Annotated in this window: 101 protein-coding genes and 4 tRNA genes (1 of these 105 running past the window's edge); 38 read left to right on the top strand and 67 right to left on the bottom strand. The window is 55.8% G+C overall.

Features of this window, described 5'->3' with window-relative positions; genetic code table 11:
* From rpsG to ABLQ08_RS13175, 3 genes are all read right to left on the bottom strand, one after another.
* A protein-coding gene (rpsG, locus tag ABLQ08_RS13185) for a 30S ribosomal protein S7 (protein WP_352942885.1) crosses the window boundary here: on the bottom strand, positions 1-312 show its 5' portion. The gene continues 159 nt to the left of window position 1, outside the view; the window shows 312 of its 471 coding nt (coding positions 1-312); its start codon is at positions 310-312; its stop codon lies off the left edge, out of view.
* 12 nt (positions 313-324) lie between these two features.
* Complete coding sequence (gene rpsL, locus ABLQ08_RS13180) at positions 325-696, bottom strand: 30S ribosomal protein S12 (RefSeq protein WP_006936459.1); 372 nt, start codon at positions 694-696, stop codon at positions 325-327.
* Positions 697-1,293: 597 nt separating this feature from the next.
* Complete coding sequence (locus ABLQ08_RS13175) at positions 1,294-1,806, bottom strand: lactoylglutathione lyase family protein (RefSeq protein WP_352942884.1); 513 nt, start codon at positions 1,804-1,806, stop codon at positions 1,294-1,296.
* A gap of 109 nt (positions 1,807-1,915) precedes the next feature.
* On the opposite strand from ABLQ08_RS13175, the gene ABLQ08_RS13170 reads away from it, so the two are divergent.
* Positions 1,916-2,818, top strand: a complete 903-nt coding sequence (locus ABLQ08_RS13170) for a LysR family transcriptional regulator (protein ID WP_352942882.1) — start codon at positions 1,916-1,918, stop codon at positions 2,816-2,818.
* 106 nt (positions 2,819-2,924) lie between these two features.
* On the opposite strand, the gene ABLQ08_RS13165 is transcribed toward ABLQ08_RS13170, so the two are convergent.
* The 13 genes from ABLQ08_RS13165 to ABLQ08_RS13105 form a co-directional block, all read right to left on the bottom strand.
* Positions 2,925-3,218, bottom strand: a complete 294-nt coding sequence (locus ABLQ08_RS13165) for a regulator (protein ID WP_352942879.1) — start codon at positions 3,216-3,218, stop codon at positions 2,925-2,927.
* A gap of 104 nt (positions 3,219-3,322) precedes the next feature.
* Entirely contained in the window at positions 3,323-7,522 is a 4,200-nt protein-coding gene (gene rpoC, locus ABLQ08_RS13160; RefSeq protein WP_352942877.1) for a DNA-directed RNA polymerase subunit beta', read from the bottom strand.
* 92 nt (positions 7,523-7,614) lie between these two features.
* Positions 7,615-11,754, bottom strand: a complete 4,140-nt coding sequence (rpoB, locus tag ABLQ08_RS13155; RefSeq protein ID WP_352942874.1) for a DNA-directed RNA polymerase subunit beta — start codon at positions 11,752-11,754, stop codon at positions 7,615-7,617.
* Between the two features lie 185 nt (positions 11,755-11,939).
* Positions 11,940-12,317 carry a 50S ribosomal protein L7/L12 gene (rplL, locus tag ABLQ08_RS13150; protein ID WP_352942871.1) on the bottom strand — a complete coding sequence of 126 codons (378 nt, stop codon included), beginning with the start codon at positions 12,315-12,317 and terminating at the stop codon, positions 11,940-11,942.
* Between the two features lie 60 nt (positions 12,318-12,377).
* Positions 12,378-12,896, bottom strand: a complete 519-nt coding sequence (gene rplJ, locus ABLQ08_RS13145; protein ID WP_352942869.1) for a 50S ribosomal protein L10 — start codon at positions 12,894-12,896, stop codon at positions 12,378-12,380.
* A 323-nt stretch (positions 12,897-13,219) separates the two neighbouring features.
* Entirely contained in the window at positions 13,220-13,918 is a 699-nt protein-coding gene (gene rplA, locus ABLQ08_RS13140; RefSeq protein WP_352942866.1) for a 50S ribosomal protein L1, read from the bottom strand.
* Positions 13,919-13,922: 4 nt separating this feature from the next.
* Positions 13,923-14,351, bottom strand: a complete 429-nt coding sequence (gene rplK, locus ABLQ08_RS13135) for a 50S ribosomal protein L11 (protein WP_352942863.1) — start codon at positions 14,349-14,351, stop codon at positions 13,923-13,925.
* A 175-nt stretch (positions 14,352-14,526) separates the two neighbouring features.
* A complete protein-coding gene (nusG, locus tag ABLQ08_RS13130) occupies positions 14,527-15,057 on the bottom strand; it encodes a transcription termination/antitermination protein NusG (protein WP_352942860.1) in 531 nt (176 codons plus the stop codon).
* Between the two features lie 55 nt (positions 15,058-15,112).
* The gene (secE, locus tag ABLQ08_RS13125) at positions 15,113-15,310 is read right to left on the bottom strand and encodes a preprotein translocase subunit SecE (protein WP_352942857.1); all 198 of its coding nucleotides are present in this window, start codon (positions 15,308-15,310) and stop codon (positions 15,113-15,115) included.
* 104 nt (positions 15,311-15,414) lie between these two features.
* Positions 15,415-15,490: transfer RNA gene (locus ABLQ08_RS13120), tRNA-Trp, on the bottom strand.
* A 108-nt stretch (positions 15,491-15,598) separates the two neighbouring features.
* Positions 15,599-16,789 carry an elongation factor Tu gene (tuf, locus tag ABLQ08_RS13115; protein ID WP_352942854.1) on the bottom strand — a complete coding sequence of 397 codons (1,191 nt, stop codon included), beginning with the start codon at positions 16,787-16,789 and terminating at the stop codon, positions 15,599-15,601.
* A 167-nt stretch (positions 16,790-16,956) separates the two neighbouring features.
* Positions 16,957-17,030, bottom strand: a tRNA-Gly gene (locus tag ABLQ08_RS13110).
* Between the two features lie 21 nt (positions 17,031-17,051).
* Positions 17,052-17,136, bottom strand: a tRNA-Tyr gene (locus tag ABLQ08_RS13105).
* Positions 17,137-17,462: 326 nt separating this feature from the next.
* Here ABLQ08_RS13105 and ABLQ08_RS13100 point away from each other — a divergent pair.
* The 3 genes from ABLQ08_RS13100 to ABLQ08_RS13090 all read left to right on the top strand — a co-directional run bounded on the left by ABLQ08_RS13100 (position 17,463) and on the right by ABLQ08_RS13090 (position 19,475).
* Positions 17,463-18,086 carry a MarR family winged helix-turn-helix transcriptional regulator gene (locus tag ABLQ08_RS13100; RefSeq protein WP_352942851.1) on the top strand — a complete coding sequence of 208 codons (624 nt, stop codon included), beginning with the start codon at positions 17,463-17,465 and terminating at the stop codon, positions 18,084-18,086.
* Positions 18,083-18,586 (top strand): PaaI family thioesterase, encoded by a 504-nt coding sequence (locus tag ABLQ08_RS13095; RefSeq protein WP_352942848.1) that lies wholly within the window; start codon positions 18,083-18,085, stop codon positions 18,584-18,586. The genes ABLQ08_RS13100 and ABLQ08_RS13095 overlap by 4 nt, the downstream gene beginning before the upstream one ends.
* Before the next feature lie 67 nt (positions 18,587-18,653).
* Entirely contained in the window at positions 18,654-19,475 is an 822-nt protein-coding gene (locus tag ABLQ08_RS13090) for a TrmH family RNA methyltransferase (protein WP_352942845.1), read from the top strand.
* Between the two features lie 39 nt (positions 19,476-19,514).
* Here the strand turns inward: ABLQ08_RS13090 and ABLQ08_RS13085 are convergent, their stop codons facing one another.
* Both ABLQ08_RS13085 and ABLQ08_RS13080 read right to left on the bottom strand, forming a co-directional pair.
* On the bottom strand, positions 19,515-20,708 hold the full coding sequence (locus ABLQ08_RS13085; protein ID WP_352942842.1) for an MFS transporter: 1,194 nt from the start codon (positions 20,706-20,708) through the stop codon (positions 19,515-19,517).
* A 90-nt stretch (positions 20,709-20,798) separates the two neighbouring features.
* A complete protein-coding gene (locus tag ABLQ08_RS13080) occupies positions 20,799-21,911 on the bottom strand; it encodes a YHYH protein (RefSeq protein WP_352942839.1) in 1,113 nt (370 codons plus the stop codon).
* Between the two features lie 227 nt (positions 21,912-22,138).
* Between ABLQ08_RS13080 and ABLQ08_RS13075 the strand changes: the two genes are divergently transcribed.
* Positions 22,139-22,214: transfer RNA gene (locus tag ABLQ08_RS13075), tRNA-Thr, on the top strand.
* A 433-nt stretch (positions 22,215-22,647) separates the two neighbouring features.
* Here the strand turns inward: ABLQ08_RS13075 and ABLQ08_RS13070 are convergent.
* Positions 22,648-23,514, bottom strand: a complete 867-nt coding sequence (locus ABLQ08_RS13070) for an SDR family oxidoreductase (protein WP_352944389.1) — start codon at positions 23,512-23,514, stop codon at positions 22,648-22,650.
* Positions 23,515-23,621: 107 nt separating this feature from the next.
* Complete coding sequence (locus ABLQ08_RS13065) at positions 23,622-24,368, bottom strand: cupin domain-containing protein (protein ID WP_352942837.1); 747 nt, start codon at positions 24,366-24,368, stop codon at positions 23,622-23,624.
* 371 nt (positions 24,369-24,739) lie between these two features.
* Here ABLQ08_RS13065 and ABLQ08_RS13060 point away from each other — a divergent pair, with 371 nt between their 5' ends.
* Both ABLQ08_RS13060 and ABLQ08_RS13055 read left to right on the top strand, forming a co-directional pair.
* On the top strand, positions 24,740-25,231 hold the full coding sequence (locus ABLQ08_RS13060) for an amino acid permease (RefSeq protein ID WP_352942834.1): 492 nt from the start codon (positions 24,740-24,742) through the stop codon (positions 25,229-25,231).
* A complete protein-coding gene (locus ABLQ08_RS13055) occupies positions 25,216-26,046 on the top strand; it encodes an APC family permease (RefSeq protein WP_352942831.1) in 831 nt (276 codons plus the stop codon). The genes ABLQ08_RS13060 and ABLQ08_RS13055 overlap by 16 nt, the downstream gene beginning before the upstream one ends.
* A gap of 68 nt (positions 26,047-26,114) precedes the next feature.
* Here ABLQ08_RS13055 and ABLQ08_RS13050 read toward each other — a convergent pair whose 3' ends face one another.
* The 21 genes from ABLQ08_RS13050 to ABLQ08_RS12950 form a co-directional block, all read right to left on the bottom strand.
* Positions 26,115-26,639, bottom strand: a complete 525-nt coding sequence (locus ABLQ08_RS13050) for a ricin-type beta-trefoil lectin domain protein (RefSeq protein WP_352942828.1) — start codon at positions 26,637-26,639, stop codon at positions 26,115-26,117.
* An 80-nt stretch (positions 26,640-26,719) separates the two neighbouring features.
* Positions 26,720-27,295, bottom strand: coding sequence for a cupin domain-containing protein (locus ABLQ08_RS13045; protein WP_352942825.1), 576 nt, complete (start codon positions 27,293-27,295; stop codon positions 26,720-26,722).
* 17 nt (positions 27,296-27,312) lie between these two features.
* Complete coding sequence (locus ABLQ08_RS13040; protein WP_352942822.1) at positions 27,313-29,205, bottom strand: TRAP transporter permease; 1,893 nt, start codon at positions 29,203-29,205, stop codon at positions 27,313-27,315.
* Between the two features lie 75 nt (positions 29,206-29,280).
* The gene (locus ABLQ08_RS13035; RefSeq protein WP_352942820.1) at positions 29,281-30,207 is read right to left on the bottom strand and encodes a TAXI family TRAP transporter solute-binding subunit; all 927 of its coding nucleotides are present in this window, start codon (positions 30,205-30,207) and stop codon (positions 29,281-29,283) included.
* A 392-nt stretch (positions 30,208-30,599) separates the two neighbouring features.
* The gene (locus ABLQ08_RS13030) at positions 30,600-30,857 is read right to left on the bottom strand and encodes a hypothetical protein (RefSeq protein ID WP_352942817.1); all 258 of its coding nucleotides are present in this window, start codon (positions 30,855-30,857) and stop codon (positions 30,600-30,602) included.
* Positions 30,858-30,943: 86 nt separating this feature from the next.
* The gene (gene cyoD / locus ABLQ08_RS13025) at positions 30,944-31,249 is read right to left on the bottom strand and encodes a cytochrome o ubiquinol oxidase subunit IV (protein ID WP_352942814.1); all 306 of its coding nucleotides are present in this window, start codon (positions 31,247-31,249) and stop codon (positions 30,944-30,946) included.
* 11 nt (positions 31,250-31,260) lie between these two features.
* The gene (gene cyoC / locus ABLQ08_RS13020) at positions 31,261-31,857 is read right to left on the bottom strand and encodes a cytochrome o ubiquinol oxidase subunit III (RefSeq protein WP_352942812.1); all 597 of its coding nucleotides are present in this window, start codon (positions 31,855-31,857) and stop codon (positions 31,261-31,263) included.
* An 8-nt stretch (positions 31,858-31,865) separates the two neighbouring features.
* On the bottom strand, positions 31,866-33,905 hold the full coding sequence (gene cyoB, locus ABLQ08_RS13015; protein WP_352942809.1) for a cytochrome o ubiquinol oxidase subunit I: 2,040 nt from the start codon (positions 33,903-33,905) through the stop codon (positions 31,866-31,868).
* The gene (gene cyoA / locus ABLQ08_RS13010) at positions 33,905-34,834 is read right to left on the bottom strand and encodes a ubiquinol oxidase subunit II (protein ID WP_352942807.1); all 930 of its coding nucleotides are present in this window, start codon (positions 34,832-34,834) and stop codon (positions 33,905-33,907) included. Before cyoA ends, cyoB begins: the two co-directional genes overlap by 1 nt.
* A 267-nt stretch (positions 34,835-35,101) precedes the next feature.
* The gene (locus ABLQ08_RS13005; protein ID WP_352942804.1) at positions 35,102-35,938 is read right to left on the bottom strand and encodes a hypothetical protein; all 837 of its coding nucleotides are present in this window, start codon (positions 35,936-35,938) and stop codon (positions 35,102-35,104) included.
* A gap of 242 nt (positions 35,939-36,180) precedes the next feature.
* Complete coding sequence (locus tag ABLQ08_RS13000; protein ID WP_352942802.1) at positions 36,181-37,845, bottom strand: sulfatase-like hydrolase/transferase; 1,665 nt, start codon at positions 37,843-37,845, stop codon at positions 36,181-36,183.
* 83 nt (positions 37,846-37,928) lie between these two features.
* Positions 37,929-39,161, bottom strand: a complete 1,233-nt coding sequence (locus ABLQ08_RS12995) for a DUF3179 domain-containing (seleno)protein (RefSeq protein ID WP_352942799.1) — start codon at positions 39,159-39,161, stop codon at positions 37,929-37,931.
* 154 nt (positions 39,162-39,315) lie between these two features.
* Complete coding sequence (locus ABLQ08_RS12990; RefSeq protein WP_352944387.1) at positions 39,316-40,491, bottom strand: siroheme synthase; 1,176 nt, start codon at positions 40,489-40,491, stop codon at positions 39,316-39,318.
* 4 nt (positions 40,492-40,495) lie between these two features.
* Complete coding sequence (locus ABLQ08_RS12985) at positions 40,496-43,183, bottom strand: nitrate reductase (protein ID WP_352942796.1); 2,688 nt, start codon at positions 43,181-43,183, stop codon at positions 40,496-40,498.
* A gap of 92 nt (positions 43,184-43,275) precedes the next feature.
* Positions 43,276-43,620 (bottom strand): nitrite reductase small subunit NirD, encoded by a 345-nt coding sequence (gene nirD / locus ABLQ08_RS12980; RefSeq protein WP_352942794.1) that lies wholly within the window; start codon positions 43,618-43,620, stop codon positions 43,276-43,278.
* On the bottom strand, positions 43,617-46,070 hold the full coding sequence (gene nirB / locus ABLQ08_RS12975; RefSeq protein ID WP_352942791.1) for a nitrite reductase large subunit NirB: 2,454 nt from the start codon (positions 46,068-46,070) through the stop codon (positions 43,617-43,619). The genes nirD and nirB overlap by 4 nt, the downstream gene beginning before the upstream one ends.
* Before the next feature lie 17 nt (positions 46,071-46,087).
* Positions 46,088-47,848 (bottom strand): ABC transporter ATP-binding protein, encoded by a 1,761-nt coding sequence (locus tag ABLQ08_RS12970; protein WP_352942788.1) that lies wholly within the window; start codon positions 47,846-47,848, stop codon positions 46,088-46,090.
* Between the two features lie 10 nt (positions 47,849-47,858).
* On the bottom strand, positions 47,859-48,941 hold the full coding sequence (locus tag ABLQ08_RS12965; protein WP_352942785.1) for an ABC transporter permease: 1,083 nt from the start codon (positions 48,939-48,941) through the stop codon (positions 47,859-47,861).
* Between the two features lie 89 nt (positions 48,942-49,030).
* Positions 49,031-50,383 carry a CmpA/NrtA family ABC transporter substrate-binding protein gene (locus tag ABLQ08_RS12960; protein ID WP_352944385.1) on the bottom strand — a complete coding sequence of 451 codons (1,353 nt, stop codon included), beginning with the start codon at positions 50,381-50,383 and terminating at the stop codon, positions 49,031-49,033.
* Between the two features lie 424 nt (positions 50,384-50,807).
* Positions 50,808-51,917, bottom strand: coding sequence for a CmpA/NrtA family ABC transporter substrate-binding protein (locus ABLQ08_RS12955; protein WP_352942782.1), 1,110 nt, complete (start codon positions 51,915-51,917; stop codon positions 50,808-50,810).
* A gap of 40 nt (positions 51,918-51,957) precedes the next feature.
* The gene (locus ABLQ08_RS12950; protein ID WP_352942780.1) at positions 51,958-52,545 is read right to left on the bottom strand and encodes an ANTAR domain-containing response regulator; all 588 of its coding nucleotides are present in this window, start codon (positions 52,543-52,545) and stop codon (positions 51,958-51,960) included.
* 690 nt (positions 52,546-53,235) lie between these two features.
* Here ABLQ08_RS12950 and ABLQ08_RS12945 point away from each other — a divergent pair.
* From ABLQ08_RS12945 to ABLQ08_RS12935, 3 genes are all read left to right on the top strand, one after another.
* On the top strand, positions 53,236-54,030 hold the full coding sequence (locus ABLQ08_RS12945) for a trypsin-like serine peptidase (RefSeq protein WP_352942777.1): 795 nt from the start codon (positions 53,236-53,238) through the stop codon (positions 54,028-54,030).
* 172 nt (positions 54,031-54,202) lie between these two features.
* Positions 54,203-55,015, top strand: a complete 813-nt coding sequence (locus tag ABLQ08_RS12940; RefSeq protein ID WP_352942774.1) for an NAD kinase — start codon at positions 54,203-54,205, stop codon at positions 55,013-55,015.
* A 93-nt stretch (positions 55,016-55,108) separates the two neighbouring features.
* Complete coding sequence (locus ABLQ08_RS12935) at positions 55,109-55,639, top strand: Hpt domain-containing protein (protein WP_352942771.1); 531 nt, start codon at positions 55,109-55,111, stop codon at positions 55,637-55,639.
* A gap of 23 nt (positions 55,640-55,662) precedes the next feature.
* On the opposite strand, the gene ABLQ08_RS12930 is transcribed toward ABLQ08_RS12935, so the two are convergent.
* From ABLQ08_RS12930 to ABLQ08_RS12920, 3 genes are all read right to left on the bottom strand, one after another.
* On the bottom strand, positions 55,663-56,823 hold the full coding sequence (locus ABLQ08_RS12930; protein WP_352942768.1) for an ATP-grasp domain-containing protein: 1,161 nt from the start codon (positions 56,821-56,823) through the stop codon (positions 55,663-55,665).
* A 221-nt stretch (positions 56,824-57,044) separates the two neighbouring features.
* The gene (locus ABLQ08_RS12925; protein WP_352942766.1) at positions 57,045-58,283 is read right to left on the bottom strand and encodes a metallophosphoesterase; all 1,239 of its coding nucleotides are present in this window, start codon (positions 58,281-58,283) and stop codon (positions 57,045-57,047) included.
* Between the two features lie 555 nt (positions 58,284-58,838).
* Positions 58,839-60,611: an adenylate/guanylate cyclase domain-containing protein gene (locus ABLQ08_RS12920; protein ID WP_352942763.1), complete on the bottom strand. Its 1,773-nt coding sequence runs from the start codon at positions 60,609-60,611 to the stop codon at positions 58,839-58,841.
* A gap of 313 nt (positions 60,612-60,924) precedes the next feature.
* Between ABLQ08_RS12920 and ABLQ08_RS12915 the strand changes: the two genes are divergently transcribed.
* On the top strand, positions 60,925-61,308 hold the full coding sequence (locus ABLQ08_RS12915; protein WP_352942760.1) for a GFA family protein: 384 nt from the start codon (positions 60,925-60,927) through the stop codon (positions 61,306-61,308).
* Between the two features lie 81 nt (positions 61,309-61,389).
* On the opposite strand, the gene ABLQ08_RS12910 is transcribed toward ABLQ08_RS12915, so the two are convergent.
* Entirely contained in the window at positions 61,390-61,848 is a 459-nt protein-coding gene (locus ABLQ08_RS12910; RefSeq protein WP_352942756.1) for an avidin/streptavidin family protein, read from the bottom strand.
* Positions 61,849-62,120: 272 nt separating this feature from the next.
* Between ABLQ08_RS12910 and ABLQ08_RS12905 the strand changes: the two genes are divergently transcribed.
* The gene (locus ABLQ08_RS12905; RefSeq protein WP_352942754.1) at positions 62,121-62,915 is read left to right on the top strand and encodes an acid phosphatase; all 795 of its coding nucleotides are present in this window, start codon (positions 62,121-62,123) and stop codon (positions 62,913-62,915) included.
* A 41-nt stretch (positions 62,916-62,956) separates the two neighbouring features.
* Here ABLQ08_RS12905 and ABLQ08_RS12900 read toward each other — a convergent pair whose 3' ends face one another.
* The 5 genes from ABLQ08_RS12900 to ABLQ08_RS12880 form a co-directional block, all read right to left on the bottom strand.
* Complete coding sequence (locus ABLQ08_RS12900; RefSeq protein WP_352942751.1) at positions 62,957-64,375, bottom strand: metallophosphoesterase; 1,419 nt, start codon at positions 64,373-64,375, stop codon at positions 62,957-62,959.
* 116 nt (positions 64,376-64,491) lie between these two features.
* A complete protein-coding gene (locus ABLQ08_RS12895) occupies positions 64,492-65,646 on the bottom strand; it encodes a DUF2336 domain-containing protein (protein WP_352942748.1) in 1,155 nt (384 codons plus the stop codon).
* A gap of 102 nt (positions 65,647-65,748) precedes the next feature.
* Positions 65,749-67,059, bottom strand: coding sequence for a transglycosylase SLT domain-containing protein (locus tag ABLQ08_RS12890; RefSeq protein WP_352942746.1), 1,311 nt, complete (start codon positions 67,057-67,059; stop codon positions 65,749-65,751).
* A gap of 326 nt (positions 67,060-67,385) precedes the next feature.
* Complete coding sequence (locus ABLQ08_RS12885) at positions 67,386-67,988, bottom strand: flavin reductase family protein (protein WP_352942744.1); 603 nt, start codon at positions 67,986-67,988, stop codon at positions 67,386-67,388.
* 3 nt (positions 67,989-67,991) lie between these two features.
* On the bottom strand, positions 67,992-68,588 hold the full coding sequence (locus ABLQ08_RS12880; protein WP_352942741.1) for a nitroreductase family protein: 597 nt from the start codon (positions 68,586-68,588) through the stop codon (positions 67,992-67,994).
* A 210-nt stretch (positions 68,589-68,798) separates the two neighbouring features.
* Here ABLQ08_RS12880 and ABLQ08_RS12875 point away from each other — a divergent pair, with 210 nt between their 5' ends.
* On the top strand, positions 68,799-69,866 hold the full coding sequence (locus ABLQ08_RS12875) for a hypothetical protein (RefSeq protein ID WP_352942738.1): 1,068 nt from the start codon (positions 68,799-68,801) through the stop codon (positions 69,864-69,866).
* Between the two features lie 72 nt (positions 69,867-69,938).
* Here the strand turns inward: ABLQ08_RS12875 and ABLQ08_RS12870 are convergent, their stop codons facing one another.
* The 3 genes from ABLQ08_RS12870 to ABLQ08_RS12860 all read right to left on the bottom strand — a co-directional run bounded on the left by ABLQ08_RS12870 (position 69,939) and on the right by ABLQ08_RS12860 (position 73,536).
* Positions 69,939-70,787: a lysophospholipid acyltransferase family protein gene (locus tag ABLQ08_RS12870; protein ID WP_352942735.1), complete on the bottom strand. Its 849-nt coding sequence runs from the start codon at positions 70,785-70,787 to the stop codon at positions 69,939-69,941.
* Between the two features lie 136 nt (positions 70,788-70,923).
* Entirely contained in the window at positions 70,924-72,894 is a 1,971-nt protein-coding gene (gene thrS / locus ABLQ08_RS12865; protein ID WP_352942732.1) for a threonine--tRNA ligase, read from the bottom strand.
* Between the two features lie 189 nt (positions 72,895-73,083).
* Positions 73,084-73,536, bottom strand: coding sequence for an Lrp/AsnC family transcriptional regulator (locus tag ABLQ08_RS12860; protein ID WP_352942730.1), 453 nt, complete (start codon positions 73,534-73,536; stop codon positions 73,084-73,086).
* A 135-nt stretch (positions 73,537-73,671) separates the two neighbouring features.
* Here ABLQ08_RS12860 and ABLQ08_RS12855 point away from each other — a divergent pair, with 135 nt between their 5' ends.
* The gene (locus ABLQ08_RS12855; protein WP_352942727.1) at positions 73,672-74,571 is read left to right on the top strand and encodes a DMT family transporter; all 900 of its coding nucleotides are present in this window, start codon (positions 73,672-73,674) and stop codon (positions 74,569-74,571) included.
* A 65-nt stretch (positions 74,572-74,636) separates the two neighbouring features.
* On the opposite strand, the gene yidD is transcribed toward ABLQ08_RS12855, so the two are convergent.
* Together yidD and ABLQ08_RS12845 are read right to left on the bottom strand one after the other, a co-directional pair.
* A complete protein-coding gene (gene yidD, locus ABLQ08_RS12850) occupies positions 74,637-74,987 on the bottom strand; it encodes a membrane protein insertion efficiency factor YidD (RefSeq protein ID WP_352942724.1) in 351 nt (116 codons plus the stop codon).
* A 30-nt stretch (positions 74,988-75,017) separates the two neighbouring features.
* Positions 75,018-75,470 (bottom strand): iron-sulfur cluster assembly scaffold protein, encoded by a 453-nt coding sequence (locus ABLQ08_RS12845; protein ID WP_352942721.1) that lies wholly within the window; start codon positions 75,468-75,470, stop codon positions 75,018-75,020.
* Between the two features lie 288 nt (positions 75,471-75,758).
* Between ABLQ08_RS12845 and folE the strand changes: the two genes are divergently transcribed.
* The 8 genes from folE to ABLQ08_RS12805 all read left to right on the top strand — a co-directional run bounded on the left by folE (position 75,759) and on the right by ABLQ08_RS12805 (position 81,686).
* Positions 75,759-76,394 (top strand): GTP cyclohydrolase I FolE, encoded by a 636-nt coding sequence (folE, locus tag ABLQ08_RS12840; protein WP_352944383.1) that lies wholly within the window; start codon positions 75,759-75,761, stop codon positions 76,392-76,394.
* Positions 76,395-76,437: 43 nt separating this feature from the next.
* Positions 76,438-76,893, top strand: coding sequence for a phosphoribosyl-AMP cyclohydrolase (hisI, locus tag ABLQ08_RS12835; protein WP_352942719.1), 456 nt, complete (start codon positions 76,438-76,440; stop codon positions 76,891-76,893).
* A 209-nt stretch (positions 76,894-77,102) separates the two neighbouring features.
* Complete coding sequence (napE, locus tag ABLQ08_RS12830) at positions 77,103-77,258, top strand: periplasmic nitrate reductase, NapE protein (protein ID WP_352942716.1); 156 nt, start codon at positions 77,103-77,105, stop codon at positions 77,256-77,258.
* Between the two features lie 4 nt (positions 77,259-77,262).
* Positions 77,263-77,778 (top strand): ferredoxin-type protein NapF, encoded by a 516-nt coding sequence (gene napF / locus ABLQ08_RS12825; RefSeq protein WP_352942714.1) that lies wholly within the window; start codon positions 77,263-77,265, stop codon positions 77,776-77,778.
* Positions 77,775-78,044 carry a chaperone NapD gene (locus ABLQ08_RS12820; RefSeq protein WP_352942712.1) on the top strand — a complete coding sequence of 90 codons (270 nt, stop codon included), beginning with the start codon at positions 77,775-77,777 and terminating at the stop codon, positions 78,042-78,044. The genes napF and ABLQ08_RS12820 overlap by 4 nt, the downstream gene beginning before the upstream one ends.
* Before the next feature lie 11 nt (positions 78,045-78,055).
* Positions 78,056-80,551: a nitrate reductase catalytic subunit NapA gene (napA, locus tag ABLQ08_RS12815; RefSeq protein WP_352942710.1), complete on the top strand. Its 2,496-nt coding sequence runs from the start codon at positions 78,056-78,058 to the stop codon at positions 80,549-80,551.
* Between the two features lie 8 nt (positions 80,552-80,559).
* Entirely contained in the window at positions 80,560-81,027 is a 468-nt protein-coding gene (locus ABLQ08_RS12810) for a nitrate reductase cytochrome c-type subunit (protein ID WP_352942707.1), read from the top strand.
* Positions 81,027-81,686, top strand: a complete 660-nt coding sequence (locus tag ABLQ08_RS12805) for a NapC/NirT family cytochrome c (RefSeq protein WP_352942705.1) — start codon at positions 81,027-81,029, stop codon at positions 81,684-81,686. Before ABLQ08_RS12810 ends, ABLQ08_RS12805 begins: the two co-directional genes overlap by 1 nt.
* A 159-nt stretch (positions 81,687-81,845) precedes the next feature.
* On the opposite strand, the gene ABLQ08_RS12800 is transcribed toward ABLQ08_RS12805, so the two are convergent.
* Together ABLQ08_RS12800 and ABLQ08_RS12795 are read right to left on the bottom strand one after the other, a co-directional pair.
* On the bottom strand, positions 81,846-82,277 hold the full coding sequence (locus ABLQ08_RS12800; RefSeq protein ID WP_352942702.1) for a CBS domain-containing protein: 432 nt from the start codon (positions 82,275-82,277) through the stop codon (positions 81,846-81,848).
* A gap of 111 nt (positions 82,278-82,388) precedes the next feature.
* Positions 82,389-83,174 carry a rhomboid family intramembrane serine protease gene (locus ABLQ08_RS12795; RefSeq protein WP_352942700.1) on the bottom strand — a complete coding sequence of 262 codons (786 nt, stop codon included), beginning with the start codon at positions 83,172-83,174 and terminating at the stop codon, positions 82,389-82,391.
* 562 nt (positions 83,175-83,736) lie between these two features.
* On the opposite strand from ABLQ08_RS12795, the gene ABLQ08_RS12790 reads away from it, so the two are divergent.
* From ABLQ08_RS12790 to ABLQ08_RS12780, 3 genes are all read left to right on the top strand, one after another.
* Positions 83,737-84,384, top strand: coding sequence for a PAS domain-containing protein (locus ABLQ08_RS12790; protein ID WP_352942697.1), 648 nt, complete (start codon positions 83,737-83,739; stop codon positions 84,382-84,384).
* 293 nt (positions 84,385-84,677) lie between these two features.
* The gene (locus ABLQ08_RS12785; RefSeq protein WP_352942694.1) at positions 84,678-85,313 is read left to right on the top strand and encodes a PilZ domain-containing protein; all 636 of its coding nucleotides are present in this window, start codon (positions 84,678-84,680) and stop codon (positions 85,311-85,313) included.
* A gap of 432 nt (positions 85,314-85,745) precedes the next feature.
* Complete coding sequence (locus tag ABLQ08_RS12780; protein WP_352942692.1) at positions 85,746-86,360, top strand: transglutaminase-like cysteine peptidase; 615 nt, start codon at positions 85,746-85,748, stop codon at positions 86,358-86,360.
* A 157-nt stretch (positions 86,361-86,517) separates the two neighbouring features.
* On the opposite strand, the gene ABLQ08_RS12775 is transcribed toward ABLQ08_RS12780, so the two are convergent.
* Both ABLQ08_RS12775 and ABLQ08_RS12770 read right to left on the bottom strand, forming a co-directional pair.
* Positions 86,518-87,045 carry a gamma carbonic anhydrase family protein gene (locus ABLQ08_RS12775; protein ID WP_352942690.1) on the bottom strand — a complete coding sequence of 176 codons (528 nt, stop codon included), beginning with the start codon at positions 87,043-87,045 and terminating at the stop codon, positions 86,518-86,520.
* Positions 87,046-87,051: 6 nt separating this feature from the next.
* Entirely contained in the window at positions 87,052-87,378 is a 327-nt protein-coding gene (locus ABLQ08_RS12770) for a DUF6949 family protein (protein ID WP_352942688.1), read from the bottom strand.
* A 189-nt stretch (positions 87,379-87,567) separates the two neighbouring features.
* Between ABLQ08_RS12770 and ABLQ08_RS12765 the strand changes: the two genes are divergently transcribed.
* Positions 87,568-88,308 (top strand): hypothetical protein, encoded by a 741-nt coding sequence (locus ABLQ08_RS12765; protein ID WP_352942685.1) that lies wholly within the window; start codon positions 87,568-87,570, stop codon positions 88,306-88,308.
* Positions 88,309-88,478: 170 nt separating this feature from the next.
* On the opposite strand, the gene ABLQ08_RS12760 is transcribed toward ABLQ08_RS12765, so the two are convergent.
* Both ABLQ08_RS12760 and cysE read right to left on the bottom strand, forming a co-directional pair.
* On the bottom strand, positions 88,479-88,694 hold the full coding sequence (locus ABLQ08_RS12760; RefSeq protein ID WP_352942682.1) for a DUF3126 family protein: 216 nt from the start codon (positions 88,692-88,694) through the stop codon (positions 88,479-88,481).
* A gap of 105 nt (positions 88,695-88,799) precedes the next feature.
* Complete coding sequence (gene cysE / locus ABLQ08_RS12755) at positions 88,800-89,636, bottom strand: serine O-acetyltransferase (protein ID WP_352942679.1); 837 nt, start codon at positions 89,634-89,636, stop codon at positions 88,800-88,802.
* A 182-nt stretch (positions 89,637-89,818) separates the two neighbouring features.
* Between cysE and ABLQ08_RS12750 the strand changes: the two genes are divergently transcribed.
* The gene (locus tag ABLQ08_RS12750; protein ID WP_352942677.1) at positions 89,819-90,628 is read left to right on the top strand and encodes an enoyl-CoA hydratase-related protein; all 810 of its coding nucleotides are present in this window, start codon (positions 89,819-89,821) and stop codon (positions 90,626-90,628) included.
* Positions 90,629-90,729: 101 nt separating this feature from the next.
* Here ABLQ08_RS12750 and ABLQ08_RS12745 read toward each other — a convergent pair whose 3' ends face one another.
* Both ABLQ08_RS12745 and ABLQ08_RS12740 read right to left on the bottom strand, forming a co-directional pair.
* The gene (locus ABLQ08_RS12745; RefSeq protein ID WP_352942674.1) at positions 90,730-91,614 is read right to left on the bottom strand and encodes an alpha/beta fold hydrolase; all 885 of its coding nucleotides are present in this window, start codon (positions 91,612-91,614) and stop codon (positions 90,730-90,732) included.
* Between the two features lie 71 nt (positions 91,615-91,685).
* A complete protein-coding gene (locus ABLQ08_RS12740) occupies positions 91,686-92,441 on the bottom strand; it encodes an alpha/beta fold hydrolase (protein WP_352942670.1) in 756 nt (251 codons plus the stop codon).
* A gap of 264 nt (positions 92,442-92,705) precedes the next feature.
* On the opposite strand from ABLQ08_RS12740, the gene ABLQ08_RS12735 reads away from it, so the two are divergent.
* The 5 genes from ABLQ08_RS12735 (at position 92,706) to ABLQ08_RS12715 (ending at position 96,396) form a co-directional block, all read left to right on the top strand.
* Positions 92,706-92,951, top strand: coding sequence for a zinc-finger domain-containing protein (locus ABLQ08_RS12735; RefSeq protein ID WP_352942667.1), 246 nt, complete (start codon positions 92,706-92,708; stop codon positions 92,949-92,951).
* Positions 92,952-92,965: 14 nt separating this feature from the next.
* Complete coding sequence (locus tag ABLQ08_RS12730; protein ID WP_352942664.1) at positions 92,966-94,168, top strand: FAD-dependent monooxygenase; 1,203 nt, start codon at positions 92,966-92,968, stop codon at positions 94,166-94,168.
* Between the two features lie 73 nt (positions 94,169-94,241).
* A complete protein-coding gene (locus ABLQ08_RS12725) occupies positions 94,242-94,985 on the top strand; it encodes a competence/damage-inducible protein A (RefSeq protein WP_352942661.1) in 744 nt (247 codons plus the stop codon).
* Positions 94,986-95,000: 15 nt separating this feature from the next.
* Positions 95,001-95,510, top strand: a complete 510-nt coding sequence (gpt, locus tag ABLQ08_RS12720; protein ID WP_352942658.1) for a xanthine phosphoribosyltransferase — start codon at positions 95,001-95,003, stop codon at positions 95,508-95,510.
* A 214-nt stretch (positions 95,511-95,724) separates the two neighbouring features.
* Complete coding sequence (locus ABLQ08_RS12715; protein ID WP_352942656.1) at positions 95,725-96,396, top strand: L,D-transpeptidase; 672 nt, start codon at positions 95,725-95,727, stop codon at positions 96,394-96,396.
* Positions 96,397-96,409: 13 nt separating this feature from the next.
* On the opposite strand, the gene sfsA is transcribed toward ABLQ08_RS12715, so the two are convergent.
* Together sfsA and ABLQ08_RS12705 are read right to left on the bottom strand one after the other, a co-directional pair.
* The gene (sfsA, locus tag ABLQ08_RS12710; RefSeq protein WP_352942654.1) at positions 96,410-97,114 is read right to left on the bottom strand and encodes a DNA/RNA nuclease SfsA; all 705 of its coding nucleotides are present in this window, start codon (positions 97,112-97,114) and stop codon (positions 96,410-96,412) included.
* A 41-nt stretch (positions 97,115-97,155) separates the two neighbouring features.
* Positions 97,156-98,580 carry a TrkH family potassium uptake protein gene (locus ABLQ08_RS12705; protein ID WP_352944381.1) on the bottom strand — a complete coding sequence of 475 codons (1,425 nt, stop codon included), beginning with the start codon at positions 98,578-98,580 and terminating at the stop codon, positions 97,156-97,158.
* Between the two features lie 521 nt (positions 98,581-99,101).
* On the opposite strand from ABLQ08_RS12705, the gene ABLQ08_RS12700 reads away from it, so the two are divergent.
* Entirely contained in the window at positions 99,102-101,330 is a 2,229-nt protein-coding gene (locus ABLQ08_RS12700; protein WP_352942651.1) for a putative bifunctional diguanylate cyclase/phosphodiesterase, read from the top strand.
* Between the two features lie 48 nt (positions 101,331-101,378).
* Here the strand turns inward: ABLQ08_RS12700 and ABLQ08_RS12695 are convergent, their stop codons facing one another.
* Positions 101,379-102,554 carry an alpha-D-ribose 1-methylphosphonate 5-triphosphate diphosphatase gene (locus ABLQ08_RS12695; RefSeq protein ID WP_352942649.1) on the bottom strand — a complete coding sequence of 392 codons (1,176 nt, stop codon included), beginning with the start codon at positions 102,552-102,554 and terminating at the stop codon, positions 101,379-101,381.
* A gap of 575 nt (positions 102,555-103,129) precedes the next feature.
* Here ABLQ08_RS12695 and ABLQ08_RS12690 point away from each other — a divergent pair.
* The 5 genes from ABLQ08_RS12690 to ABLQ08_RS12670 all read left to right on the top strand — a co-directional run bounded on the left by ABLQ08_RS12690 (position 103,130) and on the right by ABLQ08_RS12670 (position 110,013).
* Entirely contained in the window at positions 103,130-104,497 is a 1,368-nt protein-coding gene (locus tag ABLQ08_RS12690) for a TolC family outer membrane protein (RefSeq protein WP_352942647.1), read from the top strand.
* 185 nt (positions 104,498-104,682) lie between these two features.
* On the top strand, positions 104,683-106,887 hold the full coding sequence (locus tag ABLQ08_RS12685; protein WP_352942644.1) for a type I secretion system permease/ATPase: 2,205 nt from the start codon (positions 104,683-104,685) through the stop codon (positions 106,885-106,887).
* Positions 106,884-108,197 carry an HlyD family type I secretion periplasmic adaptor subunit gene (locus ABLQ08_RS12680; RefSeq protein ID WP_352942642.1) on the top strand — a complete coding sequence of 438 codons (1,314 nt, stop codon included), beginning with the start codon at positions 106,884-106,886 and terminating at the stop codon, positions 108,195-108,197. The genes ABLQ08_RS12685 and ABLQ08_RS12680 overlap by 4 nt, the downstream gene beginning before the upstream one ends.
* Positions 108,198-108,228: 31 nt before the next feature.
* Positions 108,229-109,170, top strand: a complete 942-nt coding sequence (locus tag ABLQ08_RS12675) for a transglutaminase-like cysteine peptidase (RefSeq protein ID WP_352942639.1) — start codon at positions 108,229-108,231, stop codon at positions 109,168-109,170.
* 102 nt (positions 109,171-109,272) lie between these two features.
* Positions 109,273-110,013 (top strand): hypothetical protein, encoded by a 741-nt coding sequence (locus ABLQ08_RS12670; protein WP_352942637.1) that lies wholly within the window; start codon positions 109,273-109,275, stop codon positions 110,011-110,013.
* Between the two features lie 134 nt (positions 110,014-110,147).
* On the opposite strand, the gene ABLQ08_RS12665 is transcribed toward ABLQ08_RS12670, so the two are convergent.
* The coding region (locus ABLQ08_RS12665; RefSeq protein WP_352942634.1) for a beta strand repeat-containing protein at positions 110,148-115,343 on the bottom strand (5,196 nt) is incomplete at its 5' end.

Below are 115,343 nucleotides of genomic sequence, written 5' to 3'. Positions count from 1 at the left end.
CAGCCAGCGAATGGCCAGCGCCTGGCGGCGGTCGGCACGAACTTCAACTGGAACCTGGTAGGTCGCGCCACCAACACGGCGGGAACGAACTTCCACTTGCGGCATAACGTTCTCAAGAGCAGCGTGGAACACTTCAATCGGGTTCTCGCGGGTCTTGTTCTCTACAACGTCGAAAGCACCGTAAACGATGCGCTCGGCGGTGGATTTCTTGCCGTCATACATGATGGAATTCATGAACTTGGTAACGACAATGTCCCCGAACTTCGGATCCGGGTTGATTTCGCGTTTTTCAGCGCGGTGACGACGGGACATCTAACGTGCTCCTTACTTCGGCCGCTTGGCGCCGTATTTCGAACGACGCTGCTTACGATCCTTAACGCCCTGGGTATCCAGCACACCACGGATGATGTGATAACGGACACCCGGCAAATCCTTGACGCGGCCGCCGCGGATCATCACCACCGAGTGCTCTTGAAGGTTGTGACCTTCACCCGGGATGTAGCCAATGACTTCGAAGCCGTTGGTCAGGCGGATCTTGGCCACCTTACGCAAAGCCGAGTTCGGCTTTTTCGGCGTCGTCGTGTAAACGCGGGTGCAAACACCACGCTTCTGGGGGCAGGCCTCCATGGCCGGCACCTTGTTCCGCTTCGGCGGATCTTTCCGCGGCTTGCGGATCAACTGGTTGATGGTCGGCATTTTTTGCCCTTTACCTTGTCCATCCAAAAATTCGTATGCAACTGCAGTCCTCCGCTGATCAAGCAAGCCCTTAAGCATGCAAAATCGCGCCCGCGCGCTCTCAATAGAGCGGCAGGCGCTGCGAAAAACCAGAGGACCACGAGTTGCCCCGCGGTCATGCAATCGACGCGTATTCGCCTATGTAACCCGGCAGCGTTTAAGAGGATTGGGTCCTGCGCCTTGAAGCAGCGCTGGACGGGTTCACTCTTACCGCCTGCCCTTGGGATGCGCGGAAACTACTCATATGCACCCTTTGCGTCAAGTGCTTTGTCGAAAAAAGCGCGTTTGTGCAGGTTACCATTCCGCAATCTCAATTTTCCGTCTGAAATCAGAGACATGAAGATAGAAACTGAAACGGAATCTGCCCATTTTGTAATTTTATTGCGCGCACTGTTTCCCAAGCATATCTGCAATCCGAATCCGGTGCATCCTGAAGCATTCAAACTCTCCGCGGATTGGATTTTGAATCGACCTTGATCAACAAGAGGATATCAGGCGAGTCGCATAGGCCCGTCATAAGGCAGGTGATTCCCGATTTGCTCCGATCCCGCGGTGTTTTCAGACAGCCCCCTCTTCCTGATACGCACCGGAGGAATAGGTCAGCTCATAACTGTGGCTGTAGATCTCGAACACGTTCCCGAACGGGTCTTCGACATATACCATCCGATAGGGTTTCTCACCGGGGAAGTATTCCCGAACGGGCATTCTCTGCTTTCCACCAGCTGCAACGATCTTCTCCGTCAGCCCCTCGACATCCGGATCCTGGATACAGAAGTGGAATGTGCCATGCCGTCGGTAGTCAAGATTGTTATCCGGGGCATAGTTGCCTTCGAACTCGAACAGTTCAATTCCGATCCGGTCCGAAGTTGCCAGATGGGCAATCCGGAGTTTCTTCCATCCTGCTCCCAAAACATCGGTACACATCCTGCCAATGGCACTGTCATCCTCAGCAACCTCGGTTGCAGACATGATGAGGTAGAACCCCATCACCTTGGTATAGAACTTGACTGCCTTATCCAGGTCCGGAACGGACAGCCCTATGTGGGAAAAGGAACGCGGGTAAGCGGACATGACGGTTCTCCTTGTCGTTTGTCACCGTGCATGTATGCCTCTCAGGCTATCTTGAAAAATTATCATTTTTCATAATCGGAATAACAAACTGTTATGCTACTTTCCTCTCATGCTGAACGCACTCTGGCTTGAAACATTCACGACGCTTTGCGAGACACAGAGCTTCACCAAAACCGCAGCCCGCCTGAACATGACGCAGCCAGGCGTCTCCCAACATGTCAGAAAACTGGAGGCACAGGTTGGCCGGCCACTTGTTTCCCGGCCTGCCAAAACATTCCTGCTGACACATGCAGGCGAAGCCGTTTTGAAAGTCGGCCTCGCTCGTAGATCCGAGGAGAGGAACTTATTGGAAACCATCGCACAAGACAGCCCGGATGCGGGCCGATGTGCGATCGGCTGTTCGGGTAGTTTTGCACTTTTGCTCTATCCGCGATTAATCAAGGAAATGAATGAGGCACCGAACTTGCGCATTCACCTTGAATCCGCTCCGCAGAGAGGAATAGTCACTGCCCTTATCGAAAAACAGCTCGATATCGGCATACTGGACCATAAACCTGCCAATCCACGCCTGGCGGCACTGCGGATCGGACACGAGGAACTGTGTCTCGTTGTTCCGAAGAGCTTTCCCACACAGTTCCCAAATTTCGCGCGGCTGCAAGAACTCGGTTTTATCGCCCACCCGGATGGCTTCGATTATGCGGATCGACTTCTTGCGCATAATTTCAAGGGCAGCTATCTCGGCTCCGACCAGCTTTTTCTCCGGGGATACGTCAACCAGATCGGGCAGATACCCCTTGCTGTTGCCGCGGGCGAGGGCTTCACAATTCTACCGCGGAGCGGGGTTGAAGCGTCCACGTTCCGCGACCGTCTTTCAGTTGTCGATTTGGATCACCCGATTTTCCAGGATCTCTGGATGGCCCGGCTCTCGGGGCGCAATATGCCTGCCCGCATGCGGCGAATAGAAAATGCCGTTCGCGAAGTGGCCTTGCCGCTTCAGGCGGCCGTATCGTAAAGCCGACATTTCCCGGCACGCAGCACCACCTTGCCGCGCAATCGGACTGAGACCTTGTCAGAAGAAGACTTCCAGGACACGCGATCGAGTAGTCTTCTTCCATTGCCTACTGGTTAAACGTCACGATAGCGACATTACCAGCCAGCGCGTCCTGATAGGCGCCTTCATAGACCGGGTCATCCGGCTCCCCGTCCATCACGCCGATCTGGTCGAGTTCCGCCTCCGCAAATCCCTGTGCCGATAAGGACTCCAGGGTCTTGCGCACAGCATCGTCATCATCAGGTGCGGTCAACAGGGCGTGGATCGTAATGGCATCTTCCGGAGATGCCTGTTCATTTTCCCAAACCCGGCCGATCACGATATAGACCACCGGTTCCATGTCCATGTCATTGTCGTTCATCGTTCGTTTCGCCTGTTTCGATATTCGAAGGTTCGTTATTTGACTGTCTCTATACAAGAAAGGCCGCCCGAGGGCGGCCTTTCGATCGTTATGCTTCGTGCCCGTTATTCGGCTGCCCCGGTCATGTCTTCCAGAAGACCTTCTGCCGCACTGTCCGCAGACTGCTGACGCTGAGCTTCCTGGATCAGGTCGTCGCGATGCGTTGCAATCTTGCGAATGCGCTTCATCACGCCACCGGTACCAGCCGGGATCAGGCGACCGACAATCACGTTTTCCTTCAGGCCGACAAGCGGGTCGGTCTTGCCGTTGACAGCTGCGTCGGTAAGAACGCGTGTCGTTTCCTGGAAGGAAGCGGCAGAGAAGAAGGACCGTGTTTGCAGCGACGCCTTGGTAATCCCGAGCAGTACCGGAACACCCTTGGCTGGGTCACGAGCAGCGTCAATCGCTTTTTCGTTGGCTTCTTCGAAGTCAATCTTGTCGATCTGCTCACCCGAGAAGAACTCGGTGTCACCCGGATCGGTGATCTCGACCTTCTGCAGCATCTGGCGAACGATCACCTCGATGTGCTTGTCGTTGATCGTCACACCCTGCAGACGGTAGACCTCCTGAATCTCGTTGACGAGGTAGGCAGCCAGTGCCTCAACGCCTTTAACGGCCAGAATGTCATGCGGTGCCGGGTTACCGTCGAGGATGTATTCACCCTTTTCAATGGCATCGCCTTCCTGAAGATGGAAGTGCTTACCCTTCGGGATGAGGTATTCGACGGGCTCAGCACCATCCTCTGCCGGATCGATGATAATGCGGCGCTTGTTCTTGTAGTCGCGACCGAAACGGATCGTACCATCGATTTCTGCGATGATCGCGTGATCCTTCGGACGGCGGGCTTCGAACAGTTCCGCAACACGCGGAAGACCACCGGTGATGTCCTTGGTCTTTGCACTTTCCAGAGGAATACGGGACAGAACATCACCAGCCTTGACCGTCGAGCCCGGTTGAACCGAGAGAACCGCATCCACAGAAAGTATCAGACGAGCGTCTGATCCGCGGGCGTTCTTCGCAACAGAGCCCTTGTCGTCCTTGATGACGATGGCAGGCTTGAGGTCCGCACCACGCTGGGATGAACGCCAGTCGATGACGACACGCTTGGTGATACCGGTAGCCTCGTCGGCGGTTTCCTGAACGGACACACCATCAACCAGGTCTTCGAAGTCAACAACACCGTCAACTTCCGCCAGCATCGGACGGGTATACGGATCCCACTCGGCAATCCGCTGACCACGCTTGACCTTGTCACCATCATCGACATGCAGCTTGGAACCGTAGGCAATCCGGTGCACGGCCCGCTCGTTGTCGTCGCTGTCGATGACAACGATGGACATGTTGCGAACCATGGCAATCAGGTTGCCGTCGGAATCCCGCTGAACCGAACGGTTGCGGATCTTGATCGTGCCATCGACGTTGGATTCGATGAACGAGCTGTCAACAACCTGCGCTGTACCACCAATGTGGAAGGTACGCATCGTCAGCTGTGTTCCTGGCTCACCGATGGACTGCGCAGCGATAACGCCGACAGCTTCACCCATGTTCACCGGAGTACCGCGGGCAAGGTCACGACCGTAACAGGTCGCACAAACGCCCGTTTCGGTTTCACAGGTCAGAACCGAACGGATCTTGATCTGCTGAACCTTGGCGGCCTCGATAGCATCAACGTCCTTCTCGTCGATCAGCTTGCCTTTCGGGACAAGCACTTCGCCGGTCTGGTTGTTGATGACATCTTCCGCGGTCGTACGACCCAGAACGCGCATGCCAAGCGAGGCAATTACGTTACCAGCGTCAACGATCGGAGCTACCGTGATGCCGCGTTCGGAACCACAATCCGGCTCGAGGATGATGGAATCCTGAGCAACGTCGACGAGACGACGCGTCAGGTAACCGGAGTTCGCCGTCTTCAAGGCGGTGTCGGCCAGACCCTTACGGGCACCGTGGGTGGAGTTGAAGTACTCCAGAACCGACAGACCTTCCTTGAAGTTCGAGATGATCGGGTTCTCGATGATGGAGCCATCCGGCTTGGCCATCAGACCACGCATACCGGCAAGCTGCTTCATCTGCTGAGGTGAACCACGGGCACCGGAGTGGGACATCATGTAGACCGAGTTCATCGGTTTCTGACGTCCGGTTTCCTCGTCGACCTGGACCGCTTTAATGCGGGCCATCATCTCGTCAGCAATCTTGTCGGTACATTTCGCCCAGGCGTCGACAACCTTGTTGTACTTCTCACCCTGGGTGATCAGACCGTCATTGTACTGCTGTTCGTATTCGGTCGCGAGCGACGCGGTTTCGGCCACCAGCTTCTGCTTGGTATCCGGGATAACCATGTCGTCCATACCGAACGAAATACCGGCGTTACATGCATTCTTGAAACCAAGCTGCATGATCCGGTCACAGAAGATGACCGTCTCCTTCTGACCGCAGGCACGGTAAACCGTGTCGATCATCTTGGAGATTTCCTTCTTGGTCATCAGCTTGTTGCAGACCTCGAACGGCACTTCGTGGTTCTTCGGCAGAAGCTCCGCGATCAGCATGCGGCCCGGTGTGGTCTCGATGATTTCGGAAGTCGGATTGCCTTCCGCGTCAACGGACTTGAAACGACCCTTGATCTTGGTGTGCAGCGTGATGACCTTGTTGGCCAGCGCGTGGTGGATTTCACCTATGTCACCGAAAGCCATGCCCTCACCCGGCTCACCTTCCGCCATGATCGAAAGATAGTAGAGACCGAGAACGATATCCTGCGACGGCACGATGATCGGGCCACCGTTTGCCGGGTGCAGAATGTTGTTCGTGGACATCATCAGCGTACGTGCTTCCAGCTGGGCTTCCAGCGAAAGCGGTACGTGAACGGCCATCTGGTCACCGTCAAAGTCGGCGTTGAACGCCGAACAGACGAGCGGGTGCAGCTGGATGGCCTTGCCTTCGATCAGGGTCGGTTCGAACGCCTGAATGCCGAGGCGGTGCAGCGTCGGCGCGCGGTTGAGGAGAACCGGGTGCTCGCGGATAACCTCGTCGAGAATATCCCAGACTTCCGGACGCTCTTTTTCAACCAGCTTCTTCGCCTGCTTGACCGTAGAGGAGAAGCCCTTTGCGTCGAGGCGCGAATAGATGAACGGCTTGAACAGCTCGAGCGCCATCTTCTTCGGCAGGCCGCACTGATGCAGCTTCAGTTCCGGACCCACGGTGATCACCGAACGGCCGGAATAGTCAACGCGCTTACCGAGCAGGTTCTGACGGAAGCGGCCCTGCTTGCCTTTCAGCATGTCGGACAGAGACTTAAGCGGACGCTTGTTGGCACCGGTGATGACACGGCCACGGCGACCGTTGTCGAACAACGCGTCAACCGATTCCTGTAGCATACGCTTTTCGTTCCGGATGATAATGTCCGGAGCACGCAGTTCCATCAAACGGCGCAGACGGTTGTTACGGTTGATCACGCGGCGGTACAGATCGTTCAGATCCGACGTCGCGAAGCGACCGCCGTCGAGCGGAACCAGCGGGCGAAGATCCGGCGGGATGACCGGAACGACAGTCATGATCATCCACTCCGGGCGGTTGCCCGATTCCATGAATGCTTCAATGACCTTCAAGCGTTTGGCCAGTTTCTTCGGCTTAAGCTCGGTCGTCGCTTCGGCGATTTCCTGACGCAGACGCTCGCTTTCACGCTCCAGATCCATGCTCATCAGGATCTCGCGGATCGCTTCGGCACCGATCATCGCGGTGAAGGCATCTTCACCGTACTCGTCCTGAGCGGCGATATAGTCTTCTTCCGAGAGCAACTGGTGCTGCTTGAGCGGGGTCAGGCCCGGCTCCAGAACCACATAGTTCTCGAAGTAAAGAACGCGCTCCAGATCCTTCAGGGTCATGTCGAGCAGCAAACCAATGCGGCTCGGCAGAGATTTCAGGAACCAGATGTGAGCAACAGGAGCTGCAAGCTCAATGTGGCCCATGCGTTCACGGCGTACGCGGGAAAGGGTGACTTCAACACCACATTTCTCACAGATAACGCCTTTGTATTTCATGCGCTTGTATTTGCCGCAAAGACACTCGTAGTCCTTGATCGGGCCGAAGATGCGCGCACAGAACAGACCGTCGCGTTCAGGCTTGAACGTACGGTAGTTGATGGTCTCCGGCTTTTTGATTTCACCGAAAGACCAAGACAAGATCTTTTCCGGGCTTGCGAGCGAAATCCGGATATTGTCGAAGGTCTGCGTGGGAGCCTGCTGGTTAAACAGGTTCATGACCTCATGATTCATGGTCCGTCTCCTTCGATGCGCGGCCGGGGAGTGAGCACCAGTGCCCCTCCCCGTGTCCGGCATCCCAAGTCATTTGGGGTCCGTTGCCGGGGTTACTCAGCGGCGTCCGCTGTTTCTTCCTCGGCAATCGCTGGGGTATCAGTACGTTGAAGTTCAACATTGAGACCCAGGGACCGCATTTCCTTCACAAGCACGTTGAAGCTTTCCGGAATGCCCGCCTCGAACGTGTCGTCACCGCGAACGATGGCCTCGTAGACCTTCGTACGTCCGGCAACGTCATCCGACTTGACGGTAAGCATTTCCTGCAGCGTGTAGGCAGCACCATAAGCTTCAAGCGCCCAGACCTCCATTTCCCCGAAGCGCTGGCCACCGAACTGCGCCTTACCACCCAGCGGCTGCTGGGTAACGAGCGAGTACGGGCCGATCGAGCGGGCGTGGATCTTGTCGTCGACCAGGTGGTGCAGCTTCAACATGTAGATGTAGCCGACAGTCACCTTACGGTCGAACTCTTCACCCGTACGGCCATCGAACAGCACCGACTGACCACTCGGGTCATATCCGGCGATGTTGAGAGCATCGACGACATCAGGTTCACGGGCACCGTCGAAGACCGGCGTCGCAATCGAAACGCCCTTCTTCAACTGATCCGCCAAGCGTACGATACCTTCGTCATCGTATTCCTTGACGTTATCGCCCTTCATGTTGTCGCCGTAGATCTCAACGATCTTACCGCGCAGCTCTTCGATCTGACCGGATTTCTTGTACTCCTCGTACATTTCACCGATCCGATTGCCCATGCCACGACATGCCCAGCCAAGGTGGGTTTCGAGGATCTGGCCAACGTTCATGCGCGAAGGCACACCGAGCGGGTTCAGCACGATATCGACATGCGTACCGTCTTCGAGGAACGGCATGTCTTCGCACGGGTTGATCTTGGAGACCACACCCTTGTTCCCGTGGCGGCCGGCCATTTTGTCTCCCGGCTGCAACTTGCGCTTCACCGCAACGAACACCTTGACCATCTTCATGACGCCAGGGGGCATTTCGTCGCCGCGCTGCAGCTTCTCGACCTTGTCGATGAAACGCTGCTCGAGACGCTTGCGGCTGTCATCATACTGACCGCGCAGAGCTTCGATCTCGGACATGAACTTCTCGTCCTCGGTGACAAACTGCCACCATTGAGAACGCGGGAAGTCGTTCAGGACGTCCCCGGTCAGCTGCGTGTCCTTGCGGAAGCCCTTCGGACCGGTCACGGCGACCTTGTCCATCAGCATCTCGGCCAGGCGGCCGTAGACGTTGCGGTCGAGAATTGCCTGCTCATCGTCGCGGTCTTTTGCCAGGCGTTCGATTTCCTCGCGCTCGATTGCCATCGCACGCTCGTCTTTTTCAACGCCGTGGCGGTTGAAGACGCGAACTTCGACAACGGTACCGGAAACTCCCGGCGGCAGACGAAGAGAGGTGTCGCGAACGTCAGAAGCCTTTTCACCGAAGATGGCGCGCAGAAGCTTTTCTTCCGGCGTCATCGGGCTCTCGCCCTTCGGCGTGATCTTGCCGACGAGGATGTCACCGGGGTTCAGCTCCGCACCGATGTAAACGATGCCGGCCTCGTCGAGATTCTTCAGCGCTTCCTCGGAAACGTTCGGAATATCGCGAGTGATTTCTTCCGGGCCAAGCTTCGTATCACGGGCCATCACCTCGAACTCTTCCAGGTGAATGGATGTAAAGACATCGTCGGAAACGATGCGCTCGGACAGAAGGATGGAATCCTCGAAGTTGTAACCGTTCCACGGCATGAACGCGACGAGCACGTTACGGCCGAGAGCCAGATCACCAAGATCGGTGGACGGACCGTCGGCGATGATATCGCCCTTGTGGACCCGGTCACCTACGCGAACCAGCGGACGCTGGTTGATACAGGTGTTCTGGTTGGAACGCTGGAACTTTTGCAGACGGTAGATGTCAACGCCGGACTTGCCCGGGTCGAGTTCTTCCGTCGCGCGGATAACGATACGGGTCGCATCCACCTGGTCGACAACGCCCGCCCGGCGTGCACCGATGGCAGCGCCGGAGTCGCGAGCGACGATCGGCTCCATGCCGGTACCGACAAACGGCGCTTCAGCACGTACCAGCGGCACGGCCTGACGCTGCATGTTCGAGCCCATGAGTGCGCGGTTCGCGTCATCGTTCTCAAGAAACGGAATGAGCGCGGCCGCAACAGACACGAGCTGCTTCGGCGAAACGTCCATGAGGTCGACCTTGTCGGACGGAACCATCATGTTTTCACCGGCGTGGCGGCAGGTAATCAGTTCGGTTGTGAACCGGCCGTCAGCGTCATACTCGGCATTGGACTGAGCCACATAGTGCTTGGCTTCTTCCATTGCGGACAGATAGACGACATCGTTGGTGACAACACCGTCCTTGACCTTCCGGTAAGGGCTCTCGATGAAGCCGTACTTGTTCACGCGGGCAAAGGTGGCCAGCGAGTTGATCAGGCCGATGTTCGGGCCTTCCGGCGTTTCAATCGGACAGATACGGCCGTAGTGCGTGGGGTGAACGTCGCGGACTTCGAAGCCCGCACGCTCACGGGTCAGACCACCCGGGCCAAGAGCTGACAGACGACGCTTGTGCGTGACTTCCGACAGCGGGTTGGTCTGGTCCATGAACTGCGACAGCTGCGAAGAGCCGAAGAATTCACGAACAGCAGCAGCAGCCGGTTTCGCGTTGATCAGATCCTGCGGCATGACGGTGTCGATCTCGACGGAGCTCATACGCTCCTTGATCGCACGTTCCATGCGCAGCAGACCGACGCGATACTGATTTTCCATCAGTTCGCCAACGGAACGCACACGGCGGTTTCCGAGGTTATCGATGTCGTCGATGTCGCCCTTGCCGTCACGCAACTCAAGAAGAACCCGGATCACTTCCAGGATGTCGTCCTTGCGTAGCGTCCGGACGGTGTCCTCGCACTCGAGATCGAGGCGCATGTTCATCTTCACGCGGCCAACCGCGGAAAGATCGTACCGCTCTTCATCGAAGAAAAGCGACTGGAACATGGCTTCTGCAGTGTCGATGGTGGGCGGCTCACCCGGACGCATCACGCGGTAGATGTCGAACAGCGCATCTTCGCGCGACTCGTTCTTGTCGACGGCCAGCGTGTTGCGGATGTACGGACCAGTGTTGACGTGGTCGATGTCCAGCATCGGCAGGTCGTAGTAACCGCGTTCAACCAGTTCTTCCAGCAGTTTGCCAGTGATCTCGTCGCCAGCTTCCGCGTAGATCTCGCCGGTCTTCATGTCGACGATATCTTCAGCCAGGTACTGGCCATGCAGATCTTCGTCTGTGACCTTCAGAGCGGTCACGCCCTTTTCGCCGAGCTGCTTGATGGTCCGCGCGGTGATCTTGCGTCCGCCTTCGACCACAACTTCGCCGCTGTCGGCGTCAATCAGGTCGTAAGAAGCCTTAGTTCCCTTGAGACGGGCACCGTCAAACGGCATACGCCAGGAACCATCCTTCTGACGCGTATAGTCGATGCGCTTGTAGAAGGTGTTGAGGATCTCTTCGCCGTCCAGGCCAAGAGCCATCAAAAGAGAAGTAACCGGGATCTTGCGGCGGCGGTCGATACGCGCATGCACAATATCCTTGGCGTCGAACTCGATGTCCAGCCAGGAACCACGGTAAGGGATCACACGAGCGGCAAAAAGCAGTTTGCCGGAAGAATGGGTCTTGCCCTTGTCATGATCGAAGAACACACCTGGGGAACGGTGCATCTGGGAAACGATCACACGCTCTGTGCCGTTGACGATGAACGTGCCGTTATCCGTCATGAACGGCATATCGCCCATGTAGACATCCTGTTCCTTGATGTCTTTGACGGATTTCGCGCCGGTGTCTTCATCAACGTCAAAAACGATTAGGCGCAGAGTAACCTTCAGCGGAGCTGCGAAGGTCATGTCGCGTTGGCGGCACTCGTCGACGTCGTATTTGGGAGCTTCAAATTCAAAGGAAACAAATTCCAGAAGGGAAGTGCCCGCAAAATCGGAAATTGGAAATACGGACTGGAAGACCGCTTCGAGGCCTTCATTTTTGCGGCCACCGCCCGGCATCTCATCGACCTGCAGGAATTGGTCGTAAGACGCTTTTTGAACCTCGATGAGATTGGGCATAGCCGCGACATCGCGGATCGATCCGAAGTATTTACGGACCTTTTTGCGACCGTTGAACGTTTGGGTCATTGTCGCTCCTAGTATCGGCCGGGTAACGGCTTCCCGAAACGCCCCTTGTCCAATCGGGCCGTCCTGCCCGGGCGCTTCGGAAAACCGTCCCCCTAGTGGGACGTACGCCCCGGAACCGGGTCAGACCCGCCGGGGCAAGAAACGGCCCCGGCATTCCGGGACCGTTCGAAAGGCAAAAGCCTTTATTACTTCAGCTCTACAGAAGCACCAGCTTCTTCCAGCTTCTTCTTCAGCTCTTCAGCTTCGTCCTTGCTGACAGCTTCCTTGACCGCCTTCGGAGCACCTTCTACGAGCTCTTTAGCTTCTTTCAGGCCAAGACCGGTGATTGCGCGGACTTCCTTGATGACGTTGATTTTCTTGTCGCCGGCAGAAGCCAGAACAACGTCAAATTCGGTTTTCTCTTCAGCAGCAGCAGCTTCGCCGCCAGCACCAGCAACAGCAGCAACTGCAACCGGAGCAGCAGCGGAAACGCCCCACTTTTCTTCCAGAAGCTTGCTGAGTTCAGCAGCTTCCATGACAGTCAGTGCGGACAGTTCTTCTACGAGCTTTTCAAGATCAGCCATTTTTTAGTACCTTAAGTTCGAACCAGATTTTGGTTTCTATAGACAGTGTGTTTGGACGCCTTATGCGGCCTCGTCCTTGTCGGCGTACGCGCCGAAGACGCGGGCAAGCTGCCCGGCCGGTGCGTTGACAACCTGAGCAATCCGGGAAGCCGGGGTCTGAATCATGCCAACCAGTTTCGCACGCAGCTCATCGAGCGACGGCATGGTTGCCAGAGACTTGACGCCTTCCGGGTTCAGATTGGTCGTTCCAAGAGCACCGCCAAGAATTTCCAACTTGTCGTTGGCTTTGGCGAAATCGACAGCTGCTTTCGGTGCTGCTACCGGATCGTCTGAGTAGACGAGTACGGTAGGGCCCTGAAACAGGTCGGAGATGTGCTCAAGGTCGGTGCCTTTAAGGGCGAGCTTCACAAGGCGGTTTTTTGCGACTTTTACAGAACCGCCGGCTTCACGCACAGATGCCCGCAATGCAGTCATCTGAGCAACCGAAAGACCTGCGTAGTGCGCGACAACAACGACGCCGGTGTCAGCCAGCTCGGCGTTGAGAGCCGTCACGAACTCGTGCTTTTCCGCTCTTTCCACTTGCCTTCTCCATTTGATGGCGTTTCCGCCACCGGTTTACCTTTGCCGCCAGGCAGATGGTCCCGAACCCGGAACCGCCCTCAAGGCGACGCTCAGGGTCCTGTCCCCTCACCCTCACGCTTGAAAACGCGCGGCAAGGTCTGGTTCGAACCTGTACTTCCGCCTGACCGGCGGAAAATTCGGTTCTCACCCATCTATGCAGGCCTTTACGGCTTAAGCCGGTTACCCGGCACCTGCAGTCTCGGACAGGGCAACCCGGCAGAAGTCCGCCGGGTCTATTCAGCCATTCGGCCGAAATCTCATTTCAATCCGGAAATTCCGGATTATTCGCCAGCTACGCTGGACAGCTCAACCTTCACGCCCGGTCCCATGGTGGAGGACACGGCAATGCGCTTCAGGTAGGAGCCTTTTGCGCCGGACGGCTTGGCCTTCTGAACGGCATCAACCAGAGCTTTGACGTTCTGGGAGATCGCTTCTTCAGAGAAGGATACCTTGCCTACACCGGCGTGAACGATACCGGCCTTTTCGACGCGGAACTGGACGGCGCCACCCTTGGCGTCGTTAACCGCAGCCTTGACGTCCGGGGTCACGGTGCCGACTTTCGGATTCGGCATCAGGCCACGCGGGCCGAGAACCTTACCGAGACGGCCGACCAGCGGCATCATGTCCGGGGTCGCAATGCAGCGATCGAAGTCGATCTTGCCGCCCTGGACTTCCTGAACCAGCTCTTCAGCACCAACGATGTCGGCGCCTGCAGCCTTTGCCTCTTCAGCCTTGTCACCACGCGCGAACACAGCGACCTTGACGTTTTTGCCCGTACCGTTCGGCAGGACACAAACACCGCGGACCATCTGGTCTGCGTGACGCGGGTCAACACCAAGATTGATCGCAACTTCGACAGTTTCGTCAAATTTGGTCTTGGAACGCTCTTTCACGAGGCCGATGGCTTCGTCCAGAGAATACAGCTTGTTGCGGTCGAGACCTTCACGTGCTGCTTTGATACGCTTTCCAACCTTAGCCATGATCTTACCCCTTAACCTCAAGGCCCATGGAACGGGCGGAGCCTTCGACCATCAGCATTGCAGCATCGATGTCGTTGGCGTTCAGGTCCTTCATCTTGGCTTCGGCGATTTCTTTCACCTGATCCTTGGTGACGGAACCGACGGTGCCACGACCCGGGGTCTGGGAGCCCTTCTGCAGCTTGGCAGCTTTTTTCAGGAAGAAGCTGACCGGAGCCGTCTTCACTTCGAATGTGAAGGACTTGTCGGAGTAATACGTGATTACGGTCGGGCACGGAGCGCCCTTTTCAACATCCTGGGTCTGTGCGTTGAACGCCTTACAGAATTCCATGATGTTCAGGCCACGCTGACCGAGCGCCGGACCAATGGGCGGCGACGGAGTAGCGGAACCTGCCGGCACCTGAAGCTTCAGGAAACCTTCAATCTTTTTCGCCATTACTCTCTCCAATCAATCGCAACCGAACGGCAATTCGGTTGCTTGGGAGTTGGTGGTCTGGCCCTTGCCGATGTCCGGCGAAGAACATCAGAACCTTCCACCTGCTTCACCCCGGTATCTTCCTTCAAGAGGATGAACACCGGGCACTCACACCGCCCCACAGGACGGCAAACAGTCAGAGTTTGTCGACCTGACCGAATTCCAGCTCAACCGGCGTTGCACGACCAAAGATGGACACCGCCACCTTGAGACGCGCCCGCTCGTCATCAACTTCCTCGACAAGACCGGAAAAGGACGCAAAGGGCCCATCGGACACCCGCACCTGTTCTCCAACCTCGAAGCTGACGGAAGGCTTTGGCCGTTCCACACCTTCCTGAACCTGATTAATGATGCGAAGGGCTTCTTTTTCCGGAATCGGCATCGGCTTCTGATCCGCGCCCAGGAAACCGGTAACCTTCGGCGTATCCTTGATCAGGTGAAAGGCTTCATTGGTCATATCCATCTTCACCAGCACGTAACCAGGGAAGAATTTGCGCTCTGCATCCACCTTGCGGCCACGGCGCACTTCAACGACCTTTTCCATCGGAACGAGGATTTCCTCAAAAAGATCGGACAGACCTTTCTGCTCAGCCTTCTCGCGTATGGAATCGGCGACCTTCTTCTCAAAATTGGAATAGGCGTGCACAATGTACCAGCGCTTGGCCATGGTTCTCAGTTCCGTTTCTTGTTCTTTGTTCAAACCGGACGGGCGGGCCCAAAAATCAGCCACCAACGCCAAGAATGTAGCCAATCCCGAGGCTCATCAACTGATCCGCCACGAGAAAGAAAATCGAAGCGATCAGCACCATCACGAACACCATGGCGGTGGTCACGGCTGTCTCACGGCGCGTCGGCCACGTCACCTTGGACGTTTCGGAGCGCACTTCCTGGATGAATTTAAAGGGATTGGTCTTCGCCATTCCGATTCCGGTCTGTTAAATACGAGTGGGCGCGCGAAAATCCTTCGCGCGCCTCACTCGAGGAAACTCTTTAAGCCCTCGAGGCAAATTAATCAAGAGCAAATTGGCAGGGGCAGCAGGGTTCGAACCCGCGACCTACGGTTTTGGAGACCGTCGCTCTACCAGCTGAGCTATACCCCTTCAGACGATCGCGCTAACGATCTTGCTCCTGATACCCTCTGAAGCCGCGTACCGCAACACTTAAGAGGAGGAGTTGCCGGGTACAAGTCCCGGCAACTCGAATTCATCTTATTCGATGATGGATGCGACGACGCCGGCGCCGACGGTACGGCCACCTTCGCGGATAGCGAAGCGCAGGCCTTCTTCCATGGCGATCGGCACGATCAGCTCAACGTCAACGGAGACGTTGTCGCCCGGCATCACCATTTCCGTGCCTTCCGGCAGAGAAACCACACCGGTCACGTCCGTCGTACGGAAGTAGAACTGCGGGCGGTAGTTGGTGAAGAACGGGGTGTGACGACCACCTTCTTCCTTGGTGAGGATGTATGCCTCAGCCTTGAACTTCGTGTGCGGAGTAACCGAACCCGGCTTACACAGAACCTGACCACGCTCAACGTCTTCACGGCCAATACCGCGGATCAGTGCGCCGATGTTGTCGCCGGCTTCACCGCTGTCCAGCAGCTTGCGGAACATTTCAACGCCCGTAACGGTCGTCTTCTGAGTGTCCTTGATGCCGACGATCTCGACTTCTTCACCCACGTTGATCACGCCGCGCTCAACACGACCGGTCACAACAGTACCGCGGCCGGAGATCGAGAACACGTCTTCGATCGGCATCAGGAACGGCTGATCCTTCGGACGCTCAGGCGTCGGGATGTATTCGTCAACCTGAGCCATCAGCTCACGGATCGCATCACGGCCGATAGCCGCATCGCGGTCTTCAACAGCTGCAAGCGCAGAACCCTTGACGATCGGAATGTCGTCGCCCGGGAACTCGTAGGAAGACAGAAGCTCGCGGATTTCCATCTCGACAAGCTCGAGAAGCTCTTCGTCGTCGACCTGGTCAACCTTGTTCATGAAAACAACAAGGGCCGGAACGCCAACCTGACGCGCAAGCAGGATGTGCTCGCGGGTCTGCGGCATCGGGCCGTCTGCGGAAGACACAACCAGGATCGCGCCGTCCATCTGCGCAGCACCGGTGATCATGTTCTTCACGTAGTCAGCGTGACCCGGGCAGTCAACGTGAGCGTAGTGACGGTTTTCCGTCTCATACTCAACGTGCGCCGTGGAGATGGTGATGCCGCGGGCCTTTTCTTCAGGCGCACCGTCGATCTCATCGTATGCTTTTGCTTCAGCACCGCCAGCTTCAGCCAGCGTCATGGTGATTGCAGCGGTCAGCGTCGTCTTGCCGTGGTCAACGTGGCCAATCGTGCCAATGTTAACGTGCGGCTTGTTGCGCTCAAATTTTTCCTTCGCCATCGGCGTCGCTCTCTGTCCAATACTCGGTTCGGTCGATACAGGCTCGAGCGGGACGCATTCCGGTGCCTTGGACAGATCCGCAAGCGACGAATTGCTTCCCGTAGAACTTTTTCAGGATTTCCGGGCGAAAGAGCCTTCCGTTCCGGACACTCCGATCAGCACCATGATGGAGCGGGTGAAGGGAATCGAACCCTCGTCGTCAGCTTGGAAGGCTGCTGCTCTACCATTGAGCTACACCCGCACAACGAGGAACCAGGAACGATGGTGGAGGAGGTTGGATTCGAACCAACGTAGGCATAGCCAACGGATTTACAGTCCGTCCCCTTTAGCCACTCGGGCACTCCTCCATCTCGTCCTGCTTCACGCCGAAGCGATCAGGATGGCTTACCGAAGAGCCCGCCCGGAGGGGGCGAGCAATCCCGTGGCGCGTTTTATGCAGATGCGGACCTTCCGTGTCAACGACGATTTTGAAAAGAAACAAACAAAATCATCGAGACGCTCGAAACAGGTACTTCGAGCGCTCGGGATTACCCCGCCAGCAGATGCTCAAAGAGTGCCAACACAATCTGCAAATGTCACGGTTTCCCGACGTTTTTCTCCGCCATTACCTTCTTGCCAGACCTGCCTGTGGACAACTTTTCCGGTCTGAGCAAATAGGCCCAACGAGTTTCAGGTGGTTGAAGAATTTTTGTTTTTCCCTGTGCAAGAACGGCTTAGAGGCAAATCACTTGCCGGGAATCCTTATTTGTTGTACCTACAACAAATGACAAGTTCCCTGAATGACATCGACTTTGTCGAAATGGGCCGGACCTGTTTCGGTCATGCAGCGCGGCGCACAGCGAATCTCCTGACACGCCACTACAACAGGCACCTGTCGTCGGTCGGCCTTGAGCTGACTCAGGCGCAATTGCTGGCTGTCATAGCTGACGGTTCGGCTTCATCCGCATCCGAGATTGCCAGATATCTCGGCATCGAACGTTCTACACTCGCTCGTAATCTGAAGCCGCTGGAAACATCAGGGTTAATTGAAAGACGGAAAAAAGGCAGCCGCAAGGGGTTGCCGGTGCTGACCTCTGCCGGACAGGAAAAAGTGATCGAGATTCACCGCACCTGGCAAAAGGCGCAAGAAGAACTCAGTTCTCTTTTGGGCAATGAGGAAGCAGCCATGGTGCGCGCGCAAATGTCCGCGCTCCGCAAGGCGGTTCACATCCTGGAGGATCGTGAGGCGAACGCTCGGCCCTCCCCCTCTCACAAAGGCGATTTGCTTCGCCCCACAAAAACAGGACGATCTAGATGAGCGTTTCAAGCACCGTTACCGAAAACGGGAAGATCCACACCCTCGGCCCGCTGCCCATGTCCGCAGTCACGAACCTTTCCGGGCTGGACATCTTTGAAAAGATGATGGCGGGAGATCTTCCCGCACCGCCCATGATGATCCACTCCAACATCCGAATGAAGGAATTTTCCGAGGGCAAGGCGCTATTCTCAGGGCTGCCGGCCAACGATTTCCTCAACCCGCAGGGAACTGTTCATGGCGGCTGGATCTCCACTCTTATAGATACAGCGCTTAGCTGCGCGGTACATACCGCGTTGAAACCCGGCGAGTTTTACACCACCACATCCCTGACGGTGAATATGGTCCGCCCTCTCCTTGCCGATGGCAATGAAGTCACCTGCGAGGGACGTGTCGTTCATCGCGGTTCTCGTCTGGCTACCGCTGAAGGTGAATTGAAGGATGCCAACGGAAAACTGATTGCGCACGGAACAGTGAATTGCATGATTCTCAAGCCCTCGTGAAAACAGGATCTCGTGCAGCAACGGCTTCCCTCTTTTCCTTTGAAGCATTTGCCGCTAGAGCTGCGCCATGACGGAAAACAGCAAATCCCAACGCTCCCGTTCCCGTCCGGGTCACGGAGCAAAGCCTTTTAACAAGCGCTCCGGCAAGCCGGCACCCAGGCGTCCGGGCCTGCCGCCAGAGGGTCCGGTGCTGCTCTACGGCCTGCATACGGTAGAGGCGGCCTTCGCCAACAGGGACCGCAAGCGCCTGAAGCTTTTCGCAACGGAAAATGCGCAACGGCGCCTGGAAGAGCGCGGCGTCAAAATCGACGTGCCCGTTGAGACCATGATGCCGAAGGCGCTCGATCGTATGGTGACCAAGGATGCCGTGCATCAGGGCATGATCCTCGAAGCAGATCCACTACCTGCATACGGCGCGGAGCACTTGAAAGGTGCACGGTTGATTCTCGCACTCGATCAGGTGACCGATCCGCACAATGTCGGTGCCATCCTGCGCTCCGCCGTTGCCCTGAATGCAGACGCGGTGGTCACGACCGAAAGACACGCGCCTGAAGAAGGCCCGGTCCTTGCCAAGTCCGCGTCCGGTGCTCTCGACATGATCAGGCATGTGCGGGTGAAGAACATGGCCCGCTTTGTTACGGAGATGAAGGACCAGGGATTCGGCTGCATTGCACTGGACAGCGATGGTCCTGCGAGCCTCGAAGACACAGCATTTACCGACAAGACAGTTCTTGTTCTCGGTTCCGAAGGCAAAGGCGTTCGTCAGGGTGTCCGCGAAGCCTGCGGCCTGCTCGCCCGACTCGACATGCCTGGCGAGATTCGCTCACTGAATGTATCCAATGCGGCAGTTCTGTCACTTTATGTCGCCCGGATGAAGATGGGGCTCTGACCAGAGCCCCAATTCGATATTTCTTCTCCGGAAAGCAGATCACGCCGCTTCGCGACCATTTCTGTTTGCCTCGGCCTCGCTCTCGGCTTTTTCTCCCTGTCTTCTCTGCGCGACAGTCAATAGAGGTGCCAGGACCAGACTGAGGCCGATCATTGGAGCAAGTATCATGAGGCCTGTGCGAATCCCGTAGGTGTCCGCCAGCGCGCCAATGGACAGGGGACCGACCAGAAATCCCAGAAGCGCAATAAACGACAGGACAGCAACATTCGAAGCGGAGCTTCTTCCTGGCACTGCAGCTGCAGCCGTGACTCCAAGTGGAAACGCCAAAGCGGCTCCGATACCAAGTATTCCCAGACCGCACAGGGCAATCAGTGTGTCGGGCGCAAACCAGATCACCGCGATACCGGACAACCCGACGATTGCCAACCCCTGCCCCAAGCGCCCGGGTGTTGCCACCTGCCGCAGACGGTCACCGAGCAAACGTGTTGTTGCCAGGCACAGGGAAAACACGGAAATGCCAAGACCGGCCAGTCCCGGATTGGCGGCAAATGTATCGCGCAGGAAAACAGCTGCCCAATCCGCGATTGCTCCCTCGACAAGCGTTGTACCGAATGTGAAGACGCAAATCCCAATAAGCAGCGGGTGAGGAAGACGGAAACCGTGAGTGTCTTGAGCATTTGAAGCCACATCCGGTTCCACCGGCAAGCCAACCGTTACCGGCAGGACTATGACCTGCACCACGATTGCGATCGCCAAACCGGCAACAAGCGGTTCAAGGTCGAATCCGGCGACCGTTGAACCGATCAATGTTCCGGTCAAAAGTCCGAAACTCCAAAACCCATGAGCCTTGCTCATTATCTTGCCGCCGGTCCGCTTTTCATATTCGTCGGCCAAGACGTTCAGCCCCAGTTCCAGAATGGACATGGAGCTGCCGACACAAGCAAGGACGCCCATGAGGAACCATTGCGAAGTCGAAAGGAAGGGCAGCAGCATCACCACCAGAAAGACGGGATAGAACATCAATGTGATGCGACGCGCCCCGATCCAATGCGCCAACCGTCCGGCAATCAGCAAGGTCGTCAGCGTCCCGAGTGGTGCGCCGACCAGCGCGATTGCCAGTTCGCTATTCGTCAAGCCAAGAGTAGTCTGAACTCCGGGGATGTGTGGCAGCCAGGCTCCGAGAGCCACGGGCTGGAGAAAGAATATCAGGCAAATTCGTGCCGCTTGAGACATGTATACCTTCTTGAAAATTCTTGATCGATGCTGCTTTCAAACTGCGTGGGGGGAATCGGGCATACATCCGAATTTCGATTTATGCCCACCTTATCGCCCGGTCCCCGGAGGTCCTTTTCTCTTCTGGAGCGGACCTTCATAGGCCTGAAAGATCTCCAGTTTTGATATGGCGAAGCCTTCCGGACATCCCGTATCGATAAGATCATAGTAGATGGCCCGCCCGCGAAACGCCCTGCTCTTGTCCGCCTCGAAGAAAAGTCCGTAACAGGACCTGTTGCAATAAAAGAGCGCGCCCTCTTCCGCGTTTACCCGACGGGCCTGACCATTTGTCTGAAGAACTTGTTCTCCCTGCAACATTCCAGTCATGACGTGACAGACCTGACGGTCATAGGATTTTCTGGTGCTGTCCTTGATGGCAAATCGAATGGGAATACCGGTGATTTCCATTCCCGTTCTATCTTCCCTGTGTTGCCCTCGATCGCGAGCAAAGCGCTGTGGACGACCCGACAGACAGCTCAGAACATCCCAGCCGGACGTTGTCTTGACGTTATAGAAGTATTGGCCGGAAGCGTCTTTCATGCCACGGCACGCATCCAATTGCGATTCAACCGCGTTGTCCCTGTCGAACCATCCAAGAGCGAGGATCGGAAAACCGTCCATTGCGTATCCAACCGGCTTTTTCTCAACGTCCACCCATTGCCTGCCCAGGTCTTCAATCAGGCAACGAGGCGCAGTGTGATAGTGATAATCGTCTCCCCTTCCCGCGTGACCACCGCAAACGTCGAGTTCGCCTTCTTCAAGGGCACTCGGGCGTTTTCCTGTCGCGCGGTTTACAGGTCCCTGCGTGCTCGGATCGAAGATCGGCACCCCGTTCACGGCAACACCTACAGGCCCTGCTTCAGTGGGCGTCGGGCTGACGGCAAGTCGTGGTGAAAGAAGAATTTCAAATTCGTAGTTGTGAACACTCGGAAACTGCTGATTTGTCGCCAGGATCCCGGTCATGATGGGATCTTCGGGGTGCGGCAGTCCGTGGGAGGAAAACCGTGCCTTGCCGTCTGTACAGGACACATTTTCGACTTCCTCCGTGTAGCAGGACGCCTCGCACTTGCAGGACTTGATGTCGTGGGCACGGGTATCTGAGGGAAAACCGGCGGCCAGAAAATTTGTCGCCAGCAAAGCACAGATGAACCTGACAAACTGCATTGGCAATTCCCTTTTCATAATCCGGGGAAAGCCGACAATCCGCACAATCTTGCGTCTTGTCACTCACTAATGCGCCGCAACACACTGCGAGCTAGGTAATTATCCACAGAGCTCATATGTTTTTTCCTGACTTTTTAGAGGCTTAGAAGATTTTTCGGGCGATGAAACGAAAATTTTTACTCGGGGCATGGACAAGCGCGTCCAATCTGATAGAAGCCATTCCCGGCGCCGGTATAGCTCAGTTGGTAGAGCACGTGATTTGTAATCTCGGGGTCGCGGGTTCGAATCCTGCTGCCGGCACCAGTTCCCTCTACAAGTTTGCTCGTGGATGAATTTCTACATTACTCACTGGTGTCCAAGTAGCGTCCATTCGCGCTCAAACACCGGCAGTCGCTATTGCGACGTTTACTAGCTTGAACTGCGGCTTCCATTTTTTTGCAGTTCCTCCTTTTGGAGCCGGAGGTGTAGCGCGCAATTTCGATTGGCAAATCGCACAACTTTACTCGGCATCCGGATCATTAAGCTGAAGAGACGGCGAAGCGTCCGCGCGGTCGCACAGGCGTGCCATGTCGGTTGAGAGCCCGTTCACCATTGAGCCTGTACCGTTGCGCCTTCAATGGTTCGCCACCGATAGTCACAAAACATTGTGGCTCATGAAAAAAACGTCCTCAAGAAATTGAGTCAGAATTCAATCGACGCGCTCTGGACGGGAACACGGTGCTTGTTGTCAGCCGCACTAAAACAGGCTTCTCCAAACCGCCGCCGTCTCCTCAACAAAAGATGTGTAGCTGCGGGGACCATCCGGCAGAAGGGCAGCTTGCGCTTCAAAATCTTGCGCATCTACAGGACAGCCATATCGTTCAAAATAGCGGTTCATGATCAGAAAATCGAAGTTGAACCATGATGGTATCATCGTTTCCATACTTGCTTCGAATTCTTCCGGCGTATAGCCGGGGTATACGACGGTACGGCCCAGTGCCCTGGACCACAGTGCGGCGGTTTCTTCACCGTTGGGAGATTCCAAGCTCGCCAAGGTGAAAGCTTCATTGTTGGCGCGTGGGTTCGCGAGCACGTTCGCTGCTGCAAGCGCAACGTCTCGTGCGTCGATGCGGGACATAGGAAAATTGCCTATCGGCCAAGGGTAAGCGCCTGCAATAATAGCATCTTTCAGCCATAGATCGTTTTGAGCAAAGTTCGTAGGCCGCAGGATCGTGTGCGGAATCCCAGTGTACCGAATAGCTGCTTCGATCGCTATTTTTGGACCTGAGTGAGGGACGAGCGGTGAGAGCGTCGACATATAGTTCGACAGATAGACAATATGTTTGCAGGAAGCCTCGACTGCGATTGCGAGGGTCACCAACCCGCGCTGGGTTTCCAGGGGATCATTGGCAACCAGCAGAAACACACTCTCAACGCCTTCGAAAGCGCGCCGCAGACTGGCCGGATCATCCATGTCGGCAATAACCGCCTCGACACCGGCGGGCAGAGTTGCGGCAAACTCCTTCGACCGAGTTGCAACCCGGACTTGCATGCCGCTTTCATGCAGGATCGGCACAAGCGATCGGCCGATTGTCCCGGAGCCACCAAATACAAGAACCGTCATCAAAGCACCGTTACTTTAGGTTGTGTTCAGAAAAGAGTAGGAAAATATCTGTTCGTCTTCAAATGTTTTGGGACACTCCGATCATTGCTCAATGGACGTTTTTTTGCCTACGGCCACACCGCGAAAAAATATGCGCGGAACTCGCCTTCCGAACGCCAGCCGACCGACGCATGCAGTGGCACGAAAAAGCTCTCGCCGGCAGTGAAGATTTCCTCGTGGTCAGAACCTGTCACAATGACGGTTCCGTGCTGCACACAAATCAATTCGTTGCGGTTGAATGACTTAATGGGGAATTCACACGGTCCGGACACCAGTGTCCCTACCTGGATCCGCCCGTCGCTCGATTCATAGGCGAGGTTTTGTCGTTGGTGCGGCTCCAACGTCCCAACCCCATCGGTCGGCTTGCTCACATCGTCCAGCTCAGCGTCTGTTGGGTTTGAAATGAGGCGGATGCATTTCAGTTTGGCCGGGTCAGTCTCTGCCGGATAGTCTTCCCCATGGAATGTCATGAAGTACTTCCGATAGTACTTCGTCATATCCCATGCGCACTTGAAACCCTGAGGCAGGAAGAAGGCCTGCCCGGCCAAAATGACATCTTTCCTACCCGCTGCATCGACGATGGTGACTTCTCCGTCGATGAGTTGCATCAACTCAAACAGCGGGTATGGATGGTTGCTCGTTGCGCTGCCGCCATGGTTTTCCCAAGTGCCGGTGCACAGACCGTTGTGCTCAAACGCCTTCACCCCACGCTGGTCCGGCACTGGCCCGATCAGCCAGTCGGGCGGGATAACTTCCCAGATCTTCAGGCCTTCGCCTGTGGGGTTATGGGGATCCAATCTGATGACGCCAGCCATGTTGATGTCTCCTGAATAGCGGGACGTCCCAGTTTCCGGACAGATTTAGTGTGAAGATTGTGCAGCGATTTCCCAGGATATCAAAGTGAATTCCTATTGGGCGTTTGGTATCTGGTGGTCAAATTCCACCATTGTCCGTCGTTGAACAATTCGATGCTACCGAAAATCGGTTACTTGGCGGGAACACCGGCTTCCATGAAGGCCATGTTTTAAGCATGACTTCTGTTGGTTTCAGCCAAACAGCCCACACCAGACTTTGTTTGCGCTGGCAACAGCGGCAATGTAGCTAACCGGAAACGGACGTTAGTCGCCTGAAAAACTGAAAGGTTTTCAGCAGATTTGGTTCAGTCGCAAAGATTATGAGGTGTTTGGTGCCGGGTACCGACAACGCAAAAATCGGGATGTTTTCCGCGCTTTCCATCGGTATCGTCGGCATGGTTGGCGGCGGCATATTTGCCGTAACCGGATTGACAATAGAGCTTACCCGTGGCGCGGCACTGATCGCCTTCATCGTTGCAGGCATTGTCGCTTTGCTGACCAGTTACTCCTACCTGCGCCTTACGCTGAAATATCCCAGCGAGGGCGGCACCGAAACCTTTCTGATCAAGGGCTTTGGTGAAGGCGTCTTTTCAGGTGCGCTGAATATCCTTTTATCGATGAGCTACATGGTTCTTCTGGCTGTCTATGCCTACGCCTTTGACAGTTATGCGAGCGATTTCCTGCCGTTTGAACGCTCTGCGTATCTCACCCGGGCACTTGCCAGCGGACTGCTGATCGTACTCGTCATCATCAATCTTTTCGGCACACAGCTGGTCATCAAGTCCGAGATTTTTTCAATGCAGGCAAGATGGCCCTTCTCCTGATCTTCATTGTTGCCGGTCTGGCAATTCAGCTGGACTGGAGCAGGATGACGCCGTCCGACCACGTGCCTCCGGTTGAGCTTTTTGCCGGCGCGATGATCATTTTCCTGAACTACGAAGGGTTCAAGCTGATTGCCAATGCGAGGACGGACGTCAGGAACCCCGCGAAAATCCTGTCGATTGCCTATGTCGGCGGCGTCTTGATCACGATCTTTCTGTACGTGCTGATCGCGATCGTCGTTTTGGGGCAACTCGACTTTGAACAGATCAAGGCAAACTCGGACAATGTGCTTTCGATTGCGGCCCATGATTTTCTTAGACCGGTTGGCGTGATCGTCACCATAGCCGCATTGCTGGCAACGACTTCGGCCATCAATGCAACCTCCTACGGAGCCGGACGTTTGACCTACACGAATGCGAAATCCGGTGAGCTTCCAAAGGAACTGGAACGCAATATCAGAGGCCAACCCTTCGAAGGCATGTTCGTGTTCGCCGTCGCATCACTTCTTCTGGTGATTTTCCTGCCTCTCAACGCGATCGCCACGATGGCAAGCGCGGGTTTCCTTCTCATCTTCTTCGCCGTCAACCACGCAAATGTCAGACGCGCAAAGGACACCGAAAGCCAGGCCTGGATTTCAATGCTTGGAATGGCAGCGTGTGCTTTTGCACTGTTTGCGCTTTGCTGGCAGGTTTGGCGTGTTGAAACGACACCATTTCATGTGCTGATCCTTGTGGGCATGATCGCAGCCTCCTTTGCTATCGAGATCGTTTATCGGAAAGCCGCGAAGCGAGTGATCTCGCCTGCTGTCCATCGATAAACATACCCGCCAATTCGTCCCTAACCCGGCCAATCAACCGGTTTCATTGCTTGCTCAGGCGACAATTGTTATTTGATTTCAAGCCAGGTGGTCAGCTCGGGTGCGGTATTCGCGCAAGGGGCGAGGATCAGGTCACGTGACATGAACGGCCCGGCCTGCCGGCTTACCTCTCCCGCCGCGACGCAGCTTTCGGGCTGGCTGGCGGGTGTAATGCGCCCGATTCCCTGATCAAACAGAAACTGTTGATTTGGCCGGTCATCGGAACAATCCCTGAGACCGAAGGCAATCTTTGGGTCATCGGGCGCAATCAGCTCCATGCACTTTCCTGCAAATTCGACAGAAACGATCTGGCTGGTATCGGCGTTGTAGGAGAACTGCACATCTCCGCCCTGCGGTTTGCAGGAATGAGCCTGCAGGTTCTCTGCGTATCCGCGCCCAAGAGTATCAATGCACCATCCTAGAGAATCCGCTTCATCGAGATTGTCGGCAAGAAAAATCACCGGTGCCGGCGTCTGAATGTTGGGAGCTTCGGCAGTGGCCGCGGAAGCCAGAAGACAGAAGAAGCAAGTCGAAGCGATATTGCCATACTGCATGACGTTCGTCCTCTCAGTCCAATTGTCGACAGCAGCAGTCCTTTTGCCTCCTGCCATCGCTTATCAAACAACAAATCGTGTCATCGGCGTGGAATCCCCTTCCGATGTTCCGGCGTTGCTTCGCGCCCGGTCACACCATCCACCAACACGAAGGCAATTGAACATGGCTCCGTGCCACGATTAGACCAGGCATGATTTGTGCCACGCTGAACAACCACGTCCCCCGCCTTCAGCAACACATCTTCTTCATCCATCAACATGTAGATCTCTCCAGTGAGGATGATCGCATAATCAAGGCTGTCCGTCCTGTGCATCCAGGGGTGACGTGCATTTTCGACGATGTTGTCGCCTGCTCCCATTTCTGCAAACGCGGCCTTGCCGTCCAGTGTCTTCATGACTTCCGGGTCTTCGGGCATGAATTCAACGACCCGAAAGACACTGCCGTTCTTTGGGGGATGCAGAACGAAGGGTCCCTCGCAGGTTTCAGTCGCACCGTCATATTCAGCCGGTGTCCCGTCGGACAGCCAGAAGTTGGTCAGGGTCACGCCTGGCCGGTTCGCTCGTTGCAGGCGATGGGTCGCAATGCTGTCGCTTTCGACGACCGCACGCCCGTTTTCGTCATGTCCGGTAACGACGCGTCTGAATTCTCTTGCCATGTTTTTTCCAGTAGTTTTCATGATCCAGTCGAAACTTGTCTGCTGCTGAACTGCTGAAACAGTACGCAACCCACCAAGGCGCCCCCCACAAGTGCGGACGGCCAGAACTGTATGAGAAGGCAAAGTCCGGCGACCAACGCGATGACACGGTTGGTCCAGGAAAGCGGAGAAAAAATGCAGCCGACCACACCGGCTGCAACGGCCCCAACACCGGCAAACCCGGTCACCACCGCAAAGAGATTGGTCAAGACATCTCCCTGCATGAGAAGGCCCGGTCCAAAGACCAGCGCAAAGGGAAGCGCAAAGCTGGTGGTGGCGTAGGAGGCTGCCGTCCAGCCGACCTTGTTGACGTCGGCACCCGCAATTCCACCGGCGACATAAGAAGCAAGTGCGACCGGGGGCGTGATCGTGGAAATGCAGCCATAGTAGAAAACGAAGAAATGCGCCGTCAGCATCGGTACGCCAAACTTGACCAATGCAGGAGCCACAACTGTCGCGAGGATCAGATAGGCCGCCGTTGTCGGCAGCCCCATTCCCAGGATGATTGAGGCAACCATGGTGAAGACAAGCGCCAGGAAAAGCTGGCCATTCGAGGCAACATCGATCAGCAGTGCTATCTTGGACCCGAGACCCGTGACGCCAAGCGTGCCGGATATCACACCGGCTGCAGCGCAGGCAGCGGAGATCGTAATCACATTGCGCGAACCTTCGGCAATGCTGCCGCCAATTCGCTTCACCAACGCAATATCCACCCGACGCGTTTTCACCACATCCAATCCGATCAGCACCGCCATGGCCCAAAGTGACGCCTTGAAAGGTGAGAAACCGAACAGCATGAGCCCGAGCAGTGTGCCGAACGCTCCAATAAACGGCAGCCCTTGAAAGAGAACCTCAAGGAGCGGTCGTCCATCGCTCTTGTCCGCATCTGTCGGCGCGATACCTGACTTCACGGCCTGCAAGTGGACAACGAAGAAAATAGATCCGAAAAACAACAGTGCCGGTAAAATGGCGACCGCCATCACGCTGGTATAGGGGACGCCCACAATCTCGGCCATGATGAATGCCGCAGCTCCCATGACAGGCGGCATCAACTGACCTCCCGTCGATGCGACGGCTTCTATCGCGCCAGCCTGATGGGGTTCATACCCTTCCCGCTTCATGATCGGGATCGTTACCGTACCGGTCACGGCCACATTTCCCGCTGCAGAGCCCGACACCATGCCTATCAGGGTTGAAAACAGCACTGCGGACTTGGCACTTGCCGCCCGCAGTCCTCTGGTCAGACGAATGGAAATTTCAAAGAAGAAATCCCCTGCGCCAAACCGCGACAGCATGGCGCCGAAGATGGTGAACACGATGATGTAAGTCGCGGCGACGCCGATCGGAATGCCGTAGACCCCTTGCGTATCGGTGGTCAGGAAAATCACCATGCGCTCAAGACCATATCCCCGGCCATTCAACAATCCAGGCAGATAGGGACTGATGAACGGGTAGCAGAAAAACAACAGCGTAATGAAAGCGAGAATGAGCCCGACACCACGGCGCGCAGCTTCGAATACGAGCAGCAGAATGACCGCACCGGCATAGTAGTCGCCGTCTGTCGTCAAGCCGCCGCTGAACGCGATTGCCTTCCAGCGTGAGATCAGCCAGAGACTCGCGGCAAGAACTGCCACGATCAGCACGGTTGAGAGCACAAGATTCAGCCGAGTGTCCTTCAACTTTTCAGAGGCCGGCTTCAACGCAAAAAGAAGCGAAAAGGCCATTGCGACGTGAACAAGCCGAAGCGGCATCGTGGAAATGGAGATGACACCGGACACGGCAGCAAGGTGAAAGACGCCGAGAGCAAATGCCGCCAGCAACACTGCGTTCTGTTTGGTCAACGTGGGAAGTTTGAATGATTTGCCGGACACTTGCTTCGTCTCTTGTTCAGGCCGGACACGAGCCTGAGTGAGCAGGCTCGTGCGGCCAAAGGCTTGCTTGAACTATTACTTGTTGAAGTAGCGCGCAGCGCCCTCGTGGAGCGGGATCGCCAGGTTCAGCGAGTTCGCCGGGTCGATCTGTTTCGCATTGGCGTTCTCTGCCTGAAACTCGTCCAGGTGATCGAACACGGAGGCAACGATCTTCTCAACAGTATCGGCTGACAGAGTGTTTGGAGCGATCAGCATGTTGTTGACGCCAATGACCTGCCCCGCTTTTGCTGTGCCATAGACATCCGCCGGAATTTCAACGGTCTTGAAGGCACCGTTCTTTTCCAGGGCCTTGTCCAACATGCCGTCCGAGAATGCGATGAAACGCAACCTGTTGCCGGCCGCTGCCTGCATGACGGCACCTGCCGGGTAACCGGACAGGGCAAATGCAGCATCGACATTGCCGTCACTCAATTGGCTGAAGCCGTCGGAATAAGACAGAAAGCTGGGGACAATGTCGTCCATCGACATGTCGTGAAGCGGCAGAAGAAAATTCATGAAGCCCAGAGTGCCGCCGCCTGCCGGCCCGACTGCAACGCGCTTGCCCTTCAAATCCTCGATTGTCTCGATGTCCGAGTCCTCAAGAACGATCATGTGCAACACGCTCGGATGGAGCGCCGCCACCGCACTCATCTCGATCGCACCGCTCTTGTACGGGCCTTTGCCGCTCAAGGCCAATACAGCAAGATTGTTGTTGGTGATGGCAATTTCAACCTCGCCACTGCCAATGAGCCTGGGGTTCTGAACAGAGCCGCCGGTAACCACCGGCACCATGGTAATTTCGTCGCCTGCATACTTGTTGACCAGGTTCGAAATGCTCTGCCCCATCGGATAGAATGCCCCACCCAGGCTCGCGGTTCCGATGCGCAGCTCATCTGCATGGGCGAAGCTCGATGAAACGAGCAATCCGACTGCCAGACCTGCCGTCTTGAAAATATTGAGCATGATTTTCCTCCCAAGGTAGCTTTCCTCAGGATAGACGACATTTAATCTCTTTCAACATTTTTATCGATATTTTTCCACTTATCGATTTTTATCCATCATTACGACACTCGGATCATGCGTGAGCGGTTGGTCTCCGTAGACTGAGAACGCGGACTTTTCTTTGCTGCGCCCACACGTGGTCGCAAACGCCAATGCCTCCGCCATGCGAAGTTCAGGTTGCCCCTCAGAACTGGCCTTTCTGATCTTGATTTTCTGATCTTGATTTTCTGATTCCGGGCAAAAATCGAGGAACGACAATTATCGGTTAGTCAGCTGTTTCCGAGCCGCAACAGCACCATCGCACCATCCGGACTGTTGGCTTGATCCGTGGCACCGGATCGATCGTGCTCGTCCTATTCCACGTTGCCCATGTATTTGGCCTGGTTGATCAGCTCCTGGCACCTGGCCTCGTTCCCGGCCTTCCGCTCTTTGTTGGCGTCTTCCAGAAGCGCGCGCATCTTTTCAGCCGTGACGGTGTCTATGCCGCTCCGATTGACGTGATCAATCGCATATTCGACCTTGCTGATGTCAGCAGCACAATCGGCCAAGGCACTCGCAGGCGCGAGCAGCGCGAAAGCGGCAGCAAGAAAAACTTCACGTGTCCGTCTCATGTGTTCCTCCATCACCATCAGGCAGTTACTTCACCACCGTCGGCACGAAAAGCTTAGACCGGAATTTCAAACCCCGAGCAGCTTCGTCACATCATCCGGTGGTGCAGATCCATCATGATCCAGAGACTCCCTCCTACCATGATGAAAATAAGAACGGCTGCAAAACCCACGAAAAACAGGTTTTCTCCCGGTGTGTGTTTCAAGTCCAGATGCAGGAAAAATACCAGATGCACCAGGACCTGAAGAACCGCAGCCACTGCGATCACGGCGTAGACCGCCGGACCGGTCAACAGCTCTCCCCAGACGAGTGCGAAGGGAATAGCGGTCAAGATGACCGCCAGAACAAACCCGGTGAGGTAGGTCGTGAGTGAACGTTCGCTTGTATGTGTCATCTTCGTCCCCCTCACATGACGCCCGGAAGATAAACCACCGAGAAAATCCCGATCCAGACAATATCCAGAAAGTGCCAGAACAGACCCAGGCGAACGAGACGTGAGCGCACAGGAAGCGTCAGTCCCTTCACCAGAACCTGCCCGATCATCACGCAAATGCCGATCGATCCGAAGGTGACGTGCAGTCCGTGTGTACCGACCAGTGTGAAGAATGCAGACAGGAAGCCGCTGGTTCCCGGCCCCGCGCCCTGCGCAATCATGCCGTAAAACTCAATCAGCTCCATCGCCAGAAACCCAAGTCCGAGAACCAGCGTCACGATGAGCCACTGTACGACCCGGTTTGACCGGTCCTCGCTCATGGAAATCGTCGCCACGCCGAACGTCAGGCTGGACAGAAGCAGAAGCGCAGTTTCACCGGCTGTATGACCGAGATCGAACAGTTCCTTCGACGTTGGTCCGGCGGCGGAATTTTTTGAAAGCACGACATAGGACGCAAACAGCAGCGCAAAGATGACCGCATCGGTCATCAGATAAATCCAGAATCCGAACTCTCGCGATTCCAGCGATTTTTTCTCTTCGTGCTCGAGAAGGTCAGTTGTCACGGACATCTCTCCCATCATGCCCTCCCCGGCAGAGCCGCACCCGAAGCGGCACCACGTGGCATGAAATCGCGCATGTCATGCAGATCTGCCGCGGAAATCTGCGCGAGCCGTGCATTCTCGATCCGGGCAATTTCGGCAGCAGGCATCACGAAATCGGAGTTGTCGTCGCAAGCTCTGATACCGATGCATATGAGGCTGAGAACCAAACAGAGAGCTGCCAGCCACCAGATGTACCAGACCATGGCGAAGCCGAGCACAAAGGAGAGTGCCCCAAGTATCGGACCGATCCCTGAACTTTTCGGCATGACGATGTCTTCGTACTGAACAGGAGCCTGATAAGCGGCGCCCCTGATTTTCATGTCGTGAAACGCGTCCAGGTCACGAACCTCGGGCAGCACAGCAAAATTGTAGGGCGCGGGCGGAGAGGACGTCGCCCATTCCAGAGTACGGCCATTCCAAGGATCACCTGTTGTATCGCGTGCTGACCCCCAGTTTTTCGCCGACACATAAAGCTGAACAGCGATGCAAACGATCCCCGCCAGTACACACAGGGCGCCAAGGGCCGCCACCACCAGATAAGGTTGCCAGGTCGGATCGGCATAGTGCTCCATGCGCCGGCTCATGCCCATGAAACCGAGAACGTAAAGCGGCATAAAGGCGAGATAGAACCCGATGATCCAGAACCAGAAGGAGCGGATGCCCCATTTGGCGTCGAGCTTGAAGCCAAAGGCCTTCGGGAACCAATAGTTCAAACCGGCAAAATAGCCGAACAGCGCCCCGGGGATCAGCATGTTGTGAAAATGCGCAACCAGGAAAGTTGAGTTGTGCATCAGATAGTCGGCCGGAGGCAGCGCCAGCAACACACCGGTGACCCCACCGATCACGAACGTCACCATAAACCCGATCGTGAACACCATGGAGGGATGGAACTCGATCCGCCCCCGGTAGATCGTAAACATCCAGTCGAAGATCTTCACCCCTGTCGGAACGGCGATGATCATCGTGGCTATACCGAAAACAGCGTTCACATTGGCGGATGACCCCATTGTGAAGAAGTGGTGCAGCCAGACGGTGAAGGACAGGATTGCGATACAGGCGGTCGCATAGACGAGCGACTTGTATCCGAACAGACGCTTGCGTGAGAAAGTCGCCACCACTTCGGAAAAGATGCCGAATGCCGGCAGGATCAGGATATAGACCTCCGGATGCCCCCAGATCCAGAGCAGATTGGCAAACATCATCATGTTGCCACCGTCACCATTTGTGAAGAAGTGGAAGCCCAGTGTCCTGTCGAGCGCCAGCTGGGCAGCCACGACCGTCAGGGCTGGAAAAGCGAAGGCGATCAATATCGAGACGCAGAGCGTCGTCCAGGTGAACAACGGCATGCGCATGTAGGTCATGCCCGGGCAGCGGTTCTTGACGATGGTGACAATGAAATTGATTCCCGACATGGTGCTGCCGACACCACTCACGATCAGTGCCCATAGCCAGTAGTCGACGCCGACACCGGGACTGTACTCAATACCGGAATATGGCGGGTATCCAGTCCAGCCGGCAGTTGAGAACTTGCCGATCACGAGCGAAACAAGGACGAGGCCTGCACCGGCTGCCGTCATCCACAAACTGACGGAGTTGAGGAAGGGAAATGCCACATCCCGGGCGCCGATCTGTTGCGGCACAATGATGTTGATCAGACCGGTCAGGAACGGCATCGCCACAAAAAAGATCATGATCGTGCCGTGAGAGGAAAAAATCTGCTCGAAATGCTCTGGTGGCAGATAGCCGTCGCTGTTCAGGGCGATTGCCTGCTGCGCCCGCATCATCAGGGCATCTACGAACCCGCGCACCAGCATCACGAGGGCCAGAACCACATACATGATGCCGATCCTCTTGTGATCGACGCTTGTAAGCCAATCCGTCCACAGAACCTTCCAGGCCCGCAGATACGTGATCAGCAGAAAGACCGCCAGCCCGCCGCAGACGGTTACCGCAGCACCGCCCATCGCCACCCAAGAATAAAGTGGAATGGCATCAAATGTCAGACGTCCGAGCATTACGCAGCCCCCCTGCAGATGAGTTCAGCGGCCTCACTCTCGTGAGGGCCGACCATAGGCGCGTATTTGCGCAGGATGAGTTCGAACAGATCCTTTTCGTAGGAGGAATAGTAACTCACCGGGTTCGCCACGCTCTGCTTATGCAGCTCGACATAGTTTTTTGCATCGAGTACATCCGCCGAGCCGGAGATCTTGTCTTTCCAGGTAGTGAAATCCGCCTCGCTCATGGCATGTGCCTTGAAGTGCTGATCGGCAAAACCGTTGCCCGAAAACATCGTGTTGCGTCCGGTGAAGACACCGGGCTCGTCGGCGAGCAGATTGAGTTCCGACCGCATACCGGCCATCGCGTAAATCTGCCCTCCAAGCGCCGGTATCATCAACGAATTCATGACCGTATCGGATGTAATTTCAATATTGAGTGGCCGATCTGCCGGGAAAGCCAGTTCGTTGACGCTTGCCGCTCCAAGTTCCGGATAAAGAAACAGCCATTTCCAATCGAGCGCGATCGCCTGCACCTTGAATGCCGGTTTGTCTGAAGCAAGTGGCTTGTAGGGATCCAATCTGTGGGTCGCATCCCAGACGAGCGTGCCGAGTGCGATGATGATAATCGCCGGTACCAGCCAGATCACCGTCTCGACTTTCCAGGAACCTTCCCAGTCAGGGGTGTACGCTGAGGCTTCATTGGCCCGTCGGTACCGCCAGACGAAATACAGTGTCAGTGCAATCGCCGGGATTGCCACGATCATCATCAGACCGAACGCGGTGAAAAGAAGATCCCTTTCCGCCAGCGCTATCGGTCCCTTGGGAAAGAGAACCGGTGCGTTGGACACGCCGCAACCTTGCAGCAGCAGGCATGATCCGAAAAGCAGGAAGAGAGGAACGGTTCGGGCGACACGACGAAAAAGTCGACTGTTTGTCAGTTCGGTCATTGCTCCCCCTCAAGAGGACAAAGGCAGTCTCACAAACTCAGATAATTCATTGAGACAATTCAGACTGGTGCTCGATCAAAATTCGGGCGCAGCAGATGCACCACCTAAAACTTATACTAGACTCACCAAGAGCCTAGCCGAGCAAGTTGAGGTTTAAAAGGGTGACCGATCGGGATTTTTTTCAAAACGCTGTGGTTGTGATTGCCATACCTGACATCTTCGAAGCGCGGCGACGCCCCGAAGTCACAAGATTGATCTGAAAGGAAGTCAGAAGCGCGCCGCGATCCCGATCAAAGGACCGTGTGTAATCGTGTCGTAGGCAAAGCGCGCCGTCCCGGATTTTTCATTATCATAGTCGACACCAAGCGCTTTGTACTGAAAATGTGCGGACCAGACCTTGTTGAAATGGTACCCTACACCACCCTGGACATTCCAGGTGAAGTCGGAGCCGACGCCGAAACCGCCGACATCCCCTCGCCCGTTCACAGACCATTTGTCGTTGAACATATGCATGGCACGAAGACCAATGACCGGATCCAGCCAATCGTCACCCCGTGTTATGTCAAAGTTGCCGGCAATCGTTCCGGTAGCGTCCAAACTCAGCGAAATGTCCCAGTAACGTCCGCCCGCGTAAACATCGACCGAAGTCTGCGGAGAGTTGTAGGCCCGGTAAAACACCATGCCTTCCAGAATGAGCTGATCACCGCTTACACGCACGCGCCCCCCCGTCAAGGGCGTGTCGTTTGCCGTTGCCAGGTTCATATAGGCAACGTCCAGCATCGCACCGAATTTCTGCCGGTAGAGGGCTTCAGTGCGCAACATGGCACCGAAGCGCAGATTTTCCAGAATATCACCGGTGCCGATATCAATATCCGTTGCCGGCAATCTGCCCACCTGCGACGTACCGGTAATATTTGCCCCGACAAAGTAAGGGGCGATCAGGAATTCCCAGGTTCGGTCAACGCGTTCGTTGACGGGTTCTTGCACCTGCACCGGTCCCGTTGAAAGATCTGCGGCGCCAGCTTCGGATAGGTGGGATGCCTCCGTCAGAACAAGCAGGCCAAGAGCGCTTGTGATGGTTGCAAGTTTCCTGAGCGTCCGCATCTGGTATTCCCCTTGGGCCGTTTGACCTGATTTGGCAAAACTGGAAGTGCGCTAATCATTCAAACACACCGGAAATGTAGCCACCACAGCCGGAAAAACGATTGTTGCTCCGCATGGCCGAATTACAACACCGTCAACAATGACAGTGTCTTTTATTACGCTCTTTACCTTGAACGAGGTGCCCGTCACCTGGCGACTGTTATACGAACCGGATCCGCTACCCGGGTCGCACCATGCCCGTGCTACTTCTGAACCGATGCTCTTTTGACCATGAAGGCCTCGACGGCAGCCTGAGTTTCAGGTCGCAGATTTTCGATGCCTTCATAGGGAACGCCAGTGGCCGGGGCGCCATCCGGGTACTTCTCCTTGCGCGCCAGGTGACGCCCCAGAATTCGAACGAACTCTTGCCCACCCCAGGCGCCAACTTCCGTTGAGACGGGGTATTTCTCGTGCGTATCGCGAAAAATATCGAAGAAGTCGGCTCCAATCGCATTTTGCCCGGCGGCGGGCAGGTTCAGTTTCAGCTTGTCCTTGATAATGGCCTTGGGCGTATCGATTGAATATACGATGACGCTGTCCCGCCGCCCTTTGCTTTCATCTTCGAAAAGCAGAGAAGCGGATTGATCGACACCATCAATCAATCGATCGCGCGGAACGAAGTCCGTGGCTCCGGCAAATCGGGCAAGTGTCGTGTAGAGATCGGAAACATGAATGATGTTGTTCACGATCGTGTCCGCACCGATCATCTCCGGCCATCTTATAAAGGCATCGACCCTTATCCCGCCTTCTGTCGTGTCGCCCTTGCCGCCTCGAAAAATCATCGGTGTGAATCCTGATTGCGGCGAATACTTCGTGAAGTGCCCATTGTCGCCCATCAGAACAACAATCGTATTTCCGGAAATACCGAGCTCCTCCATCGCGGCGAAAATTTCGCCGAGCCAGCCGTCCAGCTGCTGCATCTTGTCAACGTAAAGCCCGCCATTCGGGCTCTCTGGCCCGTCCCGTCCCGTCCTCGTGTTGTCCAAGGGGAGCATCGGCCAATACTGAAGAAAGAACGGTTCTCCGGCAGCAGACAGTCGGCGCAATTCCTCGAGGGTCTTGTCCTGAAATGCCTGGTTCATTTCATCATATTTGGCAGAGTTCCAGCGTTCCCCCGTCTCCATCCGGACTTCACGGATTTTGCCGTCGGTCTCGCCTTCAATAACCGTGGCCATTGCAGATGCGTCCGGACGGAAAAAATCGTCCAGCGTGTAGGCAGGATCGAAATCCTGTATGCCGACGGAAACCTGCTCGCGAATGGCATCGTCATGATAGACCGTAAGCTGTCCTTGCTGATGCACGGCGTGCTGGGCATAGTCGAACCCCTGGTTCATGGCCCAACTTTCCGCGATATCTCCCATATGCCATTTGCCCACATGAGAAGTCGCATAGCCGGCTTTTTTCAATACCTCGGCAAGTGTAACTTCTTGTCTCGGAAGCCCGAAGCCGGCGATATCGACCGTTGTATCCCCCATCCCCATGCGCACCGGGAGGCGACCTGTCATCATTGCGACCCGTGTGGGAGTACAGGAAGGTTCGGTATACATTCGGACCATCCGCATACCCTCGTCGGAAAACCGGTTGATATTGGGTGTCTCATATCCTCGAACAGCGTTGAGCTCGGGTATTCCCATGTCCCCAAACCCGAGATCATCAATCAGGATATTGATAATGTTCGGTGGCTTTCCATCGTTCACCCGCCGGAATTCGGCAAGTTTTGCGTCGACTGCGGCGTCATCGGTTACCCATTGGTCAGAAAGCTGCGCTTCCAGTATGTAGTATTCGGCATCGTGAACAATTGGGGCGTCCTGCGCGTAAACCGCGGAAACTTGCATGAGGCCAATCGTCAGAAACAGCTTCCGGATCATTGATTTTCTCCTTAGCCTAACGTCGATACCGCTCTCTATTCATTTGCAGTGCGGGCCTTACCGCCGATCGAAACAGAACCGCATCAAGCCACCGCCTTCTTGGGCAGGCTTGTCCGGTTGATATCGGTGTTTGGAAAGAATTCGGCCCATACATGCCAGAACATGCCGGGTCTTAGGTTTTCAACTCTCTTGAGCTGTCCATTGGGAGTGCGCCCGAAAAAATCGACTTCGTTAACAGGTGCACCGGTGTCGTTGTACCAGACGCCCAGGCTTTCGAATGCGGGATCCCAGGCAATGACCAGCGCTTCCCCGCCGACGAGCGTATTGACGATGTTTCCGTTTGCGACAATGAAGTCGTCTGTCCAGCAAACAGCATCACCGTTGATCTCGACACCCCAAACGTAGGTCTTGTTGTGGAGCCGGTTATCCGACCGGCTCATATTGTCCATGATCGGCGCGGCAACACGATGCTGGCGGGAGATTTCCGAAGAAAACAGCGTCTCGATCGCCTTGTCGAACACAAACAGGACAGGGTTCGATGAGGGTTTGTTCAAGAACACCGTCCCGTCGGGATATGCTTTTCTGAAGCCTCGGAATGTCATCCGAAAAGTAGGCCAGGGTTTCATGGCAAGGCCGGGTTTGACAGGACAGGCGGCTCCACCGGGAGATTGCCGGGAATCCTTGTCGCGAAACCCGTAAATCTGCTGAATCGGCTCCCTCGTCCGATTGTCTCTTAGGATCAGATTGTTGCCGTGTTGGGCCAGAACCTCCAGGTCAAGTTTCTCGCCTTGGATTTCCGGAGAATACCCGATACCCAGATTGGCCATGGCACAATAAGTCATGATGACGTTTTCGCCATCCAGACCTTCGTTGTTTCCGGCAAGATGCGGTCGCAGGATCTCCGCATCCGGATGAGCCCGGGCAACGCCATTGTTTTCAAGGACTAGAACCTGGCTGGAGGGACTGACCCACTCTTCCGCTTCGGAGATCGGATAGTAGCGCGCGGTATCTTTCTGGTTCCTGAGCCCCACATGAACCCAGATGTAGGGAAATCCATACAGGAAGGCTGTGAGAAGTATCGAAACCAGCCACACCCAGAATGCCCCGCCCCCCAGAGCAAAATGGGCAAACGTCATGACGACCGCGCCGCCGAGACCTATGGCGATCAGACGATATTCGTTTCGGATGAACCTCAGCATGTTCTCGCGTTTGACACGAAGAACCATCTGACTGACGTCACCAAGGTCACGAAAATATAGAAATCCAATCCCGAGAGAAACCACGAGACCTATCACAAACAGCAAGAGGCCTAACATGCGAACTCCCCCTTAACCGGCCGAATTCAATAGGCTTCCACCCCATTCTTCCCCAACGTAAGGAAATAATCCACCCCACGGTCGGAATTCGTATCATTTCCGCCGGAATGATCGAAAAACAGGGCACTGCCCGTTTCCGCTCGCGCACCTTGCTTCAGGCAAATCCCGACCTTCGACGATGCTGTTCTTTCGAACTAGAGCGTCGATCGCTCCACCAGCCTCTTTCGACGGGCAAGACCTCTGCATCGGGAAAACGGTCAACAGATCCTGTCTGGCGAACAGTTTGCTTCGACGCCTCTTGTTCAAACAGCACTACAGGAACAACGGTCACTGCAAAGCCAGACTGTTCAAGTAGTCTCAGACTTTCCTTTTCAATGAACGCGCTTCCCGAATTGAGCCGGACAACATGCTTTCCCTGTTGCACTTCGGACAAAATCCGATTGTTGACACCTACCTGAGAGCAATCCCTTCGATGATGGATGGTTTCTGCTGGAATGCGTTGAGCTTCCCTACGCGCCAGTTCAAGAATTTCGTCGCTCACCAGCTCATCAAAGAAGATGGTATCCGCCGATTGCAGCGCTCTGAGAGCTTTCAGGGTGAGAAGATCCGCATCGCCGTTTCCCGTGCCGACAAGTGTGATACGGCCGGGTCGAGATGTCTTTGCATTGGCAATCAGAACAGAAGAAAACTTCTCCAGATCAGTAGTTTGGCTCACTTCACCAGAAAGCGCGCGATCTGAAAACATTTCCCAAAATAGCCGTCGCTCTTGCCCAGCGCTCAGGCTCTTCATGATCCTGGTTCTTATCCGCCCGGCCAATTCCGCCCAGCGCTCCAGACCACGAGGAAGAAGTGCCTCAATTCGCCGGCGAATGGCCTGCCCCAGAATTGGAGCAACGCCATTTGTCGAAATTCCGATCACCACAGGCGATCGGTTGACGATGGAACCAAACTGAAAGTCGCAATGCGCAGGATTGTCGATCACATTGACAGGAACCCCAGCCGCGTGGGCTGCTTTTTTGATTGCCATTGCTTCGTCGTCATCAATTGCATCCGCAACAATCAGGCAGACGTCGTCAAAGCAATTCTCCTTCCAGTGTTTCGCGTGGTGCAAGATCCGTCCCTTGACACTGTCCGTGCCAATCAGGTCTTTGAACGACAAATCAAGGTCCGGCGCAAAAACATGCACTTCGGCACCGCTGGCAGCCAGGAGCTCAGCTTTCCACGTAGCCGCATCCGTACCCCCGATGACGGCAACCCTGCGTCCTTCCAGTCGAAAAAACAGCGGCAGGCACGCCAGCGGCGCGATACGCTTCGGACATCTACGCCTCATTGCATCACCCCGTTCGTGCAAGATCATCGCCATTGAGATCCTCCTGAACATGGTCATCGAGCAATGCCTGAATTTCAGACCGGCATGAGCCACAATTGGTTCCCGCTTTCAGACGGGCACCAATTTCCTGCAGCGTCTCGACCCCCTGCCGAGCTGCTTCCGCAATCTGATTGCAACCAATCTGAAAACAGGAACAAACCGTTGCGCCAGGATCAGGCCGGTCCCCGGGCGGTCGCCCGGCGAGCACCTGGAACCGTTTCTGCCTTGACATCGGTGTTGCCGTCAGGAGGCCGCACGCCCATTGCCTGGTCACCTCAACCGGTCCTTTGGAGAAAAAGAATGCAGCCAGCAAAGTGTCGTCCGACCAGTAAGCCAGTCTGCACCAACCTGCGGCGCTATCATCAGCGCGCAAAAAGACGTCAGATGTTTCGATGATGCTTGCGGCGATCTTCTGGAAATCGGCATCGCTTTTCGCAGCAAATTCCAACCGATATCCGCCTTCAACGGGTGCCAGAGCCCAGTAGTCCATCGACAGGTTGCGAGGCCTTTCTTTCAAAACAGCGAACCCGAACCAGCCCATGTCCTTCCTGGCGATCGACACCGGCGTAAATTTGGAACCCGGCTGCCCCGAATGAGAGTCCGTTTCCGGAGCAACCACGGCATCGATCCGGGCGCATGAGGCAAACCTGCTGGTCCAGTGCATCGGAACATAGACATTGCCTTTGCGGACACGCTCGGTGACCAGCGCTCGAACGACCGCTTTGCCATAAGAGCTTTTCACTTCGACGATGTCTGCTGCCGAAATGCCCTGCACCGCAGCGTCATCGGGATGTATTTCCACGAAAGGCTCCGCAATGTGGGACATCAGCCGGGCAGCTTTGCCGCTGCGGGTCATGGTGTGCCACTGGTCGCGGATACGGCCGGTGTTCAGGACAAACGGATAGTTCCGCTCGCGTTTTTTCGGGACCTTATAGGCGACGGGAATGAATTGCCCCTTCCGCCCGTCTGTGAAGAAGTTGCCGTTTGCAAAAAATCGCGTTTGTGCGGGTGCGGTTTCAGTCGGTCGTGGCCATTGAAAAGGTGACAGTTCACTGTAGACCGGGTCGGATATATTCCTGACCGCACCGATATCGAAATCCCGGGTGCCGCCATTTCTGTGACCTGAAAGTGCAGCATGTTCGCGAAAGATCGCAGCTGGCCCCGAATACGAGAACGCTTCTCTGTAGCCCAAACGCCTGCCGATTTCCGTCAACTGCCACCAATCCGGCCGAACATCTCCAGGAAGATCCAGAAACTGCCTTTGCCGGGAAATTCGCCGTTCAGAATTGGTGACTGTCCCATCCTTTTCTCCCCAGGCGGCTGAGGGAAGCAGAACATCGGCATACCGCACCGTGGCCGCCGTTTTCGTGACTTCGGAGACCACAACGAATGGACAGGCTTTCAGTGCCTCCGCAACACCATCCGCATCCGGCAGACTGTCGACCGGACTGGTCGCCATGATCCAGAGCGCCTTGATCTTGCCGGCCTTGACCGCTTGAAAAAGATCCACGGCCTTCAGGCCTGGTTCTTCGGCGATGACAGGGCTTTGCCAGAACTCCCTGACGATCTCGCGGTGATGCGGATTTTCCAGAGCCATATGTCCGGCAAGCATGTTCGCCAGACCACCGACTTCGCGTCCACCCATGGCATTGGGCTGTCCGGTGACGGAAAACGGCCCCATGCCCGGCTTGCCGATCCTGCCGGTTGCCAGATGAGTGTTGATGATGGCGTTGACCTTGTCGGTGCCGACGACTGATTGATTGACGCCCTGACTATAGACGGTCACCGTCTTCTCGTTGCGCGCAACCATCTTGTAGAACAACGCGATGTCCCGGCGCGACAGCCCCGTCTTCTCGGCGATCAGTCCAATTTCGCAGGGCTCTGCAGCTTGAATCGCAGTGTCAAAACCTTCGGTGAAACGATTGATATAACTGCGGTCCAGAACATCCGCTTCGGCCAGAAACGCAAGCAACCCGTTGAACAGGGCAACATCCGTATCCGGCTTTATTGCCAGATGCAGATCGGCAAGGGCACAGGTCGCCGTCTGGCGCGGGTCAATCACGACAATCCGCATTGCCGGGTTAGCGACCTTTGCCGCTTCCAGCCGCTGAAACAGCACCGGATGACACCAGGCGAGGTTGGAACCGACCAGCACGACCAGATCCGCCAGCTCAAGATCCTCATAGGTTCCCGGCACCGTGTCGGAACCGAAGGCCCGACGATGACCAGCCACAGATGACGCCATGCACAGGCGGGAATTGGTATCAATGTTGGCCGAGCCGATGAACCCCTTCATCAGTTTGTTAGCGACGTAATAGTCCTCGGTCAGGATTTGGCCGGAAACATAAAAGGCGACGCTGTCCGGACCGTGTTCTTCAACTGCGCGCGAGAACTTTTTTTTGACAAGATCGAGCGCCGAATCCCAGTCGCTCCGATTGCCGCCGATTTCCGGAAAGAGCAGACGATCCTCCAGCGACAGTGTGTCGCCAAGAGCCGATCCCTTTGAACACAACCGCCCGAAATTCGACGGGTGATCGGGATCGCCTGTGATGGAAACGCTGCCATCAGGCTGCGGCGTTGCAAGCACGCCGCAACCGACACCGCAATAAGGGCATGTGGTCTTGACCGTTTCAGTCGGATTTTCGGCGCTCACCCTGCCCTCCTTTCCGTTTCCTCTCCAGACCCTGGAGCGTGGGAATTGTTCTGGGTGTCTGATGGAACCATGGGCGCAACATGGATGGATGGTTATCCGGCACGGCGCGCAAGATCGTCTGCCGCCAACAGAACCTTGCCGCCCTCGACCTTGGCAGCCGTGACAGCGACCGAACCTTCATCCGCCCCCTTGGCGAGGCCGGTTGCCAAATCGAAGACCCAGTTGTGCAACGGGCAGGTCACTGACGTTCCATGAACGATGCCCTGGCTGAGCGGGCCGCCCTTGTGCGGACACCGGTCGTCAATGGCGTAGACTTCGTCGTGCACGGTGCGGAAAACGGCAACACAGCCGGCATCCGTCTTCACCACCCGCGCACCTTCGCGTGGGATGTCGGCAAGGTCGCCGATGGCCACCCAGTTTCTGGTTTCCGCGTTCATTCGGCCGCCTCCGTCTGCAGAACTGCCATCGGCTTGAATTCGTGTTTGTCCTTGCCGGAAACCCGTTCCGACCAGGGATCTACCTGAGCAAATTTCTGAGAGAAGACAAAGCGGTCGAAATAAGCCTTGCGCCTGTCGACATCGTTCATGATCTGGCTGCGGACCTCATCATGGCCGACACGCTTGGCCCACTTGTAGATCCGCTCCAGATAGTGCCCCTGCTCTCGGTACATCTGGGTCAGCGCCACCACATGTTCGAGCGCTTCGTCCTCGGTCTTCACCAGCCCGAGAATTTCGGTCCCCTTGATGTCGAGACCAGCGGCCCCGGCAAAGTGGATTTCGTAACCGCTGTCGACGCAGACGATGCCGATGTCCTTGCAGGTAGCTTCGGCACAGTTGCGCGGACAGCCGGAGACGGCCAGTTTTAACTTGGCAGGTGTCCATGAGCCCCACATGAACTTCTCAAGCCTGATACCTAGTCCTGTTGAATCCTGTGTTCCGAAACGGCACCAATCAGAACCGACGCAGGTCTTCACTGTCCGCAGCCCTTTCGCATAGGCCTGCCCGGACACAAATCCAGCCTTGCCGAGATCGGCCCAAACCGCCGGAAGGTCTTCCTTCTTGATGCCGAGCATGTCGATGCGCTGACCACCGGTGCATTTAACCGTCGGAATGTCGAATTTATCGACAACATCCGCAATCGCCCGCAACTCCTTGGACGAGGTCACGCCGCCCCACATGCGCGGCACCACGGAATAGGTCCCGTCCTTCTGGATGTTGGCGTGAACACGCTCATTGATGAAGCGGGACTGATAATCGTCCGCATATTCGCTCGGCCAGTCGGACACGAGATAGTAGTTGAGTGCCGGACGGCATTTGGCGCAGCCGCCGGAAGAGCCCCATTCAAGCTCCTGCATGACCGCCGGAATTGATTTGAGCTCTTTGGATCTGATCAGCCTGCGAACTTCGTCATGGCCAAGGGGCGTGCAGCCGCACATTGGCGTGACAGCCGCCGGATTGTAGGCATCGCCGAGCGTAGACTGCATGAGCTGTTCGACCAGTCCGGTGCAGGTGCCACAGGATGCGGACGCCTTGGTGTGGGCACGCACATCGTCCAGCGTGGTAAGCCCCTTGTCCTTGATCGCCGTGACAATCTTTCCCTTGCAAACGCCGTTGCAGCCGCAGATTTCCGCATCATCCGGCAAGGCTGCAACGGCCACCGTAGGGTCCAGAGGGGCGCCCCCCTGATAGGCCTGGCCGAATATAAGTGTTTCGCGCATTTCGGAGACGTCGGTCTCCTTCTTGAGCAGGTCGAAGAACCAAGGGCCGTCAGCCGTTTCGCCGTAAAGCACAGCCCCAATAATCCTGTTGCCCTTGAGGACAAGACGCTTGTAGACACCGGCGGAGGCGTCACGCAGGACAATTTCCTCGCGATCATCGCCTTCGGCAAAGTCGCCCGCGGAATAAAGATCGACACCGGTGACTTTCAGCTTGGTCGCGGTCACCGAGCCGGTGTATTCCGAAGCCCCTTCAAGCAGGTTGTCAGCAATGACTTCCGCCATCTCGTAAAGCGGCGCTACCAAGCCATAACACATGCCGCGATGTTCGACGCATTCGCCCAGCGCGAAGATGTCTTCATCGCTCGTGCGCAAGTCGTTGCCAACGAGAATACCGCGGTTGACGTCCAGGCCGACGGACTTGGCAAGATCCGCCGATGGCCGGATCCCGACCGCCATCACCACGATGCTGGCCTCGATCTCAGTGCCGTCATCCAGGCGGATGGCTTTGACCTTGCCTGTTCCATCATCGACGATTTCATGGCTGTCGGCCTTTGTCAGAACGTCAATGCCACGGCGCTTGAATTCCTCTTCCAGAAGAAAACCGGCCGCCGGATCGAGTTGCCGTTCCATCAAGGTCGGCATCAGGTGCAGGACGGTGACATCCATCCCCTGCATCTTGAGACCGGCGGCTGCTTCCAGCCCCAGCAGACCGCCACCGATGACGACGGCCCGTCCGCCGCCCTTCGCCGCGTCCAGCATCTTGTCGACATCGTCCAGATCCCGATAGGTCAGAACCCCGTCAAGGTCCTTGCCCGGCAGCGGGATGATGAATGGATTGGAACCGGTCGCGATCACCAGTTTGTCGTAGGATGCGGTAATGCCGTTTTCCGATGTGACCGTTTTCGCGTCCCGGTCGATCTCGCTGATCCGCGCCGATTTGTGCAGGGTCACGCCATTTTCGGCGTACCAGTCATCGCCATGCGTAATGATGTCTTCGTAGGTCTTTTCGCCGGACAGCACCGGCGACAGCATCAGCCGGTTGTAATTGACCCGCGGCTCCGCGTTGAAGATCGTGACATCGTAAGCGTCTTTGTCCTTGTCGAACAGGTATTCCAGCATCCGGCCGGGGGCCATTCCATTGCCGACAATAACGAGTTTCTGTTTGGTCATTTTCTCCCTCCACCCCTTCATTCGGCAGCTTCGATGGTGGCTTTTTGCCGGGCCATGCGGGCAGCCCGCTTTTCCTGAATGGATTTCAGTTGTTCTTCACTTGGATCGGCGCCGCCCTCATAAGCTTCCAGGAAGTCCAGAAGTTCCTCGCGGTAGGCGTAATAGTCGGGATGGGCCAGCAACTCCTTACGCGAGCGCGGCCGTGGCAGATCCACTTCCATGATGTTGCCGATACGGGCATTCGGTCCGTTGGACATCATCACCACGCGGTCGGCCAGCAGGATCGCTTCGTCGACATCGTGGGTGACGCAGACCGCGGTCACCTGAGTGCGCTTCCAGACATCCATGAGAACGTCCTGAAGTTCCCAGCGCGTCAGGCTGTCGAGCATGCCGAACGGTTCATCCAGAAGCAGTAGCTTCGGTGACAGGGCGAAGGCGCGGGCGATGCCGACACGCTGCTTCATGCCGTTGGACAGGTCAACTGCCGCCTTCTGCATGGCATCGGCCAGACCGACCTTGGACAGGTAATATTCGATGACGTCCCGCTTTTCGGCCTTGGTCGCGTCCGGGTAGACCTTGTCGACCCCGAGTTCAACATTCTCATAGGCCGTCAGCCACGGCATCAGGCTCGGAGCCTGAAAAACCACCGCCCGGTCGGGCCCTGCCTGCGTAACATGGGTGCCATCCAGAACAATCGCCCCTTCCGTGATCGGATTGAGACCCGCCACCATGGAAAGCACCGTCGACTTGCCGCAGCCGGAGTGACCGATCAGGGTGATGAACTCGCCCTTCTTCATCTTCAGCTCAAAACCGTCGACAACGGTCAGCGGCCCCTTGGGTGTCGGATAGACCTTCTTGAGCTGGGAGAAATCCAGATACCGGTCCTGATTGATCGTCTCGGCCGCCCGTTCATAGGCAGCGGGCAACTTGTCTCCGCGTCTGTTCCGCTGGGTGATCGGAACAATGTTCGGCAGAACGATATCCCGCTCCAGAACCGCACCGCGCTCGGCTCCGGCAGCCATCAGGTATTCGGTGACTTCCGCGCGCAATCTGATGAAATCCTCATCATGATTGAGTTTCCCCCTGTCCCGGGGACGCTTGAACGGCACCTTGAATTCCGGACCAAGACTTGCAGGTGTGCCCGGCTTCAATGGAATGATGCGGTCGGCAAGGAGGATTGCTTCATCCACGTCGTTGGTGATGAGGATGATGGTTTTCTTTTCCTCGTCGCAGATCGCTGCAAATTCATCCTGAAGCTTGGAGCGGGTGAGTGCGTCCAATGCGGAAAGCGGCTCATCCAGCAGCAGGAGTTCCGGTTGCATGGCGAGCGCACGCGCCACGGCCACGCGCTGACGCATGCCACCCGACAGTTCCGACGGCTTGCGCTCCTTGGCGTAACCCAGTCCAACCATCTCGATATACTTGTCGCAGATGGCCTTCCGCTCGGCGGCACTCTTTTTCTTGAAGACGCTGTCCACCGCCAGAGCAACGTTTCCGGCAACCGAAAGCCACGGCATCAGCGAATAGGACTGGAAGACAACACCGCGGTCGGGGCTCGGACCTTCGATCTCCTTGCCCTTGAAAATGACCCCGCCCTGATCGGGTTCGATCAAACCGGCGAGCAGGGAAATCAGGGTCGTCTTGCCCGTGCCGGAGAAACCGACAATGGCTATGAACTCGCCCTCTTCCACCTTGAGGCTGATACCTTCCAGCACGTCGGTCCGGTCGGCGCCTTCGCCGTAGGACTTGGAGACTGCGGAAATTTCCAGAAAGGACATGTCCGTCTCCTTACCGGTTTGCCGAGAAGGTGAAGGCGCGCTGCAAGGCATACATCAGCCGGTCCAGCATGAAGCCGATGATGCCGATGGTCAGAACCGCCACCATGATTTTCGCCAGTGACTGGGAAGATCCGTTCTGGAACTCATCCCAGACGAACTTGCCGAGACCCGGGTTCTGCGCCAGCATTTCCGCGGCGATCAGCACCATCCAGCCCACGCCCAGCGACAGGCGCAGCCCGGTGAAGATCAGCGGCAGCGAGGACGGCAGAACCAGTTTGGTGACGGTCTTCCAGGTCGGCAGTTGCAGGACACGGCCGACATTCATCAAGTCCTTGTCAACGGATGCCACGCCCAGCGCGGTGTTGATCAGGGTCGGCCACATGGAGCAGAGCGTTACGGTCACTGCAGAAATCAACAGCGACTTGGACAGCCAGTCGACTGGGTTGGCATAAGTCGCCGAGACGATCATCGTCACGATCGGCAACCATGCGAGCGGTGACACCGGCTTGAAGATCTGGATAAGCGGGTTGATCGCGCCGTTGATCGTGCGTGACAGACCGGACGCGATCCCGAGCGGCACCGCAATGATAGTCGCAATCAGGAAACCGAGACCGACGGTTTTCAGCGAGGTACCGATCTGATCGATATAGGTCGGCTTGCCGGTATAGGTGCGGAACTTGATCTTGTCGGTTTTGCCTTCCGCCTCGTATTTGGCGTTGCGCTTGTCCTGGCGCTCATAAAAGGCAGCTGCCTTTTCACGTTCGCGTAGATGGTCGTCCCACAGGTTGACTGTTTGCGACCAGACCTGCGCCGGACCGGGCACCGCACCAAGCGATGTCTGGACTTGGGGAGCAAGAACGGCCCAAAGCAACAGGAACGTCGCAATCCCCAGGAGCGGGATCAGAAGAACCCGCCTGAGTTCGCCGAGTTGTTCTTTCGGGTTGTCACCGGCTGCGATTTTCAAAAGCGGCACGGTCCATGACAGGCCAAGCGCATCCAGCCAGCCGGCAGCTTTGTTTATTCGTGTGAACAGCTTTTCCCGGCGTTCGGCGCGGGCAAGACTCTGACCGCCTGCAGTATCGGCATTGGCCATTTGTGCGTCCTCGTTTCGTGGTTTCGCTATCTGGTTTTTCGAAAAAAGGCGAAGCGGCAGGCTACGTTCGCCGCTCCAGTTTGGGGTCGCTAGCCTCCGACGACTTCGTTTCCGTCGACGATCTGCTTACCTTTCAGTCCGATCGGCAGGCTGTCGATGTAGGCATTCGGCCGTTTGCCGTCGTAGGGAATGCCGTCGATGATGTCCTCAGCCGGTGTCGGCAAACGATAGCCATCGGAGTCCCAGGGGAAGTCTTCCTGGGCGACATGACCTTCTTCGACCAGCAGTTCAGCGGCTTTCAGGTAGATGTCCGGGCGATAGACCGATTTGGCGACTTCGTCATACCAGCTGTCAGGCTTGTACTCGCCGATCTGACCCCAGCGGCGCATCTGGGTCAGATACCAGACGGCATCGGAGTAGAACGGATAGGTCGCGTGGTAGCGATAAAAGACGTTGAAGTCCGGTACGTCGCGCTTGTCGCCCTTCTCATATTCGAAAGTGCCGGTCATGGAATTGGCGATGACTTCCGCATCCGCCCCGACATATTCCGAGCGGGCCAGGATCTCGACCGCTTCCATCCGGTTGGCATTCTCATTCTCGTCCAGCCACTTGGCCGCGCGGATCATGGCCTTGGTAAGGGCAAGTGTGGTGTTCGGATTTTCCTCGGTGAATTCCTTGGTCAGCCCGAACACCTTCTCAGGGTTGTTCTTCCAGATTTCGTAGTCGGTAATGACCGGAACACCGATCCCCTTGAATACGGCCTGCTGGTTCCAGGGTTCGCCGACGCAATAACCGTGAATGGTGCCTGCCTCGAGCGTTGCCGGCATCTGCGGCGGCGGCGTCACGGACAAGAGCGCATCCGCCTGGATCTGACCGGAAATGTCTGCTTCCGAATAAAAGCCAGGATGAATGTCGCCGGAAGCAAGCCAGTAACGCAGCTCGTAATTGTGGGTTGAGACCGGGAAGACCATGCCCATGTTGAACGACTTGCCCTCGTCCAGGAACTGGTCGACGACCGGTTTCAGCGCCGTTGCCTTGACAGGATGTACCGGCTTGCCGTCTGCCTGCATTTCCAGGTGCGGCTTCATCATCTCCCAGATCTCGTTGGAAACGGTGATGCCGTTGCCGTTGAGGTCCATGGAAAACGGCGTGACGATATGAGCCTTGGTGCCGAAGCCGATGGTCGCTGCCAGCGGTTGGCCGGCGAGCATGTGCGCGCCGTCGAGTTCGCCGGTAATGACCCTGTCGAGCAGAACCTTCCAGTTGGCCTGCGGCTCAAGAGTAACGAACAGGCCCTCTTCTTCGAAGTAGCCGAGCTCATAGGCGATGGCGAGCGGTGCCATATCCGTCAGTTTGATGAAACCGAAGGTAAGTTCGTCCTTTTCCACGTCCAGCATCTCTGCAAAGGCGCCGGAGGCTGGCACCAAATTTGCGGCTGTCATCAAGGCGCCAAGCGCAACCCCGTGACTGATTTTTGCTGATTTTGCCATTGTCACGTCCTGTTCCCTCTTCTGTCCCTCGCCCGTGAAAAAACGGGGCCGGGCGCAAACAAAAAGCCGCCGACTGACCCTGCACGCGTGGGAGGAGGAAGCATGCAAGTCAGATCGGCGGCTTTGCCTGTGCGCCCTTCAGTGGACGCTTTGTAGATTGAGCCAGCATTGGCCACTCAACCTTAAAAGCAGGAAGCGTGCCAACTCTGAGAATTTGGTTTTATTTGTTTATTTTCAAATTCTTATATAGATTTTCGCAACGTTCGATAATTCGGGAGATGCTTGTTTAATCGGCTAAAGCAAAAGGCAATTGATCTTTTTTTGTGCAGCGCAGCGAATTGACCTCAAAACAGGCATCACTCAAATGACTGGCGAATCAAGTATCAACACCATCGAACAATCGAATGCCATTCGTGCCAACCGGATGCGGCAAGTTCAACGCGGCAAGATAGATTTCAGGAGAGAAGATTTCCTGTGCTTGCCTCTGGGCCTTAATTGAACGCTCCACCTGGCCCCAACGCACCATCTGATCATAAAACCATTTGCCGTGAGCCATTGATGGCATGGCATTCACACCGCCAGCAAAGGAAAGGAAGCCGGGCACCATATTTTCGCCCTGTTGACCGAACCGTATCCGTCCGGTCAGCGCAGGAATGCATGCTTCTGCTGATAAGTTCAAATATTCTCTTTTGGACAAAAGCTCTGCGAGTTCGTTGGTGTTTTCCGGCAACGCACACCAGTCGGCCGCTGCCGACAAAGCCCTGATAAGTCTGGACAGCAATTCAGGATTTTCCCTGGCCCAATCTGTGCTCACACCCAGCACCTTTTCCGGACTGTCGGGCCAGATTGCTTGCTTGTAGGTCACTATCCGGCCCGTACCTGCCAATACGGCAACCGTGTTCCAAGGCTCACCGACACAGTAGCCATCCAATTGGTGAGCCGCGAGAGCATCGGCCATCAAACGCGGCGCCAGCACTGTGACTTCAACATCGTTATCAGGATCTATTCCGGCCGCGGCCAACCAATAGCGCAATTCATAAGCATGTCCGGAAAACGGGTGTACCACGCCAAAACGCAAAGGCGACATCCCCGAAGCTCTGCGGGCGCTTATGACGGATGCCAGCGCCTTGCCCGTTGGTTTTGGATCCCCCCCAGCATCAGCCCCTGCCGCTTCCATTTCCATCCAGAGCGATTGAGCAACCGTGATCGCGTTACCGCCGAGCCCGAGCAACATGGGCGCCAGCATTGGAACCGCGAGGCTGGTCAAATTCAGGCTGGCGGCAATCGGCATGGGGGCCAACATGTGCGCCACATCAAAATGGCCAACCGCGATCCTGTCCCGGATATTGGCCCAGGAGGTTTCGCGAACGAGTTTCAGTGCTATTCCTTCCTGCTCGGCAAACCCCTTTTCGCGTGCCACCGCAAGCACGGCACAGTCCAGAAGCGGAATAAAACCGGCGATAATCCGAGTTGATTGACTAGCCATTCTTCTCCACCTTCCGAACCAAAACAGCGCCCATCGCTCGTCAGTCTCCCAGCAGTCCACTTGCGATAAGCAGGCTCTGTGCAACGTCAATGATCTTTCGGTTCTGGCTCATGGCCGTGCGCCTCAAGAGATCATATGCCTCCTGCTCTGAAAGTGCCTTGGTTGCCATGAGAATGCCCTTGGCCTTGTCGATGACCTTGCGGTCAGCCAGCTCATTGCGGACCTCTTCGAGCTCCCGGGCGAGTTTCGAGAACGCACGGAAGCGGCTTATTGCCATTTCCATGATCGGCTTCACCCTCTCCCGCGTCAGACCGTCAACGACATAGGCGGAAACGCCGGCATCAACCGCCGCCTCGATCGAATGACTGTCAGCCCTGTCTACAAACATGGCGATCGGACGGTGAACCGCACGAGACACCTGAAACATGTGCTCGAGCCGGTCCCGATTGGGATTTTCAAGATCAATGACGATCACATCCGGATTGACCTCCGCGATGCGTCTGACGATCCCGCCCATCTGGTGAACGAGAATGACTTCCTCATGCCCTGCATCGCGCAATCCCTGCTCGATGATCGAAGCCCGCATCCGGTTTTCATCTATGACAAGTATGGTCAGCCCACCGCTCATGCCTCTATTATGCGCAGGGCTATTTTTTATGCAACACAAATGCTGCGACGCAGCAAAATCGACCTGCATAGACCGCGATCAAGACACCGCAACACCCTCAGGAAACAACAACAGCACTCGCAGAAAGAAATTCAATGCACACGATTTCAGCGCACGGGACTTAAGTACCTACCGATGGAATTGCACCAAGTCGACAATCTCACCCGCCCCGCTCCGGACCGCAAAAGCTACACGATCTCAGATTTATATCACTCATCAAATAATCGCTCACGACACACCTGAGTCATGACTTCATCTTGAAACTCACTCACGATCCAACCTTTTGTAAAAATGAAACAATTCAAGATATCTCAAGACAAGATCGCACTCGATTAAATCGCATCATAATAAACATTTACAATTAGGTGAATTGAGCTTTCTGCAGAACCATGACAGCCAACTGGTCCGAAAAACCGTCATCAGCATGGCTATTGATGTGCCCTCCAGGCAACCACATCGACTCCGTGCTCTACACTCGAAACGAATGCGTGACTGTGCGTTGGGGACACTTGCAAACCCAACTCCAGGACCATTTGCTCACCTCTTGGCAACAACCGCCTTCTTGTCTGATAATGAAGCGCATTTCCAGATAGAAATCAGCTTTCGTTGCGCTTCGAGCTACCAAACAAGCAGATACAGCAGACCGTCGATATGAGATTTTTGAAACTTGCCTGCCCCCTCAAGCAATCGAAGTTATTGCTCTGGGCTTCGATCATGACGGCAGCGCTCCTCATCGCAACGACCTCCGTTTCCGCACCAGCAGCCGACCCCGAATTGAAGGTGATCGACAGCACGGATTTTCCCTGGCGCTCGATTGGACGCGTAAATTTTGCCGGCTACAGAACCACTTCCATGTGCACCGGGACCCTCGTTGCGCCAAAGGTTGTTCTCACGGCGGCGCATTGTCTCTATCACGCCAGAACCAGGAAGCCGTTGCCGGTGGAAGACGTGCTCTTCATCGCCGGCGTCAGGCGGGACGAATACGCCGCGCGACTGGAGGCAGATTGCATCCTGACACCAGAAGGTTTCGTTCCCGAACAGCGCCCCAAAATACGGGACATTCACAACGACTTCGGCCTCATCATCCTGAAGGAAAAAAGCGCACTTCCTCCGGTACTTCCACTGGAAACGGACAAAGCGGGTCAGTTAAGCAAAGCCACCCGCTTTCAGGCGGTCGGCTACCGGCGCAGCCGCCGCTTCCTGCCGACGGTAGTCACTTCCTGCAAAATACTTGGCGCCGCTCATAAAAGCTGGGTCACGGATTGCGCGACCGAAAATGGTGCCTCCGGCGGCCCTCTTCTTTTGCAAACTCCGGATGGACTGCGCGTTGCGGGTCTGACCTCGGCGAAAATCGATGACCAGCGTTCCGCAATCGTACCGTTTCTGGAATGGCGCACTTTCCTGGAAAACGCCTCCTGTACATCCGGCGCAGCACGCTCTAACTGATCAATTGGGCCACACGGATGACTGCCAACCCTCCCTCAGTAAATTGAATCTTTTTTTACCCCTAGGCACCATTGCCCGCTATGGTGCAATCTGTCATCTCCCGCTATCCAGGTAACTTCGATTAAGTTCTTGGACAGCCAGAGAAATTGAAGCTGCAAAGATCCGTTTGACGATGAACCAATCTGCGCCCCCTCCTCAGCACTCGCGCCTCCAGCCAATTGCGGCGGAGAAGCTCGCATTTGTCGCAAGCGATACAAATGAAGCCCAGGCCGCACTGAAGGATCTGTCGAGCCGCTATGGTAACGTCTCCGCAGAAGAAGCAGATGTCATCGTGGCTCTGGGTGGCGATGGACTGATGCTTCAAACGCTTCATACACATATGGGAAGCGGCAAACCCATCTACGGCATGAACCGCGGATCAGTCGGTTTTCTGATGAACGAGTATCAGAACAACGATCTGGTAGAGCGTCTTGCCAAAGCCGACATCACGACCATTCGACCTCTGGAAATGACGGCGACAGACGAGGAAGGCGAAGAACACAAGGCCCTGGCCATCAATGAAGTCTCTCTGCTCCGGCAAACATCGCAAGCTGCACGGCTCAAGATTTCGGTCGATGACAGGGTGCGCCTGGAAGAACTCGTCTGCGACGGCTGCCTTGTTGCAACGCCGGCCGGCAGCACGGCCTACAACCTGTCTGCCCATGGTCCGATCCTGCCGATCTCCGCTCAACTGCTGGCTCTCACCCCCATCAGTGCTTTCCGTCCCCGCCGCTGGCGAGGTGCTTTGCTGCCCAATTGGGCCAAGGTCGACATTGAAATTCTCAATCCGCACAAGCGCCCGGTCAGCGCTTCAGCCGATCACACGGAAATTCGCCGCGTGAAACATGTCTCGGTCAGCGAATCCGCGGTGTCGGAAGGCATCATCATGTTCGATTCCGATCACGGCTGGGATGAACGCATCCTGACGGAAATGTTCCGGTACTAGAACGGCTGCTGGAAAGAGCCTGTTAAGTATGTTTGCCGATACTCGGCCAAGCAAAATTCTGTGCTGCTTCGCGAGACAAGGACAACCGCTGCCATGGCTGATGCCGCCAAGGAACAAGAATACGAAATCGTATCGCCCCCTTCAGACTTGCGCAGCAAGGTTCGCGAGCTGACGCCGCGCGAAGCCAAGAAATTCGATCCGGTAAAGGCGGCCGAGGCTGCACTCGAGCGGCTGTCGCCTCACTTCGGTAACTGGATGGACAATGAGACCAAAGCGCTGAATGGTGCCTGGAGCGAAGTTCAGTCCAGGGGTCTTTCGGAAGACACGCTTGCGACCCTCTTTCAGGCAGCACACAACATCAAGGGTCAGGCCCTGACCCTCGGTTTTCCGCTCGTTGGTCAGGTTGCGTCCAGCTTTTGTCATCTGATCGAGACCGTTCCCTCTCCTGAAAAACTGCCGATCCTGCTCATGAAGCGCTATGTCGAAGCGATTCGAGCCATGGTGCTGGAAGGCGCGAAGGACGAAGCCAACAAGACCGGTGTGGAGCTGCTGGAGACGCTGGAAACCGTGACCAATGATTTCCTGGGTCAATTCCCTTCCAAGAACAATGAAAAGGACAACTGAGGGCAAGTTTTCAGCCTTGCAGCTCAAGCCTCGTCCGGCAGCGGCGAGCCATCCCAGATGATGTCTCCAAGGAAAATATCCGAAAACGATTTGTGCTCTTCATAGGCCTGATGCTTGTATTTAGAGCGCGCCATGAACGAATAGACAAACGGCAGATAGTCGCGCTGCGAGATCAGGGCGTCCTTCGCTGACAAAAGGCTCTTGACGACTTCCGGCGTGGATTGATCAGTTGCACGCCCGTAAACGAGATAAGAGTCATATTGCCGGGACTTTCCGGCCGGAGCGTGAAACAGGCTCTTACGCCCGTTCAGGATCGCATCGCCGATAACCATTTCATCGGTCAGGAAAACGCCGGCGGTCACACGCGGATTGCACTCCATCAGGATCGGTCCATCTTCGGTACGCCGGTAGTCAAAGCCGATAAACCCCGAGTAGTCATAGGCACTGCAAACGGTCGACACGATCTCAATGGCGGCAGCATCTTCTATGGATGTGAACCGAACCGAATAGCCGCCCCCGGCAGCAATTGCAGGCTCATAAACGGAAACGACAATCGGATTTCCATCGCGCGCGATACACATGACGCATGTATCCTTGCCCTCGACATACTCCTGAACAAGCCATGGATTTGTCTTTGTCGGAACGCACTTTTCGAGTTTCTTGCTGTCAAGCTCCTTGCCATGACTGGTCAAATGACCGATCCCTGCACGCGAGAAAGCCGGCCGGGCAAAGAAGTCGTCAAATCCCGCGATGGCTTCGACCAGTTCCTGGTGGCTGAATGCGATCTTCGTTGGCGGGGTCTTCAGTCCCAATCTCTCGCAAACGCCGACAAAAGCTGCTTTGTCGTGAAGCTCAGACAACACATTGAAATCTGCTGCAAATCTTGGCACAGGCAGAAGATCTGCGTAGCGCGCGAGGTAAATTCCATCCTCGAATGTCGGAAGTATCAGGTCGATGGATCGGTCGCGTGCGATCCTTGCGATCTCTTTCGTGTATCCGATCGGGTCCTGTGAAGCAGCGGGCACGATATGCGCCTTGTCGATAAATCGGGAGTGTAACGCCGGGGCTACGTCGAAACTGTCCGCAACTTCAACCGCGGCGCCGGCCTTGTGAAGTGCGTGAACAATACCGGTTGCAGGCATGAACCGCCCAGCCGTGACCAGAATGCGCTTACGTCCAGACATAGCCTTCCTCCCTCCTGCACCAAAACGCAGTTCAATCTCGGCCGACCTGCAATCGAACACGCATTCAATCTTAGATGGGTTTTTGGTAAGGGGCCAAATCGATACGTACAGCGGAGTTCCACGCCGATGTCTCAGCGCCGAAACGGCAAAGCGGTCAAGCCTGAAGACCATCCTGCCGTCCGGTGTGGATGTTTTTCACCGTTTCGACACACGGTAACCTCTTAAACCCCTTCTGGGACGCAGGTCTCAACGGAAGCTGGCGCGGCACAGTTTGCGGCTGCCTCACCATTTTGATCGAAAAACGTGACGTCCAACCCGTCTTGCTTGCGCTCGATCATCCCGAAGCCGAATTGATTGTAGCCGAATACATCGCCCGTCACACCATGGCCGACCGGGAGACCGTCAACTCGTCCTTCCGGGGTCGTATAGAGCCAGACGCCACCGTTTCCGAACGTGATCTGGACGGGGTTTCCGGGAGTGGAAACAAGTTGCGCAAAATGCAAGTCGCCTGCGACAACACCTGACACGAGGCGTGGCAGCATGTCGGCAAAGGCCTCGCGCTGGATGGACTCAAGTGTCTCCAACTCATTGGAATCCCGCTTCTTGCTGCCGTAGCCCCACAGCGGAGTATGGGTCAGGACAAGCGTTTCCCTATCGAGCCGAGGCAGGATATCGGTGAACTGTTCCTGCATGGCACGGAGCCTGTCCCAGGTATAGGTGTCCCTGTCACGAGTCGAACTGTCGATGACAGGCAGTTGCAAATCATCAAACTCGACCACGAAAGGTGCTTGATAGTTGTCACACATCAATGGGTCACGCATCGGTCCGGCGGCCAGATAGCGATCGAACCCTAGCCAGGCCCGATTGCAGTTTTCATGATTGCCACGCACAAAAACGAAAGGATGCGTGCTAAGCATAGCCTGACCGGGCGCAAAGAAATCGGCTTCCCAGGTTCGCCAAGTGTCTCCATATGTCTCACCGCAAACAGCCGGATCCAGGCACTCGGTTTCACGATAGTAGTAGTCGCCGACATGTATCGCGAAGTCGGCCTCTTGATCTGCAATGGAGGCTGAAACTGTTTCAAACGGCCATTCTTCAGGGTCGTTGCAAGCCTGAACCGGCGACCCGTCTTTCAGCCGGCATCCGGTATCGCCAATAACGAGCATCTTGTCCGCCTTTAGAGGACGAATCGGAAAACTGAGTGTATTCACATGCGCGCTTGCAACCGATGCATCCGTCGTGAACTCGCAAACGAGATTTGGAAAATCCGGCATTACGCCAGCCCGCACGTTCATCGCGTGCTGCTCACCGTCGATCACAATTGCCGGACAGGTGCTATCATCGATGATCGCCCGAAAACTCTGTGTGCGTCCATCGTTCAATTGGGTCCAGTGATGAAGCACGTCTGCATGTGCCGATCCGGCAAACAGAACAACGCATAGTGTTGAAACGGTTCTCATGGGCGGTCCTCACATCGTTGGTCACGTCTCGCAATACGATTGCGGGGACCGCCAGGAAACGACCCTGAGCATTCGGTTTGCATGCCCAAGATCTAGTAGGCCTCCGGAAGCATACCAGTGAAATATTGGTAATGAACTGCCTTGATCGGCACGGCGTGTTCATGATTTGCCATCGCAGATCCAGGAGGTGCGAGAGTGAGTGCGACTTTCAGTGAGTGAACTGCAACGGTAAATCGCCTTGCCTCACGTAAAAGCGCAAGCAACTGAAGGAAATCGAGAATTTTACGACCTCCTCGCTTCGCCCGACGAGAGTTGCCATCATGACCCGTTCTCACTTCGTAACGAGGATAGCATTGCATTATCGCACTCCGGATCAGCTGAAGCGCTTTCAAAGATTTTGGAAACCTGCAAATTGACGAGGCTCTGTTTGAAGTGGCCGGATGTTCAGTCAGATTTCCTTTGCGCATCACACTTCAAGCATTGCCTTCGGTTTTCAGCCGCCACGTTAGCCAGGGATACTGCCGTCAGCGCTTACCATCCAGCATCCAGCCCTCGTCAGCCATCGAGCGCATCCCTGAGCCCCTTACCCAGTCCGACTGCTGAGAATGCAGCCTCGAACCGGGCCGCATCTTCCGTTCGACCAAACCGGACAGGCCGCTTCGTCAGACCGGACAAGTTCGGATAATTCTCAAGCAGTTGCCGCCCCAGGCTCACAGCCGCATCCCCATTGCCCTGCAACCACAGCAAAGCCGATTGCACCAGCTTGTTGCGCTCCATTTGCGGATCGCTTTCAACAAGGCGTCCGATGACCTCCGAGGCGGCCTCAAGATCTCCGGAAACGAAATTGGCGATCGCGAACTCGCGCTGATGGCGGAAACGGTGAGGATCTTCACGGCTGACATCGAGAACACGCTTTAGTGCTGCCACTCCTGCCTTTGCCTCTCCCAGGTGACATTCGACAATCGCGATCATGCCATGCGCCCCCAAGAGATCGGGGTTCACGTCCAGCGCAGCTTCGGCATGAAGGCGCGCACGGTCAAAATCACCAGACAGATCATGAGACAGGATCGAGACAACCAGATGAGCAAAGTAGCTGTCCGGTTTCAGTTTTACCGCCCGCTCGGCCATCTCGCTCATCGCCTTGCCCGTTTCAGCGGGTGGCGCCACCGGCGAAAACTCAAACCGTCGGAACAGGCAATAGGACAGCATCGCCAGCCCCATGGAATTGTCCGGTTCACGAGCAATCGCGGCGCGCAGACACGCTTCCGCCTTGTCGTTTTCGCCGGGACCGTGAGCAAAAAAGGCTGCCCCCTTTCTGAGCAACTCCCCCACAGACAACTCGTCATTCGAAGCGTTTCTCAGCCGCTCGAACTCGACGATCTTCAATTTCACGCGAATGGCAGCAGCCACGCCCAATGAAATATGCTCTTCCAGATCGAAGACGTCGTCACTGCTCGCACGATCATACTGTTCGCTCCAGACCTGAGTTCCATTGGCGGCTTCAATCAGGCTGAACGTCAGACGCAGGCGGCCACTTCGGCCGCGGACAGAACCTTCGAGGATGTAATCAGCATCAGCATTTGGCGAGGACTGCTCGTGGATCACCCCGATTTCGGAGTGCCGGCTCAGACTGCGGACAAGTCCGTCTCTCAACCCCTTTGCCAGAAACTCCGCTTCCTCATCCCCGGCAACGCTGAAAGTCCGCAGCACAAGTGAATGATCCGGCTGACGGCTCTTTCCGGTAGAAGCAGAGGTCGGGCGACTAGCCTTGCCGCCTCCCCAAGAAGACTGAACGTTGTTGTCTCTTTCTCGTGATCTCAGATGAAAAACCCGTACCGGGTGGTCAATGTTCTTCAGCTCATGATCACCGCAGTCGACAAAAGACAACGCGAGACTGTGACGCACCTCTTCATGAACCTTGTGCGAGATACAAACGCCCGCGACCTTTCCCAATTCCTCCAACCGGGCTGCAATGTTGACGCCTTCTCCATAAAGGTTGTCGCCATCAACCATGACCTCCCCCAGCTCGATACCGACGCGAAACCACATGTGCTGCAACTCGGAGCGGCCCCGGTTGCGCTCTGCAATCCGGTCCTGGAACTCCACCGCACACAACACGGCAGACGATGGGCTGGAGAATTCAGCAACCAGGGAATCGCCCGCGCCGCCGAATACACGGCCGCCGTGAGCATCAATGCTCTCTTCGATCAATTCGAGACAACTTTTCAGAGACCGCAGCGCACCGAGCTCGTCCCGACCCATCATGTTGGAAAATGCAACAACGTCGGTGGCGAGAATGGTAGCTAACTTGCGTTCGACCTCAGGCATCGGTCATTGGGCCCAAAATCCATGGAAGGATAGTCTACGTGGACATGGTCAAGCACACAAACCTTTCTCCAATTGTGTCGCGTCCGATCAGGTTCGCAAACAATGAACAGAAAGATTGGGCATAGTCGGACCCAGATTGCCCACGTCCAGACCCCGCTCCACCGTCGAAGATGTTTCCGGGAAGACGGAAGGCCCCACGCACCGGGCGTCTTCAATCCTGAAAAACGTCGCTATTACGCATCGTTAGACCGCAATACAACAAGGGTTCCCAAACCCTGGCGAGAAAATGGAGCCAAGAAACAAGGAGCACCCCATGCGCGGAAGTTGTCTGTGTGGCCAGGTTAGTTACGAAATCCTCAGCACGCCGAGACAGGTTGTCGGCTGTCATTGCAATCAGTGCCGAAAATCGTCAGGCCATTACGTGGCTGCCACGCAGGCGCCAAAGGAGCAGTTGAAAATCCAAGGGCTTTCAAACATCACCTGGTATCAATCCTCGGAAACCGCCAAACGGGGCTTTTGCAGCACGTGCGGCAGCCAGCTCTTTTGGACGGAAACAGGCAGCGAAAACATTTCGGTCATGGCAGGGACACTTGATGGCCCCACCGGTTTGACGATGGATCGGCAGCTCTATCCGGAGACAAAGGGAGACTACTACCCCCTGCCGGATGCAAAGACAGTGGATCAATCGACACTCTGAAGAGATCATTCGCCGAGATTTAAATGCCGGAGCACTTCCCGAGAGGCTCCGGCAGATTTCCTTGGCCTGCCTCTCTCGCTTTCAAACACTATGGTCGGGATCCTTGCTCAACCTTTTGAAATTGTCTGCGCCCGACCAGGCTTTCACCCAGCCATAGGTGTCTTCCGGATCGCCTTTTTCTAAATCGGGAACCAGATGCCAAAGCGTCGACAATTGCTGGTTCGATGGATTGTCCGGATCAGGAAGAACCTGTCCGGCCCAGGCCGTGAGAGAATGAACTTCTCCCTTGCCATCGTCCTCGAACCGAAAACTCACCGAAAAGACGATATGATCGTTCGTGACGTAACCGCTAAGCGGGCATCTGACCTCCAGGGGGACGCGTCCCTTTGCTGTCTGATACGTTCCCGTCACGGAGAAGTGCTCAGATTTTTCCGGCGAAGTTGAGTGAACAATCTCACATAGCCGGAGCCTCATGACCGAGCCTTTGGTGTTCTGCCAGGTACCGAGCCAGCGATCTCTGGCTTCTTCGATCGTATCCATCACCTTCTCCCAGTTTCTCTAACCGAGTAAGCTCCTGAAAAGAGCGGTAAATCACGATAGAAACACGTAATCCTGCCTCAATGAGCCGGAGCTTGTTTCTGCTTGGCGCCGAGGGCAAGGTAAGATCAAAGTCGAATTTTACCGGGCCTGCGCCTTTGTCGCCAGTGGCGACACCAAATTCGTTAAAGTGACTGACACTGCAAGTCCGATCAGACAAAACCGACCACCATCCGGATGATCAATAGTTACCGATTGCACGCGAGGACCGGATCATGACCGTGAAATCTGCACTTGCCATCGTGATGTTTGCCATTTTTTCAACAACACCCGCCGGGGCCAAAGATACTTCAGGCTGGGGGCACCACTGGCCGGACGGTTATCTGGAGAAGTCTTCGCTTCCCGACAGCCTGTCCCTGCTGCCGCCATCCCCGACGTGGGGAACGCCCCGTCAGCTGATGGACGAAGCCTTGAACGCGGAGGCCCTGGAGCTTGAGGGCACTGCACGCTTTCACCTGGCAACCAAGGATGCAGACCTCAATTTTCCAAACGCAGCAGACAATTTCTCCTGCGCATTGGGGATCGAAATAAGTGTCGAGAAAACGCCGGTGCTTTATGACCTGATGCGCAAAACCATGACTGATGCTGGACATTCAACAAAAACTGCAAAGGAAAAGTATCAGAGGAAGCGCCCGTTCCAGGTGAATGGCAAAACAACCTGCACGCCGGATGACGAAACATTCCTGAGCCATAACGGCTCCTATCCATCCGGCCACGCAACCATCGGGTGGACCTGGGCACTTATCCTGGCACAAATCTCGCCGGACAGATCAGATGCAGTGCTCAAACGCGGCATGAGCTTTGGTAACAGCAGGGTCATATGCAATGTGCATTGGCAAAGCGACGTTGTGGAAGGAAGAGTTCTGGGTGCCGCCGTCGTTGCCAAGTTGCACGGCGTTGCTGAATTTAGATCCGACCTGGAAACCGCGAAAACGGAAGTTGCAGCAGGTCAGAGCCCGTCAACGGACTGTGCAGGAGAAGCAGAAACGTTGAAGTCCTGGCTGCATTGACAATTTCCGACGAGTTTTTCCGAACGGATTCAGTCGGGAGATCATTTCGGAGGAGCGGACCCGTTGTCGCAATAACATCTGGCAAAGCTGTCTGGCTCCAGCGCCTTCATTGCACAAAGATAAGCCGACATGTCTTCGCTTGGCAGGTTGCCGTGTCCCACCTGAAAGTACAGACGGTACTTCGTCTCCGCCTCGCCACCATGCTCTATCGCAGCGATGAGTTCAGCAACGCTCTGGGTGGAGTATTTCGAGAGGCCGTAAGTCTCTGAAAACACGTATTCCTCTCGCCATTCACCGGGCACACTCAACGACGCGCTCTCAAGATTGCCAAGAGCGTAGGTTGAAAAATCGACAATGGCCGCTTCGCCGGAAGTGAAACCTGCAACTGAGAACCCGGGGTTTTGATGATAAATCGGACTGATTGCCGGAACGATTTTTTGAGCGATCAAGGGAACGGATCCAGCCCCGCTCAAAAGCCGGTAGTCATCCATGTGCGTGTGACCGGCAATGCTCGTCGTGACCGTGGCCGAGAACTTACGCAGTATGTTGAGAAACTCGGTTGAAAATGGTTCGCGCAGAAAGGGTACGGTTTTCGCGGTACATTCGGTCTTGCTGCTGCGGTTGGTCGAGAATGCATCAATCCCCCATGGGATATGGTGCACGAGCCACACCTTCCCTCCAGCCGCTTCCTGTCTGGACAATTGATCACGCAGCCAGTTCAGCATGTCATGACCGGCAGTGTCGCCCCCCTCTCCGCATGCATTCCGATATTTCTCCGACCACAACACATCATTGAGAACGAGTATCTTTGTGTCCGACAATTGAGGATGCTGCGCCACATAGTAACCGCCCGCGCTGTAGGTTTTGTCGAAGCCGGGTGTTAGCAATTCGGACCCGACAAGTTTGCGTACCATCTCCCGCGTGCCGGACAAGAACCCTCCTTTCGGGGTTATCTGGTAGTCTCCGCAGTCTGAATCATTGTTCCCGAGGGCAAAGATAATCGGCCTGCCGGGCAATTGTGCCGCCAACCGCTCACCGACAAATATGGCGGTGTCTTGCTTTAGCTTCCGAGCCTCTTCCTCCGTGATGGAAGCCCCCAGAGCCTCGCTGGCTTTCTTCTCGAATTCATGCGCCAGAATATCGCCAACCAGAAATGTCAGCTCCACGCCCGCCGTGTTCGCGGCAAAGGCTCGCAGTGAGGAATCCAGTAGCGCGAAGTTGGTATCTTCTCCCCACGTCGACATCTTCTGATTATCGATCGTTGCAAATATCTCGGTCCAGTCTTCGACCGGTCGCGCAGCCAATAAGCTGCTCAAAGAAGCCGGTTCAAAGGGATTGAAGTGAATATCCGAGATGAGCGCCAGTTTATGGACCTTCTCCTGTGCAATGGCAGGTACGCTCACGGTTGTCAGGCCACAGCACACAAGCAAGAACAGGACGTTTATCAGCCGGCTCCACATAACAGAGAACCTCCCGGTTGCCCGTATCGGGCAACGTGCCCGACCTTCCGCCATTCCCAATTATAGGGCGGCGCCATTGGCCGGAAACAGTTTGGGAGAAACTGCGCGCCCCCGGATCAGGCCGCGTTGGTGATCTGCTGCATACTGTTCTTGACCAGCTGCCGCGCTTCCAGGCGAGCGACATCTATCGCAAAGCGCCGCAGGAATGCGGTCACGTCTTCATCTGCGCCAAGCGCACCGTCCTGCATTTCTTCCAGAAGCGTCTCGGTCAACATTCTGGCCTCGTCGAGCGCGAGATCGTAGCTGAAATCAGCGTCCGCCTGACGAGCGACATCGATTGCCAGCAGAAATGCCTGGTGTGACCTGAGCGGCAGACCGGCCTTTCTCAGGATCGCCTGCAAGGCAGAGCGGCGAACAGTCACCAACAACCGGCAAAGGCGTGGCAACGGAACCTGACCAAGATTGGCGAGAGCCGCTGCAAAGAAACGCAATCGTCCGCAACACACGGCCCTGAGCAACAACCGGGTGGTCAGCTTCCCGTTAGCGCGAAGATGTTCGACAAAGTCGGGCAGGTCTTCAGCTCCTGCTTCCAGTGCCAGTCTGAGGACGACCTTGTCTTCCGCGTCACTCAGAAATGTGGGTCTTTGGTTTTCAGGCACACGTTCCAGAACGATTGGATGATCATCCAGGTTTGCTGCGAGCCGCATCAGCAATTCGTACCTCGCATTGAGAGGCAGATCCCGGGTCTTCAGCAACTGATCACAGATTTCCGGACGGTCTTCAAAACGTTGCGCAATCCGCAGCAGAGATGATTGCAACACGTTTGCACCCGCATTTTGCAACATTGCGCGGCAAGCGCTTTCACTGCCCACTTCGCAAATAGCGGCACAAACCGATGCGGAGAGTGTCGACCGTTCTGCGATTGCCAACTGGGCGGCTTCACTGCCCTCTGCAAACAAATCGACCAGTTCGGCGTCTGAAAAAATCGGAGATGCCTTGAGAATGGGCACGGCCACTTCATCGACATCGCTTGCCAGACACCGAACCACATGTGCCGGTGAATGGGACGAGGTGGCCAGAATCTTGGCGATTGCCTTACGTACCGCCCGGCTTGGGTCATCTAGAAGGACTGTCAGTGCTGTTGCCATGCTTGCCCGCTCCTGGCTGCCGGTTTCTGCAGCCAAATATCGCTCTGCAAATTCCCGCGCGGCCTGAGTCTCCAGAGTGCACTCATCATCCTGATTCAACTGCAGAAAGTCGTGTATGGTCATGGCGATAAAACAATCTTCCCAAATGTCGGAATCGATTCTGACATCAAAGGTTTAACGATCGGTTCACCATAATTCTGACAATGTTGCCGCGATCTCGAATTCCTAAGCTGGCGGCAGCAGGTCTTTTTGCTCTTCTTCCGCCTTCAGCCGCAAAAAACGTGTCAAATCAAGAGGTCCACCTTGATCAGCCAGCGCAAGTTCCTGAGCGGTTACCTGGCTGGATGCACCTGACAAGGTGCTGAAGGGAACGGCTTCCTCGACAGCCTGGAACGCTGACGCAAAGCGTGGATTGACGTCTGCTTCCGACGCCCCCTGATCATTGCGAAACATCGCTTCAAACGGATTGCTTGTATCGGACGCCTGAAAAGCCGACAGAACCTGATTTGTCGCTCTTTCCAGGTCCGCTCCGTTGATTGACGCAACGACAGGAGGTTGAGCTGACGCAATCTTACCAGAGCTAACGGCTTCGTCACGCCGCGAGCCGCCGGCGTCCGCTGTCCGGGAGGTTTCATCCGGCCTGCGGCCTGGAACCGGGACTGCCGCCTTGGCCAGTTCAACGGCACCGCCAAGCGGACGCGCGCCCTCCCCCGCACCCGCCGCTGCGGTCGCCTGAACGGGTACCTCAGGTTTGCCTCGCATTGCAAAGGCCGCTGCTGGATCACCCGCGAGATGATCAAAGTTCTTCGGATCCACGAGCTGACTGGGATGGGCCGGCTTGGCATTTGGCAAGGCAGCAATACTTGTCAGGCCACCTGAGAGGCTTGACTTCTTGGCCCCTCCCGCCTCGGCAATCATTGTCACCGCATTGTGCTTGGAAACGATGACCTCATAAACTTCTTCAATAGAACGGGCACTGCCGTTGGGGTGGTAGAAGATAGGCTTGTTGGCCTGAGCCTGCGTTGAAAACATGCTGTCGGCACGCATTTCCGGATTGGTCAGCGCGGCATCGATCAACCTGCTCGCCCCATTGGCACCAAGGAAATGGGCCATGTAAAGTTCGCCATCAGTCGGTGCACGACCGATACGACGTTCAAGATAACTGGCATTCTTTTGCGTAAGCGCTCCGGCCATCATCGACGAGATTTCCGGATCCTTGCGCAGGTCGAGAATTTCCTGGCGAACTTCCGGATCACTGACATGATACTTGCCGCTGCTCGTCCGTTGGATCTGTTCTGAATACTTGTCGAGCCCGTGTTTCGGGCCAGCTTCCTTCATTGTTTCGAGCCAGGTCGATTCAATGAACTGGAACAATCCGGTTGCGCTTGACGTCTGAGCCTTGGCAGACGGATTGAATGACGATTCCCGCGCAGCTGTCTTTACGAGGTACTCGAAGGAAGTACCTGTGGAATTACTCGCAGACTCAAACGCAAGCTCGATCCGTGACGCGATCGAGGTAGTGTCAGCAACATGCATGACGCTGTCTCCTCGACGGAACTATTTATTACTTCGTTAACCTTCGCGCCCAATTGGTTAACAAATCCTTAACAGTCCGCAAGTCGCTGAATTTATTGCAATTAGAGCACCAAACACGGCCCTGTCATTCGTAAATATGCCAATGAATCTTGCGAATTTCGGGAGAAAACCGCGAATTCCCATCTCTCTTGTGAAACCGTGCAGAACCTTCAGACCGGCCCAAATGAAGGTCACTGACTATCGCCTGCAATGAGTCGACAGTTGCAAATTGCAAAAAAGCGCCGGATTGACCGACGCTTGGTCAAGTGTTGTTTCCTACCGGAAACTCAGACTTTGGGCCGCGTCATTTCAAAAACTTCGGTAACTGCAGCATATTCCATGTAACCGAGCCTGGAGAGCGGTTTGTATCGGGTCACGTCGACCTTTCCGTCCACGATAATGCTGTCGTCGATGTGAATTCCGACAACCTGCCCGAACACGACAAAACTGTCCGTTTCCATGCCGTTGAGGTCCTTCAGGCGCAGTGTTTGCAGGTACTTGCATTCAAGCGCGGTCACGGCCTTGGCAACTCTGGGCGCCTTGACCAGCCGCGAAGGTGCCATGTCGAGGCCGGATAACTCGAACTCACACACCTCGCTGTGAACAGCTGCAGACGAAACATTCATTTCGTGCCTGAGATCCCAGCTGGCCATGTTGCACACGAATTCTCCGGTCTTTTCGACATTGGCCGCGCTGTCCTTGAACCCGGAAGAAGAGAACATGACGATCGGCGGATTGTCGCTCACGCTGTTGAAGAAACTGTAGGGAGCCAGATTTGTGCCGCCATTTTCATCAAGCGAGGAGATCCAGCCGATTGGACGGGGAGAAACGATGGCCTTGAAAGGGTTGTGCGGCAGGCCATGGTCGTTTTTCTCGGTTTCGTAGAACATCTGTTACTCTGTTTCTGTCCAATTGGAGATCAGTTCGGAAAGGTTCGGGCGAGGACGTTCGACCGGTGGTTGGCTGGCCGTACCGATATGCACAAAGCCGGCAAATTGCTCACCGTCTTTCGCACCAAGATACCTGGCGGCATCATTATCGAAACTATACCATTCCGTCAGCCATTGAGAGACGAAACCGGAAGCGGCGGCTGCCGTCACAAGGTTCATGCAAACAGCACCAGCAGAAAGTTGCTGTTCCCACACTGGAATTTTCGAATGCGCTCCGGCCTTGCTGACAACACCGATAACCAGCGGAGCTCTGGTGAATCGGGTCAGCTCTTTTTGCCTCTGGTCGTCATCCAGCGGTCCGGCTTTTTGCTCATAGCGCTCTGCGAGCCACGCACCGATCCTTTTGCCCTGTTCGGCGCGATACAGAAGAAAACGCCATGGTGCCAGCTTTCCGTGATCGGGCACGCGCGCTGCAATCGTCAGAATATCCTCAATCTGTGCCGGATCGGGTCCCGGCTCAGACATGGTAACGGAAGGATGTGAGCGGCGTTTCCGGAGAAATTCCAGAGTTTCCGGGGATCCGGAAGTAAAACTCGGCATGGCGCTGTCCTGCATCGGTGGTCGCAATTGCAACGATCCACGTAATTGATTGATCGCATTTGTCAACTTGTACCGGTGCGGTCTTGAATTCGCCTGATTTTCAGGTCCTTTAGGGGAAAATCAGGATTGGGACTCAAAAGACTGGTAAACTTTCCGAGTCAAGATGATATTACAGTGGGCATGGTGAACTTTGGAATTGTCTCGGGCGGTATGACTTTCACTCGTTTCCTCAAGGGTGCGGCACTCGCCATCATGATTGGTGTGTCGTCAGTAGCTATGGTCGCTTCTGCAGGTTTTGCGCAAACTGTAGATGCGCCGATGCCGCCTGCTGCCAAACCGGATCCGAATGCTCCGGTAGCGGAACCGGAAGAAGAAATCATCAACCTTCTTGACCGCGAACCGGAACCCCTGTTTTCCGACATTCTGGCCCCTTACGCGCCAGCCACCGCGGCAACGCACGGTGTCTCAAACGGCCTCCGTCAAGGGGCCTTGTACCTGATGGCGAAGCTGACCCAGGACAGCACTCCGCTGGACGACGGTCTCATCTGGCGTATTTACTCCGAAACGACAAACTCGGATGGGCGCCTTGAACTTGTCGCGACCTCCGAAGGCGGCGACGCTGAGTTTCGTCTCGATCCGGGCACCTACCTGATCCATACCGCGTATGGCTTCGCGCAGGCGACGAACCGCATCGTGATCGGCAAGGAGGTCCTCTCGAAGATGGTGACCCTGAACGCCGGTGGTATCAAGTTCAACGCATCGCTCAAGGACGGCGACAACATCAACCACGAGCCGATCTCGTTCGACGTGTACGGCATGACCTTCGATGCGCGCGGCGAGCGAGACAAAATCGCATCCAACGTCAAGCCGGGCTCGATCATCCGCCTGAGCGCCAACACCTATCACGTGGTCAGCCGATACGGCGATGTGAATGCCGTTGTCCGGGCCGACATTCAGGTTCTACCCGGCAAGCTGACCGAGGCGACCGTGCTGCACAAGGCTGCCGATATAACGTTGAAACTGGTCAATGAACGTGGTGGCGAAGCCATCGCCAACACCACATGGTCCGTCCTCAGCCCCGGCGGTGACATTGTTGTGGAAGCAACCGGTGCGTTTCCGGATTTCGTTCTTGCCGCCGGTGAGTATGAGGCCATCGCCAGAAACAATGGCCGGACCTACCTGCAAAAGTTCGAGGTTTCTTCGGGAGACGACAATGAAGTGGAAGTCGTCACCACAACGAGCGAACTTGCAAGCCAGCAAGGCACGTCGAGCAACTAAAGAAAACGCGATCGTTTCAGGTCGCGTGTCTCTAGAACCACTTCAGACAATTCTTCGGTGTTGACGGAACGCCTAAATGTTCCTGCCGAGCAGTCGCCGGGCCCGTTTCACCGGAGCCATTTCCATGACCTTCGTCTGCAGGAAATCCATGACTTCCTTCTGATCGCCAAAGCCCGACAAAGTCTCAAAGGGGATTGGCTGTCCGGCGCGCGCGGTGATGACCGAGCCTAGAATCCGGCGGAACTCGCGCACGAGAAGCGACAGGCGCAAGGTCAAGGAATACTTGCTGACCAGATGAAACAGCCAGGAATTCTGTCCGTCGAAATAAAGCGGCAGGACCGTCGCTCTGGAGGAACGGATCATCTTGGCAGTGAAGGTTTTCCAGGGCAATTCTTCAGCGCGGCCAAAGGGTTTGGTGGCAGTGGCCACTCCTCCCCCCGGAAACACGATAATCGTTGTGCCTTCATCAAGCAGCCGCAGGGCTTCCTTGCGGGTCTGCATGTTGGTCTTGAGGGCTTCCCTGGTTTCCTCAAAATCCACCGGCAGCGAAAACGGCCGAACTTCCGGGACCTTGAGAAGTTCGTTGTTGATCAGGATCTTGAACGGTTTGCCGAGCTGTTCGGCCAGCGCCAGGATCGCAAGACCATCTCCGATCCCGTAAGGGTGGTTCGCGATTAGCACCAGCGGTCCCTCGGGCAGATCCTTCGGTGGCCACTCACCATCCGCCACGGAGACATCCAGGTTGATCAACCCCAGAAGGTCGTTCCAGATATTGTCTGACGTGCCGACCATCGAGTGTTTCCACACGTCATACAGGTCGACAAGCTTGCGGCGCCCGGAGATGCCCTCGATCACCCGGATCGTCCAGCGTTTCAGCGCTGGATGCTCGGGATTGGCGTAACTGAATTCTGCGTAGTCCACGGCGGCTGCTTCACACCTTGTTTCACTCTGGCAAATTCAGAACCGAATAACAGTCGTTCTGTTTCACCAGTGTGACAGCACACTGCGTTGAACAGTGTGCCGTCGATCACTTTTCCGTAGATCGTGGCAAATGGACTTATTTCAAGTCCGGCGGCGTCGCTTCTTCAACGAATGCCGCGATCGCCTCTTCCAGCCCCATGGGCCTCTGGTCCTTGGAACCCAGACGGCGAATGTTCACGGTCCGCTCTTCGGCTTCCCGCATGCCGCAAACGATGATCACGGGCACCTTGGCAAGCGAGTGCTCACGAACCTTGTAGTTGATCTTCTCGTTGCGGAAGTCGGTTTCCACCTTCAGGCCCTTGGCCTTCAGCATGTCCGCCACTTCCTGACCGTATGCATCGGCTTCGGAAGTGATCGTGGCGACCACGATCTGCAAAGGCGCAAACCACAGCGGGAAATGCCCGGCATAGTTCTCGATCAGAATGCCGAGGAACCGTTCCATGGAGCCGCAGATCGCCCTGTGGACCATGACAGGCGTTTTCTTCTCGCCGTTGTTGTCGACGTAGAATGCACCGAACCGTTCCGGCAGAGCAAAGTCGACCTGGGTCGTGCCGCACTGCCACTCGCGGCCAATGGCATCGCGCAGGGTGTATTCGAACTTCGGACCGTAAAAGGCGCCCTCGCCCGGCAGGATATCGGTCTTCACGCGGCCCTCTGACTGAGCCTCGATCTGCTTAAGCACCTTGGACATCACCTCTTCGGCGTGATCCCACATCTCATCGCTGCCTACCCGCTTTTCCGGCCGGGTGGAAAGCTTGACCACGATTTCATCAAAGCCGAAGTCCTTATAGACCGACAGGATCAGATCGTTGATCTTGAGGCATTCGTCAGCCAGCTGTTCTTCGGTACAGAAGACGTGGGCATCGTCCTGGGTGAAGCCGCGCACACGCATCAGCCCGTGCAAGGCACCGGATGGTTCATAGCGGTGAACCACTCCGAATTCCGCAAGGCGCAGCGGCAGGTCGCGATAGCTCTTCAATCCGTGCTTGAAGATCTGCACGTGCCCCGGGCAGTTCATCGGCTTCAGCGCAAAGACACGATCATCTTCGGCTTCCGTATCGGCACACTGAACGGAGAACATGTTCTCCTTGTACCAGGTCCAGTGACCCGAAGTTTCCCAGAGCGACGTATGCAGCACCTGCGGTGCGTTCACTTCCTTGTAGGTGTCCTTCAGAACCCGGCGCTTGTAGGCGATCAGGTTCTGGAACATATCCCAACCCTTGGGGTGCCAGAATACGACCCCCGGTCCTTCTTCCTGGAAGTGGAACAGGTCCATTTCCCGTCCGAGCTTGCGGTGGTCGCGCTTTTCGGCCTCTTCAAGCATGTGAAGGTAGCCTTTCAGCTCCTTCTCGTTATGCCAGGCAGTCGCATAGATGCGGGTCAGCATCTCGTTGTTCGAGTCACCGCGCCAGTAGGCACCAGCCACCTTCATCAGCTTGAAGGCATCGCCGATCTGCCTGGTGGAGACCATGTGCGGACCACGGCAAAGATCGAGCCACTGGCCCTGCTTGTAGATCTTGAGTTCCTGATCTTCCGGAATGGCATCGACAAGCTCGACCTTATAGTGCTCGCCCTTGGCGGCAAAATAGGTCTTGGCTTCTTCGCGGGTCCAGATTTCCTTGGTGAACTGCGCACCGCGCGCGATGATCTCGCGCATCTTCTTTTCGATGACCGGCAGCTCTTCCGGCGTAAACGGCCAGTCTTCGTTGGTGTCGGGATGGACGCGCTTGAAGTCGTAATAGAAACCGTTCTCGATGACCGGACCGATCGTGACCTGGGTGCCGGGCCACAGTTCCTGCACAGCTTCCGCCATCACGTGTGCAGCATCATGTCGGATCAGTTCCAGCGCACGCGGGTCATCGCGGGTGACGATCTCAATCTGATGGTTTTCATTGATCGGGTCGGTAAGATCTTTGAGCTCCCCATCCAGCGTCATCGCTACAGCCTTCTTGGCGAGCGACTTGGAAATTCCGCTGGCAACATCCAGTCCGGTGGTGCCGGCATCATATTCGCGCACGGAATTGTCGGGGAAAGTCAGTTGGATCATCATTTTTCTCCTGCTCACTCCTGCAGACAAGGCAGGTAAGCGTTTCAAAGGGATTCGAACCGCCCGCTGATAGGGGATTCAACGTCAAACAGCAACCCTATCCGACGGAAAGCTGGCATGATCAAGACGCAGGACAGGGTTTCTGTCTCGACGAGGCACCTTTCCTGTCCGCTGACCGGCACGCCTTGGTCACCCTTCGTCCTCTCTCACGACCAGCGGCGGCGGCCGCCGGTGGATCGGTTGGGACTTTACAATGGAGGTGCTTGTCTCAGCCTTGTCCGAGATCTTGTCCAGGATCCCGTCAAGTTGTTCGATCGACGGCACCGCCAGCCGCGCAATGAAGCAATCCTCTCCGGTGACCTTGTCGCATTCGCAGAATTCGGGAATTTCCTGGATCAACTGTTGAACAATATGCAACTTGCCCGGCAATGGCCGGATTCGGACAATGGCCTGCAGGCTGTATCCCAGAACCTTAGGGTCGATATCCACCGTAAAACCACGAATGATGCCCCGCTCCAGAAGTCTGCGGACCCTTTCAGAGACACCGGGGGACGACAATCCCGCGTGCTTGGCAAGGTCCTTTAACGATACCCGGGCATCAACGATCAAGGCTTCAATAATTTTCCTATCCGCGTCATCCATCTTAATTTTCCCAAACACAACAAACAAGAAACCTAATTATATAATCAATTAAATGAAAAACACCTAATTAATCGAATAGAACGAACCAGCCTGCTTTGCCAATCTTGAGACAATTCAAACCTCATGGAGGCAAACATGGACAAGACCCTGCGGGGCGCGGCGGAAATGAGCGCCGCAATGACTATTCTCGGCACCATCGGCCTGTTTGTAATTCTGTCCGGTCAGGGCGCGATCGACGTTGTCTTTTGGCGTTGTGCATTCGGGGCTCTGGCGCTGCTCGTTATCTGTGCATCGCAAGGACTTCTGCGGCGGCAACTCACCTTGAAAAAGCTCGGCCTTGCAGTCCTTGGAGGTATTGCGATCGTTGTGAACTGGGCAATGCTCTTCAGCGCTTACTCGGAAGCGTCGATCGGTGTCGCGACCGCCGTCTACAACACACAGCCATTCATTCTGGTCGGGTTTGGCGTGCTTTTCCTGGGTGAACGGGTCACCATGGGAAAACTGAGCTGGCTCGGAGTTGCCTTTGTCGGGGTCCTGCTGATCATTCAGGCGAAACCCGAAAGCGCCGACTATGCGAACGCGAACTATGCCGTAGGCATTGGTCTTGCTCTGGCTGCGGCGTTCTTCTGGGCGGTTGCCGCACTGCTGACCAAGAAGTTGACAGGCACGCCTCCCCAGCTCATTGCCCTCATTCAGGTCTGCGTCGGCATTTTGATGCTAGCCCCGTTTGTCAGCTGGAATGCGTTGCCGTCAGGGTCGACCGCGTGGGGCGCTCTTTTCACCCTGGGCGTCGTGCATACCGGGATCATGTACATTCTGATGTATGGCGCCGTTCAGAAACTGCCGACATACCTGCAAGGCGCCTTCTCGTTTATCTACCCGGTCGTTGCCATCTTCGTGGATTATGCCGCCTTCGGTCATCAATTGCAGCCTCTCCAACTCCTTGGCGCAGGCGCAATCATTCTTGCCGCGATGGGCATGACCTTCGGCTGGCGACTGGTCGGTGTGAAGGCAACCGCTTCTACGTCGCAGTAAACCGGTGCCGTAACCGTTCTCGCGATCTCTGGCCCGTATCCGGGTCGGAGGTCCGGCTCATTCGTCTAGTCGAGCCGATGTTCCTCGGAAATGTGACGCCCGCTCCAGCGTCCGTAACGCCAGGGAAGATACCATCGCGCGTCTTCGGGAAGACCTTCCGGGACCGGATCGAAACCGGAAGCACCCCACGGGTTGCACCTCAAGATACGCGCCAATCCTATCCAGCCGCCTGCCCAGAACCCGTATTGACGGATCGACTGCTCGGTATAGTCGGAACATGTCGGCGCATAGCGGCATCCCCGCCCCATGATCAGGGACAGGGAATGTCTGTAGATCCAGATGAGACCGATCGCCCCTCGCCCCAAAACCGAAAGGGGTTTGCCGGACGCGATCTCCTGTTTGGGCTTGGAACACATGAATGCGCGGACAAGAAATTACGCTGCGGACTAGGCGGCAGCGCCATCTTCCTTCTGCTTTGCCTCAATCTGGTCGAGCGCATCAACCACAGCGTCAAAGGTCAGCATCGTGGAGGCATGCCGGGCCTTGTATTCGCGCACGGGTTCCAGGAATTTGAGATCCACGAACCTTCCGGTCGGCGGCTGGCCTCCGTCTTTCAGCATGGACCGCATGCTTCTTTGAACGTCGCGAAGCTCGTCGAAACTGGCACCTACCACATTTTGCGCCATGATCGAGGAGGATGCCTGACCAAGCGCGCACGCTTTTACGTCGTGTGCAAAGTCGGTCACCACACCATCCTTCACACAAATGTCAACGAGAACGGTCGAGCCGCAAAGCTTGGAATGCGCCTTTGCCGTTGCGTCAGGTTGCTCAAGACGGCCGATTCGAGGAATGTTTCCTGCGAATTCAAGGATCTTCGCATTGTATATGTCGTCAAGCATTCTCGCCTCTTCGTGAAAGCCAGTGATCGTCCGCCACATTGCTGGCATGGTGCTTTCATATATATAGATCAGTTGCCACGGCAAATTCGCAAGGGGCAGAGTGGTCGCAGTTGGTAATCTTGAGTGCCGCATGTGCGCTTGAAGCCGGCTCAACCCTCTCAGAAACTGTGCGTTCGCTTTTTGTGTGGAGTATGATAAAGGTCCCCGGTCTTGGAGCCTGGACTTCATGATCTGTGCACAAACGAGCGCCGTATGACGAGTGACAAGGGTAAATTTGCGAGGATCCCGATGGACGCTGTCCTCAAGCCGGTCGAAAAAAGATTCGAAAGAAAGACGCCGGACCAATTGCATCGGCCAAGCCGCGAAGAAGTGGAAGCTGCCGTACGCACCATTCTCGCCTGGACCGGCGACGACCCGGACCGCGAAGGTCTGGTAGAAACACCCAAGCGCGTCGTGAAAGCGCTGAGCCAGCTCTATAGCGGCTATTATGAAGATCCGGCGGAACATCTGGAACGGATGTTCGAAGACGTTGGCGGCTATCAGGACATCGTTCTGGTCACCGGAATCCCGTTCCATTCCCATTGTGAACACCATATGCTTCCGTTCATTGGCGAAGCCCATATCGCCTATTATCCGGCAGAAGGTGTCGTGGGACTTTCAAAGCTTGCAAGGGTGGTCGACATCTATGCCAAGCGCTTGCAGACACAGGAAAACTTGACGGCTCAGATCGCTTCCGTCATTGACGACAGTCTCGCACCGCGTGGTCTGGCGGTGATGCTGGAAGCCGAACATCAGTGCATGACCATGCGTGGTGTTCAAAAACCGGGCGTCGCCACGATCACCACACAATTCACCGGCGTATTCCAGGACGACCCGGCCGAACAGGCCAAGTTCATGTCACTGGTGCGCGGCAAGGGTCGCTGATTAAGGGCCCTTGCGACCGAAATTCTGAAGCAAGGGCTTTTTCATGTGCAGTTCCGAAATTTCCGGCCGTGGCGACAAGAACACGGTCGAAAATGGCGACCTTCTGATGCCGAAATACGATCAGGATGGACTGATCGTGGCCGTAGTGACCGAAGTGACTTCCGGTGACGTCCTTATGGTCGGCTATATGAATGAAGAAGCCCTCGGACGGACGATTGACACTGGTGAGGCCTGGTACTGGAGCCGCTCGCGGCAGAGCTACTGGAAAAAGGGTGAGACTTCTGGGCAGGTTCAGACCGTCCATGAGATCCTGACCGATTGCGATCAGGACGCCCTCGTCCTCAAGGTGTCGGTTGCCGGTAATGGCGCCACATGTCACGTCGGTTACCGGTCCTGTTTTTACAGAAAAGTGGTTAAACCGGAGACCGGTGCAGTTCGCCTGGCACGCGTTGAAGCTGACAAAGTCTACGACCCTGCGGATGTTTACGGGAAAAAATGAAGCGAATTTTTCGCTTCGAGGAAATTCAACAGCAAATTCTTTTGCAAACCCTTGGCACTAATCAAGGGTTTCAAGGAATCCTTTGCCAGCCTTACGTGTTTATACCTATTTTAGTCCCGTCTCCGTTTCGCCTAAAGTCTAAATAGGCGCAATGAAATATAACATTTCTCAGCGCCTCAAATATCCGTCCGCATGCTGAGGGAGAGTTCATGGCGGAAAACGGTGCACAAACCAAGCGGGACGAACGTATTGCGTTTATCCTGCTGGCAGTTTTTTTGGCCCCAGCTTTATCAGTCGCAATCGTCGGTGGATACGGGTTCATCGTCTGGATGTCCCAGATAGTGCTTGGGCCGCCTGCTGGCTGAATTCATGTCTGCAGATCCAAAATTCTCGGCGAGTCGCAGGTCGTTTCTGAGACTGCGCAGTCAGCCCAAAGTCGACGTTATCAGACCTCCCTGGTCTGACGAAACTTCGGTAAGAGCCGAATGCACCAGTTGCAACGCCTGCATCGAAGCCTGTCCGGAATCAATCCTTCAAGCTGATGCCGATGGTCGGCCGATGGTGGTGTTCGACGGCGGTGAATGCACGTTCTGTCAGAAGTGCGTCATCTCGTGTGAAGCTCAGGTGTTCGATCTCACACGTGAACAACCGTGGTCCTTAAAGGCCGAGATCCAGCAGGGCTGCCTGCAGGATCAGGGCATCAGTTGCCAGCTTTGCCGCGACAGCTGCCCGCAATCCGCTATTCGTGTTGACCTTACAAAGCGTCCCTTTGGCCGTTTGAAGATTGATACCGATCTGTGCAACGGCTGCGGCGCTTGCCTGAGTACCTGCCCGCAAAATGTGCTTGCGCTGAAAGATGCCAGGCTCGAACCGGAGGCAGCATGAGCGAGACCGTCCATATTGCGAGCCTGCTGGTTCAAGCGTTACCCGACCAACAGGGTACGATCGAAGCTGGAATTCAGGAACTGGAAGGGGCGGAAGTTGCCCATGGCGATGGTCAGGGCCGCCTGATCGTAACCGTGGAGACCTCGAGCGAAGCCAACATCGTTCAAACCCTGACCGACATCCAATTACTCCCGGGCGTAGTGAGCGCCTCTCTTGTCTATCACCAGACAGACAGCGGACATGAATCAGCAGAGGCTGACATCTAAGGAGACCCCTTATGAGTGGAATTAACAGACGTGATGTCATCAAGGCACAGGCTGTCGCTGCGGCCGCTGCTGCGGCAGGCATGTCGGTTCCTGCCCAGGCACAAAATCTCATCACCGAAGCGGACCTGACAGACCTGAAATGGTCCAAGGCGCCGTGCCGCTTCTGTGGCACAGGTTGCTCGATCATGGTCGCGACCAAAGCCGGTCGTGTCGTCGCAACCCACGGTGACGCCGAGGCGGAAGTCAACCGCGGCCTGAACTGCGTCAAAGGCTACTTCCTGTCCAAGATCATGTACGGCCAGGATCGCTTGACAACCCCATTGCTGCGCAAGACCGACGGCAAGTACGACAAGAACGGCGAGTTCACACCGGTCAGCTGGGACGAAGCTTTCGACATCATGGCCGAAAAATGGAAGGCCACCCTGAAGGAAAAAGGCCCGAAAGCCATCGGAATGTTCGGCTCCGGCCAGTGGACCGTTTGGGAAGGTTATGCCGCGTCCAAACTGATGAAAGCCGGATTCAGGTCCAACAATATCGATCCGAATGCCCGTCACTGCATGGCCTCGGCCGTGGTTGGTTTCATCCGCGCTTTCGGCATCGATGAGCCCATGGGCTGCTACGACGATTTCGAAAACGCGGATGCCTTTGTGCTCTGGGGCTCGAACATGTCGGAGATGCATCCGATCTTGTGGACCCGTGTCACCGATCGCCGGCTCAGCCATCCTCATGTGAAGGTGGCCGTGCTTTCAACGTTCGAACACCGCAGCTTTGATCTGGCGGATATTCCGGCGGTCTTCACTCCGCAATCCGACCTCATCATTGCCAACTACATCGCCAATCACATCATCCAATCGGGTGCGGTGAACGAAGAGTTCGTGAAAAAACACGTCAATCTTCGCAAGGGCGTGCAGGATATCGGCTACGGCCTGCGTCCGGATCATCCGCTCGAAGAATCAGCTGCCAATCCTGGCGATGGCGGCTCGGAACCGATGACGCTTGAAGAATTTGCCGAGTTTGTAAAACCATACACTCTTGAGTTCGCGTCTGTGGAATCCGGCGTTCCTGCCGAACAGCTTGAGAAGATCGCGCAGCTTTACGCAGACCCCGATACCAAGGTGATGACACTCTGGACGATGGGTGTGAACCAGCACACGCGCGGTGTGTGGATGAACAATCTCATCTATAACCTCCATCTGCTGACCGGAAAGATCGCGCAGCCGGGTAACTCCCCCTTCTCGCTCACCGGACAACCCTCTGCCTGCGGCACTGCCCGCGAAGTGGGCACATTCGCTCACCGCCTGCCGGCAGACATGCTGGTCGCCAAGCCGGAACATCGCGCAATAGCCGAAAAGATCTGGAAACTGCCGGAAGGCACTGTCCCGGACTGGATCGGGGCCCATGCCGTCCTGCAGAACCGCATGCTCAAGGACGGTGAAATCAACTGCTACTGGGTGCAGGTCAACAACAACATGCAGGCCGCGCCCAATATGATGGAAGAAGGCCTGCCGGGATACCGCAATCCGGAGAACTTCATCGTAGTCTCCGATGCATATCCGACCGTGACCGCCGAAGCCGCCGACCTGATCCTGCCGACAGCCATGTGGGTGGAAAAGGAAGGCGCCTACGGCAACGCGGAGCGCCGGACCCAGTTCTGGCATCAGCTGGTCGACGCACCTGAGGGTGCCAAGTCCGACCTGTGGCAGCTTGTCGAATTCTCCAAGAGATTCACGACGGACGAAGCCTGGCCGGCAGAAATCCTGGATACAAATCCCGATTACAAGGGCAAGACGCTTTACGAGGTCCTCTTTGCCAATGGCCAGGTAGACGCATTCCCCAACAGCGAACTCGATGAGGCCTATGCCAACGACGAGGCAGAAGACTTCGGCTTCTATATCCAGAAGGGTTTGTTCGAGGAATATGCAGCATTTGGCCGCGGCAAGGCACATGATCTGGCCGACTTCGACACCTATCACAAGGTCCGCGGACTGCGCTGGCCGGTTGTCGACGGGATCGAGACCCGCTGGCGTTACAACGGCGAATATGACCCGTACGTAACCGACGGAGCCGAATTCGAGTTCTACGGCAAGCCCGACGGCAAAGCCATCGCCTTTGCCCTTCCCTACGAACCGCCGGCGGAAAGCCCGGACGGTGAATATCCGTTCTGGCTGACGACTGGTCGCGTCCTGGAGCATTGGCACTCCGGGTCCATGACACAGCGCGTGCCGGAACTCTACAGGGCCGTGCCTGACGCCCTTTGCTACATCCACCCGGACGATGCAGAGGCGCTTGGAGTACGTCGTGGTTCAGAGGTCAAAGTGATATCGCGCCGTGGCGAAATCATCACCCGCGTGGAGACCAGAGGGCGGAACAAACCGCCGAGAGGTCTGATTTTCGTGCCGTGGTTCGATGCCCGTCAGCTGATCAACAAGGTGACGCTCGATGCGACCGATCCGCTTTCGAAGCAGACCGACTTCAAGAAATGCGCCGTGCGCATCGAAGCTGTGTGAGGTGAACAATGAAACGCATTGCAATGAGCCTGTTTGCCGTCGCCAGCTTGTTGGCCGCCGCAGCATTCGCGCAGGAGAATGTCTCAACTCTGAGACCAACCACACCACTGGCCGAGAATGGACCGGCAGCGCCAATGCCGAAGGTCGTGAACACGGACATTCGGCAGGTCCGGAACTATCCTGAGCAACCGCCGCTGATCCCGCACAAGATCGACAATTACCAGGTAGACAAGAACTCCAACAAATGCCTGACCTGTCATTCGCGTGCGGCCATCGGCGAAAGTCAGGCACCCATGGTGTCCATCACCCACTTCATGAACCGGGACAATCAGTTCCTGGCCTCGGTTACCCCGCGCAGGTACTTCTGCAACCAGTGTCACGTGGTCCAGACAGACGCCAAGCCATTGGTGGAAAATGATTTTGTCGATGTCGATACGGTGCTTGAATTTGTGAAGTCGAAAGAGGAGGCCAACTGATGTGGGCCTTCGTCAAGCGGCTGTGGAGCACGATCCGCAGGCCGAGCGTTCACTACAGCCTGGGGGCTCTGACGATCGGCGGCTTCATCATGGGCGTCCTGTTCTGGGGTGCGTTCAACACGGCGATGGAACTGACGAATACAGAAACCTTCTGCACCGGTTGTCATGAAATGCGGGACAACGTGTTCGCGGAACTGAAGACCACGATCCACTACACCAATCGCTCTGGTGTGCGGGCGATCTGTTCCGACTGCCATGTTCCTCATGACTGGACGGACAAGATCGCTCGAAAAATGCAGGCATCCAAGGAAGTCTGGGGCAAGATCTTCGGCACCATCAGCACACGGGAGAAGTTTCTGGAAAAGCGGCTTGAACTGGCACAGCACGAATGGGCACGGCTGAAAGCCAACAACTCCCTGGAGTGCCGCAACTGCCATTCTTCAGACTCAATGGACATCACCCGTCAAAGTGCGCGTGCCGCGGAAGCGCATGAACGCTTCCTCTTTACCGGTGAAAAAACCTGCATTGATTGCCACAAGGGCATTGCACACCAGTTGCCCGACATGTCGCAACAGTCTGCCTGGACCGGTCACGGCAGCGCAAGTAGTCTGGAAAAGGCCACGGCTTACCTGGAGCAACAGCAAAGCGGGAAGAACTAAGAGCTTCTGAAAAATTTGCGAAAACAAAAAAAGCTGGCGTTCTGCCAGCTTTTTTTAATGTCAAACGGATGAAGCGGCCCGGCGAGCATTGCTTCGAATACCAAACCTGGCAGGCCGACGTTCCAAGTGAACTGGCTGGCCTGATGGCCAGCCAAGTTTTCAGGTCATCGAGATATAGCTGCGCATCTGCTCGGCTTCGAGCTCAACCTGCGCGATCTTGAATTTCACCACATCGCCAATCGAAATCACACCAGTCAGCTTGCCATCCTTGACAACAGGCATGTGACGGAATCGACCCTGGGTCATTCGAGCCATAACTTCATTGACGCTGTTTTCTTCTGCGCAGGTCACAACATCCTTGGTCATGACGCTCGACACAGGCAGCGAAAGTGCGGACGCGCCCTGTGTTCCAACAACACGGACGATATCACGCTCGGAAACAATTCCCTGGATGGAATTGTCACCTGCGCACACAACCACCGCACCTATCTTGTTTTTCGCCAGAGTTTCAGCGATCTCGCTAAGCAGCGCATCGCTCTTGGCTGTAATCGTCTCGTGGCCTTTCCCACTCAAGATTGCGGCAACGGTCATCTAGGAGCACCTCCATGGCATCAATCAGCCCGTCCTTCACGGGATAATGGCATCATGGCAAAAAAATCAGTGCAGGCAAACCTTTGACACATACCCTCAGAGGGGTATCGACTAAAGTCGACGCCGAGGCACCGGGTCGAAAATCGGGAACAGCGCGAGACCGGCGATGAAGCCGCCTATATGTGCCTGCCACGCGACGCTGGCCGGTTGCCCCGCGACCGGACCGCTCATCAGACCGAAAAACAGATTGAGACCGAACCACACGGCAACGAACACCAGAACCTGCTGGTTGCGGAAGCACTCGGACAGCGGCTGCGCCGGCACGAAATAGGCTCCGCGATCTGTACGCCGTATCGCCCCGAGAGGGCCGCCCAGTTCAAAAATGAATCGGATTGCGCCCGCCATCTGCCCCGAGACGGCTGCTGAAGCGCCAATCATCGGAACGGCCTCGCCCCAATGTGTCGCCAGATGCGCGAACGCGCCGCCAACGGAACACAGTGCGGAAAAAACAAGAAACCGCCCCGCCCCGTACCTACGCGCCAGTGCACTGCCGAAAATGGCCATCCAGAGGAGGTTGAAAATGATGTGCATGGCACCGCCATGCAAAAGGCTGTAGGAAACGAACCCCCAAAGGCTGGACGCCAGATCAATCGCGTTGAGGCTGGCAAAGGCTGCATATTTTGCAGGCCAGAACGCAAACAGGAAGATGATCAGATTGTCCCAGCCGACCGGCAAAACGAATGCGCGAAGCAGGTGGATGACGATCATCGCGCCGCTCAGCCAGACAATCACGTTCGGAAGATTGAAGACCGGAGGCTGAGAAGGACGCCTTGGTTCCTGGCGTTTTCTCGCTTCTTCGCGCCGGGCGCGTTCGTCGTCAAATTGATAAACGTTCATGGAACATCAGCCTTTCAGCTACTCTTCTAAGCAAGATCTGGGACAAAACAAGGGCTGGCGCGCATCGCCATGTCACTTGATGTCTATATGGTGACCCAGCAATTACCGCGTAACGGAAAGCAGCAGGTTAAAAAACACAAAGCGCCAGTCATCTTTTTCGATGACCAGCGCCTTGCGGTGCCCCCCTTTGTCTCGGCCGCGTCCCCACACGCCCGGAAAAGGACAATTGCTCACAACAGGCCGGCGCTTGTTATCCTGACCGGAACAGCTCTTCGAGGCTGTTCTGACCGGTCCGCAGCCTGGCCTGAACAACGGGTCCTCCCACCCGCTATAATCGTGAACAGAAATTAAAGGTGCCAGCACCCGAGCCCTTAAACAAGCGCAATACAAAATTAACCTTAATTACCTGACACAGAAAAAAAGCACCCCGATCCAACGACTTGGCACGCCTTCTGCTTTGTTCATTGCAAACGAACACAGGAAGGAACCCGCGTCCCGTTTTGAAACAAAAGCTGTCTTGAGACGAAACAACGGACGTGAAGTGGCTAAGAGGCAAGTTCAGATGAAACACGGCGTAACGCAAACTCTGTATTCTTATTGGGACAACCTGCGCGGCGCCCGCCCTGCTCCAAACCGGAGCGAGGTCGACCCAAGCGAAATCCGCGGGCTTCTTGGAGACACGTTCATTCTCGAGACAAATGGCCCACAGGACGTTCGCTACCGCTTGGCAGGAACGCGCCTTTGCTCCGCACACTGCCGCGAACTGAAAGGGCGGAAGTTCCTTCGCGGCTGGAACACCAAGGACAGGGAAGCCCTGGAAAGTCTCATCGCGGCGATCACCGAAGATGCAGCGGCCGCAGTCATTGGAGTTAACGGACACACAGAACGCGGTCAGATTTTACAAATGGAAATGTTGCTGGTGCCATTGAACGTCCCGGGGGAAGGCAGAATTCGCATCCTCGGCAGCTGCACACCAATGGAAAAACCCTACTGGATCGGCCTGCATCCCATTTTGAACCAGTCAATCAGCAGCTTGAGACTGGTTTGGCCTGATGAACGTCCGTTCTTCATGGACGACAACGCATCGACCATAAATCCGGTCCTGCCGCGCTTTACGGCTGAAGGAATGGTCATGCCGACACCTCCCCTGCCCCAAGGCGCGGAAAGGAAGGTCGGACATCTTACGGTTTACTCCGGCGGGAAATCCTGAACCTTTCGGCAATCCGGGACCTTTCTGAAACGCTTACTGCACCTTCAAGAACAGTTCTGACCGGGCCGGACAGGCCCGGTCCTTTCACATTTTTTGATCAGGAACGCTGTACATTTGGCGTTTCGAAGCGTTTCGCACGAATTTTATGCGTGCAATGCCTAGACCTGAACCTTCTGTTCGGTACATTCTTACACATCGTTAACCCCAGCTGCCTAAAGTGGTGGAAAGACGTCTAGAGATTCGCTTCTCGGCCAGGGGATAGTGTGAATCCACACGGTTTGGATAGAGCAGGCATGAGCGCCGGATTGGCAACAGCACCAGAGGGAAGCAAATCGCTTCAAGTCACTGATCGCCGTCGGCATCAACGGGTTCAGGTCAATATTCTGGGCCGATTCATGCTTGAAGACCGGCAGGAATATCCGTGCCAGGTCATCGACATGTCACCCGGTGGTATGGCCATGATCACGCCGGTTTCCGGGCGTGTTGGAGAACGAGTAGTCGCCTATCTCGATCATCTGAGCCGTGTTGAAGGCCGGATCTCTCGCCTGATTGACGGCGGTTTTGCCGTTGAGCTGCGTAACACCGCACGCAAGCGCGACAAGATTGCAAACGTCCTGACGTGGCTCGCCAACCGTGATGAGTTGAACCTTCCCGAAGACCGCAGACACGACCGTTTCGTGCCAAAGAACCCGATGACCAAGGTTGTCTTGCCGGACGGTTCGGAGCACGTTTGCCGGATCATAGATGTCTCACTTTCCGGCGCGGCTATTGCAACAGACATTCAGCCGGAAATGGGTGACAGGATTACCTTGGGCAAGATGGTGGCTCGCGTTGTGCGTCGGATCGAAGGCGGTATTGCTGTAGAATTTGCTGCTGTCCAAAGCCGCGAATTGCTAGAACACCATATTTCAACATCAGACACGGCCTGATCGCCGTCCCTAAAGACCTCCCATAACAGCAAATAGCCAGATGCAAGACTTTTCCGTCCTGCATCAATCGCAGCTTTGCCGGAATTCCGTCGCGATTGTCGCTCGCCTTTTTTTCACGAAAAAGACGTTTTTTTTTCGAGCTCCAATCACCTGGAACAGCTCAGAGAATTCCTGCCGCTGGCGACGTTCCGACGATACAGACTTTCAACACACATCAAAGAACCCCTGAAATCGTCTTGCTTTATCAGACAGTTAGTCGAATTTCGTCAAATTTTACGAAAATTCCAACTCAACTTTATTCAAATAAATCTCAAACAACAATCTAATTGAAATTGCATTTTACTTAAGTATTATTATAGTTCTACAACCGAGATTTTCTTGAAGTAAAAAGCATTAGGTCATCGTTGCGTCAGCCTTGGGGAGGGCGTTACGATGAATTTACTTAAGTCAACTCTACTTGCTTCTACATTTGCACTAAGCGCTATTGCCGGCGCTGTCACGGCACAGGCTGAGCCTGGCCGTTTCATGGACATGAAAACGGTGGTCAAACCGCCAATCGGTTATCAACAGTTCTGCAAAGACAATGCCGGCGCCTGCCCGCAATCAAGTTACGACCCTGTCGTCGTGCGTCTGGATGAAACGCTCTGGCAACAACTCATTGCAATCAATCAGGAAGTCAACAGCAGGGTTCGGCCAATGACCGACGAGGATTTGTTCGGCAAGGTTGAGCACTGGTCCTATCCGGTCAACGGATATGGCGACTGTGAAGAATACGTTCTTGAGAAGCAACGCATTCTGCTGAAGGCCGGATGGCCTCAAAGCGCCCTGCTGATCACCGTGGCAAAAGACGTCCAGAATTCCGGACATGCAGTGCTGACCGTGCGCACAGACCATGGCGACATGATCCTCGACAATCAAATCGAGGCGGTACTGCCCTGGTACTCCACGCCTTATCGGTACATCAAACGTCAATCGGCGCGCTCGCCGGCAAAGTGGACGGGCATTTCCGACACGCGTGTGACAACAGTGAGTAGCGTTTCAAGATAAGGCTCAATGAGCGTTCACAAGATTGGGATAGCCCTGAAAAGGGCAACAGGACGATCCGGTCGCGTCCCCACCCTCCCCATCCCTACCACGACCGGATCCAAGGAACCGGCTGCGCCCCCGCAAGCCGGTTCCTGTCTGTTCAGTCGTGGAGATAAGGTCAGGTCTCGCGCAAACCGGATTTGAAGCGCTGCCAGTTGCGAACATAACCTGCGGCAGATTTGCGAATGTCCTCGGCTGCCTGTTCGTGGAGAGTGCGTACCACCTTGCCGGGAACACCGACGACAAGGGAATTGTCCGGAATTTCCTTGCCCTCGGCAATCAGCGCATTTGCACCGATGATGCAGTTGGACCCGATCACCGCACCATTCAAGATCGTTGCACCCATGCCAACGAGAGTATTGTCCTTGATGGTACAGCCGTGAAGGATCGCATTGTGCCCAACGGTACAATCAGTACCGATCGTCAGCGGATATCCCATGTCGGTATGGAAAACGCAGCCGTCCTGAACGTTTGAGCGTGCACCAACGACTATCGGTTCATTGTCGCCGCGCAGCGTCGCGCCGAACCAAACACTGGCGTCTTCACTCAAATGAATGTCACCGATCAGCACTGCCGTCGGGGCCACCCAATAGTTGCCATTGTCCGGAAAGACCGGCACGCGTTCATCAAGACTGTAGATAGGCATGTTACCTCAGTGAAATCCGGCGACAACCAACGCAACATTCATGACCAGCAGACCGGAACACATGCTCCACATCCCGGCAATCGTGGAGGAAGCAACCAGCCAGCCGAGCGGTCTGTTTTCAATTCGGCGACCACGGATCGCGTTTCTCATGATGATGAACGGCCCCGCGAACAGGCACATGAAAACACCGGTAAGAAACGCCAGGATACTTTCGCCTGCAAAATTGAAACGTGGAGGCTCTTTGGTGATGAGCTGATAAAGGCTCCCCAGCACTCCCGCAGCGACAAAGCCGGCGCACGCTATATATCCAACGAGAAGAAGATCAAACAGCACGCCCATTAACCCCTTGTTAACCTTTCAACACGGAAAGTGATTAAGAATTAGTAAAGGGTCAAGTGCAAAGACTGTGCCGGAAAGGCAAATGGGCAGAAACCCTCAAATATGGTTTACACTGTGGGGCTTTGACACAGGTCTGAATGGAGCGTTTGTTCCGTTTCAGCACAAAGTGTCTCAGATCAGTGCATGTCCTTCTTTGGAGGACGTGTCGTGACGCCGCTTTCGTTACCGGATCCCATCGGGACCAAGCCACGCCATTTCACCTGTTTGGCGCTGGCAATGTGCGTTCTTGCGACTGCCTTCATAGCCGAGCGCGTCAACTTTTGGTCCCGTTACTGGATGTCCGGCCCGGATGTTGAATTCGGCAAGAGGCAAGTAACGGTGAATGTCGGCAGGACCCGATTGCACCTCCCTCTTGAACTGATCGCGACCCCTCGCCAACGGCACAGGTCGCTTTCCTCTGAAACCGTGTTCAGGACCCTGCGCCTGTCAATGGCCTGGCCTGCTCTAACGGCTTCGCAGGGGTTCTACGGCGGCTTCGGAGACAATCTGGGTTCCGGACGAACAATTCTGGTCGAACTGGAGAGCAATCAGGGCCGTGAAAGCTTACGGGCCCGACTTGATCCGTTTTATCGCCGCCTCGCGCGAGGAGGCGAAATTCGTGGGCCTGGCGGGCTGAAAATTCTGACGCTGTCCGCAAGGGGTTCAGCTGCGAGCGACCTGATTGTCTACGACCCTTTGGAGCGAAACGGCTTCATTGCCCGCTGCACAAGAAAGTCGGGCAGCAGCAAGGCAATCTGTCATCGTGCCATTGCCTTGGCATCTGGTCTTGAACTGAGATACCGCTTTGATCAAAGCCTCTTGCCGGACTGGCAGGAACTGGACCGCTCCATTGTTCAGAAGATCACCGGTTTCCGGACCGGCTGATCACGGTGGCCCAATCCTTGACACCTCGGTAGCGCCAGCCACGACATGGGCTGCTGACGCCTCCAGGTTCCAACTAATACCCGTCCACTTCGAAACATCAGTCCCTGAAAACAATTCGAGCGGCCCCTTGCGGAACCGCCCGACGCTGAGTTCGACATTTGCCAAATGGCTCAGACTTCATCCAGATCGATTTCGAGAATCGCCATCTGGAAGTTCCAGCTCAGATCTTCGTCTTCGTCATCACGGAATATGACTCCGATGAACTCTTCCCCGATATAGACCTCGGCGGAGTCGTCCTTACGGGGGCGTGCCCGGACCTGAATGCTCGACAGCTCGAATTTCGAGCGCAGGTAGGCTTCAATCTTGCGGATTTCATCGGGGTTCACGGCGCTCTCCTTATCAATTGCCGTCAGCATTTTTCTAGCGCGGAAACTACAAGACCAAAGGCAAATGCCAAAGCCTTTCGACAAGCTTTCCCCGTCTTCCTCTGATCAAATGGACGATCCGGCCTCTTCGCCGAGCAATTGGTTCATGCTGCGTGCAGGTTCGGCGCATCCCGCCTTGCCCACAATCTTGGCCGGCACGCCGGCGACAGTCGTGTTTTCCGGAACGTCCGCAAGAACGACCGATCCCGCGGCAATCCGCGAGCAATGGCCGATCTCCAGGTTTCCGAGAATCTTGGCACCCGCCCCAACCAGAACACCATGCCTGATCTTCGGGTGACGATCGCCACCTTCTTTGCCTGTCCCGCCGAGCGTGACGCCCTGCAGGATCGAGACATCGTCCTCGATAACGGCCGTGCCGCCGACAACGATACCTGTTCCGTGGTCGATAAAGATGCCCCGGCCAACCGGAACTGCTGGATGGATGTCGATCTGGAAGACTTCCGACGCCCTGCTTTGAAGATAAAGGGCAAAGTCTCTGCGTCCCTTGCGCCACAGCCAATTGGCCAGGCGATGGGTTTGCAGACCATGGAAACCTTTGAAATAGAGAACCGGTTCAAGGTAGCGGAAACATGCAGGGTCGCGGTCGAAAACGGCAACGATATCAACGCGAAATATCTTGGCGAGTTCCGGCTCGTCAGTCAGTGCCTCCAGATAGGTCTGGCGGATCAGCGAGGCGGATACGACGTCTCGACCCAAACGGTCGCCTAGCCGGTGCAGCACGGCTTCCTCAAGGCTGTCGTGATTCAGGACCGTTTCATAGACAAAGGAGGACAATGCCGGCTCGGCGTCTACCATCGCCTGCGCCTCTTCCCTCAATTGCTGCCAGACCGGATCATGGGTCGGAACTTGTTTTAAGCCGGACTTTGTGATCGGTGCCGACATGGCCTGTCTCCTTTTCAAGCCGTCACGTACGAGCCCTTAAAATAGGACTGTCGTCTGATATTCCAAAATCAAACTTCCTGATATCAGATATGAACCCTCGTTATGAACCACAAAACGAGCGGAACACCTTCTGATAATTCCAGCGGCTTGTTAGTCCAATTAACCAGAGATGTGGAGTGATTATGACGGAAACCGACGCAGATTTTTCAGGCAGTGACAATCCGCAGCTGGTTTTGAAGGGGCAGATCGCAGAACTTTGCCTGAACGCACCGACGCGTAAAAACGCCCTTCCCCTGGCTGCCTGGGAACGCATTCCTGCCTTGGTACGACAAGTCGAATCTCATGCATCCGCGCGCGTTTGTATCGTCAGGGGAGCCGGTGGACAGAATTTCTGCGCAGGTGCCGACATATCCGAGTTCGAAGCCGTTCGCTCCACTCCCGAAGCCGCCAAACGCTATGACGACATCAATGTGGCGGCGTTCAAAGCATTGCGGACGCTGAGTATACCCGTGATAGCGGCCGTACAGGGTCCATGCCTCGGAGGCGGCCTTGGTCTTGCGCTGGCCTGTGATATTCGCCTTGCCACACGCTCTGCATTCTTCGGCATCCCCGCCGCAAAACTTGGACTGGCCTATCCGCCCGAAGCACTCGGAGATCTTCTAGCCGCTGTTCCTCTGGCTGATGCAAAGCAACTCCTCTTCACAGGTGACCGATTTTCTGCCGAACGAGCGCTTCGGATGGGATTGGTCAATGAAATTCTGGACGAGGACGAGTTGGATACCCGCGTAGAAAGCCTGTGCAAATCAATTTGCGCCAATGCACCCTTGTCGCTCAAGGCGGCAAAACACGCCTTGAACCAGATCTCTCATTCACCCGGCGCTGATCTCGGCTCTGCGCTCAGGGATGCCCAGACTTGTATCGACAGCGAAGATTATCGGGAGGGGTACCGGGCTTTCCTTGAAAAACGAAGCCCCGTTTTCAAGGGGCGTTGAGGCCCTGGAAGAAAGCGTCTGAAACAGACTCCCCCTTCACTTTCAGAATCAATTTCTAAAATTCCACCCACAAATCATTGAATGCAGAGAGTTTCTTCCTTTCAAGCAACCTCTGCATTCAGTCTTAGATCGACCAGAAATTCCTCCACCGCCGATGCAAAGACATCATTCTTGTCGCCAGCCACCATGTGACCGGCGTCGCGAATATCCGTAAACTTTGCGTGCGGAACCCTTTGCTGAAACTCTTTCACGTGTTCCATGGAAACAAGCTCGGAGTTCTGCCCGCGGATCAGAAGAACCGGCAAGGACAGGTTTCCTGCAGCAACCAGCATGTTTTCCTGCACCTCCGCTGCCAGCCGGGGATCGTTCTTCTGTTTTGCTTTCAGAAATGCCGGATCCCAGTGCCAGCGGTACCGACCGTCGTCATGCAGGCGGAGGTTCTTGGACAGACCTGACAGGTCCCTCGGCTTGACGCGGTTTGGGAGATATCGGGCAATGGCCTCGGCAGCCTCTTCTACATTCTCAAAGCCGTCTTCGACCCGATCCCCCATGAAACCAAGGATCTTCGCGACACCGTCCATGTCTATCCGCGGAGTGATATCCACCAGCACCAGCGCGGCCAGGCCACCCGGATTTTCCTGTCCCTCCGCCAGCATTCCCGCGAAACCTCCGAGCGAGGCTCCCACGACAACCGGTTTTGCTCTATGAAGGGCATGTACCTGACGCGTAACCGCAACCAGGTCTTTGGCAAAATCAGGAAAGCTGTATTTTCCCGACGCAATCCAACTGCTTTCTCCATGCCCACGCTGATCCATGGAATAGACCGGGTGACCAAGGCCGGCGATACGCTGAGCTGCGGCATCCCAGGAGTGGCGTGTCTGACCACCGCCATGCAGCATGATGACGGGCTGCTCGCCGGCGCCATAGCGATCCGCGATCAGGCTGTTGGCTTCCACTCCCTGAAATTCAACTCGTTTCGGGCCCATAAGTCCTCCCATACCTGCCCTTGTCCGTCTGGGTGCCCTTCCAGGCACCCTTTCCGGACTCTTGTTGAAACCTAGGCCTCAACGTTGTTCAAAAACGCCAGAACACCCTGCTTGTGCACCTTGTCTCCGACGGCCACCATGTGATCGCGGCCAGGAATATCCAGAACATCGGCGTGCGGCATCAGGTCCGCCAGCCTCTTCGGCGATCCGGCAATGTCATCCTTGGTTCCAACAGCAACCAGAACCGGACGCTCAATGCGCGAGACATCCTCTTCGCTGATCTTCTGCCGAGAGGACCGCATGCAAGCAGCCAGAGCACGCCGGTCGGAACCGGTCTGTTCCGCAAACGCTCTGAATGCCCGGCCCGTCCGGTCGGCAACGTCCTGAATGCGATCCGCTTCGAGAGCAGATGCAATCGGCTCAGGGTCACCGACGCCGGCAACCATTCCATAGCCGAGACCGCTGAAAATCGCCCGCTTCACTCGATCCGGGTGATTTAGTGTCAGAAACGCCGAAATCCTCGCCCCCATCGAATATCCCATCACATCGGTGCGCTCGATTTGGAGATGGTCCAGAAGACGTCTCGCATCTTCGGCCATGATCGGCGCGCCATAGGCAGCAGGATCGTAAAACTTCTGGCTCTCACCATGTCCCCGGTTGTCGATTGCGATAACGCGCCGGCCGTCCTCGACCAGAAGCTTTATCCAGCCGGGATATTCCCAATTCACCTGCTTGTTGGATGCAAACCCGTGAATGAGCAGGATCGGATCTCCTTGCCCTTCGTCCAGATAAGCAATCCGAACTCCATCAAACTCAAACTGAGGCATATACCAAACTAACCTTTACGTAAACGGAAAATCACCTTGTGCCCTACAGTAAAATCATTGGCCTGCATTGGCAAAGATGAAATGCTGGGTTTGGGCTGTTTCTTGAAGAAATTGGAGCATGCGGCGGTGGATCGCATCTTAACGCCCCTACCCTTTCTCTTAACAAATGGATATGGTCGCGAAAATTTGCTATCGGGGCCTGACTTGGAAATTACACTTACCGAGAGATCGTAAGGCTCTTTTGAAATTCAGAGGAACGTGACAATGGCGGATCAGGTTGTCCCGCACTTTCAAAACTCAAGTGGACACGATTCCATTGCTATCGGTGCACGCGAATTCATGTGTATCGGTGCCAAACCGCCCTTCGATCACCCCCATATCTTTCTCGACATGGGCAGCGAAAACGAAGTTGTCTGCCCCTACTGCTCGACGCTTTACAAGTACGACACAACGCTGGAAGCGAAAGAGTCGTCCCCGGCGGACTGCAGCTGGACGCCTGCTGCGGCATAGGTCACGATCTGCCGATGAGCGAAAATGGTGAAAGCCCTCACCCGATCGTAATCGCGGGTGCCGGCATAGGCGGCCTCACCGCAGCGCTGGCTCTGCGGAAGCAGGGACATGAAATCGTCCTTATGGACAAGGTCGGCGAACTTTCCGAAGTTGGCGCCGGTCTGCAGCTTTCTCCCAACGCCTGTACCGTTCTCGAAGGCCTCGGCGTGCTCGACGCTCTGGAGCCTTACGCCTACGCCCCTGATAGATTGCGCATCTGGTCAGGCGTTTCCGGCGACCAGATCTCACATGTCTCGCTCGGTTCCTTCATCAAGAAACGCCACGGCAATCCGTTCTGGGTCGTGCACCGCGCGGACCTTCAGCGCGTCCTGCTGGAACAGGTTCAGGCAACGCCTGGAATAACCGTGCGCCTCGGCACGGAAGTGTTGGACCTGGTTTCCACCCCGTATGACAGCCTCGTCTGCAATTTCCGCAACGCGGACGGTGTCGGAAAATTGAACTGCAAGGCGCTTATCGGAGCAGATGGCGTCTGGTCAAAAACCCGTCAGATGATCCCAAGCCACGAAAACGCACAATTCAGTGGCCAGGTCGCCTACCGGGCAACACTTCCCATCGACCAGGTTCCTTCCAGGTGGGCCGGCGATTCCGGCTTGTGGTTGCACCGGAACTCGCACCTTGTTCATTATCCGATCCGCGGAGGCCGGGAGCTCAACATTGTCGCGCTGGTGGAAGAGCCCTGGAGTGACCAGACATGGTCCGCCAAAGCCGATAAGGAAACCGTCCTGCATGTATTCAAGGACTGGCCGGCGGAAATCCGGAACCTGCTTGGCCTGCCGTCCAACTGGCTGAAATGGGCGCTCTGCAGTGTGGACGCCTCTGGTCCCTGGTCGCATGGACACCTTACCCTTCTGGGAGATGCGGCCCATGCCATGCTACCTTACATGGCACAAGGTGCAGCCATGGCGATTGAAGATGCCGCAATCCTGGCAAGGCACCTTCCCTCAGATGTGGACAATATCCCGGCAGCTCTGAGGGCCTTCGAACGGCAACGCAAGCCACGGGCTTCTCAGATACAGGGAATCGCCCGTCGGAATGCTCAGATTTTTCATTTCTCGGGAGCACCGGCGTTTGCCCGCGACACGGTTTTGCGTTTTTCGAAACCGGACAGGCTGGCAGCCCGTTTCGACGACATTTATGGTTGGTCTCCCGAACTGTGACCCGGCTTTCGCTTGAGATCGATAAAAAGCTGGGATAAAGCCAATCTCCATCCAAGTGTCAGGGAGTGTAAATATGACCGGTCAGAAGGCAGATGAGATTGTTACCGCTGCATTCCTGGTCATTGGCGACGAAATTCTGTCCGGAAGGACGAAGGACAAGAATATCGGCTTTGTGGCCGACTATCTGACGTCTCTTGGTATCGACCTGAAGGAAGTAAGGATCGTCCCTGACGAACAGGCGGAAATCGTTGGCGCCGTAAACGACCTGCGCGCTAAATACGATTACGTGTTTACGTCCGGCGGCATAGGGCCGACACACGACGACATCACTGCGGAAAGCATTGCGGCGGCATTTGGCGTACCGCTCAACCTGGACCCGCGTGCTGTCGCCATTATGGAAAAGCACTACGCACCGGGCCAGTTCACACCCGCCCGGCAACGTATGGCGCGCATTCCGGAAGGAGCCGATCTGATCCTCAACAAAGTATCCAAAGCTCCTGGGTTCAAGATCGAAAATGTACATGTCATGGCGGGTATTCCGTCGATCATGCAGGCGATGATGGACGCTATCGCGCCGACGCTTGCAACCGGCAAGAAGATGCTGTCGGAAACGGTTGCTGCAGACATGCCCGAAAGCCGGATCGCAGAACGTCTGGCCGCTATTCAGGACGCGCACCCGCAAACTCTGATCGGATCCTATCCGCAGGCTTCCGAAGGAAAATTTACAACACAGATCGTTATCCGCTCACGAGACGAAGCCGTCTTGAAAGCCGCAGCAAAAGACGTGGCCGAGGCCGTTGCCGAGATCTCGGGATAATCTGAAGGACAAATTATGGAAAACCCAGCTCAAGACAAAGCGTTCCCGGTTTCGTGGGACATGTTTCACAGAGATTCCCGCGCCCTCGCCTGGCGGTTGTCGAGCGAAGGTGAATGGAAGGCCATCGTCTGCATCACCCGCGGCGGCCTTGTTCCTGCGGGTATCGTCGCACGCGAACTCGGTATCCGGACAATTGAAACCGTCTGCATTGCCTCCTACCACGACTATGACAACCAGGGACAGTTGCAGGTGATCAAGCCGATCGACCCGAAAGTGGTTGACCTGGAAGACGGCGAAGGCAGCGGTGTTCTTGTGATCGATGATCTCGTTGATACTGGCAAGACCCTGAAGGTCGTTCGCGAAATGCTGCCAAAGGCGCATTATGCGACTGTCTACGCAAAGCCGGTCGGAGTCCCGATGGTAGACACGTTCATCACCGAAGTTTCTCAGGACACCTGGATTTACTTTCCCTGGGACATGGGTTGGCAGTTCCAGCCGCCGCTTTCCAAAGATACTGCCGGCTAAGGCAAACAGGCAAAACTGCAACACTCGCGGCAAACTGTTGCGAGGTTCACCGCAAGGTGAAGGCATTGCCACGTTTCCGCCGGAAATTTCCTGATAAGGCGTTGCGAGGCCGGTCGGACCATGGGGTTTCGACCGGCCATTTGCGTGTACCGCGATACGAGAGATTGCGTGCGCGGCCACGCAAAGCAACGAAAGATCTTATACGGGAATTGGAATGCTGAACCGACGTCTGTTTCTTGCCTCCGCCGCAGCTGCCCTGACAGCTGCGTGTGCCTCCGGCAGCCGTACTGGACAACTGCCTCCCGCAGGCGCTCAAACAGCGCAGGGCGCCTATATCGCACCGGAATACCTGCAAATGTACCGGGCGATGCCGGAAGAACGGTTTCCCCTTCCCGCGGTCGACCTGACCAAGATCGATCCGATCTATTATCGCCAGCTTGTCGACTATTATTCTCCCGAACCGGCGGGCACCATCATCGTCGACACGCCCAACCGGTTCCTTTACCTGACGATGGAAAACGGCAAGGCAATGCGCTACGGCGTCGGCATCGGACGCGCCGGGTTCGATTGGGGCGGCAGAGCCCGTATCGCCTACAAGCGCCCGTGGCCCACGTGGACACCGCCCGCAGACATGATCGCCAGGGAACCGGAGCTGGTCGAATTCAAGAACGGCATGCCTCCAGGGCTTGAAAACCCTTTGGGAGCCCGCGCACTTTATATTTTTGAAGGCGGCAAGGACACGCTCTATCGCCTGCACGGAACGTCCGAAACCTGGTCCATCGGGAAGGCAGTTTCGTCCGGTTGCGTAAGGTTGCTGCAACAAGACGTCATCGATCTGTACAACAGGGTTCCAGACGGAACTCCGATAGTGGTGCGGCAGGCCTGATCAACGGAGCCTGTCAGATAACGATCTCGACGGGCTTCACCGCATCTATGCCATCAAGACGGACATCACAGCCAATCGCGAACACCTCAACCCCAGCTTCGCGAGCAGACTTGAAGGCCATTGCATAATTAGGATCAATATCCGCAGCGAGGTTGAGACGCGCACAGTCGGGGCGTTGAACAAGAAACACCATTGCAGCCCGGTGGCCTTCCGCAACCATATCCGCCAGCTCAGCGAGATGTTTTGCGCCACGCGCGGTAACACTGTCCGGAAACTCCGCAAGTCCCGGCTCGCGCATCAGATGTACATTCTTGACTTCAACATAGGTCTTTGCGCCATCATCTCCTTCCAGCAGGATATCGATACGGGAGTTCTTGCCGTATTTCACCTCACGGCGTAGCGATTGGTATCCCGCAAGCTCGCCGATACGCCCTGTTTCCAGCGCTTCCTCAACCAATTTGTTGGGGTGTGCGGTGTTGATCCCGACGAGTGCCCCGTCGGCCTCGATCACTTCCCAGGAAAACTTGAGCTTGCGCTTCGGGTTGTCAGAGCGGGAAAGCCAGACTTTGGAATTCGGCTCCTTCAAGCCGAGCATCGACCCCGGATTTGCGCAATGGGCCGTAATCTCGCTGCCATCTTCATCAAGAACCACATCGGCCAGAAACCGCTTGTAACGCTTGACGAGACGACCGCTGACAAGCGGAGCTGAAAATTTCATGTCGACATCTCCAGGAAATGAAAAGCCGCGAGGTCGAATGGCTATTTCGACCAGAAGTCCGGGTCGAGAAGAACGAGCACGGTAAAGAGTTCCAGACGACCGACAAGCATCGCAAAAGACAGCAACCACTTCGCCCCGTCGGGAAGTGGCGCAAAATGCCCGGCCGGGCCAATCACGGGTCCAAGCCCAGGACCGACATTACCGACCGACGTTGCCGCCGCCGATATAGCGGTTACAAGATCCAGATCAAAGAAGGAAAGGGCCACCGTGATGATGCCGACGGAGCCCATGTAAACCACTAGAAACGCCAAAACCGAGAAAGACAGTTCCGGTGTCAGGCGAGTTCCGGCATATTCTTCCGAGACGATCCGGTGCGGCCGGACCATGCGGCGCAGATGAGCCCGGACAGTTCCGAAAAACACCAGGAACCGGAAGATCTTGATACCCCCGGTGGTCGAGCCGGTACAGCCACCAACGAACATCAGCAGCAAGGTGATACCTACAACTGGCGCTCCCCACTGGGAGAAATCCCCGAGCGCGTAACCGGTCCCGGTAACGATGGACACGACATTGAAGGTTGCGCGCAACAGGGCCTCATCAAACGGGAAGCGCATGTTGATGCCGAGATAGACTGTGAGTGTCAGGGACACCAGAACCAGAAATCCGAGCAGCGCCCTGACTTGCGGATCCCGCCAGAGTTGAAGCGGATGTCCCCTCAGAGCCTGGATGATCAACACAAACGGCAGAGCGCCGATCACCATGAACACGATGGCTACCCAGGCGGAAGCCGGATTGGTGAAATAACCGAACGACTGATCATGCGTCGAATATCCGCCAGTCGCGATAGTAGTCAGCGCGTGATTGAACGCGTCAAACAGCTCCATGCCGGTCGCCAGATAAGCTGCAATGCACAGCACGGTCAGAAACAGGTAGGCAAGTCCCAGCAGTCTGATCAGTTCTACCGACCGGCTGACGATTTTTTCCGACCGGTCGGAGTTCTCACTCTGGAAAAGCTGCATTCCGCCAATCCGCAGAAACGGCAACAGAACGATCGCCATAACGATGATGCCGACACCGCCCATCCATTGCAGCATGGATCTCCAGACGAGCAGCCCCGGGGGCAAGCCGTCAATGCCCGTCAGGATCGTCGATCCGGTGGTTGTGAAACCGGAGACAGCCTCAAAGACGGCATCTGCATATCCAACGCCGAGCCACAGAAACGGCAGTGCACCAAAGGCGGGCAGTGTCGCCCATGCGAGCGTTGTCAAAATGAAAGTCTGACGTGTGTCCAGACCTTCGCGCAGCGCCCCACCGACGGCCAGTGACAGAAGCATGCCGATCATACCGGTCAGAAGTGCTGAAAATACGAATGCCTGCCAGTCGGCATTTTTCTGCGCGACATCAACAATGGCCGGAATGAGCATGGCAGTCGCCAGACCGACATACAAAAACCCGAGAACATTCAATACTGGTCTGAGAGAAATCAAGCAGAACTCGTCCCGAACACCGTTGCAGCGATAGTTAGATTGCCCCTTCTGGACCCAAGACCAACGTCCTAGCGCTTTTCTGTTCGATTTCCAATGGCTTCTACGGACCTACCCCCAGAGTAAAGCTCAAAAGAATTCCTGTTACACGGCTCTAAACGCCACTTTATGGATCAATCGACAGCGACCACGGTCCATTCGACGTATTCCGCCCCCCCTTCTCTCGCAAGATTTGTCCTTCCGTTTCGCGAAAACTGGAGGATTTTGAAAATAATCATTGAAAACAATATCGATAATTCTCTCGCAGAGATGCTTAACATGATCAGCTTCAATCAGACTAACTACCTATTTGGCCGGTTTCGCACCTATTCACCTCGCCTTCATGCGTATTATCAAGTCTATATTTGGACTATTCTAACCAACCGACTTCAACACAACCTGAAATAAAGTTCATTTTCTAATACAGTATTCAGAATTTCGTAGCGATTTGGAAATACCTTCACGTGCCAAGAACAAAAACTCACCCACAGGGTGAAAAACAGGGATTTGGTGCGATTATCAAGTTTGGTCTACATTCGCTTGTATTCCGGATTAGCGTCATTCTGCTCATCATGGTGCTGTGCAGCATCGCCATGGTATCGAGTCTCAGTTATTTCGAGCTGTCCAAAGCAACAAATGACAACGCCCGCGCACGTATAGACCGTGCCGCCCACGCAGCTGTAACGATCCTGGCGACGGGCACCAACAATGTTTTTGAGCCTATCTTTGACAGCCAAGGCAATCCCCTCGCCTTGAAAAGCAAGTCCGAAGAACTTCCGTTTTCGAACATCGCCAAACTGACACGGCTCGTCACTGTTATCGGGGACACAAACCAAGGGAACACGAGACTTTTCCAATGGTCCGAAACCACTCGCTCGTTCAAGCCCATCGCACCCGGCACACAAACCGTAGATGGCGAAGAAGCATCGGCTGTCGCGTTAAACCGCTATCACCCGGCCTTTGCCAACTTGTCCAAGGGGGTGCCTTTTGTAGGTGATGTTCCTGTAGCAGACCACCTGCGCCTGGCATACCTGACACCTATCCTCTCCGACAAAAGGCAAGTCATCGGTGCAATTGAAGTCGATGTGGGTTCGATGGACGACCTTTCAGCTGCGGAAAGTCGACTGCAAACACGAATATTGTCCGCAGCGTTTGTGATTATTGTCGGTGCGGTTCTTGCGGGGTTCCTGCTCCTGCGCCGCGAACTAACGCCCTTGCGGCAACTCGCCAAAACCGCAGACGAACTCGCGAGCGGAATGCAGCCCACTCTCGTTCCGTTCGCCGATAGACAAGACGAAATCGGTGACTTGGCTCACGGCCTCGAACGGGTAACGGATCTTCAGGACAAGTTGCACAAGCTCGCCTATATCGACCAGGTGACCACGGCCGGAAATCGCGCCCGCTATTTCGCTGACCTCAATGACGCCCTGAAGCGATCACGGTCAGGAAACTTCGGGGCCTCCCTACTCCATCTCGACTTCAACGGATTTTCGAAGATCAACGACACTTTTGGTCAACAGGTCGGCAATCGGGTCTTGCTTCAAGCCTATGTTCGGCTTGCGAACGTCTTTGGACCGAGCGCACAGATCGCACGCATTTCAGCGGACGATTTCTGCATATTGCTGCCTTATGACAGCGACGGCGCCACCGCCGAGTGCTGCACCAAACGTGCTTTGGAACTGCTGTCAGCCCCCTTCAAGCTTGATGAAGCAGAAATTCGAGTTGAGCCCAGTATCGGAATAGCCCTTCTTCCCCGGGACGCGGAAGACGCCGAAACCGCCCACCGGGTCGCCGGACTGGCTCTGAGAGCCGCGAAGGCGACCGACGGATCAGGTTACGCATTCTTCGCAGCCCGTTTCAACGAGCGCATTCAAACCGAAATGCTCATGGAAACACTGCTTAGAGCAGCGCTGAAAACTCGAAAGCTCGTGCTTCACTATCAACCTCAGATCTGCCCCCGGACCCGTACCCTGACCGGCCTTGAGGCGCTTATCCGTTGGCCGAGCGAAAAGCGAGGTTTCATTCCGCCTTCAGAGTTCATACCGATCGCAGAGAAAACCGGACTTATCCTGGATCTCGGCCAATATGTTCTTGAAGAAGCCTGCAAGCAGGCAGCTCGATGGACGAAGTCGGGTTTCGATTTCAATCAGGTGTCCGTGAACGTTTCACCGCTTCAATTCCGACAACCGAATTTTGCGGAAAACGTGAAGAGCATACTGGAATGGTACGAACTTCCGGCGAACCGGCTGTGCCTTGAAGTCACTGAAAACGTGTTTGTCGATACCAGCGAGCAATCCGTTCACGACATCCTGTCGAAACTCCAGAAGATTGGCGTGCAGTTGTCCCTGGACGATTTCGGTTCGGGTTACTCTTCGCTGATCTATCTCCACCGCCTGCCTTTCAAGGAGCTCAAGATCGACAGAGCGTTTCTCTGCGACGCGGATCGTTCCCCTCAAAAAGGACAGCTGTTTCAGGCGATCATCGGTCTCGGCCGCAGCCTCGGCCTTCGCGTGATTGCCGAGGGGGCGGAAACCGATGGAGAACTCGCACTGGCTGCAGCGCTTGGATGCGACAGCGTTCAAGGGTTTTACTTTTCCGCCGCGGTTCCCGCAGAGGATCTGCGAGATCGTCTGCAAGAAATCACCGGCACCTCGGGGCGAAAAGTCGTAGCCGGAAGGAACAGCCCCGCCTGAGTGGCTGTGCATCCTTCTGCTATGCAAGGGCCTGCAACTTGGAGGCTTCTAAAGAACTCTGCGCCCCGCCACCCAGGCTTGCTTCACAAAAGGATGCCCCTCAAGCACTCCAATCTGCAGCAAATCGGCTCTCTTTCCCCGAACCAGTTCTCCTCGATCCGTCAGTCCCGAGACGCCAGCCGGCGCTTTGGTAACGAGTCGAATTGCAGCCGGAAGGTCCTCACTGAAAGCGTCATCCGCGGCGATGGAGAAAGCACAGTCGAGCAGAGAGCGTGGCACGTAGTCGGATGCCAGAATATCAACAAGGCTTTCCGCCATAAGGTCACTGACGGCAACGTTGCCCGATTGCGATCCTCCGCGAAGAACATTGGGCGCGCCACCGACCACATCCATGCCAAGCTCCTTGGCTTTGCGCGCCGCTTCGATTGTGCAGGGGAATTCCGAGACCGTAATTCCCGCGGCGACAGCCTCGTCGACATGATGCAGCTCGGTATCATCGTGACTTAGCAGCGGGAGCTCGTGCTTGTGAGCAAGGTCAATCACAGTCAGGCGAACATTTTCGCTGATTTCGTCTGAGAAACTCAAAAGTTCCCGCGTGTTCTTCTCCGCTTCGGCACGAGATTCGCCCGTGTCCGCCATTCGCCGTTCGATATAGGCGCCGATGTTCTTGCTCTGCCGGCGACCGGGAAGATGCTCCATGACCGAAATCATCCGAACGATTTCTTTGCCAATGTTTGCTTCCGTCAAACGCGCAGTCTCTGCGTCGGTCACTTCACAACGCAGGTGAACAAGGTGTTCCGCACGCATCATTCCTGCCGACTGGGCCAGTTCCAACGCATCGATCATCGGGGCCAGCACCTCCCGTCGCTCTGGTCGGGAGACTGTCGCACCGACGCATATGCTGTCGAAGACGGTGGTTATCCCGCTACCGATTATCTGCGCGTCGTGAGCGAGTGCCGCGCGCAACGGATCCCAACGCACATGTGCTCGCGGATAGACATGTTTCTCGAAATGGTCGGTATGAATGTCTATCAGCCCTGGAAGCAGATAATCTCCATTCAGGTCTTCGCCCGATTGCGGAGCAACACCCATATCGATGGAAGAAATTTCACCACCGGAAAACGATATATGTCCGGTGACGATCTCATCCGCCAAAACAATTCGGGCATTTTTCAGAGCCGTTAACTCACGCCCTGCAGGTAAACGCGTTTCGGCAAAGGCCATCTTCTTCCCTTCTTGCGTAAAGCACAACGGCGATCCGGGATCTAGGACTGGTCAATTTTATGAAGCAGGCAGGTGCATTGTCCTGAACTGCCGCGCAAAGATGTAACAGCCCACAAGGAGATCATGACCTGACAGTGAGCGGAAGCAATTTCTTTGCCTTGACGCCCCAAATTCGCCCTGTGCATTCGTCCCGAAAATCTGACCGTTTCGAGCTTACCTTGTATAAAATGACAAGGTCAGCAGATTTCTCGCAAACGGGCTCTCCGGTGACCTGTCTCATTTTGGTCCACAAAAGGACACAGTCGAACAATCACGACTCGCAATTTTCTCAACGTAGATTCGCATGTTGTTTGAGAGGCATATCTCCCAACGAACGCATTCCGGAGATCGCCTCAGTAGAGAACATGGTTAACACCACCTTAAATATGTCCGTAAAATGGCACTTATCCGCAAATTCGTTGCACGATGGCAACACTCGCAATTTTTAGTATTGCGCAGGTTGCAGGAGCGCTTGGGAATGCATGCAACGTATAATACTGTCCGGCCGACTTATCATTTCAGTGGCGTCGTGGGCTATGCGTATTATTCCTGCACTCTTGTTGAGTGTTTGCTTTGCAGATTTTTCTTTCGCAGCCGATCTCAGGCAAGTTGTTCAAGAAGCGGTATCGACAAATCCGGATGTTCTGGAATCGGCCGCCAACAGGCGTGCGCGCGACTATGAATATCGTCGCTCCCAAGGCGCGTTCTTGCCGACATTGGATGTTTCTGCTTCCATCGGGCCCGAGCGTCTGGACAGACCGAATTCCTTCACCGCCAACGAAAACGACGAATGGCGTACCTCAAAGGAATTCACGGTAACGGTCGAGCAGCTCCTGTTCGACGGCTTCACCTCCGTAAACGAGGTCTATCGCCAGAGCGCCCGCGTCGACGGTGCGGCTCTTCGCGTGATGGAGCGCTCGGAAGCAACGGCTCTGGATGCGGTCGAATCCTACATTGACGTCCTGCGTCACACGGCGATCCTTTCAAAAGCACGAATGAATGTGACCAAACACCGCCGGATCTACTCGGACGTTCAGCAGCGTTTCGAAGGCGGAGAAACAGGTGCAGCCGACCTTTCCCAGGCACGGGAACGGGTTGCGGCGGCCGAGGTTATCGTGACCGAAGTGCAGAAGTCGCTGCTCGATACAATTGCGAAATACGAACGCGTAGTCGGTCAGGAGCCCAAATCACTGGCTCCTGCAAAGCCGGCTTCACTGCCCCCGGGGTCCGTGAAGAAGCTTGTTGATGTTGCCGTCCAAACGCACCCGTCGGTACGGGCGGCGATGGCCGATGCGGACGCTGCCGAGTTTGAATACAAGTCCACACAGGGCAACTTCATGCCGGAAGTCGCACTTCGGGGACAGGCAACCGTCGGGGATGACCTTGGCGGCATCGAAGGCCGCAACAATGAGTATTCGGGAAAGGTCGTCTTTTCCTGGAACCTGTTCAACGGTGGCAGGGATGCGGCATTGACCAACGAATATGGCGAACGGTTTGTCGAGACGCAGATTCGAGTTGATCGCGTTCGCCGAGAATTGAAGGAAGGCATCGAGCGTTCCTACGCTTCCGTAACGACAACAACGGACCGCATCAAGGCATTGCGCGAGCAGCTGGCCGCAAACCGCCAGGTCGTTGAAGGCTACCGGCAGGAATACGACATCGGTCAGCGTACGCTTCTCGACGTCCTGAACGCTGAAAACGCCTTGTTCAACAGTGAAATCGAATTGATTTCGTCCCGCGCCGTCTATGCGTTCTCCACTTATCAGTTGAGAGCAACTTCCGGCGACCTGCTCGCTTATCTGAACGTTACGCCGCCAGCAGAAGCCTCTGACGGTCAGCGGGAAAACGCTTCGATATTCCCGCAGAACGGCGGTTTCGGTATTGAACCGTTACGTAAATTCTAACAATTTCCGGGCAGGATAAGGTTTGCCGGATTTTCGGCAAACCGACAAGTGAGACAAGTACACCGCGGCTGGATACGCGCGTACGGACATTTTGCCCGGAACGGACACGATCCGTTCAAAGTGGTTGAATTTCCGGCGACGGCTTCAAACCAAGCGGTGACACAGCCTTAGAGCCAACGCCCGATATGCTGCACCAGGACACTGACCAGAAGACCATTGCCGAAACAGCAAGTCCGTCTCCGGTCGAAAAAGACCCGCTTGCCGAAGCCCTGAAATACATTGCCCGTGTCCACGGGTACCATGTGACCGACTCGGTCATCTGGAATGGCTTGCCGCAGTCTCAGCAACAACTCACCGTCGGCATTCTCGGAAGAGCAGCGCGCAACTGCGGACTGAAAGTCCTGCCTGACCAGAAATTGCTGGACGCAATCCCCCTGGCTGCTCTTCCCTGCATTGTTGTTACCAAGTCTTCCGACATGCTGGTGCTTACCGGTCTCAACAGGGAGGCCGGAACTGTCGAATTCGTGTCTCCAGCCGTTTCTCCGGACACCATTCGTCGACCGTTAAGTGAATTTCAGAACGAGTACAGTAGATACGCGATCTTCTTTCAGCCTACGGTCGATTCGAGCGGAAAAAGCGAGCGCGAACTGCATGCACATGATCATTGGTTCTGGAGCACCATATCCAACTATTGGCGAGACTATGTTCACGTCGCCTTGGCAGCACTTCTGATCAATCTTCTTGCCCTCGCCTCACCGCTTTTCACAATGAACGTCTATGATCGCGTCGTTCCCAACTTCGCGATTCCAACACTTTGGGCACTGGCAATTGGCGTCATCCTGACCCTTGTCTTCGACTTCGTTCTGAAGATCGCCCGCGGTCAGATCATCAATGTGGCCGGAAAGCAGGCCGACAATGAACTGGCCAGCAAGATCTTTGCCCATGCGCTTGCGATTGACTTCGAAAAGAGACCGGTGAGTTCAGGACAATTCGCAAACCACATTCGCGAGTTTGAGAACGTCCGCGAGTTCATCACTTCTTCGTCTCTGGTTTCCATAATCGACCTGTTCTTCATCGGCATTTTTGTGGCGGTACTTTTCCTTCTGGTTGGACCGATTGCAATTGTCCCTCTGATCGCTATTCCGATCGTTCTGGCGATAAGTCTGTTCGTTCAGGCCCCTCTGTCGGGTGCAATCGAGAAGTCGCACAAGGAAAGTGCCATCCGGCACTCCATACTGGTTGAAAGCATCGCCAATCTGGACACCGTCCGCGCACTGAATGCCGAAGGCAGAATGCAAACCAAATGGGAACGTTCTGTCGCGGCCAGCAGTGCGGCAATCATGAAGGGACGTTTCTGGGCCCTGATTGCGCAATCGGGAACAGGACTTGTCCAGGCGTCGGTCTCGATCGGCATCGTTGTCTGGGGTGTCTATCTGATAACCAGCGGCGACATAACCATGGGCGCGCTGATCGCGGCCATGATGCTGTCCGGCAGGGTCCTGGCGCCGCTTGCCAACGTCGCAAATACCCTGACGCGTCTTCGCCAGACCATGCATTCGTTCAAGATCCTGAACGAGGTCATGACGACCGAAACGGAGCGCAAACCCGGGCGAACCTACATCAACAAGAGGATTGCTTCAGGATCCGTCGAATTCAAGGGTGTTAGCTTCCGCTATCCCGACGCCGAAGATGACAGTCTGAAGAACATCTCCTTCAAGGTGGCTCCAGGAGAAACGGTGGGGTTGATCGGACGGGTCGGCTCCGGGAAAAGCACAATCGGAAGGCTCACCTCTGGTCTTTATTACCCGTCAAACGGCACGGTTCTCATCGATGGGACCGATACACGTCAATTCGATCCGGCGGATCTGAGGGCCAATGTCGGCTTTCTGTCCCAGGACAACGTACTCTTCAGCGGAACCGTCAGGGAGAACATCAGCGCCGGTGATCCGTTCGCCGACGACGACGCGCTCATCGAAGCCGCACGTATCGCAGGGGTAGAAGAATTCATCGCCCATAACCCTCTCGGCTACGACCTGCAGGTCGGCGAAGGTGGCAGGTTCCTTTCCGGCGGCCAGAAACAGGCGGTGGCCCTTGCAAGAATTCTGCTCAGAAAACCTCGCGTCCTGTTTCTGGACGAACCCTCCAGTCATCTCGACCTTGCCTCCGAACGCCGGTTGATCGCCAGGCTGAAGGAGTACAACAGCCCGGATACGACGGTCATTATCAGCACGCACCGGATGAGCCTTGTTGAGCTGACGGATCGGCTGATCACGTTGGATTTCGGCAAGCTCGCACTGGATGGTCCCCGGCAGGAGGTTCTGAAGAAGCTGCAGGAACTGGGCGCCGTGAACGCCGCAAATCACCAGAAACCGGAAGGTAGCCCGTCATGAGTTCAGGTGATTGGAATTACGCCAACGACATTCGGGATATCATTCAGACCAAACCGCCGAGATACACGACCAACGTGGTCCGCATCGGCCTTGTGCTCTTTGTCGTCGGGCTCGCCTGGGCCTATTTCGCGACGCTGGAAGAGGTCACTCGTGGTGATGGCCGTGTGATCCCCTCCCGGCAAATTCAGGTGGTTCAGGCCCCGGATCGGGGCATTGTTGAAAAGATCTTCGTTCAAGAGGGCGATATCGTTGAGGAAGGCCAGCCGCTCATTGAGATCGATGATACGACTTTCTCTTCGCAGCTTGGCGAAATCCGGCAACGGCGATGGGCTCTCATGGCGCGTATCTCCCGTCTTGATTCAGAAGCCGACCAGCGTCCGCTGGAATTTCCGGAGGTTCTGACAAAGGCGGTTCCGGAGCTCATCGAAGAGGAAGATAACGTCTACCGCGACAAGAAGGCCAGCCTGGACAACGAATTGAGCGTCTTGCGCAATCAGTCTTCGCAGCGCGAGCAGGAGTATCAGGAGCTTCTGGCCAAAGAGACGAAACTTGATGCAGTCATCGAAATCATGAAGCGCGAGGTTGAGATCAACCGGAAACTTTATGAACGCAAGGTTCTGCCGGAAATCGAATTCCTGCGTCTGCAGCGCCAGTTGAAGGAAAGCGAAGGCGAGCTCCAGATCACCAAGGCTTCCGTGCAGCGATCACTGGCGGCAAAGGAAGAGGCCAAAGAGCGGTCCCGCAATGCCATTTCAACCTTCGTTTCGGAAGCCCGGCAGCAGCTGGCGGAAGCGCGTGGTGAACTGGCGGTCATTAACGAAAGCATGAAGGGCGCGGCCGATCGCGTGCGCCGGACCGAGCTGGTGTCCCCTGTCAAGGGTATCGTCAACAAGCTGAACATCACGACAATCGGCGCGGTCGTGCAACCGGCGGCCGATCTGGTGGAAATTGTCCCGCTCGAAGACACGCTCCTTATCGAAGCGCAGATCCGGCCGAAGGATGTCGCATTCCTTCACCCCGGCCAGAAGGCACAAGTCAAGATAACCGCTTACGATTTTTCCGTGTATGGCGGGCTTGAGGGCAATCTGGAGCGCATCAGCGCAGACACGACGGAAGATGAGGAAGGTAATCGTTTTTTCCGGGTCATGATAAGAACAGATAAAAATTATCTTGGTTCAGATACCGATCCTTTACCAATAATACCAGGAATGGTGGCATCAATAGATATATTAACCGGTGAGAAAACGGTTCTGGATTACATCTTAAAGCCGATCAAGAAAGTACGGGACGAAGCACTCAGGGAGCGCTGACGTCTCGACAATAAAATGAGGCGATCGGCAGATGGAACAGAGTGCAACCGCGCCGGTAACACCGGCAGCGAACGGGAAAGGTGTGCCGGCAACCTGGCAGGCGTTTTTGTGCGCATTTGCCATGCAGGCAGCGATCTCGACCGCATATGCAGAAGACCCCTTGCCCGGCGTCGATGATGTTCAGGAGTTGGTTCAGGCTTCTCTGCTTGCAACCGCCCGCACCGAAAACCTGGCGGCCGAACTTCATTTCGCACTGGACACAATCTCGCCTGTTGCCAAACCCGTGACACTGTCCGCAATCCGGATGACACCACTCACCAAGCCGGCGAAAGTTGTCGAACCGCAGACACAGGGCAAAAGAACGGATCTGAAGCCGACCTTCCTGTTCGGTTCCAGGGGCAAGTCCGTTTCCCTGACACCGGTCACCAAACGCTGGCAACGCGCCCTGGGTGAGTTGCAGTCCGGCAGCCTGGACGCTGGTGGCAGCCGTCATGATTTTCGCGCCTATTCCGCTATTCTGGACCAGGTCGGTTCAAAGCGCCGCGGTCTTCAGATCCCGAAGGTCAACTACATGGTCAACCGGTTGTTGGCCTATCGGGAAGACATCCGGCTCTGGAAGACAGGTGAGTACTGGGCGAGCCCGGTTGAAACGCTCCAGCGACGCGCGGGTGACTGCGAAGACTACGCAATACTGAAATATGCGCTGCTTCGAGACCTGGGTGTCGAAGACGAGGATATGCGGATCGTCGTCTTGCGCGATACTGCGGCCCGCCAGTATCACGCGGTGCTTTCCGTGCGCCACAATGGCAAATGGCTCATTCTGGACAACCGGTTTTCCCGCATCCGCTTCGAACGCGACCTGCCGCATTATCAGGCGCTCTATTCGGTAAATGCTGCCGGGGAATGGTCACACAACCCGAAAGCAGGCACCCCCGTCCGCCTGGCGGCGCGCTTGAAGTCGGCGACCCGATAGTCCGAAATTGCCGTTACGCGCTACGGCACTTTTGCTCGGTATCATGCGCAAAAGACCTTTTCACCCTCCCCCAGATCCGGGGGGCGTGGTATAGGCACTTTCATGGCAAATGAACCTCAAAGTGCTGTGATTCGAAAGTCTTCCGGGATTTCCCCTGCCCTCTGTCTGGCGCTCGGGGGCTGTCTTCTCGGGGCCGGAATTGCTGCCGGCGGATTTGCCTTGGCAATAGATCAGAAGACCGCTCTTGAGAAACAGAGCGCTATGGCTTCTCTGGAACGGGAGCGCCTCGTCGAAGCTCTCAGCAATGCGCAGCTGACCGTGCCACGTCTTCGTCTGGAAGAGCTTGCCTCGCTACCACTGATCCCGGAATATCTTGCGATTGTCGCCGAGCAGCCCGACAGTGTGGATGCCCAGGAACTGAAATCCTATCTCCAGACTGTTCTGGACGCGGCCAGCGAAGAGACCGGCCTGGCCCGCATTGCGCTTGAAGCCGCCGATGGAACCGAATTGCTCGTTGCCGAAAACCCCGCCACCTCTTCCGCAACTGCGGAAAATCCCAGGCTGGAAGCAGCAGTTCCGGATTTTGAGGACTTCAACAAGACCGATGGTCTGCTTGCCGGCTACCTGCCGGAAAGCACAATGAACGTTCTTCTGCCGCAGGGGACCGACGGCGCTGAAGTTACTTCGAGCACCTCTTCTGCCTTTGCGGCTCACAACGCTGCAGTGTCGGAAATCCCCGAAAGAACCCGGCTGCTGGCGATCCTTGCAGGGCTGGCCTCAGCAATCGTGGGCCTTTCAGGCGCAACACTTCTGCGAAGACAGCGAACAACGCATTCCCGCTGACAACCAGCCTTGGCAACCGTCTCGCCATCACGTGATGCGTAGCCGGTCGGCAGGGTATCTTTCTGTCGGATGAACCAAAATGAAAAAGGCGGGTCGTTGAACCCGCCTTTCCTGTTTCTCTTCCGGACACCACCTTAGGCGACAGAGACATTCACCTCAGTGCCGTCATTGTCCATCACCACGCGGATGGTGTCTCCCATGGACGCATGATCCTGCAGAGTGGCAGCTTCCTGCCAGTCATGCCCGTCACCCGCGCCATCCCGGTCGACTTCGACCCTGACGCTGCCGTCGGCATTTTCGGTTGCCCGTACGAGATCTCCCGCCACTTCGCCGGACTTGAAGGCGGCATCCAGGAGTTCGCCCAGGTCGATCTTGTCACCGTCACCGAAGTTGTAGTCGGTGATGATGTCCGCTTCCGCGAGGGAGTTCAGGACGAACGTATCCGCGCCGTCACCGCCAGTCAGTGTATCGGCTCCGAGACCACCAGCCAGCAAGTCGTCACCATCCGTACCGACAAGGACATTGTTGCCATCATCGCCGACAATGACCGATCCACTGACCTTGATGGTTGCTTCCTCACCAACCGACGGCTCAACATCGGAACCGGTTCCGTCTGTATCATCCGCTTCCACTGCGGTGGAACCGGTATCAGTGCCTGTCGAAGACCCGGTGACACTCGCTTCGTCTGCAAGGACCTCAAGCTCCACGAAGCGGGTGACGATAGAGCCGTCAGCGAAGACCAGTTGAAGCTCCACCACTTCATTGCCTTCAAACCCGGCAACAGCCGTGTAGGTAACCGTGAAGTCGTCAGCAATCGTGACGTCACCGTTGAGCGGCAGCGCGCCGCCGAGTTTTACACTCGAAAGCCCCGCAGCCACCTCTTCGGACGAAGCCGCATAGACAACAAGTGCGATCCCCGCCGCCATGGCAGCGGATTGACGCGTCGTGTCATCACTGTCGTCATTTGCGGCACCGAAGGTCACACCTACATAGGTGCCGGTGCTGCCGTCATCCTTTGTGTAGCTGCCTTCGGCGAAGACCGTGTTGCCGTCGACGGTCTGGTTGACCGCGGCTGCTTCAAGGTTGATCGCCTCGATGCCCCGCTCGATGAGGGTCTGCAGCTCACCGTCCTGCGTGATGCCGTCGGAATTAGCGTCCTGCCAGACCTTGATCTCGCCGTAGGCTGCATCCTGTGCATCGATCACACCGTCGCCATTGTCATCCAGCGATGCCAATGCTTCGAGTGAATTTGCGTAGGAACCACCGTTGAAAACCTCGGAGAAGACTTCGGAACCGTCCTCAATGGCGCCGGATCCGTCAAGATCCATGACCAGCAACCCGTCGTCCGGACCGGTCCAACCGATCTGGTCTTTGTCGCCATCGGCATCGATGTCGAAGGCTGTAGTCGCGGACAAGTCCACACCGTCGCCGTTCAGGTCGAAGACTATAGGATCGGAAAGACCAGAATCGTAGCCTAACTCAATGATTAGCTGTCCCCCCGATACCCAAGAGGATTGCGAGAGATCGATGTTCAGTACGTGACCGTTAACGATCTCGATGTCTCCTGAGAATTCAGAACTGTTATCATAAAGTCGCGAGCTACTATTGGTCACAGAAACTACTTTAAGTGCATCTGCCTTGTTTCCGAACTCGTCCGTAAATGTGATGGTTAGCGTCGTTTCATCCCAGTTTAGGGATGTGTTTGAGAAAGTGTATCCTCCTCCATACCACCAACTGGAACCTGTGGCGGAAGAGGCATCAACCACAACAAAGAAGCCACTATTCGGATCAGACGCATCAACCCGATCAACGTCAACATCCAAGTTAATGTCGCGACGACTGCCGTCTCTATAAAATCTACTGCTATAACTAGTATAGTAGTTATAATCTACGACATCTTCGCTTTCGACACCATCTTGGATCAGTACATTTTCACTAAGAGAGGATTGCTCGGTAATTTCAAGGGTTTCTCTACTACCGCCAAAACGACTAGATCTATAGCTGTAGTAGTAATCCTCCCAGCTTCCTTCGATACTGACATGAGTTGGTGCGTTTCCATCATCGGTTCCATTGATCGTCACTGAAACTGTCTCCGAAGTCCCGTCTTCCGTCAGAACTTCGAAACTGTCGGTGAGTGTTTGTCCGTCATTCAGCGCCTGAACAGCCGCATGATCATTGGACAAAGTATAGGTCCATTGGCCATCGCTGGTGAGCGTGAAGGTTCCGTACCCATTGTCGCTAGCCGTTTCGTTGACAACTTCCTGCCAGACGTCATTGTCGTGGTCGACATCCGTGTGGTTCAAGTTGCCGGACGCCGTCAATACACTGTCTTCTGTAACAGACCCGGTATCCTGACCAGTGACTGCTGCAGGATCATTCACCGGAGCGACCGTTACCGTGACCGAAGCGGTGCCAGAGCCGCCCTGTCCGTCGCTGACAGTGTAGTCAAACGTATCGGTGCCGTTGTAGTCACCATTCGGCGTATAGGTGAAATCACCGTTCGCCAGAATTGAGACACTTCCGTTCGCAGTCGCCTTAGTTTCGGCAACAACACTCAGCGTGCCATTATCCAGGTCGAAATCGGCACCCGAGCCATTGTCATCAAGGACATTGCCGGTGATACCGCCCGCCTGATCTTCGTCGCCCGAAACGGCATCATCTTTCGCGATCGGAAGAAGGTTCACCACCTCCTGCTCATCGGTATCCGCATGCTCGACGAAGGTCGGTGTGCCGGAGAACGTAATGGTCGCGCCGCCGTCAAGCTCGACGCGATACTCTCCACCACCCAGATCCTCGACAGCGGTGATCGTCTGATCGGTGATATCGATGAGGTCCTGGCTACGGGCATTCAGCACACGGTCATTGCCGCCATTGGCATGGAAGACAACCCTGTGTGCAGACGCCAGCTCGGACACATCCACGGTATCGTCGGCACTTGTTCCCTCAACGGTGATTGTCGAAGTTGAGAGATTGGTGCCGGTGAAACTGCCGTGTGTCGTGAACGTGTCACCACCACCGGCACCGTCAATCACGATTTCCTCAATCTCGGAGAGCTCCGCGATGATCGTCCCGTTCCGGGTAATCACTATCTCGGCACCACCGGCATAGGAGAGCTGTGCGGCGGCTTCTGCCTGGCTGTAGATGCCGTAGGCCTCTGCAGTGCCGTCACCGGTTACCGAGAAAGTGTCACCGGCGGTATCTTCTGTGCCGCCGTCAACCACATCCCTGCCGTCTCCGACGCTCCATTCAACGGTATCATCTCCCGCACCGCCATCAATGCTGTCGTTACCCGTGCCGCCGCGGATCGTATCGCCGCCTCCGGAGCCGACAATGGTGTCGTTGCCACCCTCGCCGTCGATTGCGTCAATGTCGGTCAACGTGGTCTGCGAGAAATCAAGCGTGTTGTTCTGCCAGTTGCCATGAACCTCGACATTGTCGAAACCGTTGCCGCTGATCTCCTCGACCGCACCGGCCGCGAAGTTGTTGCGCAGACCGATTTCGACATCGTGCGCGGTGGCCACAACACTGTCGGTACCGGCACCGCCGTCAAACATGTCGTCGCCGTGGTTCAGGCCAACCTCGAATGTGTCGTCACCATCGCCGCCGTTCAGCGTGTCGTTGCCTTCACCGCCGATGATTGTGTCGGCCTGCGACGTTCCCGTAATGGTGTCGCTGCCACCCTCGCCGTCGATCGCATCGATGTCGGTCAGCGTGGTCTGGGAGAAATCAAGCGTGTTGTTCTGCCAGTTGCCATGAACTTCGACATTGTCGAAGCCATTTGCGCTGATCTCTTCGACCGCACCGGCGGTGAAGTTGTTGCGCAGGCCGATTTCAACACCATTCTCGGTGGCCACAACACGGTCGGTACCGGCACCGCCGTCGAACATGTCGTCGCCGTGGTTCAGGCCAACCTCGAATGTGTCGTCACCATCGCCGCCGTTCAGCGTGTCGTTGCCTTCACCGCCGATGATTGTGTCGGCCTGCGACGTTCCCGTAATGGTGTCGCTGCCACCCTCGCCGTCGATTGCGTCAATGTCGGTCAGCGTGGTCTGGGAGAAATCAAGCGTGTTGTTCTGCCAGTTGCCATGAACCTCGACATTGTCGAAGCCATTTGCGCTGATCTCTTCGACCGCACCGGCGGTGAAGTTGTTGCGCAGGCCGATTTCAACACCATTCTCGGTGGCCACAACACGGTCGGTACCGGCACCGCCGTCAAACATGTCGTCGCCGTGGTTCAGGCCAACCTCGAATGTGTCATCACCATCGCCACCGTTCAGCGTGTCGTTGCCTTCACCGCCGATGATTGTGTCGGCCTGCGACGTTCCCGTAATGGTGTCGCTGCCACCCTCACCGTCGATCGCATCGATGTCGGTCAATGTGGTCTGGGAGAAATCAAGCGTGTTGTTCTGCCAGTTGCCGTGAACCTCGACATTGTCGAAGCCATTTGCGCTGATCTCTTCGACCGCACCGGCGGCGAAGTTGTTGCGCAGACCGATTTCAACACCATTCTCGGTGGCCACAACACGGTCGGTTCCAGCGCCGCCGTCGAACATGTCGTCGCCATCGCCTGCCGCGACGAGGAACGTGTCGTTGCCATCGCCGCCGTTCAGCGTGTCATTGCCTTCTTCGCCAACGATGATGTCATCGCCATTGCTGCCGTTGATGACGTCGGAACCAGCTCGGCCAAGGATCAGATAAGATTCGCTCGTTGGTCCGCCCGCATGGGCTTCGACATCCAGGACGTCGTTCGAAGGCGTGCCAATCAGCACATTGTCGAACGGAAGGAAACTGTCACCGACCGTCACGCCCTTGACGATGTTCTCGAACCCTTCTGCCGAGAACGACAGGCCGCCGGCGCTCACGACGCCATTGACGCCCGGACCAGGAACAAGAGCATCAATTTGTGCGATGAGAGTCGCATCCGCCGCCTGATCCAGTGTCAAGGCAATGCGCAGCGTGTCAACACCGCTTCCACCCTTGTAGAACACTGTGTCGCTGGTGACCTGGGACGTCGTGACCGTATCGTTGCCAGCTGCCGCGTCGACACGAACACCATTGATCAACTGAACGTCGCTGAAGTCAAGGTTGTTCGCCGACGACGTTCCAAGGACTCGAACATTCGCACCGCCGTCAGCATCGATCACCTCGATACCGCTCGCGGAATGCGAAAAGTCGCCATTGATGCCGATCGCCGCGCTTGAATGCGTTGCTTTGATCGTGTCGACGTCGGACGCGCCCGTGCCGCTGTCCTGATACGTGTCGAAGTCGTCGTAAAGACCAAACTCGTACGTGTCGGAACCCTCGCCGCCGTCCAGCGTGTCGTTGCCGTC

This window comes from Roseibium sp. SCP14, from assembly GCF_040329475.1.
Classification (GTDB): domain Bacteria; phylum Pseudomonadota; class Alphaproteobacteria; order Rhizobiales; family Stappiaceae; genus Roseibium.
This window is presented reverse-complemented; position numbering and strand designations above follow the sequence as displayed.

Coding starts and splice junctions, on each gene's coding strand:
- ABLQ08_RS12780 (WP_352942692.1), top strand. CDS start 85,746: ATGAATTTACTTAAGTCAACTCTACTTGCTTCTACATTTGCACTAAGC.
- ABLQ08_RS13085 (WP_352942842.1), bottom strand. CDS start 20,708: ATGTCTCAAGCGGCACGAATTTGCCTGATATTCTTTCTCCAGCCCGTG.
- ABLQ08_RS12745 (WP_352942674.1), bottom strand. CDS start 91,614: ATGGGCCCGAAACGAGTTGAATTTCAGGGAGTGGAAGCCAACAGCCTG.
- ABLQ08_RS13055 (WP_352942831.1), top strand. CDS start 25,216: ATGGCCCTTCTCCTGATCTTCATTGTTGCCGGTCTGGCAATTCAGCTG.
- ABLQ08_RS12855 (WP_352942727.1), top strand. CDS start 73,672: ATGGACAAGACCCTGCGGGGCGCGGCGGAAATGAGCGCCGCAATGACT.
- rplA (WP_352942866.1), bottom strand. CDS start 13,918: ATGGCTAAGGTTGGAAAGCGTATCAAAGCAGCACGTGAAGGTCTCGAC.
- cysE (WP_352942679.1), bottom strand. CDS start 89,636: ATGTCGGCACCGATCACAAAGTCCGGCTTAAAACAAGTTCCGACCCAT.
- cyoB (WP_352942809.1), bottom strand. CDS start 33,905: ATGCTCGGACGTCTGACATTTGATGCCATTCCACTTTATTCTTGGGTG.
- rpsL (WP_006936459.1), bottom strand. CDS start 696: ATGCCGACCATCAACCAGTTGATCCGCAAGCCGCGGAAAGATCCGCCG.
- ABLQ08_RS12965 (WP_352942785.1), bottom strand. CDS start 48,941: ATGGCCAATGCCGATACTGCAGGCGGTCAGAGTCTTGCCCGCGCCGAA.
- rpoC (WP_352942877.1), bottom strand. CDS start 7,522: ATGAATCATGAGGTCATGAACCTGTTTAACCAGCAGGCTCCCACGCAG.
- ABLQ08_RS13165 (WP_352942879.1), bottom strand. CDS start 3,218: ATGAACGACAATGACATGGACATGGAACCGGTGGTCTATATCGTGATC.
- ABLQ08_RS12895 (WP_352942748.1), bottom strand. CDS start 65,646: ATGACCATACACGACTTTCTGCAGTTGAATCAGGATGATGAGTGCACT.
- ABLQ08_RS12910 (WP_352942756.1), bottom strand. CDS start 61,848: ATGGATACGATCGAAGAAGCCAGAGATCGCTGGCTCGGTACCTGGCAG.
- cyoA (WP_352942807.1), bottom strand. CDS start 34,834: ATGACCGAACTGACAAACAGTCGACTTTTTCGTCGTGTCGCCCGAACC.
- ABLQ08_RS12785 (WP_352942694.1), top strand. CDS start 84,678: ATGAGCGCCGGATTGGCAACAGCACCAGAGGGAAGCAAATCGCTTCAA.
- ABLQ08_RS12795 (WP_352942700.1), bottom strand. CDS start 83,174: ATGAACGTTTATCAATTTGACGACGAACGCGCCCGGCGCGAAGAAGCG.
- napF (WP_352942714.1), top strand. CDS start 77,263: ATGTCTGCAGATCCAAAATTCTCGGCGAGTCGCAGGTCGTTTCTGAGA.
- yidD (WP_352942724.1), bottom strand. CDS start 74,987: ATGTGTTCCAAGCCCAAACAGGAGATCGCGTCCGGCAAACCCCTTTCG.
- sfsA (WP_352942654.1), bottom strand. CDS start 97,114: ATGAAATTTTCAGCTCCGCTTGTCAGCGGTCGTCTCGTCAAGCGTTAC.
- ABLQ08_RS12685 (WP_352942644.1), top strand. CDS start 104,683: ATGCTGCACCAGGACACTGACCAGAAGACCATTGCCGAAACAGCAAGT.
- ABLQ08_RS12990 (WP_352944387.1), bottom strand. CDS start 40,491: ATGAGGCGTAGATGTCCGAAGCGTATCGCGCCGCTGGCGTGCCTGCCG.
- ABLQ08_RS12810 (WP_352942707.1), top strand. CDS start 80,560: ATGAAACGCATTGCAATGAGCCTGTTTGCCGTCGCCAGCTTGTTGGCC.
- ABLQ08_RS13035 (WP_352942820.1), bottom strand. CDS start 30,207: ATGCTCAATATTTTCAAGACGGCAGGTCTGGCAGTCGGATTGCTCGTT.
- ABLQ08_RS13170 (WP_352942882.1), top strand. CDS start 1,916: ATGCTGAACGCACTCTGGCTTGAAACATTCACGACGCTTTGCGAGACA.
- ABLQ08_RS12970 (WP_352942788.1), bottom strand. CDS start 47,848: ATGTCCTTTCTGGAAATTTCCGCAGTCTCCAAGTCCTACGGCGAAGGC.
- ABLQ08_RS12790 (WP_352942697.1), top strand. CDS start 83,737: ATGAAACACGGCGTAACGCAAACTCTGTATTCTTATTGGGACAACCTG.
- ABLQ08_RS12715 (WP_352942656.1), top strand. CDS start 95,725: ATGCTGAACCGACGTCTGTTTCTTGCCTCCGCCGCAGCTGCCCTGACA.
- ABLQ08_RS12890 (WP_352942746.1), bottom strand. CDS start 67,059: ATGCATGTTGCTGACACTACCTCGATCGCGTCACGGATCGAGCTTGCG.
- ABLQ08_RS12875 (WP_352942738.1), top strand. CDS start 68,799: ATGACTTTCACTCGTTTCCTCAAGGGTGCGGCACTCGCCATCATGATT.
- rpoB (WP_352942874.1), bottom strand. CDS start 11,754: ATGACCCAAACGTTCAACGGTCGCAAAAAGGTCCGTAAATACTTCGGA.
- ABLQ08_RS13045 (WP_352942825.1), bottom strand. CDS start 27,295: ATGGCAAGAGAATTCAGACGCGTCGTTACCGGACATGACGAAAACGGG.
- cyoD (WP_352942814.1), bottom strand. CDS start 31,249: ATGACACATACAAGCGAACGTTCACTCACGACCTACCTCACCGGGTTT.
- tuf (WP_352942854.1), bottom strand. CDS start 16,789: ATGGCGAAGGAAAAATTTGAGCGCAACAAGCCGCACGTTAACATTGGC.
- ABLQ08_RS13080 (WP_352942839.1), bottom strand. CDS start 21,911: ATGCAGTTTGTCAGGTTCATCTGTGCTTTGCTGGCGACAAATTTTCTG.
- ABLQ08_RS12930 (WP_352942768.1), bottom strand. CDS start 56,823: ATGTCTGGACGTAAGCGCATTCTGGTCACGGCTGGGCGGTTCATGCCT.
- ABLQ08_RS12920 (WP_352942763.1), bottom strand. CDS start 60,611: ATGCCTGAGGTCGAACGCAAGTTAGCTACCATTCTCGCCACCGACGTT.
- ABLQ08_RS13070 (WP_352944389.1), bottom strand. CDS start 23,514: ATGACGGTTCTTGTATTTGGTGGCTCCGGGACAATCGGCCGATCGCTT.
- ABLQ08_RS12695 (WP_352942649.1), bottom strand. CDS start 102,554: ATGGCCTTTGCCGAAACGCGTTTACCTGCAGGGCGTGAGTTAACGGCT.
- ABLQ08_RS13090 (WP_352942845.1), top strand. CDS start 18,654: ATGACGGAAAACAGCAAATCCCAACGCTCCCGTTCCCGTCCGGGTCAC.
- ABLQ08_RS12765 (WP_352942685.1), top strand. CDS start 87,568: ATGTCCTTCTTTGGAGGACGTGTCGTGACGCCGCTTTCGTTACCGGAT.
- ABLQ08_RS12800 (WP_352942702.1), bottom strand. CDS start 82,277: ATGACCGTTGCCGCAATCTTGAGTGGGAAAGGCCACGAGACGATTACA.
- ABLQ08_RS13005 (WP_352942804.1), bottom strand. CDS start 35,938: ATGCGGACGCTCAGGAAACTTGCAACCATCACAAGCGCTCTTGGCCTG.
- ABLQ08_RS12740 (WP_352942670.1), bottom strand. CDS start 92,441: ATGCCTCAGTTTGAGTTTGATGGAGTTCGGATTGCTTATCTGGACGAA.
- ABLQ08_RS12820 (WP_352942712.1), top strand. CDS start 77,775: ATGAGCGAGACCGTCCATATTGCGAGCCTGCTGGTTCAAGCGTTACCC.
- hisI (WP_352942719.1), top strand. CDS start 76,438: ATGTGCAGTTCCGAAATTTCCGGCCGTGGCGACAAGAACACGGTCGAA.
- ABLQ08_RS12730 (WP_352942664.1), top strand. CDS start 92,966: ATGAGCGAAAATGGTGAAAGCCCTCACCCGATCGTAATCGCGGGTGCC.
- ABLQ08_RS12860 (WP_352942730.1), bottom strand. CDS start 73,536: ATGGATGACGCGGATAGGAAAATTATTGAAGCCTTGATCGTTGATGCC.
- ABLQ08_RS13000 (WP_352942802.1), bottom strand. CDS start 37,845: ATGATCCGGAAGCTGTTTCTGACGATTGGCCTCATGCAAGTTTCCGCG.
- ABLQ08_RS12880 (WP_352942741.1), bottom strand. CDS start 68,588: ATGCCGAGTTTTACTTCCGGATCCCCGGAAACTCTGGAATTTCTCCGG.
- ABLQ08_RS12905 (WP_352942754.1), top strand. CDS start 62,121: ATGACCGTGAAATCTGCACTTGCCATCGTGATGTTTGCCATTTTTTCA.
- ABLQ08_RS12690 (WP_352942647.1), top strand. CDS start 103,130: ATGCGTATTATTCCTGCACTCTTGTTGAGTGTTTGCTTTGCAGATTTT.
- thrS (WP_352942732.1), bottom strand. CDS start 72,894: ATGATCCAACTGACTTTCCCCGACAATTCCGTGCGCGAATATGATGCC.
- ABLQ08_RS12885 (WP_352942744.1), bottom strand. CDS start 67,988: ATGTTCTACGAAACCGAGAAAAACGACCATGGCCTGCCGCACAACCCT.
- cyoC (WP_352942812.1), bottom strand. CDS start 31,857: ATGTCCGTGACAACTGACCTTCTCGAGCACGAAGAGAAAAAATCGCTG.
- ABLQ08_RS12775 (WP_352942690.1), bottom strand. CDS start 87,045: ATGCCTATCTACAGTCTTGATGAACGCGTGCCGGTCTTTCCGGACAAT.
- ABLQ08_RS12955 (WP_352942782.1), bottom strand. CDS start 51,917: ATGGCTAGTCAATCAACTCGGATTATCGCCGGTTTTATTCCGCTTCTG.
- ABLQ08_RS12925 (WP_352942766.1), bottom strand. CDS start 58,283: ATGAGAACCGTTTCAACACTATGCGTTGTTCTGTTTGCCGGATCGGCA.
- ABLQ08_RS13030 (WP_352942817.1), bottom strand. CDS start 30,857: ATGAGACGGACACGTGAAGTTTTTCTTGCTGCCGCTTTCGCGCTGCTC.
- ABLQ08_RS12725 (WP_352942661.1), top strand. CDS start 94,242: ATGACCGGTCAGAAGGCAGATGAGATTGTTACCGCTGCATTCCTGGTC.
- ABLQ08_RS12845 (WP_352942721.1), bottom strand. CDS start 75,470: ATGCTTGACGACATATACAATGCGAAGATCCTTGAATTCGCAGGAAAC.
- ABLQ08_RS13175 (WP_352942884.1), bottom strand. CDS start 1,806: ATGTCCGCTTACCCGCGTTCCTTTTCCCACATAGGGCTGTCCGTTCCG.
- napA (WP_352942710.1), top strand. CDS start 78,056: ATGAGTGGAATTAACAGACGTGATGTCATCAAGGCACAGGCTGTCGCT.
- ABLQ08_RS12995 (WP_352942799.1), bottom strand. CDS start 39,161: ATGTTAGGCCTCTTGCTGTTTGTGATAGGTCTCGTGGTTTCTCTCGGG.
- ABLQ08_RS13065 (WP_352942837.1), bottom strand. CDS start 24,368: ATGGCTGGCGTCATCAGATTGGATCCCCATAACCCCACAGGCGAAGGC.
- ABLQ08_RS12805 (WP_352942705.1), top strand. CDS start 81,027: ATGTGGGCCTTCGTCAAGCGGCTGTGGAGCACGATCCGCAGGCCGAGC.
- ABLQ08_RS12680 (WP_352942642.1), top strand. CDS start 106,884: ATGAGTTCAGGTGATTGGAATTACGCCAACGACATTCGGGATATCATT.
- ABLQ08_RS12945 (WP_352942777.1), top strand. CDS start 53,236: ATGAGATTTTTGAAACTTGCCTGCCCCCTCAAGCAATCGAAGTTATTG.
- folE (WP_352944383.1), top strand. CDS start 75,759: ATGGACGCTGTCCTCAAGCCGGTCGAAAAAAGATTCGAAAGAAAGACG.
- napE (WP_352942716.1), top strand. CDS start 77,103: ATGGCGGAAAACGGTGCACAAACCAAGCGGGACGAACGTATTGCGTTT.
- gpt (WP_352942658.1), top strand. CDS start 95,001: ATGGAAAACCCAGCTCAAGACAAAGCGTTCCCGGTTTCGTGGGACATG.
- ABLQ08_RS12950 (WP_352942780.1), bottom strand. CDS start 52,545: ATGAGCGGTGGGCTGACCATACTTGTCATAGATGAAAACCGGATGCGG.
- rplL (WP_352942871.1), bottom strand. CDS start 12,317: ATGGCTGATCTTGAAAAGCTCGTAGAAGAACTGTCCGCACTGACTGTC.
- secE (WP_352942857.1), bottom strand. CDS start 15,310: ATGGCGAAGACCAATCCCTTTAAATTCATCCAGGAAGTGCGCTCCGAA.
- ABLQ08_RS13050 (WP_352942828.1), bottom strand. CDS start 26,639: ATGCAGTATGGCAATATCGCTTCGACTTGCTTCTTCTGTCTTCTGGCT.
- ABLQ08_RS12940 (WP_352942774.1), top strand. CDS start 54,203: ATGAACCAATCTGCGCCCCCTCCTCAGCACTCGCGCCTCCAGCCAATT.
- ABLQ08_RS12735 (WP_352942667.1), top strand. CDS start 92,706: ATGGCGGATCAGGTTGTCCCGCACTTTCAAAACTCAAGTGGACACGAT.
- ABLQ08_RS12960 (WP_352944385.1), bottom strand. CDS start 50,383: ATGACAGCCGCAAATTTGGTGCCAGCCTCCGGCGCCTTTGCAGAGATG.
- rplK (WP_352942863.1), bottom strand. CDS start 14,351: ATGGCGAAAAAGATTGAAGGTTTCCTGAAGCTTCAGGTGCCGGCAGGT.
- ABLQ08_RS12900 (WP_352942751.1), bottom strand. CDS start 64,375: ATGTGGAGCCGGCTGATAAACGTCCTGTTCTTGCTTGTGTGCTGTGGC.
- ABLQ08_RS13095 (WP_352942848.1), top strand. CDS start 18,083: ATGAGCGTTTCAAGCACCGTTACCGAAAACGGGAAGATCCACACCCTC.
- nirD (WP_352942794.1), bottom strand. CDS start 43,620: ATGAACGCGGAAACCAGAAACTGGGTGGCCATCGGCGACCTTGCCGAC.
- ABLQ08_RS12670 (WP_352942637.1), top strand. CDS start 109,273: ATGGCAAATGAACCTCAAAGTGCTGTGATTCGAAAGTCTTCCGGGATT.
- ABLQ08_RS12750 (WP_352942677.1), top strand. CDS start 89,819: ATGACGGAAACCGACGCAGATTTTTCAGGCAGTGACAATCCGCAGCTG.
- nirB (WP_352942791.1), bottom strand. CDS start 46,070: ATGACCAAACAGAAACTCGTTATTGTCGGCAATGGAATGGCCCCCGGC.
- ABLQ08_RS12915 (WP_352942760.1), top strand. CDS start 60,925: ATGCGCGGAAGTTGTCTGTGTGGCCAGGTTAGTTACGAAATCCTCAGC.
- ABLQ08_RS12935 (WP_352942771.1), top strand. CDS start 55,109: ATGGCTGATGCCGCCAAGGAACAAGAATACGAAATCGTATCGCCCCCT.
- ABLQ08_RS12675 (WP_352942639.1), top strand. CDS start 108,229: ATGGAACAGAGTGCAACCGCGCCGGTAACACCGGCAGCGAACGGGAAA.
- nusG (WP_352942860.1), bottom strand. CDS start 15,057: ATGGCCAAGCGCTGGTACATTGTGCACGCCTATTCCAATTTTGAGAAG.